The sequence below is a fragment of the Bacillus timonensis genome, assembly GCF_004799755.1.
GTDB classification, from domain to species: Bacteria; Bacillota; Bacilli; order Bacillales; family Bacillaceae_L; genus Ferdinandcohnia; species Ferdinandcohnia timonensis_A.
In genome coordinates this window covers 1-91,379 of the sequence record NZ_SLUB01000014.1, presented here as the reverse complement: position 1 = coordinate 91,379, position 91,379 = coordinate 1, and the positions used below count along the sequence as shown (strand labels likewise).

At 39.5% G+C, this 91,379-nt stretch carries 89 protein-coding genes and 1 pseudogene; 69 read left to right on the top strand and 21 right to left on the bottom strand.

What is annotated here, in order from left to right:
* Window positions 1-470 precede the first annotated feature (470 nt).
* The 3 genes from E1I69_RS10340 to E1I69_RS10330 form a co-directional block, all read right to left on the bottom strand.
* The gene (locus E1I69_RS10340) at window positions 471-1,628 is read right to left on the bottom strand and encodes an MFS transporter (protein ID WP_136379531.1); all 1,158 of its coding nucleotides are present in this window, start codon (window positions 1,626-1,628) and stop codon (window positions 471-473) included.
* Window positions 1,629-1,774: 146 nt separating this feature from the next.
* Window positions 1,775-2,920, bottom strand: a complete 1,146-nt coding sequence (locus E1I69_RS10335) for a coiled-coil domain-containing protein (RefSeq protein WP_136379530.1) — start codon at window positions 2,918-2,920, stop codon at window positions 1,775-1,777.
* Between the two features lie 389 nt (window positions 2,921-3,309).
* Window positions 3,310-3,729 (bottom strand): acyl-CoA thioesterase, encoded by a 420-nt coding sequence (locus E1I69_RS10330; protein WP_136379529.1) that lies wholly within the window; start codon window positions 3,727-3,729, stop codon window positions 3,310-3,312.
* Between the two features lie 98 nt (window positions 3,730-3,827).
* Between E1I69_RS10330 and E1I69_RS10325 the strand changes: the two genes are divergently transcribed.
* Window positions 3,828-4,883 carry an AbrB family transcriptional regulator gene (locus E1I69_RS10325; RefSeq protein WP_242634572.1) on the top strand — a complete coding sequence of 352 codons (1,056 nt, stop codon included), beginning with the start codon at window positions 3,828-3,830 and terminating at the stop codon, window positions 4,881-4,883.
* Between the two features lie 914 nt (window positions 4,884-5,797).
* Here E1I69_RS10325 and E1I69_RS10320 read toward each other — a convergent pair.
* On the bottom strand, window positions 5,798-6,274 hold the full coding sequence (locus tag E1I69_RS10320; RefSeq protein ID WP_136379527.1) for a DinB family protein: 477 nt from the start codon (window positions 6,272-6,274) through the stop codon (window positions 5,798-5,800).
* Between the two features lie 153 nt (window positions 6,275-6,427).
* On the opposite strand from E1I69_RS10320, the gene E1I69_RS10315 reads away from it, so the two are divergent.
* From E1I69_RS10315 to E1I69_RS10305, 3 genes are all read left to right on the top strand, one after another.
* A complete protein-coding gene (locus E1I69_RS10315) occupies window positions 6,428-7,072 on the top strand; it encodes a LytTR family DNA-binding domain-containing protein (RefSeq protein WP_136379526.1) in 645 nt (214 codons plus the stop codon).
* Window positions 7,073-7,222: 150 nt separating this feature from the next.
* Complete coding sequence (locus E1I69_RS10310; RefSeq protein WP_136379525.1) at window positions 7,223-8,734, top strand: acetyl-CoA hydrolase/transferase family protein; 1,512 nt, start codon at window positions 7,223-7,225, stop codon at window positions 8,732-8,734.
* A 541-nt stretch (window positions 8,735-9,275) separates the two neighbouring features.
* Window positions 9,276-9,554: a hypothetical protein gene (locus tag E1I69_RS10305; protein WP_136379524.1), complete on the top strand. Its 279-nt coding sequence runs from the start codon at window positions 9,276-9,278 to the stop codon at window positions 9,552-9,554.
* Between the two features lie 27 nt (window positions 9,555-9,581).
* Here the strand turns inward: E1I69_RS10305 and E1I69_RS10300 are convergent, their stop codons facing one another.
* Window positions 9,582-10,037 (bottom strand): DUF2269 family protein, encoded by a 456-nt coding sequence (locus tag E1I69_RS10300; RefSeq protein WP_136379523.1) that lies wholly within the window; start codon window positions 10,035-10,037, stop codon window positions 9,582-9,584.
* A gap of 186 nt (window positions 10,038-10,223) precedes the next feature.
* Between E1I69_RS10300 and E1I69_RS10295 the strand changes: the two genes are divergently transcribed.
* Together E1I69_RS10295 and E1I69_RS10290 are read left to right on the top strand one after the other, a co-directional pair.
* Window positions 10,224-10,655, top strand: a complete 432-nt coding sequence (locus E1I69_RS10295; protein WP_136379522.1) for a YbaN family protein — start codon at window positions 10,224-10,226, stop codon at window positions 10,653-10,655.
* A 160-nt stretch (window positions 10,656-10,815) separates the two neighbouring features.
* Window positions 10,816-12,030, top strand: a complete 1,215-nt coding sequence (locus E1I69_RS10290) for an ISL3 family transposase (RefSeq protein ID WP_136379521.1) — start codon at window positions 10,816-10,818, stop codon at window positions 12,028-12,030.
* A gap of 124 nt (window positions 12,031-12,154) precedes the next feature.
* On the opposite strand, the gene E1I69_RS10285 is transcribed toward E1I69_RS10290, so the two are convergent.
* The 3 genes from E1I69_RS10285 to E1I69_RS10275 form a co-directional block, all read right to left on the bottom strand.
* Window positions 12,155-12,499: an ASCH domain-containing protein gene (locus tag E1I69_RS10285; protein ID WP_136379520.1), complete on the bottom strand. Its 345-nt coding sequence runs from the start codon at window positions 12,497-12,499 to the stop codon at window positions 12,155-12,157.
* Between the two features lie 75 nt (window positions 12,500-12,574).
* Window positions 12,575-13,471 carry an ABC transporter permease gene (locus E1I69_RS10280; RefSeq protein WP_136379519.1) on the bottom strand — a complete coding sequence of 299 codons (897 nt, stop codon included), beginning with the start codon at window positions 13,469-13,471 and terminating at the stop codon, window positions 12,575-12,577.
* 14 nt (window positions 13,472-13,485) lie between these two features.
* Window positions 13,486-14,286 carry an ABC transporter permease subunit gene (locus E1I69_RS10275; protein ID WP_136379518.1) on the bottom strand — a complete coding sequence of 267 codons (801 nt, stop codon included), beginning with the start codon at window positions 14,284-14,286 and terminating at the stop codon, window positions 13,486-13,488.
* Between the two features lie 359 nt (window positions 14,287-14,645).
* On the opposite strand from E1I69_RS10275, the gene E1I69_RS10270 reads away from it, so the two are divergent.
* The 8 genes from E1I69_RS10270 to E1I69_RS10235 all read left to right on the top strand — a co-directional run bounded on the left by E1I69_RS10270 (window position 14,646) and on the right by E1I69_RS10235 (window position 22,037).
* Window positions 14,646-15,482: a basic amino acid ABC transporter substrate-binding protein gene (locus E1I69_RS10270; protein WP_136379517.1), complete on the top strand. Its 837-nt coding sequence runs from the start codon at window positions 14,646-14,648 to the stop codon at window positions 15,480-15,482.
* Window positions 15,483-15,575: 93 nt separating this feature from the next.
* Window positions 15,576-16,232 carry an amino acid ABC transporter permease gene (locus tag E1I69_RS10265; protein WP_136379516.1) on the top strand — a complete coding sequence of 219 codons (657 nt, stop codon included), beginning with the start codon at window positions 15,576-15,578 and terminating at the stop codon, window positions 16,230-16,232.
* Entirely contained in the window at window positions 16,229-16,951 is a 723-nt protein-coding gene (locus tag E1I69_RS10260; protein WP_136379515.1) for an amino acid ABC transporter ATP-binding protein, read from the top strand. Before E1I69_RS10265 ends, E1I69_RS10260 begins: the two co-directional genes overlap by 4 nt.
* Window positions 16,952-16,999: 48 nt before the next feature.
* Window positions 17,000-17,536: an HD domain-containing protein gene (locus E1I69_RS10255; RefSeq protein ID WP_136379514.1), complete on the top strand. Its 537-nt coding sequence runs from the start codon at window positions 17,000-17,002 to the stop codon at window positions 17,534-17,536.
* A 170-nt stretch (window positions 17,537-17,706) separates the two neighbouring features.
* Window positions 17,707-18,591, top strand: coding sequence for an ABC transporter ATP-binding protein (locus tag E1I69_RS10250; protein ID WP_136379513.1), 885 nt, complete (start codon window positions 17,707-17,709; stop codon window positions 18,589-18,591).
* 6 nt (window positions 18,592-18,597) lie between these two features.
* Window positions 18,598-19,395 (top strand): ABC transporter permease subunit, encoded by a 798-nt coding sequence (locus E1I69_RS10245; RefSeq protein WP_136379512.1) that lies wholly within the window; start codon window positions 18,598-18,600, stop codon window positions 19,393-19,395.
* A gap of 17 nt (window positions 19,396-19,412) precedes the next feature.
* Window positions 19,413-20,198 carry an ABC transporter permease subunit gene (locus E1I69_RS10240; RefSeq protein ID WP_136379511.1) on the top strand — a complete coding sequence of 262 codons (786 nt, stop codon included), beginning with the start codon at window positions 19,413-19,415 and terminating at the stop codon, window positions 20,196-20,198.
* A 408-nt stretch (window positions 20,199-20,606) separates the two neighbouring features.
* On the top strand, window positions 20,607-22,037 hold the full coding sequence (locus E1I69_RS10235) for an MFS transporter (protein WP_136379510.1): 1,431 nt from the start codon (window positions 20,607-20,609) through the stop codon (window positions 22,035-22,037).
* 72 nt (window positions 22,038-22,109) lie between these two features.
* Here E1I69_RS10235 and E1I69_RS10230 read toward each other — a convergent pair whose 3' ends face one another.
* Complete coding sequence (locus E1I69_RS10230) at window positions 22,110-23,276, bottom strand: ROK family transcriptional regulator (protein ID WP_136379509.1); 1,167 nt, start codon at window positions 23,274-23,276, stop codon at window positions 22,110-22,112.
* Between the two features lie 317 nt (window positions 23,277-23,593).
* Between E1I69_RS10230 and tkt the strand changes: the two genes are divergently transcribed.
* Together tkt and fsa are read left to right on the top strand one after the other, a co-directional pair.
* Window positions 23,594-25,603 carry a transketolase gene (gene tkt, locus E1I69_RS10225; RefSeq protein ID WP_136379508.1) on the top strand — a complete coding sequence of 670 codons (2,010 nt, stop codon included), beginning with the start codon at window positions 23,594-23,596 and terminating at the stop codon, window positions 25,601-25,603.
* 105 nt (window positions 25,604-25,708) lie between these two features.
* Complete coding sequence (gene fsa / locus E1I69_RS10220) at window positions 25,709-26,374, top strand: fructose-6-phosphate aldolase (RefSeq protein ID WP_136379507.1); 666 nt, start codon at window positions 25,709-25,711, stop codon at window positions 26,372-26,374.
* Window positions 26,375-26,857: 483 nt separating this feature from the next.
* On the opposite strand, the gene E1I69_RS10215 is transcribed toward fsa, so the two are convergent.
* The 3 genes from E1I69_RS10215 to E1I69_RS10205 form a co-directional block, all read right to left on the bottom strand.
* Entirely contained in the window at window positions 26,858-27,763 is a 906-nt protein-coding gene (locus E1I69_RS10215; RefSeq protein ID WP_136379506.1) for a nuclease-related domain-containing protein, read from the bottom strand.
* A 119-nt stretch (window positions 27,764-27,882) separates the two neighbouring features.
* The gene (locus E1I69_RS10210; RefSeq protein WP_136379505.1) at window positions 27,883-28,989 is read right to left on the bottom strand and encodes a PAS domain-containing sensor histidine kinase; all 1,107 of its coding nucleotides are present in this window, start codon (window positions 28,987-28,989) and stop codon (window positions 27,883-27,885) included.
* Window positions 28,982-29,650 carry a response regulator transcription factor gene (locus E1I69_RS10205; RefSeq protein WP_207308531.1) on the bottom strand — a complete coding sequence of 223 codons (669 nt, stop codon included), beginning with the start codon at window positions 29,648-29,650 and terminating at the stop codon, window positions 28,982-28,984. Before E1I69_RS10205 ends, E1I69_RS10210 begins: the two co-directional genes overlap by 8 nt.
* A gap of 163 nt (window positions 29,651-29,813) precedes the next feature.
* Here E1I69_RS10205 and E1I69_RS10200 point away from each other — a divergent pair, with 163 nt between their 5' ends.
* The 8 genes from E1I69_RS10200 to E1I69_RS10165 are packed head-to-tail and all read left to right on the top strand — an operon-like array spanning window position 29,814 to window position 36,432.
* Window positions 29,814-30,899 carry a hypothetical protein gene (locus E1I69_RS10200; RefSeq protein ID WP_136379503.1) on the top strand — a complete coding sequence of 362 codons (1,086 nt, stop codon included), beginning with the start codon at window positions 29,814-29,816 and terminating at the stop codon, window positions 30,897-30,899.
* Window positions 30,886-33,054, top strand: coding sequence for a molybdopterin oxidoreductase family protein (locus E1I69_RS10195; protein WP_136379502.1), 2,169 nt, complete (start codon window positions 30,886-30,888; stop codon window positions 33,052-33,054). Before E1I69_RS10200 ends, E1I69_RS10195 begins: the two co-directional genes overlap by 14 nt.
* The gene (locus E1I69_RS10190; RefSeq protein ID WP_116353515.1) at window positions 33,055-33,612 is read left to right on the top strand and encodes a 4Fe-4S dicluster domain-containing protein; all 558 of its coding nucleotides are present in this window, start codon (window positions 33,055-33,057) and stop codon (window positions 33,610-33,612) included.
* 25 nt (window positions 33,613-33,637) lie between these two features.
* A complete protein-coding gene (locus tag E1I69_RS10185) occupies window positions 33,638-34,165 on the top strand; it encodes a Rieske (2Fe-2S) protein (protein WP_136379501.1) in 528 nt (175 codons plus the stop codon).
* Window positions 34,155-34,340, top strand: a complete 186-nt coding sequence (locus E1I69_RS10180) for a hypothetical protein (protein WP_136379500.1) — start codon at window positions 34,155-34,157, stop codon at window positions 34,338-34,340. The genes E1I69_RS10185 and E1I69_RS10180 overlap by 11 nt, the downstream gene beginning before the upstream one ends.
* Before the next feature lie 5 nt (window positions 34,341-34,345).
* Window positions 34,346-34,660, top strand: coding sequence for a hypothetical protein (locus tag E1I69_RS10175; RefSeq protein ID WP_136379499.1), 315 nt, complete (start codon window positions 34,346-34,348; stop codon window positions 34,658-34,660).
* Complete coding sequence (locus tag E1I69_RS10170) at window positions 34,647-34,934, top strand: hypothetical protein (RefSeq protein ID WP_136379498.1); 288 nt, start codon at window positions 34,647-34,649, stop codon at window positions 34,932-34,934. Before E1I69_RS10175 ends, E1I69_RS10170 begins: the two co-directional genes overlap by 14 nt.
* The gene (locus E1I69_RS10165; protein ID WP_136379497.1) at window positions 34,927-36,432 is read left to right on the top strand and encodes a nitrate/nitrite transporter; all 1,506 of its coding nucleotides are present in this window, start codon (window positions 34,927-34,929) and stop codon (window positions 36,430-36,432) included. The genes E1I69_RS10170 and E1I69_RS10165 overlap by 8 nt, the downstream gene beginning before the upstream one ends.
* Window positions 36,433-36,817: 385 nt before the next feature.
* Here the strand turns inward: E1I69_RS10165 and E1I69_RS10160 are convergent, their stop codons facing one another.
* Window positions 36,818-37,249: a GAF domain-containing protein gene (locus E1I69_RS10160; RefSeq protein WP_136379496.1), complete on the bottom strand. Its 432-nt coding sequence runs from the start codon at window positions 37,247-37,249 to the stop codon at window positions 36,818-36,820.
* Between the two features lie 307 nt (window positions 37,250-37,556).
* Here E1I69_RS10160 and E1I69_RS10155 point away from each other — a divergent pair, with 307 nt between their 5' ends.
* Together E1I69_RS10155 and E1I69_RS10150 are read left to right on the top strand one after the other, a co-directional pair.
* Window positions 37,557-38,288: a Crp/Fnr family transcriptional regulator gene (locus tag E1I69_RS10155; RefSeq protein ID WP_136379495.1), complete on the top strand. Its 732-nt coding sequence runs from the start codon at window positions 37,557-37,559 to the stop codon at window positions 38,286-38,288.
* Window positions 38,289-38,625: 337 nt separating this feature from the next.
* Window positions 38,626-39,030, top strand: a complete 405-nt coding sequence (locus E1I69_RS10150; protein WP_136379494.1) for a hypothetical protein — start codon at window positions 38,626-38,628, stop codon at window positions 39,028-39,030.
* Window positions 39,031-39,084: 54 nt separating this feature from the next.
* Here the strand turns inward: E1I69_RS10150 and E1I69_RS10145 are convergent, their stop codons facing one another.
* Window positions 39,085-40,278 (bottom strand): MFS transporter, encoded by a 1,194-nt coding sequence (locus E1I69_RS10145; RefSeq protein ID WP_136379493.1) that lies wholly within the window; start codon window positions 40,276-40,278, stop codon window positions 39,085-39,087.
* Window positions 40,279-40,465: 187 nt separating this feature from the next.
* Here E1I69_RS10145 and E1I69_RS10140 point away from each other — a divergent pair, with 187 nt between their 5' ends.
* The 20 genes from E1I69_RS10140 to E1I69_RS10045 all read left to right on the top strand — a co-directional run bounded on the left by E1I69_RS10140 (window position 40,466) and on the right by E1I69_RS10045 (window position 61,959).
* Window positions 40,466-41,896, top strand: a complete 1,431-nt coding sequence (locus E1I69_RS10140; protein WP_431731872.1) for a DEAD/DEAH box helicase — start codon at window positions 40,466-40,468, stop codon at window positions 41,894-41,896.
* Window positions 41,897-42,069: 173 nt separating this feature from the next.
* Window positions 42,070-42,522, top strand: a complete 453-nt coding sequence (locus tag E1I69_RS10135) for a YueI family protein (RefSeq protein WP_136379492.1) — start codon at window positions 42,070-42,072, stop codon at window positions 42,520-42,522.
* 244 nt (window positions 42,523-42,766) lie between these two features.
* Window positions 42,767-43,267 (top strand): FUSC family protein, encoded by a 501-nt coding sequence (locus E1I69_RS10130; RefSeq protein ID WP_136379491.1) that lies wholly within the window; start codon window positions 42,767-42,769, stop codon window positions 43,265-43,267.
* Window positions 43,268-43,417: 150 nt separating this feature from the next.
* On the top strand, window positions 43,418-45,739 hold the full coding sequence (locus E1I69_RS10125) for a xanthine dehydrogenase family protein molybdopterin-binding subunit (RefSeq protein WP_242634573.1): 2,322 nt from the start codon (window positions 43,418-43,420) through the stop codon (window positions 45,737-45,739).
* Window positions 45,736-46,584 (top strand): FAD binding domain-containing protein, encoded by an 849-nt coding sequence (locus E1I69_RS10120; protein WP_136379490.1) that lies wholly within the window; start codon window positions 45,736-45,738, stop codon window positions 46,582-46,584. The genes E1I69_RS10125 and E1I69_RS10120 overlap by 4 nt, the downstream gene beginning before the upstream one ends.
* A complete protein-coding gene (locus E1I69_RS10115) occupies window positions 46,571-47,041 on the top strand; it encodes a (2Fe-2S)-binding protein (protein WP_136379489.1) in 471 nt (156 codons plus the stop codon). Before E1I69_RS10120 ends, E1I69_RS10115 begins: the two co-directional genes overlap by 14 nt.
* A 12-nt stretch (window positions 47,042-47,053) precedes the next feature.
* Entirely contained in the window at window positions 47,054-48,112 is a 1,059-nt protein-coding gene (locus tag E1I69_RS10110; RefSeq protein ID WP_136379488.1) for an XdhC family protein, read from the top strand.
* On the top strand, window positions 48,099-48,659 hold the full coding sequence (locus tag E1I69_RS10105) for a nucleotidyltransferase family protein (protein WP_161974875.1): 561 nt from the start codon (window positions 48,099-48,101) through the stop codon (window positions 48,657-48,659). Before E1I69_RS10110 ends, E1I69_RS10105 begins: the two co-directional genes overlap by 14 nt.
* 184 nt (window positions 48,660-48,843) lie before the next feature.
* Window positions 48,844-50,343, top strand: a complete 1,500-nt coding sequence (locus tag E1I69_RS10100) for a nitrate/nitrite transporter (RefSeq protein WP_136379486.1) — start codon at window positions 48,844-48,846, stop codon at window positions 50,341-50,343.
* Between the two features lie 656 nt (window positions 50,344-50,999).
* Window positions 51,000-51,425, top strand: a complete 426-nt coding sequence (locus E1I69_RS10095; RefSeq protein WP_136379485.1) for a hemerythrin domain-containing protein — start codon at window positions 51,000-51,002, stop codon at window positions 51,423-51,425.
* Window positions 51,426-51,458: 33 nt separating this feature from the next.
* On the top strand, window positions 51,459-51,776 hold the full coding sequence (locus tag E1I69_RS10090; RefSeq protein WP_136379484.1) for a hypothetical protein: 318 nt from the start codon (window positions 51,459-51,461) through the stop codon (window positions 51,774-51,776).
* A 63-nt stretch (window positions 51,777-51,839) separates the two neighbouring features.
* A complete protein-coding gene (locus tag E1I69_RS10085; RefSeq protein WP_431731873.1) occupies window positions 51,840-52,115 on the top strand; it encodes a hypothetical protein in 276 nt (91 codons plus the stop codon).
* A complete protein-coding gene (locus tag E1I69_RS10080) occupies window positions 52,108-55,785 on the top strand; it encodes a nitrate reductase subunit alpha (RefSeq protein WP_207308530.1) in 3,678 nt (1,225 codons plus the stop codon). Before E1I69_RS10085 ends, E1I69_RS10080 begins: the two co-directional genes overlap by 8 nt.
* Window positions 55,775-57,277, top strand: coding sequence for a nitrate reductase subunit beta (gene narH / locus E1I69_RS10075; protein ID WP_136379482.1), 1,503 nt, complete (start codon window positions 55,775-55,777; stop codon window positions 57,275-57,277). The genes E1I69_RS10080 and narH overlap by 11 nt, the downstream gene beginning before the upstream one ends.
* On the top strand, window positions 57,274-57,876 hold the full coding sequence (gene narJ, locus E1I69_RS10070; RefSeq protein ID WP_136379481.1) for a nitrate reductase molybdenum cofactor assembly chaperone: 603 nt from the start codon (window positions 57,274-57,276) through the stop codon (window positions 57,874-57,876). Before narH ends, narJ begins: the two co-directional genes overlap by 4 nt.
* A gap of 197 nt (window positions 57,877-58,073) precedes the next feature.
* A complete protein-coding gene (gene narI / locus E1I69_RS10065) occupies window positions 58,074-58,775 on the top strand; it encodes a respiratory nitrate reductase subunit gamma (RefSeq protein ID WP_136379480.1) in 702 nt (233 codons plus the stop codon).
* A gap of 256 nt (window positions 58,776-59,031) precedes the next feature.
* Window positions 59,032-59,739 carry a Crp/Fnr family transcriptional regulator gene (locus E1I69_RS10060; protein ID WP_136379479.1) on the top strand — a complete coding sequence of 236 codons (708 nt, stop codon included), beginning with the start codon at window positions 59,032-59,034 and terminating at the stop codon, window positions 59,737-59,739.
* A 16-nt stretch (window positions 59,740-59,755) separates the two neighbouring features.
* Window positions 59,756-60,205, top strand: coding sequence for a flavodoxin (locus tag E1I69_RS10055; RefSeq protein WP_136379478.1), 450 nt, complete (start codon window positions 59,756-59,758; stop codon window positions 60,203-60,205).
* 202 nt (window positions 60,206-60,407) lie between these two features.
* Entirely contained in the window at window positions 60,408-61,337 is a 930-nt protein-coding gene (locus E1I69_RS10050) for a ring-cleaving dioxygenase (protein ID WP_136379477.1), read from the top strand.
* 13 nt (window positions 61,338-61,350) lie between these two features.
* Entirely contained in the window at window positions 61,351-61,959 is a 609-nt protein-coding gene (locus E1I69_RS10045) for a flavin reductase family protein (RefSeq protein WP_136379476.1), read from the top strand.
* Window position 61,960: 1 nt separating this feature from the next.
* Here the strand turns inward: E1I69_RS10045 and E1I69_RS10040 are convergent, their stop codons facing one another.
* Window positions 61,961-62,836, bottom strand: a complete 876-nt coding sequence (locus E1I69_RS10040; RefSeq protein WP_165439154.1) for a VanW family protein — start codon at window positions 62,834-62,836, stop codon at window positions 61,961-61,963.
* 444 nt (window positions 62,837-63,280) lie between these two features.
* On the opposite strand from E1I69_RS10040, the gene qoxA reads away from it, so the two are divergent.
* From qoxA to qoxD, 4 genes are all read left to right on the top strand, one after another.
* On the top strand, window positions 63,281-64,186 hold the full coding sequence (gene qoxA / locus E1I69_RS10035; protein WP_136379475.1) for a cytochrome aa3 quinol oxidase subunit II: 906 nt from the start codon (window positions 63,281-63,283) through the stop codon (window positions 64,184-64,186).
* A 951-nt stretch (window positions 64,187-65,137) separates the two neighbouring features.
* Window positions 65,138-67,087, top strand: coding sequence for a cytochrome aa3 quinol oxidase subunit I (gene qoxB / locus E1I69_RS10030; RefSeq protein ID WP_136379474.1), 1,950 nt, complete (start codon window positions 65,138-65,140; stop codon window positions 67,085-67,087).
* A complete protein-coding gene (qoxC, locus tag E1I69_RS10025) occupies window positions 67,084-67,680 on the top strand; it encodes a cytochrome aa3 quinol oxidase subunit III (RefSeq protein ID WP_116353546.1) in 597 nt (198 codons plus the stop codon). The genes qoxB and qoxC overlap by 4 nt, the downstream gene beginning before the upstream one ends.
* Before the next feature lies 1 nt (window position 67,681).
* Window positions 67,682-67,963: a cytochrome aa3 quinol oxidase subunit IV gene (gene qoxD, locus E1I69_RS10020; RefSeq protein WP_136379473.1), complete on the top strand. Its 282-nt coding sequence runs from the start codon at window positions 67,682-67,684 to the stop codon at window positions 67,961-67,963.
* Window positions 67,964-68,059: 96 nt separating this feature from the next.
* On the opposite strand, the gene E1I69_RS10015 is transcribed toward qoxD, so the two are convergent.
* Complete coding sequence (locus tag E1I69_RS10015) at window positions 68,060-68,281, bottom strand: hypothetical protein (protein ID WP_116353552.1); 222 nt, start codon at window positions 68,279-68,281, stop codon at window positions 68,060-68,062.
* 916 nt (window positions 68,282-69,197) lie between these two features.
* On the opposite strand from E1I69_RS10015, the pseudogene E1I69_RS10010 reads away from it, so the two are divergent.
* From E1I69_RS10010 to E1I69_RS09965, 10 genes and pseudogenes are all read left to right on the top strand, one after another.
* Window positions 69,198-69,842 (top strand): annotated as a pseudogene (locus tag E1I69_RS10010) (DsbA family oxidoreductase); the annotation flags it as partial.
* Between the two features lie 130 nt (window positions 69,843-69,972).
* Window positions 69,973-70,707: a hypothetical protein gene (locus tag E1I69_RS10005; protein WP_161974874.1), complete on the top strand. Its 735-nt coding sequence runs from the start codon at window positions 69,973-69,975 to the stop codon at window positions 70,705-70,707.
* A complete protein-coding gene (locus tag E1I69_RS10000) occupies window positions 70,704-71,435 on the top strand; it encodes a hypothetical protein (protein ID WP_136379470.1) in 732 nt (243 codons plus the stop codon). The genes E1I69_RS10005 and E1I69_RS10000 overlap by 4 nt, the downstream gene beginning before the upstream one ends.
* Before the next feature lie 54 nt (window positions 71,436-71,489).
* Window positions 71,490-72,377, top strand: a complete 888-nt coding sequence (locus E1I69_RS09995; RefSeq protein ID WP_136379469.1) for a DMT family transporter — start codon at window positions 71,490-71,492, stop codon at window positions 72,375-72,377.
* A gap of 41 nt (window positions 72,378-72,418) precedes the next feature.
* The gene (locus tag E1I69_RS09990) at window positions 72,419-72,814 is read left to right on the top strand and encodes a VOC family protein (RefSeq protein ID WP_136379468.1); all 396 of its coding nucleotides are present in this window, start codon (window positions 72,419-72,421) and stop codon (window positions 72,812-72,814) included.
* Between the two features lie 202 nt (window positions 72,815-73,016).
* Entirely contained in the window at window positions 73,017-73,736 is a 720-nt protein-coding gene (locus tag E1I69_RS09985) for a YebC/PmpR family DNA-binding transcriptional regulator (protein WP_136379467.1), read from the top strand.
* Between the two features lie 187 nt (window positions 73,737-73,923).
* A complete protein-coding gene (locus E1I69_RS09980; protein WP_136379466.1) occupies window positions 73,924-74,310 on the top strand; it encodes a DUF2500 domain-containing protein in 387 nt (128 codons plus the stop codon).
* 48 nt (window positions 74,311-74,358) lie between these two features.
* Window positions 74,359-75,939, top strand: coding sequence for a M2 family metallopeptidase (locus tag E1I69_RS09975; RefSeq protein WP_136379465.1), 1,581 nt, complete (start codon window positions 74,359-74,361; stop codon window positions 75,937-75,939).
* A gap of 103 nt (window positions 75,940-76,042) precedes the next feature.
* The gene (locus tag E1I69_RS09970; RefSeq protein WP_136379464.1) at window positions 76,043-76,285 is read left to right on the top strand and encodes a hypothetical protein; all 243 of its coding nucleotides are present in this window, start codon (window positions 76,043-76,045) and stop codon (window positions 76,283-76,285) included.
* Between the two features lie 242 nt (window positions 76,286-76,527).
* Window positions 76,528-76,758 (top strand): excisionase family DNA-binding protein, encoded by a 231-nt coding sequence (locus E1I69_RS09965; RefSeq protein WP_136379463.1) that lies wholly within the window; start codon window positions 76,528-76,530, stop codon window positions 76,756-76,758.
* A gap of 56 nt (window positions 76,759-76,814) precedes the next feature.
* On the opposite strand, the gene E1I69_RS09960 is transcribed toward E1I69_RS09965, so the two are convergent.
* Window positions 76,815-77,771: a D-2-hydroxyacid dehydrogenase gene (locus E1I69_RS09960; RefSeq protein WP_136379462.1), complete on the bottom strand. Its 957-nt coding sequence runs from the start codon at window positions 77,769-77,771 to the stop codon at window positions 76,815-76,817.
* 1,013 nt (window positions 77,772-78,784) lie between these two features.
* On the opposite strand from E1I69_RS09960, the gene pflB reads away from it, so the two are divergent.
* From pflB to E1I69_RS09940, 4 genes are all read left to right on the top strand, one after another.
* Window positions 78,785-81,013 carry a formate C-acetyltransferase gene (pflB, locus tag E1I69_RS09955; protein WP_136379461.1) on the top strand — a complete coding sequence of 743 codons (2,229 nt, stop codon included), beginning with the start codon at window positions 78,785-78,787 and terminating at the stop codon, window positions 81,011-81,013.
* A 21-nt stretch (window positions 81,014-81,034) separates the two neighbouring features.
* The gene (pflA, locus tag E1I69_RS09950) at window positions 81,035-81,760 is read left to right on the top strand and encodes a pyruvate formate-lyase-activating protein (protein ID WP_136379460.1); all 726 of its coding nucleotides are present in this window, start codon (window positions 81,035-81,037) and stop codon (window positions 81,758-81,760) included.
* Between the two features lie 215 nt (window positions 81,761-81,975).
* A complete protein-coding gene (locus tag E1I69_RS09945) occupies window positions 81,976-82,500 on the top strand; it encodes an RNA polymerase sigma factor (protein ID WP_136379532.1) in 525 nt (174 codons plus the stop codon).
* On the top strand, window positions 82,484-83,551 hold the full coding sequence (locus tag E1I69_RS09940) for a hypothetical protein (RefSeq protein ID WP_136379459.1): 1,068 nt from the start codon (window positions 82,484-82,486) through the stop codon (window positions 83,549-83,551). The genes E1I69_RS09945 and E1I69_RS09940 overlap by 17 nt, the downstream gene beginning before the upstream one ends.
* 48 nt (window positions 83,552-83,599) lie before the next feature.
* Here E1I69_RS09940 and E1I69_RS09935 read toward each other — a convergent pair whose 3' ends face one another.
* The 3 genes from E1I69_RS09935 to E1I69_RS09925 all read right to left on the bottom strand — a co-directional run bounded on the left by E1I69_RS09935 (window position 83,600) and on the right by E1I69_RS09925 (window position 85,449).
* Window positions 83,600-84,076, bottom strand: coding sequence for a hypothetical protein (locus tag E1I69_RS09935; RefSeq protein ID WP_136379458.1), 477 nt, complete (start codon window positions 84,074-84,076; stop codon window positions 83,600-83,602).
* 16 nt (window positions 84,077-84,092) lie between these two features.
* On the bottom strand, window positions 84,093-84,287 hold the full coding sequence (locus E1I69_RS09930; RefSeq protein ID WP_136379457.1) for a YwbE family protein: 195 nt from the start codon (window positions 84,285-84,287) through the stop codon (window positions 84,093-84,095).
* Between the two features lie 178 nt (window positions 84,288-84,465).
* Complete coding sequence (locus E1I69_RS09925; RefSeq protein WP_136379456.1) at window positions 84,466-85,449, bottom strand: polysaccharide deacetylase family protein; 984 nt, start codon at window positions 85,447-85,449, stop codon at window positions 84,466-84,468.
* Window positions 85,450-85,706: 257 nt separating this feature from the next.
* Between E1I69_RS09925 and E1I69_RS09920 the strand changes: the two genes are divergently transcribed.
* The 3 genes from E1I69_RS09920 to E1I69_RS09910 all read left to right on the top strand — a co-directional run bounded on the left by E1I69_RS09920 (window position 85,707) and on the right by E1I69_RS09910 (window position 88,276).
* The gene (locus tag E1I69_RS09920; RefSeq protein ID WP_136379455.1) at window positions 85,707-86,564 is read left to right on the top strand and encodes a carbon-nitrogen hydrolase family protein; all 858 of its coding nucleotides are present in this window, start codon (window positions 85,707-85,709) and stop codon (window positions 86,562-86,564) included.
* 20 nt (window positions 86,565-86,584) lie between these two features.
* Window positions 86,585-87,256 carry a GNAT family N-acetyltransferase gene (locus tag E1I69_RS09915; protein ID WP_136379454.1) on the top strand — a complete coding sequence of 224 codons (672 nt, stop codon included), beginning with the start codon at window positions 86,585-86,587 and terminating at the stop codon, window positions 87,254-87,256.
* A gap of 189 nt (window positions 87,257-87,445) precedes the next feature.
* Window positions 87,446-88,276 carry a cytochrome c oxidase assembly protein gene (locus E1I69_RS09910; protein WP_136379453.1) on the top strand — a complete coding sequence of 277 codons (831 nt, stop codon included), beginning with the start codon at window positions 87,446-87,448 and terminating at the stop codon, window positions 88,274-88,276.
* Between the two features lie 18 nt (window positions 88,277-88,294).
* Here the strand turns inward: E1I69_RS09910 and E1I69_RS09905 are convergent, their stop codons facing one another.
* On the bottom strand, window positions 88,295-89,341 hold the full coding sequence (locus tag E1I69_RS09905) for a hypothetical protein (protein ID WP_136379452.1): 1,047 nt from the start codon (window positions 89,339-89,341) through the stop codon (window positions 88,295-88,297).
* Between the two features lie 650 nt (window positions 89,342-89,991).
* Here E1I69_RS09905 and E1I69_RS09900 point away from each other — a divergent pair.
* Entirely contained in the window at window positions 89,992-90,579 is a 588-nt protein-coding gene (locus tag E1I69_RS09900; protein ID WP_136379451.1) for a DNA-3-methyladenine glycosylase, read from the top strand.
* Between the two features lie 244 nt (window positions 90,580-90,823).
* On the top strand, window positions 90,824-91,379 hold a 556-nt coding region (locus E1I69_RS09895), incomplete at its 3' end, for a hypothetical protein (protein WP_136379450.1).

Here is a 91,379-nt window from a genome sequence, read left to right as displayed (position 1 = left end):
ATATAAAGTTGTATATCTTCCAGAGTTACATTTTCTATGATTTTATTTGATTCATTCATATATTTTAGGAATGCGCGCATTCTTCGGGAATAGGATTCCTGGGATGATTCGGGTAAACCTTTTAGTTCGAAGTAAAGATTGATTTTTTGGTCATATTGTTTCATGAAGAAATTCCTCCTGATTTTTGATTGAGAGATTGTCTATCAAATCAGGAGAATTGGGGGGAGAACGATTTGAAATGGAAGAATAATGCTTGTGTATTTTTTCATATGTGTGTGTTATAATCATCGTTAGAAAAAGTATCCTCTCTGTGAATTTTTGTTTGGTTTGGCGATTAAACAATACCACAATGAGAATACTTTTTCATTTTTTTTTATTAATTTTAGTCCGTGCGGGCTTTTAAAGAGCCATCGCGTAGCGATTTCGTTCTTCTTCTGGTCCCTTATAAAAAACAAGGGTAGCTATAATCGCTACCCTTTGTTTGTTTTTACCGTATAAATTTTAAATAAAATATAGGCAATGGCCGACAAGATTATACCTGAGATATAAGGTAAACCAACCGACACTGAGTAGAGCAAGCCACCTAAAATAGGTCCAAGGATTCTTCCGAGTGAATCAAAGGAAGACAATAATCCTGTAACACTACCATGACCAGTCTTGGTACGCTTTGTTAATAAAGCCGATACCGCAGGGCGAATAACGCCATTTCCAACCCCGAAAACTGTTAGGAAGATCGCGGCGGTTAGAAAATTTTTCGTGAATAAAATAAGGAAGAAACCTATTGCAGACACGAAGATCCCGATTTGGATGACAAAGCCTTCACCGAAACGCTTTGTCAATCTTCCAACTAGCCCACCTTGTACAATTGCTCCGGCGAGCCCCATGATCATAAAAATATAACCGAGTTCAGTTGTCCCTAAGCCAGCTTTTTCCGCGGCGAAGTAGGCAAAGGTTGCCTCAAGACCTGATAGAGATAATGTGATAAAGAGTGAAAGAAAAAACAGAACAGATTCCGGCCCGTTGACTGCTTTCAAGAGGCCCGTTCTTTTCCTATCTGTTTGGTGCCTTTCCTCTTTTGGCAATGATTCTTTAAGAACGAACATCACTAGGAAAAAGGTTAATAAGGATAAGGTTCCAGCTATATAAAAAGGCATCTGTAAGTCCGTTTTTGAAAAAATCCCACCAATCGCCGGTCCAAAAATAAATCCAAGACCAATCGATGCTCCAATAACGCCCATTCCTTTTCCACGATCTTCCTCAGACGTAATATCGGCAGCATACGCCATGACGGTTGGCATATTTGCTGCTGAAAGGAAGCCACCGATAATTCTAGCCGCAAAAAGCATCCATAACTCTGTGGATAAGGCCATTAAAAAAAATGAAACAGCAAGGCCAAAAATGCCAATCATGATAACTGGCTTACGTCCTATCCGGTCTGAAATTCTTCCCCACATGGGTGCAAATATGAATTGCATTAAGGAATAGACAGCCATTAGCAGGCCTAATTCAGTTGGTGAAGCACCAAGGTCTTCTGCATAAAAGGGGATAACAGGAATAATGATTCCGAACCCGACATAAACCAAAAACATAACAGCAAAAAGAATCGGTAACGCTTTTTTTGTATCCAAATTATGTCACTCCAGTATGATAGCTTACCTTCCTATAATAAAATAAATGTGAACAATTTGCGAGTCATTGAAGGGGGGAAGTTATAAAAAGGTTAACAAAAAAAGCACCTTCAAGATGAAGATGCTTTTGTAGGAACTTGTCTCTGTTAAAAAATTCGTCTTACATGGCCATTGAAGTGGCTTTTCCAGTAACCATGTGTCATATCAGCAACGCCAACCCCAGTAGAGGTTTGTGAACCGATAAATTTACCGCCGCCAATATAAATTCCAACATGACCATCAGTTTTATACGTATTAAAGAATACTAAGTCACCAGGTTTCATGTCACTAACTGAAACTTTAGTACCTTGGCTTCTTAATGCACTTGTGCTAGAACCAACACTAACTCCAGCTTGTGAGAATGCCCAGTGTACAAAGCCCGAACAGTCAAAACGACCGTTTGCAATGTCATAAGCACTTCTTCCACCGCCAAATACATATACCGAATTACCAATGTACTTATATCCCGCATTAATGACAGTACTGATTGATCCTGTTACCTTTGGTGTTGAAGTTGGTACTGCAGGAACAGATGCAGTTGATGTTGGTTCCGATGCCGATGTTGAAGTAGTTGCTGTATTGCTAACAGCAGGTGTAGCTGTAATCATACTTGCACGAAGTTCTTCGATATCCGTTAATGTATTTTGTTCTTTAGATTGTAAGGCAGCTTTTAAGGCGTCATTTTGAGTTTTTTGTTCTTCAATTTGACCCTGCATTTCTACCAATTCATCTTTTTTATCTGTTAAAGTAGTTAGTGTTTCTTGAATGGTATCTTGTTTTTCTTTTACTAGATTGATAGCTTCCGCTTGTTCGTCGATTATTTTTTGGTCAGCCTGCATAATTGTAGAAACTGCACTGACACGGTTAATAAAATCTGAGAAGTTTTGAGCACCAAAAATAACATCTAAGTAACTAATTGTTCCACCAGATTCCTGCATCATACGAGCACGTTCTTTAAGAATCTCATTGCGTGCTTCAATTTCTTTTTCGAGTTGGTCAATCTCTGTTTGAAGAGTATGTACTTGTTCTTCAGACTTTTTGATTTCCGCTTCTGTTTGAGCGATCATTTTACGGTTATCTTCAATTGCTTGGTCAACTTTTGCAATTTGTGCGTTTAATTCTTTCAAAGCATTTTGTGTTTCGGTAAGATCACTTTGAAGGGTACTCATTGTATTTGCACTAGTTTGTATCACATATGGAGAAAAGGCACTTAGCATTAAAGTGGCACTTAAGGTTACGAGTGTCTTTTTCAAAATTATTCCTACTTTCTTACTAATCTACTTAGTCTATTACGTAGTTTTTACTTTCCCATATTATCATATATTTCTATGAATTTCTCCATTTGTCGCGAAATTGTTACATATTGTTAAAATTGTAACATTTCAAAACCCAATAGAATAAAGGATTGTAATAAAGGAACCTCACTTTTAATGTCGAAATAAATTTTGTAATAAACGAAATGTTATCTGAAAGATTGAAGCGGAATTCTCCTACTTTGGTCGGGTGAGAGGGACATCATACCTACTATAGACTGGCATTAAGGGGGGAAGGGATTGATTTTGAAATACCTTGAAAGGGTGGAGAAGACGCTAAACAAAGATATGTCTGAAAAATAATAGATCCACTAGCGTCTTGAATTCATCTAGATTCCTTCAAACTGTTTGATTCTATTTTTTATATGATTAGGAAGAGGTGCTGACTTTTTTGTAACATTATTGTAATTTACTTGTACTGTTTCTGATTCAATAAGAATATCGTCACCGCGTTTGATGATAGTTTCAAGGGTAAGGCTAGAACCTCCTACTTTTTTTACACGAACATACACCTTTATTAAGTCATCTAGCAATGCTGGTTTTTTGTACTCAATCATGCTTTTAACAAGAACCGGCTCAAAGTGTGAAGATTGAGGATTTGTAAGCCAATCGGGACTTAATATTTCACGCATATACTCAGTAAAGCCGATATCGATATATGTAAGATAATGCGCATTAAAAACAATTTTTTGTCCATCGATTTCAGAATATCTGACACGAATAGTATGTGAGAATTTAAAATTTTTCATATTGGATACCTCCTTTTTAAAGAGTATATTCTGCAAAGTAGGTTCTTTTCCTGCATAATGGATAGTAAAAGATTGACATAGAAAGGTCGTTCATAAAAATGAATTTTACACACATGAAGGGAATTTTACAGTCTTATGTAGTTGCGAGTGTTGGAGGCGTATTGTTCTTTTTGTTACATTTCCCAATTCCATGGATACTCGGACCAATGACGTTCATGATTTTATACAAAGCGATTACTCATAAAAAAATGGTTGTTTCAACAAGGTTGTATAACATTGGGCTTGCAACACTGGGAATTTACTTTGGATTATCCTTTACAAAGGAAACCTTTGTTACCGTATATCCTTATATCATCCCGTTTTTATTCACGACCATTTTGTTACTAACAGTTAGCGTTTTAAATAGTATTTTTGTAACTCGTTTTATTAAAGTTGACCCGATGACAAGTGTTTTTGGATCGATTCCTGGGGGACTTTCAGAGATGGTTGCGGCAAGCCATTCCTTAAAAGCAAATTCCGCAATGGTGACCATATTTCAAACGGTGCGCTTGCTAACGGTCGTATTTATGGTTCCGTTTATTGTAACCCACTGGTTCATTGCGGGTGCAGGAAATGCATATGAGGTAACAAAAAATATCAGCAGTGTTCCGTTTTACGCATATTTATGGTTTGGGTTAGCGTTATTGGTCGGGTGGCTCGTTCGAGATAAGTTGCCAGCAGCTTATGTCATTGGTCCACTCGCGGTTACGGCGATTCTTGGCGTCACAGGAGTTGGCCTACCAAATATCCCACCATGGTTTTTGATTCTTGCCCAAATTACGGTTGGGATGAGGATGGGGAATAATATTAATTTGAGAGATTTAAAGATTGGTGGAAAATATTGTGGAGTTTACCTTGTACTCACAGTATTTTTGTTAGCAATATCATTCGGATTAGGGTATACCTTTGCTATTTTCTCAGACTTAGATTTACCAACAGCACTACTAAGTTTGGCACCAGGTGGTCTAGTAGAGATGGTGTTAACGGCTACAGCCATTGGAGCAGATCCAGCTGTCGTCAGTTCACTACAACTCATCCGTCTGTTATTCATTATTTTACTTGTTCCAAGCTTTTTAAAATGGATGTTTACTAGGAAGGAAAAAGCAGCTGCTTGATGAAAACAGGGTTTCAAACAAACGATTGATTGAAACGAGAAACCCTTGATGGTTAAGGGGCGAACTTTAAACAAACGCTTGTTTGAAAAACAATTTGACTCCATTTATTTTGTAAGCAAAAATTCAAACAAACGCTTGATTGAAAATTGAAACCTTTGTGTATCAAGGGATAGAACGATAAACAAACGTTTGATTGAAAAATATTATGTCAACTAAAACGGTGTATGAAAGCAAAAAAAGAGCCATCTCAAAATAACGGGTTCTGTTTTGATGTGCAACCAGACCAGTTATCATATTAAAACGTATAGGGTTGATAAGGTCAAATCAGTAAAAATCATAGTCAAATGCTTTTGAGAAATAAAATCAGTAAATCTTCAGACAAGGGAAAGTCAAAACATCTCGGTTATGTCTGAAGTCGAGGCATCTTCAGACAGAGGAAAGCCCAAACATCTCGGTTGTGTCTGAAGTCGAGGCATCTTCAGACAAGGGAAAGTCAAAACATCTCGGTTGTGTCTGAAGTCGCGGCATCTTCAGACAGAGGAAAGCCCAAACATCTCGGTTGTGTCTGAAGTCGAGGCATCTTCAGACAAGGGAAAGCCCAAACATCTCGGTTGTGTCTGAAGTCGCGGCATCTTCAGACAAGGGAAAGCCCAAACATCTCGGTTGTGTCTGAAGTCGCGGCATCTTCAGACAAGGGAAAGTCAAAACATCTCGGTTATGTCTGAAGTCGAGGCATCTTCAGACAAGGGAAAGCCAAAACATCGCGATTGTGTCCAAAGAAAACGTCACTATAACAAGAAAATTAAAGCGTGAATTCGTATGTGAATTCACGCTAAAAACGTATTGTGATTTACTGTTTTACATCCTGAAACGGAACCAGTTACTCGCAAAATGGCTCCTTTCATGCGAATAAATTATGCTCCCCATTCCTCTTTTGAAGGACCATAAACACCTGGTACTTTCAATCCTGCTTGACGCATGAGGATTGTCATTTGTCCCCGGTGGTGAATTTGGTGGGTATTCACCATTTTAAGCGTTGCCCCTTTTGGCATTTGTTGACCAAAGATATCCGCTAGTTCTTTTAAGCTTTCGTCATTCCATTGTTCTTTCACTGCAGCAATAAAATTTTCACTCGTTTTTCTGTAGCTATCAGCCATTTCTTTTGCTGAGGCTGGGACTGCCTCACCGTTTGCACCTTCAAACTGGAGTCCAGTTAGTGAAATAATATGATGAAGTGAAGTCACAACATGCCACGCAAGCTCACCCAATGTGCGATGGCCAGGCGCAACCGCTTGAGATAAGGATTCATCGGTTAAAGCATCTAAAATTTTTAGTGTTGCTCCGCCTTCATATTGCCAATCTTGAACAAACTCTTCAATTGTATGGTACATATGTATCCCTCCTAAAAATATGGTTACTACCATTATACTTCATGCACATATAAATACCATTTTAAACGAATTTTTTAAAGTTAATGTTTTATCATTCAAATGCTTGTAAAATAGAATTGGATACTAGATTTATACGACAAAGGGTGTTGTAATGTGAAGGATATAACAATTGGCTCACTCTTAGACGTGATTGGGGAATTGTTCTCTGATGAAATTTCGATAGCGGTTTCAAATACAAAGGAATATGTCTATTATCGGCCAAGTAAACGGATTGATCTCAAAATAAAACCAGGTGATAAAGTAAAAGAGGGGACCATTGCCTATAAAGCAATTACCTCTAAACAAAAGGCGTCCGAATTTATCAATCGGGATGTGTTTGGTATTCCATATCATGGAATGGCTGTCCCTTTTTTTCATGGTAATGAACTAGAGGGGTGTGTCACAGCAATCTACCCAGCCTTAACAGATGGTAAATCGGTTGTGACCGTGAAATCTCAGGATGGCTGGATTCCCATTCCGTTTTCTGAATGTCTGTATCTGGAGGCGAAGGATAAGAAGATCCATGTATACACAAACGACTTCTCTGGCACACATAAGTACTCCTTACAGGAATTCGAATATACGTTGCCAAAGGACTCTTTTATCCGATGTCACCGGTCGTTTATCGTGAATGTTAATCAAATAAAAGAAATTCACCCTGATACTCATTCCACGTTCGTCCTGGAAATGAATAATGGAGCACGAGTCCCAGTTAGCCAAAACTATTCCAGCTATTTTCGAAAACTGTTAGGGTTCTAATTTTCTAGAAAAAGAACAAATCTGCTGCTTTAGGGATTTGTTCTTCTTTTTTATCGTATTTTATAGTTCTTTACTCCAGAAATCCCTAATCAAATGGAAATTCCATGTAAAATTATCTTAATATTCAATTTCAAAAAGGGGATGGGAGAAATGAATAACAAACTAGATCGCATTAAGGATACCCGTCTGCATGACCGTGTTGTAACACCGGAAGAAGCAGCAGAATGGATCGAGGATGGTATGACGTTAGGACTTAGTGGCTTTACACGTGCGGGTGATGTGAAAGCGGTTCCATTTGCGCTTGTAAAACGCGCTGAGACCGAACCATTAAAAGTAAACGTATATACAGGAGCATCATTAGGCTCTGATGTTGATAAATTATTTGCAGAAGCAGGAATTTTGGATAAGCGCTTACCATTTCAGGCTGATCCAACAATGAGGAAGGGCATTAACCAAGGGGACTTCTTATTTGTAGACCAACACTTATCACATACATCCGAATTAATACGTTCAAATGTGATGGATGTCGATATTGCAATTTTGGAAGCGGTTGCTATAAAAGAAGATGGTTTAATTGTTCCAACAACTTCAATCGGAAACTCGTTAACATTTGCTCAGCATGCTAAATCAATTATCGTTGAAATCAACCTTGCTCAAACACCTGAGCTTGAGGGAGTTCATGATTTATATGCACCTGGGAAACAGGGGGAGAGAGAGCCGATTCCTTTAACAAAATCAGATGACAGAATTGGTCTGCCTGGAATTAAAGTGGATGCTGATAAAATAAAAGGAATCGTATTTACAGAACAAACTGATTCTCCTTCAACAATCGTGCCACCTGATGAGGAAACTGAAATCATGGCACAGCATCTATTAACCTTTTTACGTAAAGAAGTTGAAGCAGGACGTTTAACTGAGAAGCTTGCTCCTTTACAATCGGGTATTGGCTCTGTAGCAAACGCGGTTCTTCACGGTATGCTTGATTCGGAGTTTACGAATTTAGAGGTTTATTCTGAGGTATTACAGGATGCAGTATTTGACTTAATGGATGCCGGCAAAGTAAGCTTTGCTTCCTGCTGTTCAATCACTCTATCAGAAGAAAAAATGAAAAAGGTATTTGCGAACTTTGACCAGTATCGCGACCGCTTGATCATGAGACCTCAGGAGATTTCAAATCATCCGGAAATCATTCGTCGTCTCGGATTAATTTCCATTAACACAGCGTTAGAACTTGATATTTACGGAAACGTGAATTCAACCCATGTGCTTGGGACAAAGATGATGAATGGAATTGGCGGGTCTGGTGACTTTGCTCGAAACGCTCGCCTAGCTATTTTCGTGACGAAGTCCATTGCAAAAGGTGGAAACATTTCAAGTATCGTTCCGTTCGTTTCCCATGTTGACCATACAGAGCATGATGTGGATGTCATCGTTACTGAGCAAGGATACGCAGATTTACGTGGTCTCGCACCAAGAGAACGTGTAGAATTGCTTATTGAAAACTGTGCACATCCAAAGTATAAACAGCAACTGCGTGAGTATTACCAAGAAGCTCTAACCAGAGGCGGTCAAACACCTCACGTACTAGAAAAAGCATTCTCGTGGCACACAAATTTTGCCCAAACAGGCACAATGCTGCAAAGTGAATTAGTGGAAGCATAATAGATAGCCGTATAAAGAAGAAATTCTTTATGCGGTTTTTTTGTGGGGGATAAGGGGGGCTCGGCAGGGATCCCTTGTCGCGTTTCCCTTTCATAGACGTGATGAAGAGGATTAGGAGCAGGAATCGTGTTTCTATTCCCCTTCATAGACGTGATGAAAAGGATTAGGCAGGAGTCTCTTGCTTCATTTCCCCTTCATTGAAGTGATGAAGAGGATTAGGCAAGGATTCATTGTCTCATTTCCCTTTCGCAAATACGATGAAAAGGATTAGTCACGGGTTCCCCGGTTCAATTCCCCTACATAATCCCAATGAAGTGAATTCGGCACGAGTACTACGTCTCATTTCCTATTCATAGTAATGGTGGTGAAAACTTGGACCGGAATCCTCGCCCCTTAAGTCGAGTTCCAATGAGCCCAGGCTTCAAACAAACCCAGTCGTCCAAAAGCACTCCATCCTCCAATAATCTAGGTCAAAAGTAATATGTCCCCTCATTTAAAATCATGATACGATTAACAAAAGTGAATAGAGAAGAGGGGTTTAATGAAGCAAATCAAGGCATTTGTTGGCTGCTTTTTCATCGCAGTGTCGGCGTTTTTGTATGCCACAAAACACATTACCGCTGCAATCATATCATCCATTATCAATCGCCCGGACGTAAATTACTATGAAGGTGCCTATAAACTCGTCGGTTTCGGTATCAATTTTTGGATCATCATATCCTTACTGGTTGGAGTCGCTATTATCATAAGCCTACTCACACAGGGAGTCGCATTCCCATTTAAAAAGAAACAACCAATCGAAGAAAATCCCCACCAGTGAATGGATGGGGATTTAGTAACTAAATTTTTAAAAAGGCTTCAAAATCATTAACGCAATGACAATCAAAAAGATCGTGTTTTCAATATGCTCCACTCTAAAGAGAGCCTTTGCCAAAGGATAGTATTCTGCAGGAATGTCATCCCCTTGATGTGATTCCAATAATGCTTTTACGGGCTTTGATTTAGGCGTAAGAGCAAGTGGTCCCATCGCCAACGCAACAAGGAAGAGCAGTAAACTTGTAACGTACCACCCCATTTTAAACAGATATGGATGGATTGCCCCCATTAAAAGACCGGACACTAGCAGGAGAATACCTCCAATCATGACAAAAATATGGAGTTTATGTCTGATTGCATAAGAATGTCGAAGCTCAGTCATTGTGTCCCCCGACTTCACTACGGTTGTTAAAATAAAGCCAGGTCCCATTCCAAGGATGGCTGAAAAAATATGTATGAAAACAAGTACTTGATAAATGACATCCATTCGATGGAAACCCCCATTCACAACATATTTCACAATTAATGATAGCACTTTACTAAAAAAAACAAGTGACATACCTCACAATTCTCTACTCATTATCTTACTATTTTGTGACAGTGGGTTTCCAGTAAGAAATACGTGATATAATAGAAAAAGGTTTTAGAAAGTTAAAGAAAGGGGGCAATATTGATGAACAGAATTAAGAAATTTTTATATATTGTATTAGGTTTTCTTTTCTTGGTTCTTGGAGCAGTAGGCATTGTGCTGCCACTCATTCCAACAACGCCCCTGTTACTGCTTGCTTCCTTCTTTTTTGTAAAAGGATCGGACCGCTTTGATCGTTGGTTTAAAAGCACTAGTTTATATAAAAAGTATTTAGAAGGCTTTGTGAAAAGACGTGAAATGACGCTTAGGCAGAAGCTAACGATTCTATTAACCGCAGATGCGATGATTGCTGTCCCATTTATTATTCTGGATAGCATTGCCGTAAAACTGCTTTTAGTCGCGGTTGTTTTTTATAAATACTACTACTTCATCACAAAAATAAAAACCGTAGCACCAGAAATGAGTGCGATCCACGAAGAGGCACTTGTTGAAAAACAAGCCATAAATAAACGGTAAAACCCTTGTCGATCTTAGCGATGACAAGGGTTTTTTATGGCTCTATAATATTTGTTGGGGTTTAGAAAAAAATTGTGTGCATAAAAATACACGCAAACTCTTCATTCTTTTATACTTGAATTGACTAGAAACAAGTGTAAAGAATGGAGTTGCGTGCAATATGGATTTTACCATGATTATTCCTGGATTAAAAGGGTCTATCCTAACCAATGTTGAAGAAGTCGGTGAAATAGTGCGACTGTATGTTGAAATGGAACGAAAAGTACACCGGTGTCCCGAATGTAATCAAAGAACGAGTAAGGTTCATGACTATCGTATACAAAAGATTCAACACTTAAAGTGGTTTGAAAGAAAAACTCAAATCTTTTATAAGCGTAGACGTTATGTCTGTGAATGCGGAAAACGTTTTTCGGAGAAAAACCCTTTTGTCATGCGTTATCAGCGTACTTCAATAGAGTGGAATCAAGCGATATCAATAAAAGCGATTAGAGGAAAAACGTTCAAGGAAACGGCCGAGATCTATGGATGTTCTCCTTCAACCATTATACGTAGATTCGATCAAATATCCCGAAGTGAAATTCGTCCTGTGGAAGAGTTACCAACAGTTATAGCCATTGATGAATACAAAGGTGACACCCGGGAAGGAAAATATCAGTTAATCATTGCGGATGGGATTACAAAAGAACCGATTGATATTCTACCAAATCGCTATAAACGTACGATTAAGGACTACTTGAGAAAGCATGGATCTAGGGTTCAAATAGTCATAATGGATATGAATCATTCCTTTAAAGCAGCCGTTCAAGAGGCATTGGGTAAACCCGTTATTGTAGCTGATAGGTTTCATTTTTGTCGTTACATTTATTGGGGGCTTGATGGAGTAAGACGCCGAATACAAAATGAGTTTCATGGATACGACCGAAAAAAGTGTAAACGTATGAAACATGTATTTCATAAAGATAGCCAGCGCTTAACTAAGGATGAACGTTGGCATTTAGAGCGATACTTGGAAATGTCTAATGAACTCAGAAGAGCATATGAAATCAAAGAGGCCTATCGTTCTTGGTTTTTACGGGCCAAAGAAAATGGAAAAAGCCAGATTAGTTTAGTTAAAAAAGAATTAGAAGATTTATATAAGTTTATTGAGGATTCAAAGATACCTGAGATGAGTAAAGCCATAAAGACCATACAAAATTGGCAAGTTGAAGTATTAAATAGCTTTGCCTATGAATATTCAAATGGATTCCTGGAGGGAATAAATAATTCCACTAAAGTTCTAAAGCGAAATGCTTATGGATTTAAAGTGTTTGAACGCTTTAGGGCTAAAATTTTATTAACACACAAGTATAAAAGAATAGGGGTACATATTGGTTAACCAAGTTGTTGGGTATTTTCCTCAATAAAAAATGATGAATGGTACCATCCATCATTTTTTATTGAGGCCACCAAGCGAAGCGCGGTAGCCTCAAACCCCAACATTTGACTTAGAACCTTTTTTATTAATCCTCTAGCTTGCTAAACTCATGGACCCACACTTTCATCTGAGGGAGCCATGGCATTCCCGGGTGGTATGATAGAATCGATTCTTTGTATTCATCAACCGTGCCGAAGCCTTCTCTTTTAGCGTCCTCGTCTGTAAGCTCTCCAAGGGATTGCTCGTATACGCGGTCAATTTTAAAAGATTGACCTTCAAGGGTCATAATTTCCCCAACATCGGCATATCTGCCATTTCTACGTGTAGCTGTTTTTTTACCTTCAAGAACCTTTTTGATGTCTGACTCCATTGTGACAAGACGGTCAATCGAGCATGTTTTAGCTGGTAGTTCATTATTAGGTGTAGTCATTTTCGAGCTCCTTCCGATTCACGTTATGAACGAATGATTTTATAACATTCACCTTTCATTATAACAGTGTGTCAATTAGGCTGTCTTTCGGTCAAAATACCTTCTTAAGCCTTCCCCTAAAATAGTGAATGTAAACATTGTAAAGGAGATTGCAATACATGTCCAAAATGGGATCCAAATGGAGCTGAGCATGTCTTTTCTAGCTTGTCCGAGTAAGGTTGGCCAATTTAGACTTGTGTTAATCATTTCCCCACCACCATAATTCGTTTGAATAAACACTTGGGAAAGGAACACGCCAAAAATGCCAAGCTGTGCAATTAATAAGCAGGTTCTTCCGATATCAATGAAGAAATTAACCATAATTGCAGGATATGTATTCGGTAAAATATTTCCTAAAGCAAGTCGGAGCGGGGAGATTCCAACGGTGATTCCGGCCTCAATATAAGGCTTCCTTACAATTCGTTGTGTTTCCTCACGAATGATATGACTTACTTTTCCAACCTCAATTAATGCTAAAAGTAAAACCGACCACCATAACCTGTTATCGTTCATAACAAGTGCTGGTATGGCTAATAAAAGCAAAGCAGAAAAAATGATTGGAATACTCGAGAAGACATTATTCCAAGTTGTTACGATCCAGGAAATCGGACTGTTTTTTCTCGTAGCGAGTAACCCAAGCGGGATCGCAATCAGGTAGCGGAGGACAACGATTCCGATTACGATTTTTAGCGTGTCCTTTGCGCCAACAATCAAAACACTTAACAAGTCTCTTCCTTCATGGTCTGATCCAAAAGGAGGCTGCTGTTCAGGGGTGAATGGTGCTTTAAGCAAGTTCTTTCCACCATCTAAGAAACGAATTCTGCCCTCTTCAATACCTTCTTTTACATACGGGAAATGAGGTCCTACAAAGGTAACAAGAAGTAAAATACCTAACATAATTAAGCCGGTGATTAAAAACCAATTTCGATTCAACGTAGAGCACCTCCTTATTTCGGATCCAATTTCATTTTGATGGCTTGACTAATAATATGGGCAACCATCACCAGCATGAGGAAGCTTATACAAATCCCAATGATTAAACCACGTTCATCGGCCCCGCCACCCGGTGGGATGAAATTTGTGTAGCCAATAGCAGTAAACAACCTATAAGCAGCGCCCTGATAACCTAGTAAATATTCGACAACCAATAAGTTTGATAGAACAAACACCATAATCGATTGTAGATGACTTGAAACCGTGATGAAACATGATCTCATCATATGGTTTAGCAGAACTCTATTTTTTGTAAAGCCTTTAGCGTATGCTACTTGAATATATGGTTCGCGATCCTGGGTCAGTAGGGAAACAGATGTTATTCTCGCAACATACAGCATCGGCGCAATGGAGATAAGAATACTAGGTGCAATAAACTTCCACCATGCCTCGGTACCCATGATGCTAAAATCAGGAATATATAATAGGATAAAATAACTTAAACAGATGGTGATAAAAAAGTCTGGTACCCCCGATAAAAACCAGGTGGCGCCACTCCCTAAAAAGCTTTTTTTCGTATTCGTAAACCGGTAATCCAGGATCCCCTTTAATACCCCAAACACAATGCTAAGAATATATCCAATCAAGATAATCTTGAGGCTTCTTGGAAAAAATTTTGCGATTTCATCCTCGGCTGTTAAAGTCGCAAACTTCGTACCTCCAAGACTTTTATTCTCATATACATTCTTTAAAAATGTAACCACATTTGTTGCATATTCCTTCACATTAAAATGATAGGAATATACAACTGTCATCGCCTTACCTTCCACCTCAATACTCGGTTCGCGAGGGAAAAGAACGAATAAAAAAACACATAAGAACACACATATATAGATGACAAAGATCTTCCCAAACTCCTTGACAACCCCCACAAAAGCACCTCTCTTTTAGAAAATATCTATTATTCTAAATATATTAGAAATTAGCCTTCCTGTCACCAAATTTTGTCGAATAGTTTAGTTCTATCGTCCTGCTTGAGGTTCATAATATGTAAGGAGTAAGGTGCAGATAGTGGGGAATTGTCAATTCAATGTTTCTTTTAGACTATCAATGTGCTAATATAGTAAAAAAATGAATTATTTAAATTTTGTAAAAATAGGAAGGGGTTACATACGTGAAGAAATTAGCGACTTTTTCAATCCTGCTTGTTTTTCTTTTCTTAGCAGCCTGTGGAACGAGTGATGATACGAGTGGGTCAGGCGGAGAAAAAGAGGGAGAAGACGCAGGTAAAAAAACGCTTAAGGTCATGACAGATGCGGCCTATGCACCATTCGAGTTCATGGAGGGGGACAAAATTGTTGGTTTTGAAATCGATGTTCTAAATGCTGTAGCTGAAGAAGCTGGTTACGAACTAGATATCAAACATACTGGTTGGGATCCCATTTTCGTTGAATTAAACAAAGGGTCTTATGACATGGCAATATCATCAATTTCAATTACCGAAGACCGTGAGAAGGAATACTTATTTACGATACCTTTCTTCTTATCAACAAACAAGATCATGATTCCAGAAGATAGTGACATCAAAACAGCTGAAGATCTAAAGGGGAAAAAGGTAGCAGTTCAGGCTTCTACAACAGGTCATTTTGCGGTTGAAAAGGTATTAGGTGAAAAGCATCCTGATATTAAAGCTTTTGAAAATAATAACCTAGCCATCCTTGAACTTGAAAGTGGTGGTGCGGAGGCTGTTGTAGCGGATAACGGTGTTATTGAATACTATGCTGCGCAAAATCCGGACAAAAAGCTAAAGGTTGTTGGAGACAAAGATACGTTTGATGCGGAGTTTTATGGAATGATGTTCCCTAAGGGCAGTGACGACTTAAAAGCCGATTTTGATAAGGCAATTGAAGCTGTTATTGAAAGCGGAAAATACACAGAAATTTATAAAGAATGGTTTGGTACAGAGCCAGATTTAGAAGCACTTAAGGCAGAACAAGAAGCGTCAAAATAAGGGAGAACAAAATTGCGTAACGACAACAACGTGTTACGCAATTTTTGCCTTTATATGTAGTACCGATAATTTATTCATACAGGGGGACGCAGCATGGATTTTAAGTTTGACATTCTCATTGACTACCTTCCCTATTTTGGACAGGGAACATTGCTTACCATCGGTTTATCGATTGCTGGTATTTTACTTGGGACAATCCTAGGTTTATTTATTGGGCTTGGAAAAATGATTCGAAATAAATGGATTGCGTTTCCGTTTGTTTGTTATGTGACATTCTTCCGTGGGACACCACTTCTTGTTCAAATCTTTTTGGTTCACTTCGGAGTTGTTCCATTATTTTTAGGGGGAACAAACGGAATTGTTGCAGGTGTGATCGCACTTACTTTAAACGCATCCGCATACATAGCAGAAATTTTTAGAGCAGGCATTCAGTCCCTTGACCGTGGACAAATGGAAGCCGCACGATCTTTAGGTATGACACATGCACAAGCGATGAGATACGTCATTATCCCGCAAGCCTTTAAACGCATGATTCCTCCGTTAGGGAATGAATTTGTGATTCTCATAAAAGATTCATCCCTTCTTTCAGTAGTTGCAACACCTGAAATCATGCATTGGGGACGGATGATGATGGGACAGCATGCCCGCGTATGGGAACCATACTTAATGGCAGCCTTTATTTATTTAATTCTCACTCTTTCACTAACCATTCTATTAAACTATCTAGAAAAGAGGTTGAAAACTGAATGATTAAGATAGACAATATAAAGAAATCGTTTGGGAAAAACGAGGTCCTCAAAGGAATCTCCGTCGAAATCGAACCTCAGGAGGTTGTCGTAGTCATTGGACCTTCTGGCTCTGGAAAATCAACCTTTTTACGCTGCATAAATGTATTAGAGACCATCGATGAAGGGCATGTCTATATTGAAGGAATCGATATTACGGATAAAAAGACAAACATCAACCAAATTAGAACAGACGTCGGTATGGTGTTTCAGCAGTTTAATCTTTTTCCTCATAAAACAGTGATGGAAAACATCATGCTTTCTCCGTTGAAGGTAAAAAAGGTTTCCAACGAAAAAGCATATAATAAAGGGATGGAACTTTTAAAAAAGGTAGGTCTTGCTGAAAAGGCAGATGCCTATCCAGACTCCTTGTCAGGTGGACAAAAGCAACGTGTGGCGATTGCGAGAGCACTTGCGATGGAGCCGAAAATTATGCTATTTGATGAACCAACCTCTGCTCTTGATCCAGAAATGGTTGGTGAGGTATTAGAGGTTATGAAGCAGTTGGCGCAAGAGGGAATGACCATGGTCGTCGTGACCCATGAAATGGGTTTTGCGCGTGAAGTTGGTGACCGTGTCCTATTTATGGACGATGGCTATATCGTGGAGGAAAACAAACCAAAAGAACTGTTCGAAAATCCTCAGCATGTTCGTACAAAAGCATTTTTAAGTAAAATACTTTAACCCTGGCACTAGGTGTGTCAGGTATTTCTTTGATTGGGAGGCTAAAAAATGGACATGATTGAAAAAGCGATTGTGGTTGCAAGTAAGGCACATGATGGACAATACCGAAAGCTCACCAATATTCCATACATCACACATCCACTTGGTGTTGCTCTGATTTTAATGAAAATAAATGCACGTGAGGAACTGATAGTGGCTGGAATCCTACACGATACGGTTGAGGACACTGAGCTTACTTTAGAAGATATACAAGACGGTTTCGGTGACGAGATTGCAAAACTTGTGGAAGGTTGTTCCGAGCCCAATAAATCTCTGCCATGGGAGGCAAGAAAAGAGCATACTATTTCATTCCTGCGGACGGCTTCCGAAGACACTCGAACGGTCGTATGTGCGGATAAACTTCATAATATCCGGTCCATTATCCACGATTACGAAGAAAATGGCGATCAAGTTTGGCAAAGGTTTAGTCGCGGCAAGGAAAAACAAGAATGGTATTACCGAAACATCGTTGAGAGCCTAGGTCATGCCTCTGAATTTCCATTAGTAGGAGAGTTGAAAAAAGAAGTCGATAGATTGTTTGGTTAATGTCTCAAAGGGTGATTTTGGGGCTTTTTTTATATGAAACAAAAAGATGTGTTTGTCCGATACAAATTTCCGAGTACCTTACAAAATGTGAACGTAACTTTAACATTAATAAAGCACAATTTCCTTTATAATGGAAATAGAAAACCCATATCTAAGGGAGGGCGAGAAAAATGAATGTCATCGAACTTCAGAACTTAACAAAGATGTATGGAAGAGCCAGGGGTATTGAGGATATTAGCTTTCATGTTGAGGAAGGGGAGATTTTCGGGTTTATCGGACCGAATGGAGCTGGAAAATCGACAACAATCCGCACCATGCTATCACTCATTTATCCAACAAGCGGGAGTGCTAAAATTTTTGGGAAGGATTCAGTCCAGTTCTCATCTGAAATCAAAAAGGAAATAGGCTATCTACCATCCGAAGTTTTTTACTATGACAATATGAAAGTGAAGGATTTGCTCAAGTATTCTGCCAGTTTTTATAAAAAAGACTGTACGAAGCGAATGAAAGAGCTGGCAGAGATTATGGAGCTCGACCTGAATCGTAAAATTGATGATTTATCTCTTGGGAACAAGAAAAAGGTAGGAATCGTTCAGGGTCTGCTACACGAACCAAAGCTGGTGATTCTTGATGAACCGACGAGTGGGCTTGACCCACTGATGCAGCAGCGCTTTTTTGATTTGCTTGAGGAGGAAAATAAAAAAGGGGTGACGATTCTATTCTCTTCTCATATTTTGAGTGAAGTTCAACGTCTTTGCGATCGAGTGGCAATTATTAAAGAAGGAAAAATTATTACGGTTGAGAAGATTAGTACATTAAAAGATAACAATTTTAAGAGATTTACAGTTGAAACGGCAGATCTAATAGATAAAAGCTATTTTTCCATTATCGGTGTAAATAATTTAGAAGTGAATAACAAAGAAATAAGCTTCCTGTTTAAGGGTGATATCAATACAGTGATGGAGAAAATCGCTGGAATTGAGATTACGAACTTATCTGTTACGGAGCCGGACCTTGAGGAGATCTTCATGCATTATTACGAGAAGGAGGCCTGATCCGTTATGAATGTCTTTTTTCATGAAGTAAGGGCCTATCGAAAAACAACTATCATTTGGACATTGTCGCTAGTTGGGATGATGGCATTGTTCATGTCCATGTTTCCGACGATTGCAAGGGACATTGAAGAGTATCAAAAGGTATTAGATGGTTTTCCTGACGCAATGAAACAAGCATTAGGGCTCCAGGTGGAAACCTTTGGGTCTGTGCTTGGATTCTACTCTTATGTGTTTGTATATATCAGTCTATGTGGGGCGATCCAAGCCATGAATGTTGGTACGGCCATCGTGTCAAAGGAAGTAAGAGAGAAGACAGCTGATTTCTTACTCACAAAGCCAATTACTCGAAAAGCCATTTTAACGGCAAAAATGGTAGCGGCGTTCACATCCATTTTGTTTACAAGCCTTGTATACATTGTTGTCTCGTGGCTTGTGGTATCTGTAGTTGCGACGGATGCCTATAGTATAAAAGCATTTTTTCTAATTTCCCTATCCTTGTTTTTATTGCAAGTTATATTTCTGGGGATTGGAATTTTTCTATCCGTATTTCTCCCTAAAATCAAATCGGTTCTGTCGGTTTCATTAGGGACGGTTTTTGCATTTTTTATAATTGGCATGCTTAGTTCAACAGAAGGAGATGGGTTTAAACGGTATTTGTCTCCTTTTAAATATTTTGATTCCTCCTATATAATGGAGCACACAAGTTATGAGGGAGCGTTTTTATTAGTAGGTTTAGGAATCGTGTTAATTGCGACCATTGCAAGCTTTATCCACTATACGAAAAAGGATATTCATTCCGTTTGAGGAAGGAGGTTTTTACGATGAATGTATTTTTAAGGGAACTGAAAGCGTACCGTAAGTCCCTTTTGATTTGGAGCGTTGGCATTGTCCTGCTTATATTAATGGGGAAGACGGAATACTCGAGCCTTGCTACTTCAGGTCAATCCTTGAACGAACTAATTGAATCGATGCCAAAAGCGTTGCAGTCACTTATGGGGATAGGGACATTGGATGTATCGACGCCGATTGGGTATTTTTCTATATTGTATTTATATTTGCTATTGATGGCTACAATCCATGGGGCAATGATGGGCGCGTCAATTATTGCAAAAGAAGAGCGAGACAAAACCTTTGAATTTCTGTTTGTAAAACCTATTACTCGAACGAAGGTCATTACGATGAAACTTATGGCTGGATTTGTTAACCTTGTCGTTTTTAATGTAGTTACAACTGTTGCGACGATCCTCCTATTCGAAATGAATAATGAAATGGCAGACGTATTCATGTTGATGAGTGGAATGTTTATTTTACAGGTTTTATTTTTAATGATTGGCACTGCTCTTGCTTCTGTTATTCGCAATCCGAAACGTGCAGCACCGATTGCAACGGGGATCTTACTGTTGACCTTTATTTTATCGATTGTGATGGATTTAAGTGAAAAACTTGAGTTCCTTAAATACATCGTGCCATTTAAGTACTTTGCTGCGAAAAATATGCTGACCGGGGATGGGTTTGAAGCGGTGTATGTGGTACTATCACTAAGTTTGATCGTGTCCCTCACGGCAACTACTTATGTTTTTTACAAAAAGAAAGATTTGAATGTGTAAAAGATAGAAGATGCCCAATCAATGGTTGGGGTCTTTTTTTTTGAATAAAACTTCATGAATCTAAAATGTACGTTTTAGGATAGATTTCCTAAAAAAACGCTTTCGAAAGTTATTGACGGATTTCGACAAGAAATGCTAGTATATTAGTACAAACTAATTTGTTTGACTGACCAACAAATTCACTCTGATATTTTCATATAGAAGAGTTCTTTTGAATTTGAAAACGGTTCATCTCTTATTCGATGCATGCTAGAAAAACATGCGTCATCAAAGGGTTAATGATGATTGCGCTTTCGAAGAACTATTGATGAACTAAATTATAGAGTACTATTTATCAATGTGTAATTTAATTTGTTTAACCAACTAACAAAAAGTATTTACTAACCTAATTTATAGGGGGAAACAAAAATGAGCACAGCAAAGAAACTGGATTTTATAGAATCAAATGTAAGCGGAAACGAACCAAATCCTAATGTACGTCCCTTTGGTTTAAGGGATAAGTTTGGTTATTTATTTGGCGATTTTGGCAACGATTTCTTTTTTTTACTTGTAGCTATATTTTTAATGGTATTCTATACCGACGTTTTTCACATTCATCCGGCTACAGTGGGGGTATTGTTTACAGTCGCACGTCTTTGGGATGCTTTTGCTGACGTAGCGTGGGGGCGTTTCATCGATACAAGAAAGGTAACTCCTCAAGGTAAATTTAAACCGTGGATTTTAAGAATGTCATTCCCACTTGTTATTGTAGGTGTGTTGATGTTCGTTAAGATTCCAGGAATGTCTGATGGATTTTATCTTGCTTGGGCATTTGTAACATATATAGTATGGGGAACGTTATACAGCACAGTTAATATTCCGTATGGATCAATGGCTTCTGTAATAACAGATGATCCAGTTGAACGTACTTCTCTTTCTGGATGGAGAACAATGGGTGGCCAAGCTGCCGGTCTAATCATTGGTGTCGGTGGTCCAATGCTCATATTTGTTGATAATAAAATTGATCCGAATCGCATGTTGATGGCTGCTATTATTTTCGGTGTTCTTGCACTTGCTTGTTATATCGCTTGTTATAAATTGTCTACTGAACGGGTTGTTGCCCCTGAGAGACCAAAGCAAAAAGGCTCTTCAAAAGCAACAATGAAAGGGCTTGTAAAAAATAAACCTTTAATCTGGATCCTTATTGCATCTCTAACTTTTATGGTTTGTACGATGCTTATTCAGTCAGTTAACACGTTTTTATTCAAAGATTACTTTGGAAACGCTAAAGCATTAAGTTTGGTAAACTTAGTTACTTCAGGTACAGTATTTGTTCTGATGCCATTCTTGAGCCCACTGGTTAAAAGGTTTGGAAAAAAAGAACTAGCGGCATTTGGAATGTTACTTGCTGGTGTAGTTTACTTACTGTTATTTTTCCTAAAGGACATCAGTGCAATACAATTTGTTGGGATTGTAACAATAGGTATGTTAGGTAATGCTATCTTTAATTTAGTCATCTGGGCATTTGTAACAGATGTTATTGATTACCATGAATTCTTAACCGGTTTACGTGAAGATGCAACAGTCTACTCTATCTATTCAATGGCCCGTAAAGTTGGACAAGCAGTTGCTGGTGGTCTAGGTGGTGTCTTAATTGGAGTAGTTGGCTATAATTCAGCGTTAGACATGCAAACACAAGAAACATTAAATGGTATTCATGCCTTAGGTACTTTATTACCAGCAGTAATCTTCTTGATTATTTTCTTAATGATTGTTTTCTTCTATCCATTAAATAAGAAGCGGACACTTCAGTTAGCGGCTGATTTAGCTGAGAAAAGAGTGAATAAGAACGAAATGTAAACGAATCAGAATAAATGAAACCCCTTCATACTTGAAGGGGTTTTCTTCTTGGTTTGTATATTCAATTTTTTGTTAGGCTTCCTGGTATTTCAAATTTAACATGGAGACTCTTAGAAAATGCTTAATTGCAAAGGCACATGCACCCATCCGAACAGTTCTTTTTCCTAAAGTTGAAACCGATAATTTACGATAATGACTGATAGAAGATGATAAATGCGCTTCTAATTTTTTTAATGAATCTGGATATAGTCGGAGAATTTCTCCATCAAGGATAATTGTATCCGGATTATACATATTGATCATATTATTTAAGCCAATTGAAAGGTAATAAATATAGTTGTCTAGGCGTTCAAGTATTTCTTGATCTCCCTCATTCACTAACATTTCTAGATCACTATATGTAAAAGAAGAAAGATTTCGTTCTTCCTTAATATTTTCTAAAAAAACAAGTTCCGAAGCATACTGTTCCCAGCAGCCTTCATTGCCACATGAACAAGGCCTCCCATGTGGAACAACTATCATATGGCCGATTTCACCAGCGAACCCATCATTTCCGCGAAAGAATTGATTGTCCATAATCATCCCAAGCCCGATTCCAGAATGAATCGTGGCACATAGAAGGCTATTCGTTTCATGGTGAAGAAAGACTCTTTCGGCAAAAGCGGACATGTTTGCGTTGTTTTCTATATGAATGTCGAGTTTGCAAGCTTTTTCAAGGTCTTCCTTTAAATTGACAGACCGCCACAAGAAGCGCGGCACAAAATGGACTTTTTCATCTTTTCCAACAAGTCCGTGAATCGCGATTACGACACCAATAATGCCATAACGGTTGTCACTGTACGCCTCATCAAGTAAATTAATTTGTTCAATTAATATCTGAAGAATGTCCTCGTAAGCTCGGCTTTTACATTCAATCGACTTTTCGAAAACAAGCTTCCCGAGCAAATCCGATATGGTAAAGGAGATTTGGCTGTAGTCCACATCTATTCCTAGCGAATATCCGGACTTTGCGTTTAATGAAAGCATAATGGGCTTTCTCCCAACACTAGTATGCTCAAGCTGTGTTTCAATGATTAAGTCTTCATCTAGTAAGTCGGCAACCTGTGCAGAGACTGTCGCCCTTGTAAGTGCTGTAGCTTTGGAAATGTCAGCCCTTGAGATCATACCTTCTTCGACTATTTTCTCTAGAATAAGCGAACGATTTATTTTTTTAATATATGCTGCATCTCCGGTAATCATACAAATCCTCCATTTGCAAGTAAGTACAATTGATTAAGGTCGTTAAAAAGAAGATTTCATCATTAAGTTACACATAATTATAAGCAATATGTGTATTTATTTGTTGGCGCTTTCACAAAAAAAGTTAGATTTGGATTAATTGTTTCTGTTTAGATAATTGACGAATAAAGATAAGGGTGGTACATTATTAATGTTATAATTTGTTTAATGAACGAATTAATTATACATCTTATTTTAAGGATTGAAAAGATTGGATTTTTTAGGTAGGGTATAACAATATAGAATTATTATTTTAATAGTTTAGGAGTGTGGTTTAAATGAAGACAGCTTTACATAACAAAGAACTAGATTTGTTAGCAATTAACACGATACGTACGCTATCCATCGATGGTGTAGAGAAAGCAAATTCCGGACATCCAGGAATGCCAATGGGTGCTGCACCGATGGCTTACACTCTATGGGCAAAAGAAATGAATCACAACCCTGAAAATCCAAACTGGTTCAACCGTGATCGCTTTGTTTTATCTGCTGGACATGGTTCCATGCTTTTATATAGTTTATTACATTTATTTGGTTATGATGTAACCATGGAAGACTTAAAGAACTTCCGTCAATGGGGAAGCAGAACCCCAGGACATCCTGAGTTTGGACATACTCCAGGTGTTGAAGCAACTACAGGTCCACTAGGACAAGGTATTGCAATGGCTGTTGGTATGGCAATGGCTGAAAGACATCTTGCTGAAACCTATAACAAAAACAATTATGAAATCGTTAACCACTTTACATATGGAATTTGTGGTGACGGTGACCTTATGGAAGGTGTTTCTGCAGAAGCCGCTTCACTTGCTGGTCATTTAAAATTAGGTCGTCTTGTCGTTATGTACGATTCTAATGACATTTCATTAGATGGTGATTTAAACCTTTCTTTCTCTGAAAGTGTTGAAGATCGTTTTAAAGCATACGGATGGCAAGTAATCCGTGTTGAAAACGGAAATGATATGGATGAAATTCAAAAAGCGTTACAAGAAGCAAAAGCGGATTTAAACCGTCCAACTTTAATTGAAGTTAAGACAACAATCGGGTTCGGTTCTCCAAATAAAGGCGGAAAATCTGCATCACACGGTGCTCCACTAGGTAAGGATGAAGTTGCTTTAACAAAAGCTGCTTACGGATGGACTTATGAAGAGCCATTCTTCGTTCCAGAAGAAGTACGAGAGCACTACAGCCAATTTGTAGAAGCTGGCAAACAAAAAGAGAGTGTATGGAATGAATTATTTGCAGAATATAAAAAAGAATACCCTGAATTAGCGAAGCAATTTGAAATGGCATTAAATGGCGAACTACCTGAAAACTGGGAAGCTTCACTTCCAACCTTCGAAGCGGGATCTTCATTTGCGACTCGTGATGCTTCAGGTAAGGCATTAAATGCTGCTGCTACTGCAATTCCACAATTAATCGGTGGTTCAGCAGACTTAGCAGGATCAAACAAAACGTTAATTACATCTGAAAAGAACTATGCAATCGACAGCTTTGCTGCTCGTAACATCTGGTTCGGCGTAAGAGAATTTGCAATGGGTGCTGCACTCAACGGTATGGCACTTCATGGCGGGGTAAAAGTATTCGGAGCAACCTTCTTCGTATTCTCTGATTACCTACGTCCAGCTATTCGTCTTGCAGCTCTAATGAAGCTACCTGTAACTTATGTATTTACACATGATTCAATTGCAGTTGGAGAAGACGGCCCAACTCACGAGCCAGTTGAACAATTAGCTGCATTACGTGCAATGCCAGGTCTTTCAATCTTACGTCCAGCTGACGCAAAAGAAACGGCAGCAGCATGGCGCTTAGCGATTGAAAGTACAGATACACCAACAGCACTTGTCTTAACTCGTCAAGGTTTACCAACTTTAGAGCTTGACAGTGAAGCTGTATATGAAGGTGTTAAAAAAGGTGCTTACGTTGTTTCTGAAGCAAACGGAGAAGTTGCGGGTCTATTACTTGCAACAGGTTCTGAAGTTTCATTAGCCATTGCAGCCCAAAAAGAGTTAGAAAAAGAAGGAATCTTCGTAACTGTAGTAAGTATGCCAAGCTGGGATCGCTTCGAAAAGCAATCTGCTGAGTACAAAGAAAGTGTTCTTCCAAAAGCAGTGAAGGCTCGTCTTGGTATCGAAATGGCTTCTTCACTTGGATGGAAAGAATTCGTTGGTGACGAAGGTAAAGTTCTTGCTATTAATACATTTGGAGCATCTGCACCTGCAGATAAAGTTCTTGCTGAGTATGGCTTTACAGTTGAGAACGTAGTTAAGAACTTTAAAGAAGTTCTTTAATATAGTAGTTTTTACTAAATGCATTTGACTCGCCTTTAGCGAATAGGTGAGTCAAATGTGCTCAAAATATCTGTGATACAATAAAGTTACTGGAGGGAAAAAGAAATGAAATTTTTTATCGATACAGCTAACCTAGATGATATTAAAAAAGCGTACAAAATGGGTGTACTATCTGGTGTCACTACGAACCCATCACTTGTTGTAAAAGAAGGCGTTAAATTCGAAGACCGCATTGCTGAAATTCTTCAAGCTGTGCCAGAAGTAGAAAGCGTATCTGCAGAAGTTTCTCCAAGCGCTGAAACCGCTGAAGACATGATCGCAGAAGCAGAAGAGCTTCTAAAAATCAACGGTGGCGACAAAAACATCACAATCAAAGTTCCAATGACTGTGGCTGGATTAGAAGCAACTCGTTACCTATCTAAAAAAGGCGTTAAAACAAACGTTACTCTTATTTTTACAATGAACCAAGCATTATTAGCAGCTCGCGCTGGTGCAACATATGTATCTCCATTCTTAGGTCGTCTTGACGACATTTCTGAAGATGGCGTACAACTTGTTGAGAAAATTGCTGAGCTCTTCCGTGTTCATAACTTAGATGCTCAGATCATCGCTGCATCTGTAAGACACCCAGACCACGTTACTCGTGTAGCTTTAGCTGGTGCACACATCGCAACGATTCCTTACTCTGTAATTGAGCAACTTACTAAGCACCCACTTACAGACCAAGGTTTAGAAAAGTTCGCAGCTGACTGGGTAAAAGCTGTTAAATAATAGGATTTGATTGGATTTGAAACCCCGATTTGCTATGGTTTGATGCGGATCGGGGTTTTTTGTGTTTTGATGAGGATTAAAGTTTTTTTGAAGCCCAAAATGTGGCTGTTGATTCGGGGAAACGGTCATCATAGAGTGGATGAAGACCAAAAAGCGGCAGGAGATACATGGAAGTGGTTATCATAAAGCGGATGAAGTCCAAAAAGCGGCAGAAGATACATGGAAGTGGTTATCATAAAGCGGATGAAGACCAAAAAGCGGCAGGAGATACATGGAAGTGGTTATCATAAAGTGGATGAAGACCAAAACGCAGCAGGAGATACATGGAAGTGGTTATCATAAAACCGATGAATACCAAAAAGCAGCCGACGAAACGGGAACCCGGTCATCATAAAGCGCATGGTGCTATATAAAAAATCCATCATCAAAATTGATGATGGATTAACTATCATTTTATACTCATTCAGGGAAGTATATTTTGTTTTATTCATAATATGTCCATTGCCGCACCCCAACACTTTTAAAATTGCTTGTTAGTATCCTTTGAATTTTTCTTTTTGTGGGATTACCACCACACCACTCAAAGACAACATTAGTCGTAATCTTTTGGTCTGGAAAGAGTGTTGTGAATTCGTGAACGGTTCTTAATACAGCGTCAGCAACCAACTCTTTATGACCGCATTTTTCACATTTGCAATTTCGACCTTCAATACTAATGGAAAATGAATCGCACATTTTACAAGTAATTCCTTTTCGTAGATCCCCGTAACGGTAGGAAGGTACCTTAGAATAAGGAGACTTGGTGATATGTAAGGAAACTAACAGATCCGCAATCCTTCTCTGTTTTTCATTTATTTTTGAGGGGGTTGTATCTAATGCCCTCATGTAATTATTGAGCTGAGTTGGTAAGATGGCTTGTAAGTTTAGGGGTGCTTGGTAAAGGGTGAAAGTAGGGTGGTTAAAAACAACTGAAGCCTCAATTGGAAGGTGACATCCGTGGGTGCGTAGCAATTGACTTAGCAAAGATTCACATCTATTCAGTTGGATTATCGGATTGCTTACTTCATGTTTTGGTTTTTTATATAATTTAGTCGCCTCATAATAGTAGTCCCCTTCATAATATTTAACCTCAAAAGTGCGAATTTTGCCTTCAATCAAAATAAGGGTATCGATTTGGAAGGTTGTGTTATTCACTTCGAGTAACAGATCATTTAAAATTAAGCAGTCACATTGGAGTTTTTCTGTCAACGAATCGAATAATAGTTCTCCTTCGTACCCCTTTTTTTGATACAAATAATACTGCTTGTCCTTGCTGGATAATTCGTTTCGCTTGTTTAAAATTTCAAAAACAACTAATTCCTGAGGTTTTGTACGGTGTTTATAAATCATAGTCCACATCCTTTTCTAAGTATTTAAATTCATTATATTTAAAAAAATGGTAGATTCAAAGGGAAAGTTGTAAAACCGGCACAAAAAAGGCCTGCATCAAAATGCAGGCCATTCAAACGTTATTTCGGCACAACAAGTTCTAACCTAGTGCCTTTTCCAACCTCAGATTCCAATGTAATGCTCCCGCCAATGCTTCGGGCACGTTCTTCCATGCTGAAGAGACCAACACCGTTTCCTTTTTCATCGGTAGTAAAGCCTTGGCCGTTGTCAATCACTTCGACCACAACGTCAGACTCTTTTTCGTGAATCTTTACAACCGCGTCCGACACATTTGCGTATTTGGCGATATTCGTTAAAGCTTCTTGGACAACACGATAAATCGTTGTTTCCTTATGGATATCAAGACGCGACTTTAATGTACATTCAAAATCTACATGAATGCCATAATGCTGGGAATAATTTTCGACATATTTTCGTAAAGCAGGCACAACACCTAAATCGTCCAAAACAGAAGGGCGAAGTTCCCAGGCGAGGCTACGAATATCCTCCATCATAAAAGAAACATCCTGTCGTAAGTGTCCAAGACGTTCATCTGGTTTTTCACTGAGAAGTTGATCGAGTTGAATTAATAATGAAAACATACTTTGTCCAATACCATCATGGAGTTCTCGTGAAAATCGTTTTCGTTCCTCTTCTTGGATACTGATTACCCGCGTCATCATATTTTTTAACTCTTCCTGGGTTTCCTTTAAAGCGGTGACCTCGTGACGAACAGCCAAATATTGATTGGGGCGTCCATTTTCAGATAAAATGGGAACAATTGTCGTATCAACCCAATAATAGGAACCGTCTTTTGCTCTGTTTTTAATTTCACCTTTCCAGACATGACCAGAACCGATCGTGCGCCACATTTCCTTCCAAAATTCCTTGTCATGGTGACCGGAATTAATGATTCGGTGATCCTGCCCCATTAATTCTGCCCTTGAATACCTCGAGATTTCACAAAACTTATTATTAATGTATTGAATTTTTCCTTGCCGATCCGTAATGGCCACGATCGAGGATTCATCCAATGCAAATGTTAAGTCCGCAAGATGTCGCAAAGACTTTTCAACATCCTCGCGATAATTAGAATCGTCAATATGCTTGTCTAAATCAGCAAGGAGCCTAACGACGCTTGGTCCACCAATTTCTGATTGATGTTGGAGTCGATCAATTTTACTCAAAATGTAGCAATCCTTTCTTCATTGCATATTTCACAAGTTCAGGTCGCGTTTTTAAACCAAGTTTTTCCATTAAATTACTTTTGTGGGATTCAACGGTTTTTACACTTATCACAAGATGCTCTGCGATGTCTTTATTGGAATATCCCTTTGCGATCCATTCAAGTACTTCCTTTTCACGCTCAGATAATATAGCAAAGGAATCCGCGTTGTCCCCTTTTTTGACACGATCTAAATAGCCACTCATTAACACCTTTGTTGCAGATGGTGTTAAGTAAGCATTTCCTGAAGACACAGATTCAATTGCCCCGAGCAAATCCTCGTGTGGCGCATTTTTTAAAATATATCCAGAAGCTCCGGCGTGGATCGCTCTAAATAAATATTCTTCATCATCATGCATCGTTAAAATTAAAATCGATATATTGGGCATAAGCGCATGAAGCTCTTGTGTTGCAGTTAATCCGTCTTTTCCGTGAGGCATGCTCAAGTCCATGAGTACCACATCAGGGTTTAATTCCTTTGCTTTTTGAATGGCTTCGTCCCCTTCAGATGCTTCCCCAATAACCTCTATATTATTTTTACCGTTCAACAGCATCATCAGACCAGAACGGACAACTGCATGATCATCAACAATCAGTAGTTTAACCACAATAATCCTCCCCATTTCACACTATTCTTATTATACCACGTTAGCGAATCATTTTTTAGTTCAAGAAATTGTTATAAATAAGGGGTTTTTCCTTCAAAGATAGGGAGGTTCCCTGATATGTTTTAAATCACAGTTCTTCTACAATGAGTATAAGTTAATCGATTGAGGAGGAGTTCGTATGCAGGCAAAAGCTGCTGCCGTGCAAAAGAAGCAGTCACCGGCTTATAACAATGCATTTGCTTCAAAGTTTGCCAAGTCCATGTTTTTATCTGTTCTAGGGCTGGCCATTTTAACATTTATCGGAACAAGGATGTTTACACATGTTGATTTAAACCTTTATGGCTATATGGTTGGAACGATTGTTTTTATAGGAGGCTTCTTTTATCGCTTCATTGCGTGGGGAGAAAGACCACCAACCAAGATCATCATTAAAAAGGGCATAAAACTAATCTTTCGAAAATCTACTCCAAAAACATCAGTTGAGCATTTAGGTACATACAATTTCATCTGGAATAGGGGAATTTACCGATGGACGCAGCACGTTTTAATTGGTTGGGGCTGTATCCTTTCTTGTTTGGTTACTTTTCCGCTTGTCTTCGGTTGGATGTACTTCACGATGGATGAAAACGGCTACTACAACATTATCGCGTTGGGGATGCAAATCATGACGGTACGTGCAGATGGTATCATCGCGAACCTTTCCTATAATGCGCTAAATATTACAGCAGTTATGGTAATCTCGGGAGTCTGCATGGCGCTATACCGCCGCGTGAAAAACTTTCAAGCAAAAGCGGAACAAAAATTCATTTATGATTTGATGCCACTTTATATGCTTTTGTTCGTAAGTATTACCGGCTTACTTTTAACCTTCATGAACATTTTCTTACATGGCGCAGGTCAGCCTGTGATGTCCATGATTCACCAATGGTCGGTTATTATGACGTTGATCTACTTACCATTTGGAAAACTTGCTCATATTCCTTTCCGCCCAATGAGTGTTTTGGCGAGAAACTATCGTGAGCATTATACCGAAAAAGAAGCGAAGCAATGTAAAGTTTGTGGAGCGGGCTTTGTTTCAGTTGAACAATCACAAGATGTCATCCATGTACTTGATGTGAACGATATTCATTTTAAAACAATAGAAGGTCATCATTTAGCTGAAATGTGCCTTCCATGTCGTAGAAAATACCGGATTGCACAATTTTCCGGCTTCCCGACCCACGAGGTAAAAGTCAAGGAGGCAAATCAGAATGCAAAGGGATAAATTTTTTAAAGAAATTGATAATGTCATTCATCCAAATGAAAAATTAATAAAAACACATTGTAGCTATTGTGGCATGCAGTGCGGAATGAACCTGAGAGTAAATACCACGACAAATAAAATTGTTGGAGTTGAGCCGCGTTATGACTGGCCAGTAACCGTCGGAAAAATGTGTCCGAAAGGAGTTACCGCATACCAACAAACAAATCATAAGGACCGGATCTTAAAGCCACTCATTCGTGATGATGCATCACTAAAAGGAACTACAAAAGGCTTTCGCGAAGCAAGCTGGGAAGAGGCATACGAGTTAATCGTAAAAAACTTCACGAAGCTTCAAGAGGATTATGGGAAGGATTCATTATCTGTTTTCAGTGGCGTGTCCATGACGAACGAAAAGTGTTATTTGACTGGTAAGTTTGCTCGGGTAGCACTAGGCACTCGCTATATCGACTACAACGGACGTTTTTGTATGTCGAGTGCAGCAGGCGGATTCCTTCGTTCCTTCGGGGTTGACCGTGGATCAACACTTCCATGGACTGATATTCATGAAACCGATTGTTTATTTATTGCCGGAAGTAACACAGCAGAATGCCATCCAACTTCCATGTTCCGTATTTGGAACGTACAAGAACGAGGCGGATACATCATTGTTGTGGACCCGCGTGAAACACCTATCGCAAGAAGAGCGGATGTCCATCTTGATTTAAAACCAGGAACTGACTTAGCATTAGCGAACGGAATTTTACATTTACTCATTAAAAATGGATATACAGATGAAGAATTTATCGCCAATCACACGAATGGCTTTGAAGAGACGAAGGAACTTGTGAAGGAATTCACACCTGAATATACGAGCCAACTCACAGGAGTGGCACCTGAAAAAATCATCCGTGCCGCAGAAATATACGGAAAAGCACCAAACGCTGTCGTTATGTTTGCTCGAGGAATTGAGCAGCAGCATAAAGGTGTGGATAATGTTTCGGGCTATACAAATATGGCGCTAGTCACAGGTAAAATTGGTAGACCAAAATCGGGTGTTGCGACATTCACAGGTCAAGGAAATGGGCAAGGTGGACGTGAGCATGGTCAAAAATCAGACCTATTACCGGGTTACCGCAAACTGACAAACCCACAACACGTGAAGGAAGTTTGCCAAGTTTGGGGAATCACACCGGAAGAAATGCCACAACCAGGTGTTTCTGCCTATGAAATGTTTGAGCTAATGGAGCAAAAAACGATTCGTGGATTATATCTTCTTTGCTCAAATCCGGCAGTCTCTGCACCAAACTTGAACTTCGTGAGAAAAGCTCTTAAAACACTAGACTTTATGGTATGTGCAGACTTTTACCTATCAGAGTCAGCAGAGTTTGCAGATGTCGTACTTCCGTCTGTGACATGGTCCGAAGATGAAGGAACGGTTACAAATATTGAAGGGCGAATCATCAAAATTAATAAAGCTCAAGAACCAATTGGTGAATCAAAGCCTGACTGGCAAATGCAGGTTGAGCTTGCCGAGCGTCTTGGAAGAGGAAAATATTTTTCACACTTAAAAACAGCTAGAGATGTTGCTGATGAATTTCGCCTTGCAAGTAAGGGTGGATATGCCGATTACTACGGGGCAACATGGGATAAAATCGATAAGCAAGACGGGGTATTCTGGCCTTGCCGAGATGAAGAAGATAAGGGAACACCGCATATGTTCCTCGATAAAAAGTTCTATCATCCAGATGGAAAGGCTAAGATTTGTGCATTGCCATACCGTCCGCCGGCTGAAGAACCGGATGAAACATATCCGCTTCGCCTAACAACAGGACGTGTGGTGTACCACTATTTATCTGGTAACCAAACAAGAAGGATTCCATTCCTGCACGATATGTGTCCGGAACCATATGTGGAGGTTCATCCAGAAACAGCAGCAAAATATGATATTCAGCATGAAGAACGAGTTCGCCTATTTACAAGAAGGGGCGAAAGTATTTATAAAGTGAAAATCACAGAAGCCATCCGAAAAGATACCGTGTTTGTTCCATATCATTTCGGTCACGAGGAATCTATTAATCTACTGACAATTGCAGCACTCGATCCAATCTCAAGAATGCCAGAATTCAAGGCATGTGCTGCTCAGATTGAAAAACTAGTTGTAAAGAAGGTGCAGTAAATGCAAAAGAGGCTTTACTTAGAACTTGAAAACTGTATCGGGTGCCGCTCTTGTCTTGCGGCTTGTACACAATGTGGAGGGCATGAACAACGTAACAGAAACTATGTGTATGACGTTAACCCACTTGTGAATAGGCAAACCATGCCTCTTATGTGCCTTCATTGTGTAAACCCAGCATGTGCAAGAAGCTGTCCAGCACAAGCCATTCAAATCCATGAATCAGGTGCGGTACTATCCGCGCTTGTTGAAAAATGCATTGGCTGCCAAAACTGTACAATTGCTTGTCCATATGGAATTCCAAAATTCGATGAAGAGCAAAACCTAATGTACAAATGCGACCTTTGTATTGATCGTTCAAAAGATGGGATTCCACCAATGTGTGCAAGTGTTTGTCCATCAAACACGATTCAATGGTTGACAGATGAAGAAATTGAAGCGAAAAAACAGAAACATAACCTCGACAATGGAAAATGGGTTACAAGCATGCCGCTTGAAGGAGAAACAAACGTAAAGATTAGCTTACCTGGTATTTTACAGGGCATTGAGAAGTTATTTTAGATACATCGGCTAAGGAGTGATGGGAATGCCGTCTGACAAAAATAATAAGATCCCTTTTAATGAGGATAATTACACACATAATATTAACCGCAATAATGAACGAAGCCTTGACCGCCGTGGCTTTATGAAGACATTGGTTGGCGCTGCTGGCGTGTTTGCGATTTCGTCTTTGCCATGGGGGGCTGTGGCTGCAAAGGAATTAATGGGACTTAGTGATAAAGAATACACCCATAAAAAAATTATTGATGTGAACAAATTGGCAGTTGGGGATTCAACAAATTTTACCTTCCCTGGTGACCATGATGATGCGATTCTAATAAGGCTTTCTGATACTAAATATGTAGCTTATCAAAATGCCTGCACCCATCTTCGCTGCCCGGTATTTTGGGTGAAGGACGAAGGGCAAATGGTTTGTCCTTGTCACCATGGATTTTTTGATGTAGAAACTGGCGCACCAACTGCAGGTCCCCCGCGACGTCCATTACCGGAAATTCAAGTGAAGGTAGAGAATGGTGCAGTCTATGCAGTGAAGGTGAAACGTTATGAAGCGTAGTTACCTAGGCGTCCTTATCCTATCTGTCATCTTGTTTTTGAATATCATTTTTACACAAAAAATGGTTCACCAATATTTTTACGAAAACTATGTAAATACGCTCATCTTTTGCGGCCTAAACATCATGTTGTTTCCGGTCGCATGGGTTGTCTATAAAAAGTTGAAAAAGGCGTGACAAACATGAACAGCGAAACCTATCTTGATTTTTGTTTTATTAGAGAGGCAACCGGAAATTTTACAGATGAAATCAATGAACTTTTAACAAATCTTTTTAAAGGTATACGGTTGAATTGGTATTTGGAAGAAAAGACGGAAGAGGGCATTGAGATTGTGATTGCTGAGGTAAAGGGCATGAGCAGATGGCAATCAGAGGAGGAAGCGACCGAGTACATCGAAACGCATGCCGAGGAAGCCTTTTGGTCTTCTTATCTTCAAGGCTATAAAATGTTTATCTATCCTGCAAAGAAAGGGTGCAGCAGCTGTGGAGTTAACTGAAATCAAATATTTAGAAACATTTATTTCGGAAGAAATGGAAGTCTCCATTTTGGATGAAGACGGGGATGACAAAGCCCCGTTTGTGAAAAAGGAAATCGTCAAAACGGAGCTTTGCCCTGATGGAACCCATCTTCGAATTTACTTTGACCGACTTCAGTTTTTTGCTGTGCCGTTAACAGCTGAGGTAGCCATAAGCGATGACGTATGGTCAGCCTTTGATCAGCAAGCGGGATTAACCTATGTCGTAAAAAAAGGAAGTGATCATAGTGGTTAAAAAAATTCAACTTCCCTTACAAACTTTAAACCTGATCGTTGGTTTTATGGTCTGGGTGCTAATTTCATCCCTTTTACCGTTTATGAAAGAGGATATTGCAATCCCAGCGAACCAATTAGCCTTGGTAACTGCAATTCCAGTAATCCTTGGTTCGATTCTGCGAATTCCACTTGGATACTACGCGAATCAATTTGGTGCAAGGAAGATATTTCTACTTAGTTTTGTTTTATTATTGTTTCCGGTTTACTATATTAGTATAGCGAATTCGGTAACGGACCTATTAATCGGGGGGCTCTTCCTTGGGATCGGGGGAGCGGTGTTCTCCGTAGGTGTAACATCACTACCAAAGTATTATCCGAAGGAAAAACACGGTTTTGTTAACGGAATCTATGGTGCAGGGAACCTTGGAACTGCGATTTCCACGTTTGCAGCACCTGTAATAGCGACTAAAATTGGTTGGTCATTAACCGTTCAACTTTATTTAATTGTTCTAGCAATCTTTATTTTGGCAAACTTTTTATTAGGAGATAAAAAGGAAGTAAAGGTTCAAACTCCATTGATGGAACAAATCAAGGGTGTCTATAAAAATGAAAAACTATGGCTGTTAAGCTTATTCTATTTTCTTACATTCGGGTCTTTCGTGGCTTTTACCGTGTATTTACCCAACTTTTTAGTGGAAAATTTCAGTTTAGATAAAATCGATGCGGGTCTTAGAACAGCAGGTTTTATCGTGCTTGCGACGATCATGCGACCAATCGGTGGTTGGCTAGCCGACCGATTCCATTCTCTAAAACTATTAATGTTTGTGTTTGGATGCTATACCGTGTCCGCTATGATTTTGTCGTTTGCACCATCAATCGGCTGGTACACAGTCGGATGCCTAACGATTGCTTTCTGTGCGGGAATCGGAAATGGCGTTATTTTTAAATTGGTGCCAATGTATTTCCAAAAGCAAGCGGGAATTGTGAATGGTATTGTTTCTGCAATCGGTGGACTAGGAGGATTTTTCCCGCCTATTCTCTTGGGAATTCTCTACCATGTAAATGGACATTACGCAATTGGATTTATGGCCTTATCTGAGGTGGCTTTAGCAAGTTTAATCCTTGTCGTATGGATGTACTATAACGGACGTATGGAGCTTGCAAAACAGGTCATCGATCATACGGCTGAAGGAATCATGGTTACCGATTTGCACGGAAAAATAATTTCAGTAAATCCAGCTTTCACGACGATTACAGGTTTTTCTGAAGAGGAAATTATCGGCAAGACGCCAAACATCTTAAAATCTGGTAAACAAACAAAGGAATTTTATCAGGAACTTTGGAAGAAGATTGAAACAGAAGGCTTCTGGCAAGGGCAAATTTGGAATAAACGCAAAGACGGTTCAAACTATTTACAATGGTTAACAATCAGCGCAATTAAGAATGACTCCGGAGATATCGTACAATACGCCGGTATGCTTAGTGATATGACCGGAAAACGAATTAAAGAAGGCTAAAATCAAATACGCCTTGGCGTATTTGCGCCCGATTTTTTTAGGCCCACACGAGGTGGGTCACAAAGACGTTGCCACAGGATGTGGCGTTGTTAGTCTTTGATCTTACTGCGAGATACAGTGAGACTTCAATCTGTGGATGCATTCCCCACAGATTGCTAGTTGAACCAATCAGGCTTTTACTGGCAATTGCCCTCTATGAGGGCTTAGTGCCAGTTAATGCTGAAAAATTTCCTTTGAAAAATCGAGGCATCCGCCGGAGGCTTTAACTTTATTCAGTCTGAGTATATACCAATATTTTTAATTGTTTTTGTTTTCTATGTATTTTCTGCTATAAAAGTGGGAGCCCCACTGAATAAAGTAAAAAAAATGAATCCTATCTCGGCATTCATTTTTTTATTGCTGCAATTTCATCTGCTACCTTTTTTAAGTGCTCCACATGTTCAGTAGAGTATTTTACTTCATTACGTGAGCCGATTAGAAGGACTCCTCCAACCTTGCCATTCATCTGGATAGGGACAGCAACAGCTGATACTAGGTTTTCAGCAAGCATGATTGGGTATTGAAGTCGAGTACGCTGTCGATCAGGAGTATCAATATCCAAAATCATGGTTGTACCAAAACGGACAACAGAGCCTGATAACCCTTTGCCAGGGCGAATCACCATGTTTTTAAAGCGGTTATTTGTATAACCATGTGCATATTCCCAGCGGATGGTCTGATTCCCTTGATCAACATGTGCAATCGCAGAGAAATCACTTGAGGTGTTCATACACAAATCATGAAGTTTTTGTTCAATTTCCACTTGTATCACTTCCATGAGAATCTCTCCTCGACTACTGATGGTGATTTTCTTTATATCAACGAAAAATAGATTTAGTCTTCCTATCTATTGTAAATCTTTTTAATGTCTTTGTATCTCAGGGAATTCCCTTAACTTTATTGCTTTAAAAGATGATATTTAGACCTGTGATAAGGGAAATTCCTACGAAGTGTGTATGAATAGGGAAAATCACTGGAAAATAAATAGGGGAATTTGGAGGCAAAGTTCAGGACTTCCCCCGATACCTTGTTATCACTATTAGCCGTATGATTATAGTATAAAGTTGTGGCGGGGGGATTCAAAAATGGCAATGATGATACAGGAATTAAAAAGCGCGATACCTCACATAGAGTCAGTTAATGAAAGCATCGATCAATTTCTATCAGAAGAAAACTTATATAAATTAAAAAGCATTATGCGTATTCGAAAAGTAACAGCTGGAACTCACCTTTTTTGGGATGGTGAGGAAGCAGAGAAAATGTACTATATTATTTCTGGAAGAGTGAAGCTTCGAGCATCCTCAGAAAGCGGAAAGGACTTCTTATTATCGATTAAAGAAAAAGGAAGTCTAATTGGAGAATTTGGTGGCTTCACTGAAAAGCTATACTACAATTACCGTGCTGATGTAGAAGAGCAAACGGAAATTGGCATTATCCATATGAGTGATTTGAAAAAATTATTATATCAATTCGGCAACTTTGCAGTGGAGTTTATGAGCTGGATTGGCTGGACACAGCGTATTATGCAAAACAAATTATACGATTTTCTATTCCTTGACAAACAAGGTGCGCTTGCATCGACATTAATTAAATTAACCACAACACATGGTGTCAAATGCAAGGATGGAATCCTAATTACAATCGAGTTAACAAACAAAGATTTAGGTGATTTCATCGGTACCACTCGTGAAAGCGTTAATCGTCTCTTAAATAGCTGGAAGCGGGAAGGAATTGTTGAAATGTATGACCACAAAATAGTCATTCACCGCATGGACCGGCTATACAAAATTAGCGAATGCTCTGGTGGTGTGCATTAGGGATATAGGGACACAGGGACAGGTTCCTTGTCCCACTATTAAAGAAGGTGACCAACATGAGGCCACCTTTTTTGTGTTTTAATTAAAGACTGAAAACTAAATAATTCTTTTTAAAGAACAGATCTAAGTGAAATAGAGAAAAACAGAGATTTACAGAGATAATTGGTCATTATATAGAACAAACAGACTATTTCAAGTGTTTTCAACACAAAACGTTCGTTATATACTAAAATAAACTTCAGTATAAAGAACGAAAAAGAAAACGGGAGGAAAAGAAAATGAAGAAAAGTTTTAGGTATGATCACAATTAGCATTCTTTCTAGTGGGGTTATGGTGTATGAATGTTAGGATTGAGGTGTTTTTCATGAGGATTTTTTCTTTAGTAGAAAACGAAAAAATGATTGAAATAGTTGAATCAAGTTTGGAAGATAGTGAGTTTCAAGTGGAATGGCTTGCACATGAGGCAAAGCTTTACGAAAAGCTACGCATGTACAAGGAGTCGCTTGTCTTTTTGCCGGAATCCTATTTGTACAATATTTATGAAGTGGGCTCCTTTATTACGAGACATCTCCCAGATAGTAAGGTTGTGTTGGTCCTAAACTCCGAATACGAGTTTGACCCGAAGCAAGCAGGAAAGCACGAAGTATTATACCTTGAATCGGATCCTGATGAGCTTAAGCATAAGTTACTCAAACTCATATACACATTTAAAGAAAACCTGAAAACGAATGTTTATAAGTAAAATATAAGCGCATGGCTTCGGCAATTAATCCCTGAATCCATGCGCTTATTTTATTTAGATCATTGCTTTGACTCGTGTTTTTGAGTTTTTGTTTTTTTGCCAAAGAATTGTAATGAATAACGTTATCATAAGAAGTAATAGACCCAAAACAAATGGATAAATGATCTGGACGTCGTATAATAATCCACCAAGTGTTGGCCCTAATATATTTCCAATGCTCATGTATGCATTGTTCATCCCCATCGCAAATCCTTGTTCGTTACCAGCAAGCTTAGAAATCAAGGTATTTAACACTGGACGTAGGATGGAAGTCGCAAGGAAGATGAGCAACGAAATGCCAAAAAAGAGTTCAAAACTGTTCGCAAATATTGAAAGCAGGAAGCCAAACGCAGCTACAGAAATAAAAATGTTTAAGATTTTTCCTTCTCCAAAGCGAGTGACCATACGATCCACTACAAATAATTGAACAATGACACTAACAAGCCCAGTGGAAGTAACCATTAACGCGATGTCCTGTGGGGTTGCGTTGTATTGGTTATCAACAAACAAACCAATAACTGATTCAAATGCCATCAAACCGAAGCTCATGACAAGTGTGATAATCAATGGAATGAAAAATGGCATTCGTACGGAGCGTACAAGCTTTTTTGCCATGGTTTCATCATCAACAGGCATGAAGCCTTCTACCTTTTGTTGGCTTTCCTTTAGAACTACGAAGGAGAAAATAACCGACACTAGCGAAACTAATGCGGAAATTAAAAACGGAAATTTTATTCCATAGTCAGCTAAGAATCCACCAATTCCAGGTCCCACGACAATTCCAAGTGACATTGCAGCCGATATATAACTATTCCCTTTTGCACGTTGTTCCATGGTTGTGATATCAGCTACATAGGCAAATATAGCTGGAATGAGGAGGGCTGCACCAATTCCACCAACAATTCGAGATGCATACAGCAGCCATATTGAATCCACGAAATAAAAAATAAACATGGAAAGTGTCAAACCTGTTAGTCCGTAGATAATCATTTTTCTACGGCCATATTGGTCCGTCCACTTTCCAGCAATTGGTGAAAAAATAAATTGCGCTCCTGCAAAAATGGCAATCATGAGGCCAGCTGCTTTACCACCCTCATTAATCGATTCAAGATAAGCAGGTAAAATAGGAATGATAATTCCAAAACTCCCGATTGCAATAAACATATTGATCATTAAAATGATCATTTTTTTTCGTTGATCCGCCGTCATCGATCCACCTCTTTTTATTTATGATAAATGAATTACATTTCTAATCTATATTTCAATAACTATACTAAGTTATTACAACTTCAAGTAGAAGTCAAAGAGAATATGTACCAAAAATTCGACAAAATTCGAATAGACAAGCATGATGAGACAAAAGGGTATAATAAAAGAAAAAAACGAGGTCATTCTGATGAAGAGTTTTGCTACTTTTAATTTAAGTGAAGAGATTGAAAAAGCACTTTCAGGTTTACAGTATAAAGCACCGACTACTATTCAAGAAAAGGTCATTCCTGTTGCTTTGCAAAAAAAGGACATTGTTGGAAAGTCACAAACGGGAAGCGGTAAGACAGCGGCGTTTGCGATTCCGATTTGTGAATTAGTCCAATGGGAAGAAAACAAGCCGCAAGCTTTAATTTTAACTCCGACGAGAGAGCTTGCTGCACAGGTAAAGGATGATGTGATCAATATTGGTCGGTTTAAGCGAATAAAGGCTACCGCCATATTCGGAAAACAATCCTATGAACGACAAAAGCTAGAGCTTAAGCAAAAGACACATGTTGTGGTAGGGACACCAGGTAGGGTGCTAGACCATCTTCAAAAGGGAACTCTGTTTGTGGATCATCTAAAATTTCTCGTGATTGATGAAGCAGATGAAATGTTGAATATGGGTTTTATTGAACAGGTAGAGGCTATTATAAAAGAACTACCAGAAGATCGAGTTACGATGTTATTTTCGGCAACTTTACCGGAAGATATCGAAAATCTTTCGGTTCGATATATGAAATCGCCCATGTATATCCATGTAGAAGAAGCTGCTAAAGTAAGTATTGATCATTTTTTCATAAATACAGAGGAAGAGGACAAGCTTCCCTTATTAAAGGATGTTACGATCGTTGAAAATCCGGATAGTTGTATTATCTTTTGCAAGACACAGCAAGGCGTGGACGATTTGTATCGAAAACTGAAAAAAGCCCATTATTCTTGTGACAAACTTCATGGAAGCATGGTGCAAGAAGACCGTTTCGCCGTTATGGAAGATTTTAAACAAGGAAAGTTCCGCTATTTAGTGGCTACTGATATTGCCGCACGGGGGATAGATGTTGAGAACATTTCCCTTGTCATCAGTTTTGATGTTCCTCAAGATAAAGAACGTTATGTTCACCGAATCGGAAGAACAGGTCGTGCTGGGAAAACTGGGAAAGCCATTACCTTTGCAACATCTAGGGAAGAGAATTTAGTGAAGGAAATCGAAGAATACATTGGTGAAGAAATCAAGAGAATCGAATCTCCAATTCATGCTGAGGTCGCTCGTTCAAAATCAGCTTTTGAAGAAAAGATGAACACTAAACCGCTGCCAAAGCATGATAAAGCAGAGCAAGTCAATAAAGATATTGTAAAGCTCTATTTTAATGGTGGAAAGAAAAAGAAGCTTCGTGCGGTGGACTTTGTAGGGACAATTGCCAAAATCCCCGGGGTTACCGCCGAAGATATTGGGATCATTACCATCCAGGAAAACGCAACATATGTAGACATCCTAAACGGGAAAGGGCCGCTTGTTTTAGCAGCTATGAAGGATACCACCATAAAAGGAAAACTGCTAAAGGTGCATGTTGCTAGATAGGGATTTGTTCGACCTCTATTCTGGTTTCATTGATGTGTTAATGGCCCTGTCCTAGTTTTTTATTTGCTAAACCTTGTTGAACACAGACATGCAGGCAGGAATACTCATAAAAGGAGCAAGGTATTGGTATAATGGGGAATAACTAAGATGAACGACGAAGGGGAGGACCGGGTATGACGAAGCCGAATATGGACGATTATCTTCAACAGGGCATACACGGAGCGAAGGAAATAAAGCCAGAGGAACGTAAAAAGTTTCTTGGAACCATTCGAGAACGAGTTGAATTTGCACTAACACAGTCTCAGGTTAGAGAGAATAAAGTGTACAAGGAGATTGAAGAGGCTTGTAAAAAGAACAACAAAGTACATATGTACTTGAATGGCCATGTAAGTTATCGCTTTTTGTCCAAGTATGTGAAACTGGCGGGGGCAAATAACATCGAGTACACCATTGTCACAAACAAAGACTATAATTCAGAGCTTGGTCTAGTCCTCGCATTCGATCATGCGATTGACAAAGAAAATATCTATATCGGTTATAAAGTTAAACCAGATTTGACACAACAAAAAAACACCGAGAAAAAAGGATTCCTTTCAATTTTAAAAAAAGCTTTAAAAAATAGGTAACAGGTTCAGTACTTGAAATCACAAGCAAATAAAAGGTCAACTATCATATATTAAGAGTTATAACACTACGAGAAAAAGCATGGAATGAATGTGTCCCATGCTTTTTTTATGTGCTTTTAGAATAGCGGAGTGACACAAATCCCGTGCATATAAACCTAAAGCTCAGGTTAAGCTTTATTATGAAAGAAACACCTTATCGGAAAGTTCGGTGTTCTGTTCCCACTAAACAAAATCGAGGTTTCCTATGATGGAATTACAGAAAAAAACATTTTTAAATAAAAATTTATCGATCCTAACTTGGAAATTATCTATAGGCTCGTTTATATCTTGGGAAGTAGCCGAACTATTTGGTTCCCATCATCCTTATTTAGCTCCACTTACTGTCATCCTAACGATTCAATCTACAATGGATAAAACAATTAGCCTTTCGATAAAACGTATGATTGGAACGATAATCGGAATTTTTGTTACGGTATTACTAGCAAAACACTTACCTGTTGAGGGTTGGGTCTTGGGAACGTTAGTCCTATTAGGGTGTTACATCTCCATGTTTTTAAAATTTGACAAAAAAGTCCTCCATCAGGTCTCACTAACGGTCCTATTTGTTTTTGTTTTTGAACACCAATCAAAGAGCTACGCCATGGATAGGTTGAGAGACTCGTTAGTCGGTGTATTAGTTGCGGGGATCCTTCAACTGGTTTGGTTCCGATTATTTTCACGAAAACTTAAACCTAACAAAGGTTGAAGTATCGCTACATAACATACAATAAACTTAACCCAAAAAGAGGACAATATGCTTCTCTTTTTTTGTTGTGATTGTACGAAATAGAAAAAAGGGAAAGTTCTCAAGACACCTCCATATATTATAAAGAAGATAAAATTGGGGGTGAAAAAAATAAACATTATCGGGAAGAGTGTTATTCGAAAAGAAGCCTTTGACAAGGTGACAGGAAGAGCAATGTATACAGCCGATGAACAATCCGTTCATACACTTCATGTAAAAATGAAAACAAGTCCATATGGACATGCGAAGATTTTATCAATAGATGATACATTAGCCAAAAATATCCCAGGCGTAAAAGCAATTATCCTTGGGAGAAATGATTTTCCACTTACTGGTGAAGAGATAAGGGATCGTCCTCCGATTGCTGTAGAGAAAGTACGATACTATGGAGAACCTGTAGCCCTTGTAGTGGCGGACCGCCCGGAAATTGCCAAAAAAGCAACAGAGTTGATTGATATAAAATATGAATTACTACCTGTCATCAATAATCCATCAGAAGCCCTCAAAGAAGATTCTCCAATCATACACCCAAACTTGGCTGATTATGAAATTATCGGAACAGCATATCCTACACCAAATTCCAATATCTCCAATACGACAAAAATCCGGAAAGGGAACATGAATCTAGGCTGGAAGCAATCTGAAGTGATAGTCGAGGGAACATATCAGTTTTCTCCATCTAGCCATGCAGCGATGGAAACGAGAAGTGCAACAGCAGAAATTAAACCAGATGGGTATGTTTACATTACGACATCCTCACAATCACCCTTTATGGTAAAAAAATTACTGAGTATATATTTTAAGATAGAAGTAGGAAAAATCATCGTAGAAACACCGTTAGTTGGAGGGGCTTATGGAGGGAAGGCTCCTATTCAGTGGGAAATTCTTGCTTATCTTGCTTCGCGAGCAGTGGGAGGAAAACGTGTACAACTTACATATACACGAGAAGAAGATTTAACGACTGCACCATGTCATGTTGGTTTAGAAGCGAAAGTAAGAATTGGTTGTACAAAAGAAGGGATTATTAAAGCGGCTGAAATGGTTTACCTTTTTGATGGTGGTGCCTATTCCGATAAAGCGATTGATGTAAGCCGTGCTGGCGGAGTGGATTGTACAGGACCGTATCATATCGAAAATGTATGGTGCAACTCATTTTGTATATACACGAATCACCCATATGGAAGTCCATTTAGAGGGTTTGGTCATTCGGAGGTACTGTTTGCGTTTGAACGAACAATGGATAAACTATCGCGGAAATTAGGAGTGGACCCACTTGAGTTACGAAAGAAAAATGCCATACTGCCTGGGCATACAACTCCGACACAAGTTGTTTTAAACAGAAGCAATGTCGGAAATTTACCAGCATGTATTGATCGCTTAAAAGAACTGATTAACTGGAATCAGGGACAAATTGAAGAAGTTAATGAAAGAAAAATTCGGGTAAAGGGGATTGCGTGTAGTTGGAAAACGTCTACGATTGATCCAGACGCAGGTTCCGGTGTTATCCTTACTTTTAATCCAGACGGAAGTATTAATTTAATGTCAGGTGTGGTTGAAATTGGAACAGGGACAAAGACTGTTCTGGCTCAAATTCTTGCAGAAAGATTGAAACTAAGCATTGATAAAATACATGTAAGAATGCAGATCGACACACAAACGACCCCTGAGCATTGGAAGACAGTAGCCAGCAGAGGGACTTTTATGGGGGGAAGAGCGGTTTTAGAAGCTGCGGAAGACGTGATTAGACAAATAAAGGACATTGCAGCTTGCGTATTAAGGGTGTCGACGGAAGACCTTGAGGTAGCCGATGGTAAAGTGTTCTTACGTGATGATCCAAAAGTAAGTTTGGATTTTAAGGACGTCGTTTACGGTTATACATTTCCAAATGGAAATACAATTGGTGGTCAAATTATTGGTCACGGGAATTATGTGATAAGGAGAATCACAAAGTTAGATCCTACTACTGGGGCTGGTCAACCTGGTCCGGAGTGGACTGTAGCAGCCCATGCGGTCGAAGTAGAATACGATAAAAGAGATTTTACATACCAACTCAAAAAAGCCGTAACGGTAGTGGATATTGGAACTGTCTTGAATCATAAAGCAGCAGTCGGTCAAGTCATGGGAGCTATGAGTATGGGTTTAGCGTATGCGGGGAGAGAAACCTTCATTTTTGATTATTTAGGAAGAATCACAAACCCACAGCTTCGAACCTATAGACCCATTCATTACGGAGAGAATCCGGACTATCTTGTAGATTTTGTGACTACCCCACAGATAGATGCTCCTTACGGGGCGAGAGGGGTTGGAGAACATGGATTATTAGGGATGCCTGCAGCACTGGCTAATAGTCTAACTCTTGCGGCGGGTGTAGAACTAAATGAACTGCCTGTTATACCTGAATTAATTTGGAGATGTAAGGGGGAGGAGATTTGATATCCTATGATTTCGAGTACCACAAACCCCAAACGTATCAGGAAGCAGTAAGTTTATTCAATGAATCAGATAAAGATGGAAAGTCCCCCATGTACTATTCGGGTGGAACAGAGATTATTACACTAGGAAAATTAAATATAGTAAGAACTGGTTCAGTTATCGATATTAATAATATCCTTGAATGTAATGTTCACGAGTTAAATGAGGAATTCCTTCTATTTGGTGCGGCTTTAACCCTAACCACTATTGAGGAGAAGAACCTATTTCCGTTATTGAGTGAAACAGTTAGTGAGATTGCCGACCGTACTGCGAGAAATAAGATTACAGTTGGCGGAAACATATGTGGCCAAATTTTTTACCGGGAAGCAGTATTGCCTTTTTTACTAACGGATAGCACCTTAATTATTGCAAATAAACAAGGAATAAAAAGTGTTCCCATTACAGAAATCTTTAAGGAGCAGCTGTTATTAAAACGCGGTGAGCTTCTAATGCAAATCAAAACAAATCGTCAATTCTTAGATGTTCCTTTTTTTACGATAAAACGGAGACGACAATGGAATACTGGTTATCCTTTATTGACTGTGGCTGCTCTTAAATTTGAACAGGTCATCCGAGTTGCGATTAGTGGTCTCTCACCTTTTCCCTTTCGTTCCTATCAAATAGAAGCTGCGTTAAACAAAACAGAACTGTCCTATAAAGAACGAATTGAACTTGCCATTAACAGCTTAAACGTACCTATCTTAAATGACACGGAAGGCACTTCACGTTACAGAATTTTTGTATTAAAAAATATCCTTTATGATGTGTTACAAACATTGGGAGGTGTGAACTCTGAAGAAATCTGAATACGAACTAAGCACAACGTTACGGATAAATGGGCAGGAAACCGAGGTATCCTTTCGCAAGTCAGATATTCTTTTAGATGTTTTACGCTCTAAATTAGGATTAACGGGCGCAAAACCAGGTTGCTTAAACGGCGACTGCGGGGCATGTACGGTTATTATGGATGGGATTGCTCAAAAGTCTTGCCTGAATTTAGCTATAGAGTCTGTTGGTAAAGAGATCGTTACCATTGAAGGTTTAGATTCGCCGATTCAAGGGGCTTTTGTAGATTGCTTTGCCTTCCAATGTGGATATTGTACACCGGGTTTTATTATGAATTGCCATTCTTTATTAGAATCAAAGAAGAACCCTTCAGATGAAGAAATAACAAAGTGGCTCGAATCAAATATCTGTCGCTGCACTAGTTATTTAGAAATTGAGAAAGCGGTCAAATCAGCCATAAACTTTTCGCATGACTAGTAGGTATAAACCATGATTGATATTTTTCAAGTGATGGAACAAGCAATAAGGAGTACTCAACCAAGTGTAATGGCGACAATTATTCATGTAGAGGGCTCTGCCTATCTAAAGGAAGGCACCTCTATGTTGTTTTTCGAGGATGGAAAAAAATGTGGTTCGATGAGCCCTGGCTGTATAGAAGAAGATTTGAGCTATAGAGTGAAAGAAGTATTCAAAGATGGAAAAAGCCAAACGATTGTTTACGATTCAACGGTAGAAGATGATCTCATGTGGGGACAAGAAATTGGCTGTGGTGGAGTAATCTATATTTTACTAGTAATGGTGGATGATAGCCTAAAAGAGAACTTAAAAAGAGTTCGTGATCAACTGAAAAGTGGGAAAAAGGTGTTGCATGTAATCAAATTTTCCTCAAATTTTACCGTTGAATTTTCAGGATACCGTACAGAAATAGGAGAATTGATTGGGGATAAAAGAATAGAAAGCTTAGAAAATAGCAATTGGCCCACTAAATCAGGATTGATAAATCTAGTATACTACCATACCTATATTCCAAGAAAACGACTGATCATCTTTGGTGCTGGACCCGATATAGAACCTCTAGTGGAATTAGCGGTCAAAATAGGGTTTTCTGTAATTGTTTGTGATTGGCGTGAATCACTCTGTAACCGTAATCACTTTCCACAAGCCCATGATTTTATAATTGGATTTCCAAATGAGGTTTTGCAGAAACTTACCTTCACTCATGAAGATTTTGTTGTCTTAATGACACACAATCTAAAAAGAGATAAAGAAATTGTATCGTACCTATTAAAAAAGCAACTTCGCTATGTTGGTATTTTAGGATCCAAGAATAGAATTAATTTATTGTTTGGTCAAACTAGCAAACCCCCATGGGTCTCAGCCCCCGTAGGCTTACCTATTGGTGGGCAGGGAGCGACTGAAATAGCCATAAGTATTTTGGCAGAAATGATTTTAGTAATGAGAGGTGAAAAAGTAGGGGAAGGTGCAATATATGAAAGTGGTGGGCATATACCTAGCAGCAGGAAAGAGCAGTCGAATGGGAAAGAATAAATTATTGCTCGAGTTTAAGGGGCTCCCTTTAGGTTCAATTGCACTAAAAAAAGCCATTGATTCTTCATTAGACGATGTTCTTGTTATCACCAACGAAAATGATCCATTGTCATGGGTGGATTCCACTATGTTTTCAAAACCATATAAGGAAAGATGGACGAAAATTGAGTCAAAAGAGAGCGGTAAGGGTCAGTCTTACTCCATAAAAACTGGTTTGAAAGAAGCCATAAAAATGAACGCAGATGCAGTGATTATTTTGCTCGCGGATCAACCATTCGTTACCTCCCAAATGATTGATATTCTAATAAATGCGTATAGATTTGAAAAATCAAAAGAAATTCTTGGGTACAGGAATGAGCAAGTCGTGTATCCTCCGATTCTATTTTCGAAAAAAATGTTTCCGAAACTCATGGAATTACACGGGGATACGGGGGCCAAAAAAATAATCGCCCATTTTGATAAAAAGATACTATATGATACTGAGATTGAAAAAGTAAGAGATGTCGATACACCCGAAGATTATGAAGCCATCAAGAAATTCGAATGACTAACTGGGTTAAGGTGTTATATATAGGTTTGATGTATGGCCCATATATAATGCCTTATTTTTTGCTGCCATCCATCGATAAGGACTTCCACTTGTTATCTGTAAAAAGTATGTTTGATTTTCTTGAAATTCCATAAACTAGGGAAAATGTAAAAATGGAATGTTTGGAGGAGGAGAACGAAGAATGAGGACGCAAAAGATGCAGCTGCCACTTCAAACGGCAAGTTTGGTTGTTGGGTTTATGGTGTGGGTGATTTTGTCATCCTTGATGTCGAGCATAAAGCAGGATATTCCATTAACGGATAACCAAACAGCAATAGTCACCGCTGTTCCAGTTATTTTAGGTTCTCTGCTCAGAATTCTATTAGGTTTTTGGACAAACCGATATGGGGCTAGATGGTTGTTTTTTATTGGTTTTATCATCCTGATCCTTCCGATTCTTTATATAAGTATGGCGGATTCTATGTTTGATTTAGTTCTTGGCGGACTGATCATCGGAGTGGGAGGAGCCTTGTTTTCGATTGGGGTTACCTCTTTACCGAAGTATTATCCGAAAGAGCGTCACGGGTTCGTGAACGGGATATACGGTGCAGGAAATATCGGGACAGCGATCACCTCTTTTGCTGCCCCTGTACTTGCAGTAAACATTGGGTGGCAAAGCACAGTTCGATTATTTCTCATCCCGGTTATTTTATTTGCACTCTTAAACTTTTTATTAGGTGACCGTAATGAACCTAAAGCCAATAAACCATTGAGTGAACAGATTAAAAGTGTGTATAAAAATGAAAAACTTTGGTTCCTCAGCTTATTTTATTTTGTCACATTTGGTTCATTTGTTGCGTTTACTGTCTATTTACCGAACTTTTTAGTTACTTATTTTGGCTTAACAACAGTTGACGCGGGCTTAAGGACGGCTGGATTTATCACTCTAGCAACCCTTATGAGACCAATTGGGGGATGGCTCGGTGATAAATTCAATCCTTATTTAATTTTGTTCATTGTATTTAATGTGATCACGTTTGCAGGAGTACTTCTGGCTTTCACACCAGATATTATTTTATACACAATCGGTTGCTTGCTTGTCTCCATTTTTGCGGGAATCGGAAATGGAACGATTTTTAAACTAGTACCATATTATTTTTCAAAGCAAGCGGGGATTGTCAACGGAATTGTGTCGGCCATGGGTGGTTTAGGCGGATTCTTCCCGCCCATCGTGCTTTCGATTGTGTTTGGGATGACAGGACATTACGCAATTGGCTTTATGTCGCTTGCCATGTTTGCGCTATTAAGCTCAGTGTTCGTTGTGTGGATGTTTTACACTGAAAAAATTCAGCTTGAAGCAAAGCTTATTGAGAATGTAGCCCAAGGGATGATGGTCACAAATCCAAAGGGAGTCATTCAAAAAGTCAATCAAGCATTTACAACGGTTACGGGATTTGAGCCCGAAGAAGCCATCGGAAAGACACCAAGCATTCTGCGTTCTGGAAAGCATGATGCGGAATTTTACGACCAAATGTGGAAATCAATTCATGTTCAAGGTTACTGGCAGGGCGAAATTTGGAATCGGCGAAAAAACAAAGAGCTCTATCGAGAATGGCTGACCATAAGTGAGGTGAAAAATGAAGCGGGTGAGGTCAAATACTACGTCGGCCTCTTCAACGACCTAACTGAAAATGAGACATGAATAAGAGATGGGGGAGACCCCAGCTCTTGTTTGTGCTTTGGAGAATATGGAAAACGGGTTATAGCGCAAAAATCGAAAATAACGCGCAATTCCACCGAGTTAATGCGCAATTATCGAAAATAACGCGCAATTCTACCAAGCTAATGCGCAATTATCAAAAATAACGCGCAATTCCCGGGGCACCGACGCAAAAATCCCGAAAAAGACGCAAATCCGTAGCCGCCGACGCAAAAACCCCGAAAAAGACGCAAATCCGTAGCCGCCGACGCAAAAATCTCAGACGAGGCGCAAATTCCGGATTTACGACGCATATAATCCAGAAGAGAGGCAAAAATCCAAAACCCGCAACACAAAATCCCAATAAATAAAACACATCCCGAAGCACCGACGCATATCTCCAAACCAAAACACATATCTCCAAACCAAAACACAAATCTCCAAACCAAAACACAAATCTCCAATCCAAAACACATATCTCCAATCCAAAACAGATATCCCCAAACCGAAACCACAATCCTACTCCAATTATTCAACTCCAACTAACTTTGTTTGCCCCCATTTATGACAATTTTCGACCAAATCTAAGCAAGAGAGTTTAACGAGACTTAAGATGGAAAGGATTAAGAAGAAAGTTCAAATTAGAAAGGATGAACATAATGGCAACAGGACCAAGTTTACGAAAAACAGATGCTCATTCAGCGATTCATGAGGCGGCTTTACATGAAGCAAAAGAGCTTCGAAATCTATTTCGAAAGTGTATTGAAGAAGGAGATAAAGAAAAAGCCCTTCAGGTTGCGGAGGTGGCAATCGATCATTGGGAATCTAGAACTCTAAAACATGCTGATTCAGAAGAAGAAGGTTTATATAAAGAAATGATCGAGAGTAATCCGAAGTTAGAAAAAATCGTGAATCAATTAACACGAGATCACGATTTAATGCGTCGAATCGTTGCAACGATGAAGAAAAGCTTAGAGACAGAAGAGGCTGATCATCGAATGATACCTCTCTTAGATAGCTTAATTATTATCGATGAAATCCATAATCATGATGAAATGAATAAATTACTAGCCAACAACGAATAATAAAGTGAAAAATTAGGAAATGGAGGAAAGGGGATGAAAATGGGTAAAAAAGATGTAATTGAGGAAAAATTGCTCAGATTTGCAGCACCAAACTTATACCAAAAGATGGTTGATGTCTTTTCTTCATATAACATTCATTCGTACGATATCCATGCAACTGTAGTAAAGCAAGAAAAAGGCTATGATCTGACATTACGATTCTCTCAATCCTTTTCGCAATCTGTCACAACCTTTGTCAGTTTTGAGCAGGCAAAAGATCCAGATGAAGAGTTTATTTCTTTTCTCAAAGAAACAGCTGAAAAATGCAAGAATCAGTTGATATCAGACTACTACAAGATGATTAAACTATAGTTCTTAACTAGTTTGAAAATTGGGGAAGCCAATATTTTAAAAGGAGTTGGTTTGTTGTTTTCGATGGAGAATGACGCAATGTTAATTGATGATCGGGAAGATTTGATTGCTGTTATCCGGATGAGATTTGGTGACATTCCAGGGAAAATGATTGAAGAAATCTATGAAATTCAAGATATGAGTACACTTCAGCGTCTTATCCTAGCGGCAGCAAATGCATCGAACTGGGAGGTATTTCTTGAAGAATTTCAAGCAGGTACACAAAGCTTCAGGTTAGTGGGTGAGGACTTTAACCCATTGGCAAAAATTATAAAGGGAAGGGATGGAGACATTGGCTAAGCAGAATAGTCTCTTCAACTCGCTAAAGCATTTAGTGCGTGGAGAGTGTATAAACGATGGGTGGACAGAAGAAAATCCACGCCCGCGTGACTGGGAATCAATCTACCGCCAGCGTTGGGCTCATGACAAGATCGTCCGTTCCACCCATGGGGTGAATTGTACAGGTTCATGTAGCTGGAAAATCCATGTCAAAGACGGGATCATTGCCTATGAAACTCAGCAAACAGACTATCCGACAACTGGTGACAATTTCCCAGACTACGAGCCTCGCGGATGTCCACGGGGTGCAAGCTTCTCGTGGTATACATATAGCCCAACACGGGTGAAATATCCATATGTACGAGGGGACCTCCTTGCTCTTTGGAAGGATGAAGTCGCAAAGTCAGATAATCCGGTACAAGCATGGGAAAATATCGTAACTAATCCTGAAAAGCGAAAGGCTTATGTTTCTGCGCGTGGTAAAGGTGGATTTGTTAGGGGTAACTGGAAGGACGTTTGCCAAATCATTGCAGCATCTAGCATCTATACCATCAAAAAATATGGACCAGACCGGGTCGTGGGGTTTAGCCCGATTCCAGCCATGTCAATGGTGAGCTATGCAGGTGGGGCAAGATTTTTATCCCTAATTGGCGGAACCATTCTAAGCTTCTATGATTGGTATGCAGATTTACCGCCAGCATCACCACAAGTCTGGGGTGACCAAACCGACGTTCCGGAAAGCGGTGATTGGTACAATACGAAATACTTCATTATATGGGGGACGAACATCCCACAAACGAGAACCCCTGATGCCCATTTTATGGTGGAAGCTCGTTATAACGGTACAAAAGTAGTCGGAGTTAGCCCAGACTACGCGGAATATGACAAGTTTGCAGACATTTGGCTTCCTGCAAAAGCGGGAACAGATGGTGCACTTGCGATGGCCATGACCCATGTTATTTTAAAAGAATTTTATGTGGATAAAGAAACGCCTTATTTTAGGGATTATGCTAAACAATACACAGATTTACCGTTCCTCATTACTCTAGGTAAAAAAGGAGAAAACTATCGATCCGACCGATTCCTGCGTGCTTCTGATTTTTCCGATCAACAAGAGCTTGGTGAATGGAAAACCGTAGTTTGGGATGAAAATACAAATCAAATTGCAATTCCAAATGGAAGCCAAGGCTTCAGATGGGATAGCAGCACAAAATGGAATCTTGATATGACAACGGAGGATGGTACGAGTATCAATCCGAAGTTAAGTTTTATTAAGGAATCCGATGAAGTTGTAATGGTAGAATTCCCTTATTTCGCCGAAAAAGAGGGCGGAAAAGTGGTGCGCGGTGTACCCATTAAACGAATGAAGGACCAATCCGGAAATGAACTAATTGTGACGACCGTTTATGACCTTATGCTTGCTCACACCGGTATTAACCGAGGAATTCAAGGTGACTATCCGACTGATTATAATGATGCTGCTAGACCCTACACTCCGGCGTGGCAAGAAAGCATTACGGGTGTAAAAAAGGAACACGTTATCCAGGTAGCACGTGAATTTGCAGAAAATGCAGCTCTAACCCAAGGTAAATCGATGATTGCGATGGGGGGAGGAACAAACCACTGGTTCCATAGTGACCAAATCTATCGCGCCATTTTAAATCTTGTTCTATTAACGGGTTCACAAGGTGTCAATGGTGGCGGTTGGGCTCACTATGTGGGTCAGGAAAAGGTTCGACCATTAGAGGGCTTTTCACAAATTGCCTTTGCGAATGACTGGGTGAAAGCACCGCGTTTAATGAATGGTACATCGTTTTTCTATTTTGCAACCGAACAGTTCCGTTATGAATATGATTTTGATGATAGGGAGACAGACTGGGGAAGCAAATATTCCAACATGCATCCGGCTGATTTTAATGCAATGTCGGCACGCCTTGGATGGTTACCGAGTTTCCCGACACTATCGCAAAATTCATTAGATGTCATGAAAGAAGCTCGTTCAAAAAATAGTGATGACCAGGCTGTGATCGATGACATTGCCAAACAACTCGTCGATGGGAAACTTGATTTTGCGATTGAAAATCCGAATGACCCACGGAATTTCCCGAGAGTCTTCTTTAATTGGCGCTCCAATTTATTAGGCGACAGTGGGAAAGGCCATGAGTATTTCGTCAAGCATTTAATTGGCTCAAAGGATACCGTTTTATCCGACCCTGAGCAATCGTGGCAACCAAAGGATGTTAAGATTTCAGAAGAGATACCTGAAGGAAAGACGGATCTCTTCATTAGTATGGATTTCCGGATGACTAGCTCTGGGCTGTTCTCTGATATTATCCTGCCTGCAGCAACTTGGTATGAAAAACAGGACATAAGTACAACCGATTTACACCCATTTGTCCATCCATTTAATGCAGCGATTAACCCACCTTGGGAAACAAGAAGTGACTGGGATGCATTTAGGGAAATTGCAAAAGCTTTTTCAGAGCTTGCGAAAGATCATTTACCGGCACAAGAGGATCTCGTCATTTCACCACTTGCCCATGACACAATCAATGAAATTGCTCAACCTTTCGGAAAAGTGAAGGATTGGCGTAAAGGTGAAGTGGAAGGAATTCCAGGAAAAACAATGCCAAACCTCAATTTCGTGAAACGTGATTATCCGAATGTGTATGACATGTGGATAACTGTTGGACCGAATATTAAAAATGGGTACGGTACGAAAGGGGTTAAAATCCCTGGTGATAAGGTCTATCCATCCTTATTGGACCGACTAGGGCCTTCAAAATCACAAGGGATTGGAAAAGGTCTTCCTTCCTTATATTCCGATGTGAAAGCCATTAATGCGATTCTTCTCATGTCAGGAGCCACAAATGGTAAGCGTGCGGTTGAAGGTTGGAAATCGATGGAGCAAAAGACAGGGAAGAAACTGGAGCATATTTCAGAGGCGCGTGAGGAAGAGGACTTTACATTAGATGCCTTGACCATTCAACCGAGACAAACCCTTTCAACACCAGTTTGGAGTGGGCTCGAAAGTGATGGTCGTCGTTATTCACCATTTACGGTTAACAAAGAGTACCATATTCCATGGCACACTCTTACAGGACGACAAAGCTTTTATTTAGACCACGAAGTAATGCTTGATTATGGAGAAGGTCTGCCGCTCTATCTCCCGCCAATTAACAAAGGTCCCTTTATTAAAGGTGAAAAAGAGGTCGAGAATCGTGGTAAGTCCATTACTCTTCGTTACATGACACCACACCAAAAATGGGGCATCCACACGATGTTCACAGATACCCGCAACATGGTTCAGCTTTTTAGAGGCTGGCAGGTGGTCTGGTTGAATGAAGAGGATGCTGCTGAAATCGGCATTAAGGACAACGATTGGATTGAGTTATATAACCGGAACGGCGCCGTTGTTGCAAGGGCAGTTCTAACATACAGAATGCCGCGCGGAGCGGTCTATATGCACCATGCCCAAGACCGCACAATGGGAGTTCCAGGTAATACAATTAATAAAAATCGTGGTGGAACACATAACAGCGTGACCAGAATTTATCCAAAGGCAACACATATGATTGGTGGTTATTCACAGTTAAGCTATGGCTTCAATTATTATGGACCAACAGGTAGCCAGAGAGATACGTTGACAATTGTTCGCCCATTAAAGGAGGTCGACTGGCTTGAGGATTAAGGCACAAGTGGCAATGGTGATGCACCTCGACAAGTGTATTGGCTGTCATACTTGTTCTGTCACATGTAAAAATGTATGGACCAATCGACCAGGTATGGAGTACGTCTGGTTCAATAACGTTGAAACCCGTCCAGGACCAGGGTACCCGAAAGAATGGGAAAACACGGATCGCTTTAAGGGTGGCTGGACATTACGAAATGGAAAGCTACACCTCCGAGCTGGTGGTCCAATTTCCAAATTGGCAAACATTTTTTACAATCCAAATATGGCAGAGCTTGATGATTTTTATGAGCCATGGACATATGATTTTGAACATCTTCATTGGGCTGAAAAAGGGGAAAACATCCCTGTGGCACGTCCAAAGTCAATGATTACTGGAAAATATATGGATAAGCCGGAATGGGGACCGAACTGGGACGATGACCTTGCAGGTGGTAGTGAAGTTGTCCCAATGGACCCTAATGTGCAAAAGCTTCAAGAGCATATTGCGATGGAGTATGAAAAAACATTCATGATGTATCTACCACGAATTTGTGAGCATTGCTTAAATCCATCCTGTGTTGCATCCTGTCCGTCAGGTGCACTTTACAAAAGGGATGAGGATGGAATTGTTCTGGTTGACCAGGATGCGTGCCGTGGCTGGCGTTTTTGCATGAATGGATGTCCATACCACAAGGTGTACTATAACTGGAACACGCATAAAGCGGAGAAATGTAATTTCTGTTATCCACGTACAGAAGCGGGTCTTCCAACCATTTGTTCCGAAACATGTGTAGGTCGAATCCGCTATATCGGGGTTGTTTTATATGATGCTGACCGTGTGAAGGAAGCAGCTTCTGTTGAAGACCCGAAGGACTTATATGAATCACAGCTCTCCGTCTTTTTAGACCCATTTGATCCAGAAGTGATTGAAAAAGCAGAACAGCAAGGAATTAATCAAAGTTGGATTAAGAGTGCGCAGGAGTCACCTGTGTATAAAATGGCGATGAAGTGGAAGATTGCATTGCCATTGCACCCTGAATATCGCACCATGCCAATGGTGTGGTATGTGCCTCCACTTAGTCCAATCATGAACCATATCACGAACGAGCAGTCTTTAAGTGCAGATGGCTATATTCCAGCTGTTGATGACATGAGAATCCCGATGGAGTATTTGGCCTCCATTTTATCGGCAGATGATACGAATGTTATTCGCCGTGTCCTCCTTAAAATGGCCGCGATGCGTGTTCACATGCGGGCAAAAACAGTTGGAGGAATTGATGGTGAGTCAATGAACAAGCTTATAAAGGAAGCAAAAACGACACCAGAAGAGCTTGAAGAGATGCAGCGCTTATTAGGAGTTGCTAAATACAATGAGCGCTTTGTGATTCCGACCGCTCGCCGAGAAATGGATGAAGACCTCCATTATAAGCAAGGCGCATGTAGTATTGAGGATTTAGCCCCTCCAGAAGGAATGGTGACATATCCATTTGAAAGAAGTGGAAATCAATGACCAATGAAGCAAAAGCGATATTAATGATCATGTCCCGTATTCTTGATTATCCGGATCGAACCCTTTTAGAAGGGTACCCGGATTTCGAGGATTATGTGAATGAAGAAGTGGGTTCTGTAAAAATGGGAAATGAAATCTTAGAAAGAATTGCGCCTCTCTTTAAGATGCCATTACTTGAATTACAGGAACACTATGTAGAGACCTTCGATTATAAGGATAAAACAGGATTATATTTAACTGCCCATGAGTTAGGGGATAGCCGAAAACGAGGAGCAGCTTTAATTAAGCTACAAAAATTAATCGTCGAAGGTGGATTTGAATATCACGGTAAGGAAATTGTGGATTATATCCCGATGCTGTTTGAACTTTTAGCACATGCACCAGAGGGAGAAAACTTTGAACGGTTATACCGCCGCTTAGCCTTCGCCGTTGATCGAATTCATAAGAATCTTTTGGATTCGAATCCATACCACAAGATTATCGACCTATTAATGATGTTTGTCTTTGAAGCACCAGAAGCCGAAGAAATTACATTGTTAGAAAATCAGCGTGAGAAGGCAGATTTAGAAGAATTACCATATCCGATGTTTTATCAATGATGTTCATAACTCTGTGGATAATGTGGACAATGTGGATAAAAAGAATGCTTTTATGTGGATAACGTGGATATTGTGGAAAAAGAAAATGGGTGATCTTTCAACACTATCCACAAAAGGATCCACAGGTTGTGGAAAACAAACGTTCTTATGTGGATAAGTTTACTCTTTGCTTCATGAATTCGAAAGGAGGTCATTGAATGGAATTACATTTCTGGTGGACAGCATATCCTTATTTATGCGCAGCAATCCTTGTTGTAGGGTCATTTTATCGGTTTGTGTTCCGAGGCAAAAGCTGGACGGCACCATCTACAGAAATCTTTGAGAAAAAGTGGCTGCGCTACGCATCTGTGATTTTTCACTATGGGATTATTTTCGCCTTTATTGGTCATGTAATGGGGATGCTGATTCCTCTTGAGTTTTACAATGCAATCGGAATCGACGACCATACATATCATCTATTTGCCATAGCCGGAGGAGGCGTTGCCGGGCTTATGGTAGTGCTTGGATTAGTTCTATTTTTGATTCGAAAATTTGTCATTGAGCGCGTTCATGTACATACGTCAGCAGGCAGTTATTTTACAATCATTCTGCTGCTTATTATTGCGGGTTTGGGGACGTACATGACATTGGTGTATAACACAACCGTTGCGGCATATGAGTATCGAGTTTCAATTGGGCCGTGGTTCCGTAGCTTATTCACATTAAATCCACAGCCTGAATTAATGCTCAATGTTCCCACTCTGTTTAAAATTCACGTCATCTTGTCGTTCTTGTTATTTGCATCGATTCCATTTACAAAGCTCGTTCATATGTTCAGCTTTCCATTGCGATACCCAGCGAGAGCACCACAGCAATACCGTTCGCGTGATGGCTATTCGAAAAATACGCGTCAAAACTAAGGGGAGGGCCAACCTCCTCTTCTTATTTTTCCTCAAAATCTTAATTATTCCCCAATTTTGACCCACGTCAAAGTTTCTCTTTCTAGTTACACGTACAATAAAGTTGTAAACAAATTGGAGCAAAACTGTTTGAGGAAGCAATGGTGACAACTTTAGGAATCATAGGTGTTTTAACAAGGTAGTTTCTCCTAGTATCTGGTATGTTTAAAGAAGGAAACAGTAGGTGTACTGAACGATAACTAAAGGAGAGAGATTAATGACCTGTCATTCTTGTAATCACAATGATCAAATGAAAAAATCATGTATTTCGAGAGTACCGATTTTCAACCATTTGACTGGAAACGAAATGGCTGAAATTTCACAAGTTGCAAGAAGCAAACATTTCAAGAAAGGTGAGCTTTTATTCCATTCAGATGGACTCTCCGAACAACTTTTTATTGTCCACAATGGCCTGGTAAAAATGTACCGAATTACGGAAAACGGAAAAGAACAAATTATCCGATTTGTTGAAGAAGGTGATTTCATTGGTGAGCTATCCCTTTTTTCAAAAACAATTACGACAAGCTTTGCAGAGGCAATGGAAGATACGGAGGTTTGCACCATCCAGCAACGGGACATTCATCAATTACTCCTACGTTATCCAACCATTTCATTAAAAATCTTAGAGGAGTTTACGAGTCGTCTCCATGAAACGGAAACACTCATTGAAAAACTAAATTCGCAGGATGTGGAAAAGCGTGTGGCAGGCTACTTAGTCGAGCTTATTGAAGGGCAGGAAGAAGCAACGATGACGATTGAACTGCCGATTCGCAAAGGAGACCTCGCATCCTATCTCGGAACCTCACAGGAGACTCTCAGTCGAAGGCTTTCAGCATTTCAAAACCAAGGCTTAATAGAGTTAAAAGGACAAAGAAAAATCATCATCAAACAACTAGAAGAGCTAAAGAAGAAAGTGAACAACTAAAGAAAAGGTGAGAACGTTGACCAATGCCATTCTCGTATATGCAAGCATGTCAGGTAATACAGAATTAATGGCAACTTATATTGCAGAAGGTGTGCAGGAAAAAGGGATCCAATTGGACGTAAAAGAATGCTTTGAAATAGACCCTGAAGAAATGGTTAAGTATGATGGGATCATTATTGGCAGCTATACGTGGGGAGAGGGAGAGCTCCCTGATGAATTACTAGACTTTTATGAAGAAATGGATCATCTTGATTTTCATTTTAAAAAGAGTGCAGTGTTTGGTTCGGGAAGTACTCTATACTCGAATTATGGCGGTGCTGTCGATCTACTTATGGAAAAGCTAAAAGAGCGGGGAGCTGACGTTATCGCAGATCCATTAAAAGTCGAACTCACTCCAAACGAAAAAGATGAACGGATATGTAAAGAATTCGGCAGGCAATTTGCTGAAAAACTAATCGCTTCGTAAACCAAATAAAAGATACTGGCCTTCTGGACAAACCGGAAGGCTTTTAATATGGGTTTAACCGATATAAAATTGACAATCTCAAAAAAATGATTTATTATTATCTCGAATTCAAGATAACTTAATTAAAGATAATTTCTAGAATGAATATTCCGACCTACTTGTTGGAAACTAAATGAACGAATGATAAAAGGAGACTGATACTATGAAAACAGCAGGCATACATCATATTACTGCCATCGTTGGACATCCCCAAGAGAATGTCGATTTCTATGCTGGTGTTTTAGGACTGCGTCTAGTGAAAAAAACAGTCAATTTTGATGACCCAGGTACGTATCACTTTTATTTTGGAGATGACGTCGGCAATCCAGGAAGCATTATTACCTTTTTCCCATGGGCAGATGCGTATCAAGGAAAAATAGGCGATGGCCAAGTGGGAGTGACAACCTACGTAGTTCCAAAGGGAGCACTTCCTTTTTGGGAATCAAGGTTAACCAAGTTTAATCTCACGTATAAAAAAACAGAGCGTTTCGGAGAACAGTATCTCCAATTTAATGATGTCCACGGTCTGCACCTTGAACTGGTAGAACGAGAAGAAGGAGCAAACAGTAAGTGGGAATTTGGAGATGTGACCTCTAATGTTGCAATAAAGGGCTTTGGTGGTGCAGTTTTATTTTCCTCACAGCCCGAACAAACAGAAAAACTTCTATCAGTAATGGGACTAGAGCGCATTGGTGAGGAAGGAGATTTTCTTCGTTTTAAAGCTGAAGGTGACATTGGGAATGTGATTGATGTCAAACGAACGCCTGGTGAAAAAGGTAAAATGGGTGTTGGAACCGTCCATCACATTGCATGGCGTGCGAAGGATGATGAGGAGCAATTGCAGTGGCAACAATACATTGCCGATCATGGATATGGAGTGACACAAGTGCGCGACCGAAATTATTTTAATGCCATTTATTTTAGAGAGCATGGTGAAATTTTATTTGAAATTGCGACAGATCCTCCGGGATTTGGAATCGATGAGGAATATGAGAAAATGGGTTCAGAACTGAAACTGCCGCCACAATATGAACCACATCGTCAGAAAATAGAAAATGTCCTGTTACCATTTGAAGTAAGAAATCTGGATTAAAAGGAGATTAAAAATGATTTCAATTGATCCAAGTATGAGTTCAGAAAGGGATAATTATAAACTGTTAATTGGCAGCATTATCCCTAGACCCATTGCCTTTGTAACATCGTTATCGAAGACAGGTACGCTAAACGGTGCGCCTTTTAGTTATTTTAATATAGTATCTTCCAATCCACCCCTCATTTCCTTATCGATTCAACGGAAAGAGGGAGTGATGAAGGATACAGCTCGAAATAGTATTGAAGGAAAAGAGTTTGTCGTTCATATCGTGGATGAGAGTAATGTGGAAAAAATCAATCTGACGGCAGCGAGTCTTTCGCCAGATGAAAGTGAAATTGAGCTGGCCCAACTTACTCCGGTCGAAAGTACCACTATTAGTGTACCGGGGATAAAGGAAGCCAAAATCCGAATGGAATGTGTGTTAGAGCAGGCAATCGAATTAGGAGGTAAGGAACAGCCTGGTTGTGATTTACTCATCGGAAAAGTGGTCCAGTTTCATGTCGATGAGGAACTGTATAGCAACGGCCGAATTGACCAAGTAAAACTAGGAGCAGTAAGCCGTTTGGCAGGCAATTACTATGCGAAAATAGGAAATATTTTTGAAATCGAGAGACCAAAGTAGTTTATGAGTGGTCTCTCTTTTCCTTTTTCGGTTTAATCTTTCGTGGCGTATAATTGATGTCCTCCGATGAATATATAGAAACGATAATCGTTCCGCCATTAACCCTTGCTCGTATTAAAATCGGTTGATTGTATGTATTTTTAAAAAGAAAATCAGGTCCGTACCAACTCACCGTTGCATCGCGTCCTGGTGGTACATAGCCAACACGTTTGCTGTGGGAATAGCGCTTAACGATCTCAACCCCGGCAAGGTCGACGGCATTGAAAAGGGTCGAGGAGGTTTGACAAATCCCACCACCGATTCCTTCAATTAATTCACCTCTAATGATTTCTGGCGCAGGCTGATACCCTCGTGCAGCAGTTCGCTTGCCAACAACCTTATTAAAAGAGAAGGTTTCATTTTGAAATAGCACATAACTATCAATGGCCGCGGCGGAAAGAGCAATATTTGTGGCACGTTCTTTATTAGAAGAATTAAAATGCGTGACATATTGTCCGATTTTTTTTACCCGAATGGTTGATAAAAGTTCACTATCTACACGTGGATAAATTCGTTCAATCGGAACCTCAATAAAATCCTTTTTTCCAAAAAAACTAGAGTAAAACAACTTTGTGAATTTATCCTTATTTAATTTCACGCCTACATGTTCCTTGACGATATCTCCTGATTTACCAATCTTTGCGTCCTTCGGTTCCTCGTAGACTTGCTCATCTAAATAAGTTAGAAAATCTGTGAATTTTTTGGTGTCCAATGTAGGAACACCGAGCAATGGAAGAGAATATTCAGCACGATTCACGGTCGCAATCGGATTTCCTTTATAGGTTATGTATACATGATCCTGAGGTTGGAATTGCTGAACAGAAAAGAAAAGCATCATAGTCCACAATAATTTCAGTGTCCCCACCACCCTTACGAACATCATTTTTTATAGTATGGTTGGATATTTGAAATTCCATTAATAATAGGGAAATTTTTTTTCGTTTGAGATTGTAACAAAATGTTCAAATTCGGAAAAACACCTGTGATAAGCATCACATCAAGGTTTGGAGCACTTATGTTAAAGGGATTTTTGTTTTCCAAAAACTTCCTTCTTGATTCTGTAACAACTTTTCAAAGTTTTGATGTTATCATCATTTACACAGTGGAAAAAATCTAAAGAAATTATTTTAGAAAAATAAACTTTTTAGCTGCAGTTTTTTAATATATTACGAAAAAAACAAGTAGCTAAAAAAATTTTGACAACTTTGTGAAGTTGTACACAAATTCTGTATAACATTCATAGTTGTGAAGTAAGAGCATCCATTCGGAAAGGAGTACTTTTATGAAAATCAAATGGTTTTTCTTATTAATGGTTATTACTATTGCCACAGTGCTAACAGGCTGTGAACCATTAGCAGTCCTTGATCCAAAGGGTCCACAAGCTGAGAGGCAAGCCCAAGATATCCTACTCTCAATTGGAATCATGGCTGTAGTAGTCATAGTTGTTTTCGCATTGCTAATTTATATGCTTGTTAAATATCGAGCTTCAAAAATGCCAGAGGATTACGAACCGCCACATATTGAAGGGAATCCTTGGGTTGAAGCCATTTGTATCGGTATTCCAATTTTAATCGTTGGTTATCTTTCAGTTGTTTCTGTACAAAGTAACTACATTGTCGAGTCTGCACCAAAAGGTTACGAAGACCAAGAACCATTGGTGATTTATGCATCATCCTCAAACTGGAAATGGCATTTCAGCTACCCGGAAGAGGAGATTGAAACAGTCAATTACTTATATGTTCCAACAGACCGACCACTTGAATTCAGACTTTATTCTTACGGACCCATTACAAGCTTCTGGATCCCACAGCTTGGCGGACAAAAGTACGCCATGGCCGACATGATTACGACATTGCATCTAGCTGCAGATGAGCAGGGTGAATTAATGGGACGTAACGCAAACTTCAGTGGTAAAGGATTTGCAGAAAACACATTTAGTGTAAAGGCTGTTCCTGAAAAAGACTTTGAAGATTGGGTAGACGAGGTTAAAGAAACAGCAAAGCCTCTTACAGAAGAAAAATTTGATGAGTTGTTAGAACCTGGGCATCTTGGTCAAATGACGTTTACCGGAACTCACCTAGAATTTGCGCCACCACCAGAACATGATCATGGCTCAGCAGATTCTGAAGAAGGTCACGAGGAAGGTCATGACGAGCACGAAACTCAATCAGAGCATGATGGGCATTAATATTTAGGATTGCTGCTCCTCACGGACAAACGTTACAGAGTAAGACATTGAATTGTCTCTGAGACCGTTTCTCGAGGACAAAACAAACAGTGTAAAGCAGGAAAATGTCTCTGATACCACGTATCAAGGACAAAACAGACCGTTTGAAGCAGGAAAATGTCTCTGATACAGTGTCTCGAGGACAAAAGTAGAGGTTGAGATCTTCGAAATGTCTCTGAGACCGTTTCTCGAGGACAAAACAAACAGTGTAAAGCAGGAAAATGTCTCTGATACCACGTATCAAGGACAAAACAAATGGTGTGATGCCGGAAAATGTCTCTGACACAGTGTCTCGAGGACAAAAGTTGTGGTTGAGATCTTCGAAATGTCTCTGATACCGTTTCTCGAGGACAAAACAAACAGTGTATAGCAAGAAAATGTCTCCGATACCACGTATCAAGGACAAAACAGACCGTTTGAAGCAGGAAAATGTCTCTGACACAGTGTCTCGAGGACAAAAGTAGAGGTTGAGATCTTCGAAATGTCTCTGACACCGTTTCTCGAGGACAAAACAAACGGTGTGATGCCGGAAAATGTCTCTGATACCACGTATCAAGGACAAAACAGACCGTTTGAAGCAGGAAAATGTCTCTGATACAGTGTCTCGAGGACAAAAGTAGAGGTTGAGATCTTCGAAATGTCTCTGACACCGTTTCTCGAGGACAAAACAAACAGTGTATAGCAGGAAAATGTCCCCGATACCACGTATCAAGGACAAAACAAACAGTGTAAAGCAGGAAAATGTCTTCGACAGAGCTTCTCACAGACAAATCACGAGGTTAAAAATAAATATGGTCCTTAATACTATGTCTCGAAGATAAAAACGAACTATTCATAATGAATGTTTTTGAACATTTCAAACCAATAAATCTTGATCGCCGAATTCACTTCACTTGAAAGGAGTAACAACGGATGGAATTCTTTGAACGTTTTGCCATACCACATCCTAGTCCCGCCATCTATGCTGCGATGGTCGCAATTGGACTTACCGTAATCGGAATTGTCGCCGGTTTATCCTATTTTAAAAAATGGGGCTATCTCTGGCGCGAATGGTTAACAACCGTTGACCATAAACGAATTGGAATTATGTATTTAATTTCCGCCTTACTCATGCTTTTCCGTGGTGGGGTAGATGCTGTTATGTTACGTGCGCAGCTAGCAACACCGGAAGCCAAGCTGTTAGACGCACAGCACTATAATGAAATTTTTACAACGCATGGTGTAATCATGATCATGTTCATGGCGATGCCGTTTATCATGGGATTCATGAACTATGTTGTACCATTACAAATTGGAGCCCGTGATGTGGCATTCCCGCGACTAAACGCAATCAGCTTCTGGCTCTTCTTTATGGGGGCAATGCTATTTAACATTTCTTTCGTAATTGGGGGGTCACCTGATGCAGGTTGGACTTCATACTTCCCACTTGCAGGAAATGATTTTAGTGAATCAGTGGGTACGAACTATTATATGATTGCCTTGCAGATATCGGGTCTTGGTACCTTAATGACAGGTATTAATATGATAACGACCATTTTAAAAATGAGAGCACCTGGCATGACATTGATGAAAATGCCAATGTTCACTTGGTCAACTCTTATTGCGAACTTAATTATCGTAACAGTATTCCCAGTTTTAACAGTTGCATTAGCGATGGGAACAATGGACCGACTTTTCGGTACACATTTCTTTGCTAGCACGAACGGTGGAATGGATATGCTATGGGCCAACCTATTCTGGGTTTGGGGACATCCTGAGGTTTATATCTTGATCCTACCAGCGTTTGGTATTTACAGTGAGATCATTTCAACCTTCTCAGGAAGAAACCTATATGGCTATAAATCAATGGTTGGTTCTATGGTCATCATCTCAGTACTTTCATGTCTAGTTTGGGCGCATCACTTCTTTACAATGGGGCAGGGGGCTGCATCAAACAGCTTCTTCTCAATTACAACGATGATGATTGCTGTTCCAACAGGTGTGAAAATCTTTAACTGGTTGTTTACATTATGGAAAGGTAAAATCCGTTTTACCGTTCCCATGCTTTACTCCATTGGATTTATTCCGTTATTCACAATTGGTGGGGTAACTGGGGTTATGCTTGCGATGTCAGCAGCCGATTACCAGTACCACAACACGATGTTCCTTGTAGCACACTTCCATAACACGATTATTCCAGGTGTTGTGTTTGCGATGCTTGCAGCACTCACGTATTACTGGCCAAAAATGTTTGGATTTATGCTTAATGAACGAATCGGAAAATGGACGTTCTGGTCACTTGCAATCGGATTTGTATTAGCATTCTTCCCGATGTACATCACTGGATTAGACGGTCAGGCTCGTCGTATGTACACATACTCTGAGTCAACTGGTTTTGGTCCATTGAATATGATTTCGTTCATCGGTGCGGGTATTATGGCAATCGGATTTGTTCTGATTGTATATAACGTGTATTACAGTATCCGTTACTCACCAAGAAATATTGGTAGTGATCCATGGGATGCACGTACTTTAGAGTGGGCAACACATACTCCAGTTCCTGAGTATAACTTTGCATTAACACCAAGCGTGAACTCTAGTGAACCCTTCTGGGATGACAAAAAGAAAAAGCACAAGTTATTCCCAGGTGAAATTGAAAAAATTCATATGCCAAACAATAGTGGACTTCCGTTCATCATGTGTAGCATTTTCTTTGTATGGGGCTTCTCATTCGTATTTGCGATTTGGCCACTGTTGATTGCTTCAACAATTGGAATCTTTGTTTGTATGGCATACCGTTCATTTGAAAAGGACCCTGGACATTACATTCCAGTTGAAAAAATAAAAGAAACAGAAGAAAAACTTGGAGGTGCTAAACTATGAAACTAGGACACTCGCAACCTCTTGAATATAGTACGCACCAAAACGAATTAAATATTTTTGGCTTCTGGGTTTTCCTTGGTGCTGAAATTATGCTTTTCGCAACATTGTTTACATCGTATTTTACATTAGAGAACCGCATCGGAAGCGGTCCGTCAGGCGCAGAGATTTTTGAAATCACACCTGTTTTAATCGAAACCTTATTACTTTTAACGAGTAGTTTTACAATCGGTCTTGCAGTTCATGCAATGCGCATTGGCAGAGTGAAGGCAATGATGGGCTTCTTTGCGGTCACATTACTTCTAGGCTTAACCTTCCTAGGTGTTGAAATTTACGAGTTTGTACACTATGTCCATGTTGGCGCAGGTCTTCAAACAAGCGCATTTACTGCGATGTTGTTAACAACTTTAGGAACACACGGACTTCACGTAACATTTGGATTATTTTGGGGAGTGATGATCCTTCTCCAAATCAGAAAAAGAGGGTTAACTGCAGAAACTGCTGGTAAATCATTCATCTTTTCATTGTATTGGCACTTCTTAGATGTAGTCTGGATTTTCATCTTCAGCTTCATCTATTTGAAAGGAATGATGTAATATGAAAGAACTTTTTCCAGCGAAACAAATAAATGGCTTTGTCTTTTCATTGCTACTTACAGTTATTGCTCTTTCCGTGTACTTCCTTGACCTATCCTTTACGGTAGGTATAACAATATTAATCGTTACAGCATTTGTGCAAGCATTGGTACAACTCGTTGTATTCATGCATGCGGGTGAAACAAAAGATCGTTGGGCTATTTACGCAAATGTGTATTTCATGATTTTTATCGCCATCGTTACAATTTTCGGTACACTATTCCTATTGGTTTGGGATATGTAATAGATCGAGGGTGTCCTTTACGGGCACTCTTTTTTTGTGCAAACAAAAGCCTAGCCGATTATGAACGGCTAGGTCTATAGTTAATGAATGAATGATTTAGTCTTGTTTTGTCCCCTGTGCCTTCAGTAACATTTCTTCAGATGCGATTAAAAATAGCCCCATTAAAAAGACAAAAATGGCTCCCATAACTGTTCCGATTCCAATCGGCGTTAATACGCTGGAACCGCTTCCGAAAAATCCTAGACAAAAAATAATGATACCGGCAATAAGCACTGTTCCCCCAAAATACTTAACAGCCTCAAGCATAGTAGTTTTCATTTTTCCTCATCCTCCTACTATAAATTATTCACTTTGTTCACAAAATTGTCAAATACTTTTCACTAAATGTTCAAAAGTTGTATTTTTGCCGGGGTATGTGGGTGGTTAAGAGTTCTTGAGATACATGCACGGAATCATTTTAATCAAGTTTGTGCCGCATAGGTGGTTTAACGGGTACAAGCTGAAGCTTGATATTATCCAAGCATGTTACGCAAGGGTGGTCTAGTGGTACAAGCTGAAGCAAAAATTCCCCAAGCATGTGCCGCAACGTGGGTCTAGCGGTACAAGCTGTAGCAAATGTTCCCCGAGCATGTGCCGCAAAAGTGGTCTAGCGGTACATGCTGTAGCAAATGTTCCCCGAGCATGTGCCGCAACGTGGGTCTAGCGATACAAGCTGTAGCAAATGTTCCCCGAGCATGTTACGCAAGGGTGGTCTAGTGGTACAAGCTGAAGCGAATGTTCCCCGAGCATGTGCCGCAAGAATGGTCTAGCGGTACATGCTGTACCAAAAATCCCCCAAGGATGTGCCACAAGAAAGGTCTAGCGGTACAAGCTGTAGCAAATGTTCCCCGAGCACGTGCCGCAACGTGGGTCTAGCGGTACAAGCTGTAGCAAATGTTCCCCGAGCACGTGCCGCAACGTGGGTCTAGCGGTACAAGCTGTAGAAAATGTTCCCCGAGCAAGTGCCGCAAAAGTGGTCTAGCGGTACAAGCTGTAACAAAAATCCCCCAGGCATGTCTCCCAACAATGACCTTGCACTACACGCTCAACCCCAATCAACCCAACCATGTACCATTACGGCATTCTTATGTATGTTGGCTTTCAAAAGTGGGAAATTTATACCGAAGTCGTCCAATGAGCTTTTACAAAATGTATATGTTACCATAGTGAAAAATAACCTAAATGAGGTGTCAAAATGAAAATTGAGGTATGGTCGGATTTTGTATGTCCATTCTGTTATGTAGGAAAGCGTCGCTTAGAACAAGCGCTTGAACAATTTCCACATCGCGAACAAGTTGAAGTAGAATTCAAAAGCTTTGAATTAGATCCAAACGCAAAGCCATATTCAGGACAAAGCATCCATGAATTGCTTGCTTCAAAATACGGAACTAGCGTTGAACAGGCAAAGCAAATGAACGAAAATGTTGGGGAGCAAGCGGCTGGTGTCGGGCTAAACTATAATTTTGATACAATGAAACACACTAATACATTTGATGCTCATCGCCTTGCAAAATTTGCGGCAACTGAAGGGAAAGAAAAAGAAATGACTGAGATTCTCCTTCACTCTTATTTCGAAGAAGGAAAACTCATTAGTGACCATGAGGTACTAGCTGATCTTGCAGAGTCTGTAGGTTTAGATCGCCAAGCTACACTTGACGTGTTAAAGGACGAGAAGAAATTTGCGAATGATGTACGCATTGACGAATCGCTTGCGCAACAAATTGGTGTTACCGGTGTTCCGTTTTTCGTTATTAATCAAAAATACGCGATCTCCGGTGCTCAGCCAACTTCCACCTTCCTTGGTGCCCTCCAGCAAGTATGGACAGAAGAAAATTCTGCAGAGTAAGGAAATAGAAGTTGTATATCAAATCAAGCAAGTGCAGAGCCTATACGGTTTTGCACTTTTTATGTGCTTAAAAAAAGGAATCAGGCACGTCAATACGAATATATAGTAAGGTAAAGAAAAAGGGGTGATTCTTATTACATTTCGGTTTGATTTTGATGTAAGCCTTCTATCCATGATGACGTTACTTATTGGGTGGGGTACGATTATTTTTTTTACATATAGAATTTATAAAAAACAAGAAGAGAATCCAAAACTATGGAAGATCATTCTTGTTTTGTTTATTGGACTTTTTACATTTTCTTTTAATATGAACCTATTTGAAACGTTTATGAAGATACCACTTTTACCGTTAGGTGCATGGATTCTTTATTTTATCCTGAGATCAAAAGAGGGGCGTTGGGAGAGGTATCGCCACTATGCGTGGCTTGGTTTTCTTACAAACTTTCTCTTTGTCATATTGACCTTGGCTTCGGTGGGCCTACAGCATGTGATATATCCTCCAAGCAATATAGAAACCTATATTTCCAATGTGGAAAGTGCGGAAATTATCAATACCCACCCAGCTGCAAAGGATGTTGCATTGCAAAAAGGTGTATTAATGAAACAACTGTCTACCATGAAACAAACGGAATTTTTTAGTGATCAGTGGTATGAGGAAACATATATGTATGGAGAACCAAATACAAGAAAAGAACGATTTCCATACCAAGTGATTGGAGTACAAGGAAGATGGGGAAGCAATATACCTACAGCGATTTTTATTGAAGAAGATGGAAAAGGTCTATTAATATCAACTCCTAAAAAACAATATTATTTTCGCTCCGATGTCGTCTTTTTAAAAGGGGTGAAAAATAAATGAAGCGAAAAATGATAATAGGACTAATAGGTTTAATTGTTCTACTGTTCTTGATTTATTATTTTTACTTGGCTAAGCCTACTACCTTCACTAAAACTGATACTTTTAAACGGTATTCTGAAGTAAATGAGGTCCTGGATGTTATTGAGATAGATGAACGGCGTGTTTTTGTACCGATTGTTACAAATGAAAACGAATATGGTATGAGTCTTTGGCTGTGGAAAAATCATAAATGGAATAAGGAAATGGATAGTACCGTAGGCGGTCCTAGGGTTATCAAGTTAAAGAGTACGGATCCGAGTTCCTATAAGGTATTTTGGAATATTCACCCGAGTGATCAAATAAGTTATGGAGAATTTTATCTGCTACGGGATCGCAATTATCATATTACAGAAGGAATTGATAATTATTACCCAGGGCTTCAAATGAAGACCATCCTAGATTTTGAAGAAAAACCGTACGGGATAATGGATTTTCCGAAAGAATGGCAGAGCGTGATAGAGGCTTCAATCAAAGTGGAAGAAGCGAAACAACCAGATACCATTTTTCAAAACATGTTTCCTGTCATTCAGGACGTGTATTTCGGCTGGATTCCGTATAACAAAGAAAATACAAGGCAAGACTCCCGTGCTACCATGGTTGGTGGGGCTTCATGGAGCGGCAGTGTGGATTTGCAGCATGTGGGAGAAATCGAAGAAGAAGAGCTCGAGTATTTTAAAATGGAAGAATAAATCCTACTTGATTGCTCTTTTTGGAGCTAAATGGAAAGGAGGGGAAACTTCCTTATGTACATGTCTATGGTCATCTTATGTCTGATTTGGGGATTTAATTTTGTTGTCGTGAAAATGGGGAACGGTGTTTTTCCTCCCGGAGAATTTGCTGCATGGCGGTTTTTAACAGGATCCATTGTGCTCCTAGCTCTGTGCTTTATAAAACGAATACCACTACCTAATAAGTCAGATCTTAAGTGGTTCATTCTATGTGGAATCCTTCAAACCACCTATTTTAACATTGCGATTCAAATTTCACTTAACCATATTAGTGCAGGACTTACCTCTGTACTTACATACAGTATGCCGCTTTTTCTATCGATCATGGCACATTGGTGGATACCTGGTGAAAGGCTAACAGTTAGAAAGACGTTCGGAATTGTGGTAGGTATTGCGGGTTTATTTCTTGCGATGAATATCCATTTTGGAGGATCTATGTGGACGGTGTTACTAGCTGTAAGCTCCGCTATATCTTGGGCAATTGCTAGTTTGCTATTTAAACTGAAATTAAAGCATTGTGATACCATTCAATTTACTACTTGGCAGATGACGATCGGAGCAGTGGGGTTATTGGTATATACTCTTTTATTTGAAACGGGTGAGTCACATTGGGGATTCATGCCTGTAGTTTATATCTTGTTTTCAGGAGTTGCTGCCTCTGCCTTAGCATTTGTGATGTGGAATCATATTTTAAGGCATACAGAAGCAAGCAAAGCGTCGACTTCTTTATTAATTGTACCCATCGTGGGAGTCATTTCTGGTTACATATTTTTAGATGAAAGCTTAAGTATGGTATCGTTAGCTGGAATTTTGCTAGTATTAGTAGGTATATTGTTTGTAAATAGTAAAAGTATACAAGAACACCATTTTAACGTACCGAGAGATTTTGATAAAGCTCAGTAGGGATATACTAAAAATGAAAAAGAAAAAAGGAGAATATGATTATGGAAAAAGTAACACCATTTTTAATGTTTCAGGATGGCAATGCAGAGGAAGCGATGAATTTTTATACATCACTCATTAAGGATTCTGAGATTACAAACATTGTACGGTATGGAGCAAATGGACCTGGCGATGAAGGAACAGTTATGCATGCCACTTTTACGTTAAAAGGGCAAGAGTTTATGTGCATTGATAGTAATATCAAGCATCAGTTTACGTTCACTCCTTCATTTTCGATTTATCTAACGTGCAGTACGGAAGAAGAAATCGATACACTTTATCAAAAGCTGAAAGAAGGCGGAGGAGAACTCATGCCTTTAGGTAATTATGGTTTCAGTAAAAAATTTGGCTGGATTAACGATCGTTTCGGGGTTTCCTGGCAACTAACTTTAGCTTAAAAGAATAGTCAAAACGCTTAGGCACCCATGTCTAGGCGTTTTTTTGGTTACATTTTCTTCAAATTTTTTCTCGAAAAGCGCTAAATGTTGGAGTATAATATATTTTGTTCAAAATGTAAGTTGTGGAACGGTAGCATTTGGTAGTAATCAACACTTACATTATAATAAGATAAGATTCAATAGTTGAAAGCGAGTGTTCAAGATGGGACGTAAATGGAACAATATTAAGGAAAAAAAAGCTTCCAAAGATGCGAATACAAGTAGAATCTATGCAAAATTTGGACGTGAAATCTATGTAGCAGCAAAACAAGGTGAGCCTGATCCTGAGTCAAACCAACATTTAAAAGTCGTTCTTGAGCGTGCGAAAACTTACAGTGTACCAAAACACATCATTGACCGCGCCATTGAAAAAGCAAAGGGTGGTGCAGAGGAAACTTACGATGAACTACGCTATGAAGGCTTTGGACCAAATGGATCGATGGTGATTGTCGATGCTTTAACAAATAACGTTAACCGTACAGCTTCAGATGTACGTGCCGCTTTTGGTAAAAATGGCGGAAACATGGGTGTCAGTGGTTCAGTAGCTTATATGTTTGATGCAACTGCTGTTTTCGGTATCGAAGGAAAAACGGCTGATGAAGTTCTAGAATTGTTAATGGAAGCAGACGTAGATGTACGCGACATTCTTGAAGAAGAAGATGCTGTGATTGTCTATGCGGAGCCAGAACAATTCCACGCAGTTCAAGAAGCTTTTAAAAACGCTGGAATTACGGAGTTTACAGTAGCAGAATTAACAATGCTTGCGCAAAACGATGTCACTCTTCCAGACGATGCAAAAGAAAAATTCGAAAAAATGATCGATGCATTAGAAGACCTTGAAGACGTACGCCAGGTCTACCACAATGTCGACCTAGGTGAATAATCAACAAACGAAGACCTTCTTTGGGACAGATTTCCGGCCCTATCGAAGGTCTGTTTTTTTGGGACGGAGGGACAGGTCCATTGTCCCAACCGTCTCTTTTTTTGAAAAAAATTTCCGAACATTGAAACTTTCTGGTATTTAATGCGTATTTGTTTAATAGAGATTCCTTAAATAAGGGGGAAGGTTCATGTATCCAGGTGATGCAATGTTCAATGCTGTCCCGATTTTTGTAATGATAATGTTCATTGTTGTGATTGGACTCATTATTTTTAATATGGGAAAAGGAATCAGCCAGTTGAAAAAGAATGAAGATTCACCCAAACTTAGTGTACCTGCACTTGTAAAAATAAAGCGCACACATGTGAGTAGACATACCCACCATCAAACAGATCCCCATCACCACAATCATGTCACATCATCCACGAGTTACTATGTGACATTTGAGTTTGAGAGCGGGGACCGTTCTGAGTTTAAGGTTTCTGGTGGTGAATATGGTCAGCTTGCTGAAGGCGATATGGGGAAACTTACATTTCAAGGAACGCGATATTTAGGGTTTGAAAGATTGAGAGGATAAAGGATTTTGCCGATTTTTCTAGAATTATAGGGTCAGAGGGGGAATACCATGTCAATTGAACAATTTTTAGAGGAACAAAATAAAGCGATCCGTGAATTACATATTAATGGTGCAGAAGCTTCATGGATGGCAGCGACCACCGGTGAGGAAGAGTGGAATGCGAAGTCAGCGGAAGCGGACACTGCTTATAGTGTTTATTTTTCGGATGCGGAGCGTTTTGAGCAGGTAAAAAAATACCTAGAACAAACAGAGGACTCTGTTCAAAAGCGCCAACTGGAAATCTTATATTCACACATGCTTGAAAACCAACTTCCGGAAGACAAACTGAAGGAAATGGTTCACCTATCAACGGAATTAGTTGGCGTGTTTAACACATTCCGTGCAACATTGAATGGAAAGCAAGTGTCCGAAAACGATGTCCGTCAGATTTTAATCAAAAGCAAGGATCTCGAACTAAGGGAACAAGCATGGCATGCAAGTAAACAAATTGCGAAAGAAGTTGAAGTAAAATTACTCACACTTGTGAAAAAACGCAATGAGGCCGCTCGTTCACTTGGCTTTGAAAACTTCCACCAAATGAGCTTCGAATCACAGGAGCTTGACCGTGATGATATTTTTTCGATATTTACAAAGCTAAAGGAACTTTCTGATGAGCCATTCCGTCAGGTAAAACAGGAGATGGATGAAGAGCTTGCAGAACGATTTGGCATAAAGGTTGAAGATCTTCGACCATGGCATTATGCCGATCCATTTTTCCAAGAGGCGCCTCCACTTAAAGAATTGGACTTAGATCCGTTTTATGAGGGGAAGAATCTTGAGGAATTATCCATACAAACCTTTGCTAAAATGGGCATGGATATTACAGATATGCTGCAAAAAAGCGATTTGTATCCAAGAGAGATGAAAAACCAGCATGCATTTTGTACCGATATTGATCGCAAGGGTGATGTTCGCGTCTTAAGTAATAATGTGCCGTCCGATTATTGGTCCAACACGATGCTCCACGAATACGGGCATGCGGTTTATTTTAAATATATCGATCGGAGTCTTCCGTTCCTATTGCGCAGTCCGGCACATACATTAACAACTGAGGCGATTGCGATGTTATATGGTCGCTTCGGTAAAAATCCGGAATGGCTCCATCAGTTTTTGGGATTGGATCAAGAGCAGGTGGATGAATTAAAGCCACTTATTGATAAATCTTTACGCCGTCAAATGCTCATTGCGGGCCGTTGGATTATGACGTTTGTGTTCTTTGAACGCGAGCTTTACGAAAATCCAAATCAAGATTTGAACCGTCTATGGTGGAAGCTTGTAAATGAAATTCAATATTTAACACCACCTGAAAACCAGGATTATCCGCATTGGGCTGCAAAGATTCATTTTACGTTAGTGCCAGTGTACTATCAAAACTATTTGCTTGGTGAGTTAACAACTTCTCAGCTCCAGCGCTATATGGAGAAGAACATCTCAACAGATCTCTTCACAAAAAAAGTGGGGAATTTCTTGTTGAATGATTTCTTTAAGCCAGGTGCGTTATACAATTGGAATGAAAAAATTGAAAGAGCCACTGGAGAGAAACTAAATCCACAGCATTTTGTCGATCAGTTTGTTGCAGGAAATAAGTGAAACAATGATTCATTGGGGACCTCATCCCCCAATGAATTTTAATTAGTTTTTTTGATAGCAGTTAAAGACACATATGTATTAAAATGGTTAGGGAGATCCTAGAATGAGCGAAATAGATAAAAGAAACCGATTAAGCGAAGAACCATTTACTTATCAAATTACGAAAAAAGGAATGGTTATGATCTATTATGCAGGAAAGCAAATTAAAATCATAAAGGACCGGGAAGCTGAACGACTTATAACAAAGATAAAAGAAGTAGAAGATGACAACATAAAAATACAGTTATTGTTAGCTAAAATTACGGGGAACTTTAAACGGGGAAACGAGAAACTCGGAAAAAGTTAAATGTAGCCTTTTCTCTGAAATTGTGGCAGGTAACCCTAATCTCTTTCTCCTATGTTAAAATCAAAGGAGGGTGCCGATGTTCTCTTTCTTGGGTGCGAAATGTGCAATTTGCAGTAGGAAAATCAAACCCTTACGAAAGTATGTCGATGATAAAGGGAATACAATAAAGGTATGCATACCTTGCTCAGAATACGCAGAACGACGTGCATACAAAATCAGAAGGTAAAGAAGGATGAAGTAGTTTGTACTTAACAGTAAAGGAAACAGCAGAATATTTATCCATTCCAGAAGAATTAGTGAAAAAGCTTATTCAAGAAAAAAAGGTGCGTGCCCTTTTTGATGGTGAACAGTACCTATTGAATAAAGACCAATTCAATGCGACGATGGAGCAACTTGAAAAATACAAAAAGCTTTATGAAGAATGGCTAAGCGAACCAATTCCAGAGGATATCGATGTGAAGGACGAGGATTGATCGGGACACGGGGTTTCGCGTCCCATCAATCTTTACAAGGGGCAGAGCGACTGTCCCTAATATCCTTTTTTATAATCCACCACATTCTTCGGAAGTACGCCACCTTGAGAATAGCTCTTCAGATTGGGGATAAAGATATCTTCAATCACACGCTTGGTATAATGTTCTGTTGAACCAGCTGTATGTGGCGTCACAATCACATTTTCAAAATCCCATAGTGGGCTGTTCCCATCTAGCGGTTCTTTCGTGAATACATCCAGCCCAGCTCCAGCGATCTCACCGGAACGCAGTGCCTCAATCAACTCATCTTCAACGACAATCTCGCCCCGGCCAATATTAATGAAAAATGCAGAAGACTTCATTTTTTTAAATTCGGTTGCTCCAAATAAAGAATGAGTTTCATTCGTTAAAGGTAATGTCACAACAACATAATCACATCTTGGCAGAACCTCTGACAACTGGTCTGTGGTAAACATTTCATCGACGAAATCCTCTTCACGCCCTGAATGGCGTACACCAAGAACTGTCATTCCAAATGCTTTTGCAATCTTGGCGGTTTCTTTGCCGATGTGCCCTACACCCATGATTCCAATTGTTTTTTCATGAATCTCAAGCTTCATATCAGAATGGTGCCATTTTTTCTCCTGTTGATTTTTAACATATGTATGAATTTTTCTCGTCAATCCAAGCATTAAGGCAAAAATGGTTTCCGAAATCGGATAGGCATGAACTCCAATGGCGCTTGTGAGCAAAATGTGTTTCTTCTCCATTTCGGTAAGAGGCATGCTGTTAACACCTGCACTCCAGCTTTGCAGCCAACGAAGCTTAGAGTCGGAATAAATGCAATGCTCCTCAATCTCCTTTTTCCAACCGACGATCACCTCGGCATCTTTTAAATGATCTACCCAAACAGTCGAATCTATCCCAGCAACAATCTCCCAGCTTGGAATGATTGCCTGGATTTGATCGAGATGAGACTGCTCGATATTTTGTGTAATAACTAGCTTTGACATGGTGTTCCTCCAATCACAGAATCGATTTAATTTTATAATAATACAGACTTGGTTGTTTTACCAGCATTGGATTGGGCAAGGTCGGGGGAGATTCTGGTGGAGAGAGGGTTTGGTAGGTTGCTATTTTCCTGGAATTAGAAGAATGGTGATGCTGACTGGCGTTGGAAGGCTTTGTATTTCCAGGAATTAGTGGGTTGTTGGTACTCCAGATGTGTTAGAGAGTCATTGTTTTCCAATAATTAGGAGGATGGTGGTACTCCAGAAGCAATGGAGTGACATTGGTTTCCATAAATTAGTGGGTTGTTGGTACTCCAGATGTGTTAGAGAGTCATCGGTTTCCAAGAATTAGGAGAATGGTGGTACTCCAGACGCAATGGAGTGACATTGTTTTCCATAAATTAGTGGGTTGTTGGTACTCCAGATGTGTTAGAGAGTCATTGTTTTCCAAGAATTAGGAGAATGGTGGTACTCCAGAAGCAATGGAGTGACATTGGTTTCCATAAATTAGCGGGTTGTTGGTACTCCAGATGTGTTAGAGAGTCATTGTTTTCCAAGAATTAGGAGGATGGTGGTACTCCAGTAGCAATGGAGTGACATTGGTTTCCATAAATTAGTGGGTTGTTGGTACTCCAGATGTGTTAGAGAGTCATTGTTTTCCAATAATTAGGAGGTTGTTGGTACTCCAGTAGCGTTGGAGGTACATGACTTATATCAGGAGGATGGTAGTACTCCCGTCAAATTAATAAGATACTCTATCCCAGTAACAAGAAATGTGGAGGCCCTTAATCTCTTTTAAAGTCGCAAGTTTCCTGTCCCACCATTTTTGACCAATTTTTGTTGAAAATGTGGCTAAAATGGTAACTTTATTAATTTGTGAAGTATTTCACATGACAATCAATTCAACCCATTGTATGATGAAGGTGTAAAGAAGTTTGTTCAGTAGTGAGCAATCAAACACAGATAAAACTTAATCAAAAACACATTTAAAAACCTTGTAATGGAGGTCATTGATAATGAAAGCATGGACTGGTTTTAAAGAAGGAAAATGGCAAAAGGAAATTGATGTACGAGATTTCATTCTAGAGAACTTCACACCATATAGCGGGGATGAAGCATTTTTAAAGGGGCCAACTGAAGCAACCAACTCTCTTTGGGAACAGGTCATGGAATTGACAAAACAGGAGCGCGAAAATGGCGGAGTACTGGATATGGATACCAAAATTGTATCTACGATTACTTCACATGGCCCTGGTTACCTTGATCAAGAAAAAGAAAAAGTGGTGGGTGTTCAAACGGATCAACCATTTAAACGCTCTCTTCAACCGTTTGGTGGAATTAGAATGGCAGTCGATTCTGCAAAATCTTATGGATTTGAAATTGATGAGGAGATTGTCAAAATCTTTACTGAGTATCGAAAAACACATAACCAAGGTGTGTTCGATGCATATACACCAGAAATGAGACTTGCGAGAAAAGCGGGGATCATCACTGGCTTGCCTGATGCATATGGTCGTGGAAGAATCATAGGCGATTACCGCAGAGTGGCATTATACGGTGTTGACCGACTCATTGAAGAGAAGAAGAAAGACCTTCTTGAAACCGGAAATGGAGCCATGCCTGATGACATTATTCGTGACCGGGAAGAGCTTTCTGAGCAAATTCGTGCTCTTCAGGAACTGAAGGAACTAGCAAACACCTATGGCTATGACATATCTGAACCAGCTACAAATGCGAAAGAAGCATTTCAATGGCTATACTTTGCTTATCTAGCGGCTATAAAAGAACAAAATGGGGCAGCGATGAGCTTGGGACGTGTGTCTACATTCCTAGACATCTATATCGATAGAGATTTAGCAAACGGAATGTTAACAGAGGAAGAAGCACAGGAAATTGTTGACCATTTTGTAATGAAACTCCGGCTCGTGAAGTTTGCGAGAACACCAGATTACAATGAACTTTTTAGTGGCGATCCAACCTGGGTGACAGAATCACTAGCAGGTGTAGCACTTGATGGTCGTCCATTAGTTACGAAAAACTCGTTCCGCTTTTTGCATACATTAGACAATCTTGGACCAGCACCAGAGCCAAACTTAACGGTTCTTTGGTCTGTTAACCTACCAGAAAACTATAAAAAGTATTGTGCGAAAATGTCTATCAAAACAAGCTCTATCCAGTATGAAAACGATGATATCATGCGTGAAACGTATGGTGATGATTACGGCATCGCGTGCTGTGTCTCCGCAATGGCTATCGGTAAACAAATGCAGTTTTTCGGTGCTAGAGCGAACCTTGCGAAAGCATTACTATATGCAATCAATGGAGGAATCGATGAAAAGCTGAAAATTCAAGTAGGACCTAACTACGCACCGATTACTTCTGAGTATTTGGACTATGAGGAGGTTCTTCAAAAATATGATGTCGTGCTTGAATGGCTTGCAGGGCTTTATGTTAACACATTAAATGTCATTCACTACATGCATGATAAATACAGCTACGAACGTTTGGAAATGGCACTCCATGACAAAGAAATTTTACGTACGATGGCATGTGGAATTGCAGGACTATCCGTTGTTGCGGATTCACTAAGTGCCATCAAATATGCAAAGGTTAAAACAATTCGTGATGAAAATGGAATTGTCGTAGATTATGAGATTGAGGGAGACTTCCCGAAATACGGTAACAATGATGACCTTGTCGATGACATCGCGGTTGAACTTGTAAAACGTTTTATGACGAAGATTAAAAAGCATAAAACCTATCGCAACTCTGTTCACACTCAATCCATTTTAACGATTACATCTAATGTCGTTTATGGGAAAAAGACAGGCAACACACCAGATGGCCGTAAAGCAGGGGAACCGTTCGCACCAGGTGCAAACCCACTTCATGGCCGCGATACGAAGGGTACACTTGCATCTTTAAGCTCTGTTGCAAAGCTACCTTATGAATACGCCTTAGATGGCATCTCTAATACTTTCTCTATCGTTCCAAAAGCACTAGGAAGAGAGGAAGAAGCGAGAATCAGCAATCTAGCTGGCCTGCTTGATGGATATGCCATGAAAAAAGGACACCACTTAAATGTGAACGTCTTTGATCGCGAAACATTACTAGACGCAATGGAACATCCTGAGCTGTATCCACAATTAACGATTCGTGTATCAGGATATGCCGTGAACTTTATCAAACTAACAAGAGAACAACAAATTGATGTTGTAAATCGTACATTCCACGAAAGTATGTAAGAAACAAGGAGGACGAAAAGCATGAACGGACGCATTCATTCCATTGAAACTTGTGGGACTGTAGATGGCCCAGGACTACGATATGTCATTTTTACTCAGGGGTGTTTGCTCCGTTGCCAGTTCTGTCATAACCCTGATACCTGGAAGTTAAATAAGGGAAAGGAAATGAGTGTTTCAGAGATTATCCATGATATCAAAACCTATCTTCCTTTTTTCCAGGCATCAGGTGGCGGTGTGACCGTCAGTGGTGGTGAGCCCTTGCTACAACTTGATTTTTTAATTGAACTTTTTACAGAATGCAAGAAGCTTGGGATACACACCACGATTGATAGTTCTGGTGGCTGCTTTACTCGTTCTCCACAATTCATGGAGCGATTAGAGAAGTTGCTCCCACTCACCGATTTGATTTTACTCGATATTAAGGAAATCGACCCGGTGAAGCATAAGGAATTAACCGGCCTGAGCAATGAGCATATCCTTGATTTTGCACAATATTTATCAGACAAAAATGTTCCCGTTTGGATTCGGCATGTATTAGTTCCAACGATAAGCGATAATGACGAGGACCTTACGAACCTATCAGCGTTTATAAAAACCTTAAAAAACGTGGAAAAAATTGAGGTTCTTCCGTATCACAAGCTCGGAATATACAAATGGGAAAGCCTCGGTCTTGAATACAAACTTAAGGATGTCGAACCTCCAACCGAAGAACGCGTCAAAAACGCAGAAAGAATACTTGGGTCATAGGGACAGGTTCCTCGTCCCACCATATATTTACAGGGACAGTGAACCTGTCCCTCTGTCCCTTGAGAGTATGAACATCGTTTTCATACTCTTTTTTTATTGCAGGAAAAAGACAAGATAGTGAGAAATGTAAAGGGATGGAATTTTTTTAAAAATAGTTGAAACAAAATAGCCATTGATACGACTTATTCTTGATTGGGGGCGAGGCATTGGAGAATATGTCATTTGATATAGAAAAAATCTACGACATGTATTACCGGGATGTTTATCATTTTGCGCTGTTTTATACAAACAACCGACAGGAAGCAGAAGACATTACACAGGAAACCTTTATTAAGGTCATGAAAAACATAGGTAGCCTACAAAGTCCAGAACGAATGAAAACATGGATTTTTTCGATAGCAAAGCACACGGCAATTGACCTAAAGCGAAAACAAAAGTTTATTCAATTCTTACCGGACTGGATTTATGAAAAGGAATCCGGAGAAGCAACACCTGAAAAGAAAGCTATCCAAAAGAATGAGTGGGAAGAATTACAAGAAGCACTCATCCAATTAAAGCCTACCTATCGGTCTATGATCATTTTACGTGGATTAAAGGAATTGTCTATCAAAGAGACGGCCGAAATCATGGGATGCAGTGAAAGAAAGGTGCGCGTCGACTATCACAGAGCGATTCAACAAATGAAAAAGCATGTTCAAGTACATGAGGAAGGGTGGGGACTGAATGAACAATCGAAATGATGAATGGTTACAACCATTAAAAAACCGTCCTAACCTCGAACCGAATCCAGTTTTTGCGAAGAAACTGAAAGAAAGCCTGAAAGAAAACCAAACCGTAAAAAGAAGAAATTTTTCAGGGGTAAAAATGTGGCTTTCGCTAACGATGGCCGTCATGTTGTTCTCCATCTTAACAGTGTCATATGTGAAGAGTAATCCTGACCAAGGGCAGAAGCCGGTTCAAATAGAGGAACCCTCAAATGTAATTAACCCAGATTTTGATATGTTGTTAGCAGAGAATCCTGCGTATCAATCATTTTACAACTCAGTCCTTAAGGCAACCGGCATCGAAGAAGCAAGTCAACTGGTCATCAAGTTTTTCGAAGCATTAAAAGTGGAAGATAAGGAATTTCTTAAGAAACATGTCTTTTTTGTGGCGAATCCAGAAAAGGAAGTGGAGGCTCTACTCGACTTTTACAAGGGGATGGATGTGAGCTCTTTAGCTGTTAACTCGTTTAAGGAAAGTCAGGCTGAACCTAGTGTAGAAATTGTCTTTTCCTATAAACAAAATGATGAGGAAAAACTTCATCACATCCTAGTCAACTATTGGGAAGAAGGTAAGGTAGAAATTTATGCTCCCCTTGATGACTATGTGCCTGAAATCGAAAATGATCTTGAGTTAAATGAGCAGGAGCGGACCGCATACGAAGCATTCAAAGTTGACCATAATCCTGAAGCATTAAGAAATCTCGGGCCAATCAGTGTGGCAAAAATCTATATCCAAGCCAATGCAGATGGTGACCAAGAAACATCTTATGCATTGTATACTACAAGAGAGGACCGAGTCATGTGGTCAAAGGAAGAGGATAAGAAGTACTGGGAGCAAGAAAATCGAGAAACGAGAGACCCTGAAAATTACAAGAAGTCATATTACGGATTAGGGTCAGGAACTTTTCAACAAGAAAACGAATTTGAAGGATACATCACGTATCGTAACAAGAACGGTGACCAGTTCTTCAGCATGGTAAAAGACGAAAACGGCGTTTGGAAGGTATCTTTTATGCCGATCCAATAATGAAATGAAAAAATCCAACCTCAATTTTAATAGGAGGTTGGATTGGGTTTATTGTAGCCTAAATCCTTCTTCGAATAGATAATCTTCGGCTTCATCATAGGAACCAAAGGCGGCTTCCAGGTTTAGACCGGAGTACACATTCCACCATTCGTCCTCAAGTACGACTAGTAGTGCATGTCCCTCATCGTTCACCCAGCGTTCCTCTTGCCCTTCGCCAATGATGGCATTTTCCCTAGCTAGAGATGAATTGGCGGAGAGGGATTGAATGGATTCCTTCACAATTTTTCGTAATTCAGCTTCAGAGAAGTCGCGGATATTAATAAATCCCTTTTCATCTACATCATAGTTTTGAAGGTTTCCGGCAAATACAAACCCGTTGCCATTTGGATGAAGATGCTGAACGACAATCTTCTTCTCAAAGACACTGTCGTTATAATGAAAATTCACTCTTCCTAATGAAACATTTTTGCGTTCCAACTCAGGGAATGATTCAACGATTTTAAGTTTTTCCTCGAACGATAACATATGTATGTCCTCATTTCTATTGTAATATTTCTTTTACGCGCCCAACCTGTCCATCTTCGAGTCGGACTTTGATCCCATGAGGATGAAAGCTAGACTTTGTTAAAATATCTTTGACAGTACCTTTTGTCAGTATACCTGTTCGTTGGTCTTTTTTTAACACAATTTGTACTTGTGTTCCTGGTGTTATATCAGCACGATTTTGCCCATTCATTCCAAAAATCCTTCCATTCATTATTTGTTCATTTAGTTTACCTTATATTTCAGAATTTATCTTCAAAAAAAAGAGATGACCTCAACAGTCATCTTTTGGGACAAGGGGACAGGTTCATCGTCCCACCATATTTTTCCTGGGACAGTGTACCTGTCCCTCTGACCCACCTCTGACCCAATCAAAACAATTGGATAGGGTGCATGGTTTCATCCAATGCTTTAAACTCGTAGCCTTGTACTTTTAGGTAGTCTAGTAGTTTTGGTAAATGCGCAAGTGTTTCAGGTCGTTCGTGCAGTAAAATCACGATTGGCTGATTTGCACGATTCAGTTTATTTAACTGTTCAATCACGCTATCCACATACCGACTATCTCGAAATTTCCAATCACGGCTATCAATATTCCAATCCCACATCTTATATCCAGCAGCCTCAACTGCAGCTTTATAACCGTCCGTCATGTGCGGTGAACTTCCAAAAGGAGTACGAATGAGATCTGTTTCAATTCCAGTAAGTTCTAAAATCGTCTGTTGCGTTTGGTCCATTTCACCTACAACAGACCCGGAAGATTGATAGAATTTATTTTTATCATGGGTCACGCCATGAAGGCCAACACTGTGCCCCTTATTAACCATTTCTTTGACAGCATCCGGATAATGTTTAATATTGTTGTCTAGCATAAAAAAAGTTGCCTTCGCATCATATTGATCAAGTAAAGCAAGGATATCCTTTGAAACCTTATGAGGACCATCGTCAAATGTAAGATAAACCGCCCTGGATGGTGGGGCTGGTGTTTCTTTTGGTGCTTCCTGCTCTTCTTCGACTTCCTGTTCATCATCTACTTCGGGAGTTGTTGGATTCACGGTAACTGGAGCTGGTTCGACTGTAGGTTCTGTTGTAGGTGCAGGTTCTTCCTCAGTGGACTTTTCTTCATCACCATTGCTTTTAGGTTTGTCATCTACTTTTAAATCATCATCTATTGGTTCCATTTTTTCTGGAGCTTCGACAGGTACTTTTGTCTCAATAGCCGGTTCAGATGCATCAGCTTCCAAAAAAAATTTCGATTTTAGTAGAAAAAAAGAATAAAAGAGTAACAACACAATCAAGCCAAACAATGCAATAATTTTAACAATGCTGCCCTTCCCCGTATTCTTTGTGCTCGCCATTAAGCATACCTTCTTTGCTGTGATATTCTTCACTATATATGACGTCCTATATTGCAGAAAGGTTTCAATATTATTACAACATTTTTACAATAACAAGGACTATCTTACCATAAGGAATGGGTATGGGGAAGAAGAAAGTATGGTAAAAAAAGGTTTTTGAGAATTGAAAGCTCATAGGCTAATATAAAACTTGTTCTGAACAAAAAAATAGTTAATAATCCACTTATAAGTATATTTAGATGAAGGGGGACCTCATTTTGAAAATAAGAGTTTCAGCTGTGCAATATCATCTACACACCATTCGTTCTTTTGATGAATTTGCAGCTCAATGTGAGCATTATATAAAAACAGCAATGGAGTTTGACGCGGAATTTATTTTATTTCCTGAATTTTTTACAACACAGCTTTTATCCATTGGTAGGGAAGATGGCACAAGCCTAACAATTGACGACCTCCCAAATTTTACAGACGAGTACCGAGCGCTTTTTACAAAGCTTGCCAAACAATATAATGTGCATATCATTGGCGGAACACATGTTATTCGCAAAGGTGACCACCTCAATAATGTGGCTCATTTATTTTATCCAGATGGCAGAGTTGCGGAGCAGGCGAAGCTGCATATAACACCTACGGAAGTTCACGAGTGGAATATGTCACCTGGTGAGGATTTCCAAGTTTTTGATACAGAAAAAGGACGCATTGCGATGCTGACTTGCTACGATATTGAGTTTCCTGAAATTGTTCGAATGGCAAAGGCAAAGGGCGCTGATGTGATTTTTTGTCCGTCCTGTACAGATGACCGTCACGGCTTCCATCGTGTACGGTATACAAGTCACGCTAGAGCAGTGGAAAACCAAGTATATGTTGTGGGAACAGGTACAGTTGGCACTCTGCCAACCGTTGATTTTATGCGTGCCAACTTTGGGCAAGCAGTGGTAATCACACCAAATGATATCCCGTTTCCGCCTAAAGGGATTTTAGTTGAGGGAGAAATAAATAACGACATGATCGTGACTGCAGACCTTGATTTAGACCTTCTGTATGAAGTGCGTGAACGAGGAGCTGTTACAACATGGCGCGATCGCAGAACGGACCTTTACACGGATTGGAAGTAAAAAGAGGGGGAGTAAATGAGATGGATTATAAACGAATAACAAGGATCAATGACCCGTTATTTTTTAAAATGCATGAATTAATGAAGAATGTGTTTCCGAAAGAAGAAGTTCTCGATTACGAGCTTTGGAAGGGACCCCTTGAGGATCCAAGCATTCGCGTCTTTGTTGCGGTGCATGAGAATGAGGTTGTTGGAGCAACTGAATACCGTTATTACCAAGATTGGAATATTGCGATGACCGATTTTACAATCATTGGCCAACCTGGTTTAAGCATCGGTCGCTTCTTAGCTCAAAATCGTAGCAAGGATTTACAAGAGCTTGCTCAGGCAAATGGGAAAGAACTTTTCGGCATGTTTGCTGAAATCTATGATCCATACAAAGTAGCTCATTATGAGTTTGGAACCGTGAAGCCAATGGATCCATTCGTTCGTCGTGAGGTTCTGTCCCACCTTGGGTATAAACGGATAGATCTTGATTATGTTCACCCGTCTTGGAACAATGATGGCGAGGCAGTAAAGGGGCTTGATTTATGCTTCATGCCTAACGATGAAAACGTCCATGAACTTCCAAGCCAATTAGTAGCTGATTTCTTAACAACGTATTATACCGTTCTTCCAAACAAACCTTCCGAATGGCTTGAAATGGTGAACGGATTAAAGGAAAAAGAAACAGTAGACCTATTTCCATTATAAAAAGCGGTCCGTATTTAAATCTTCCACGGTTTAAATATGGACTTTTTTTGTCTGAAATTTGTCTGAAAACCAACATGTGATATAAATCATATTCTATGGGACGCGCGGGGATTTACAATAAACATAGAAGAGTATGTTTGGAGAACGTTTGTGATTTTCTGAACAACCAATATCCAAAAAGCTGGTGATATGGTGATTAGTCAAATTTTAGATGGTTTTAGTTTTCACTCCCAATGGAACGGGGGAGTCATCTTTTTTACCCTAATTTTAATTGTCTTATATATGTTCCTATTATCAACTCCAAAGGATCACCCAAAATACAAATCCATTGCGTTTGCAGGAAGTATGCTATTGATTCTTTTTGCTGTCGGAAGTCCGTTGAACCTATTGGGACGCATGCTGTTTCGGGCGCACATCATCCAAATTGTCGTCGTCCTGCTTATCGCAGCACCGTTACTTGTGATTGGAATAAAGACAAACCTACTTGAAAAAATGTTAAAAAACAAGGGTGTGAAAAAGGTATATCGCTTTCTCACTCATCCATTGTTTGCGATTATTTTATTTCATGGTTTGTTTATTGGATACCATGTTCCAGGGGTGTTTGACTGGATACGAACAGGATATTTTACAAACTATTTCTTTTTGGTTGGGTTAATTTTAGCGGCTGCGCTCTTATGGTGGCCAATCATCGGACCAATTAAAGAAGAAGATAGAATGACCCTCAATCAAAAGCTCATATATATAGTGGTCAATATAGTGTTATTTGTTCCAGTGACACTCTTTTTATGGCTATCAAATACCGAGCTATACTCCGTATACAGCGACACCAGCCAAATGCTTGCAGCGTTAGCTTTATGTATGCCTCTAGGTGAGGAGATTCCACCAGATTTATTGGAAACATTGCTCCCATATCCACCGATAAGTGAACAAAAGAACGGAGCGATTATTCTATTTATCTCACAAGCTTTGATTTTTGGATTATGCACAATATGGTTGTATATGAAAAAAGGCAGGAAGTAAATTCCTGCCTTTGGCTATTTAGTGTAGTTTTCCAATATAGGCTAATTCTGAAACTTCGTTTGAGTCGGTGGAACCATCTAGAATTTTACGAATGTCCTGGAGGGTATCCTGCAAACTAATCGTTTCCCCTTTTTTACCGGTAAAAGCTTCGGCGACATAAAATGGCTGGGTCAAATAGGCCTCGAGGCGTTCACCGCGTTTGTAAGTTTGAACCTCTGTTTCTGGAAGCTTCTCAAGGCCGTGCACAGTAACAAGTGAGCGTAGTTCTCGGTATCTACGAAGTAGCTTTTTTGCACGCTGTTGAATCGTGAAATGTGTTTGGTCTAGGTGCGCCCCTTCAAGAACGGAAGAGGTAGAGTATACTGGGTTAACGGCAGGAAATTGATGTCTAGCAGTGAGGTCAGCGTCAAATTGCCACAATGTTTCAAGCGGCCCAAATGGTACATCCTCGTCAACTACGTCACCTTTTAAATCAACAAGGATAGTCGTGACAGAATCAACTCCGATTGAATGCAATTTTTCTTGTAGGGTGGGAATTTCTCCAGTGATGACATGCGAGCGATCTGCTGCAAAGGCGACTTCTTTTGTCTTCCCTAGCTTTGCAATTTCTTCGTATGCTTCTTTAATGGTTCTAACCTGGATTTGAACTTCATCTAGAATATCGTTTACTTCTGGATGATCTCCTTCTGGTAAAAGCAAAACGGTTGCAAAATCATTATTGCGTAAACGATGAAATAATTCCGCAAGTACTACTAGCTGCCCCATTCCAGGACGAGCAACAAGACCGACGGTACCCCCTTTTGCTAATGGAGCAAAGACATCAAGCGTTTTAATCCCAGTTTCAATCATTTCAATTTTCTCCCCTCGAATTAATAATTCATCCAAACTACATTCAGCTAAATCAGCAAGTGCCACTAATGTGCGCACTTCTGCACGGCCAACAGGAATCTTTCCAGTACACAGATTTGAGACAGTGGCCGGACGTAATCCCACAGAGCGTGCAGCAGTTGTTAAATTGGGTACTCTTCTGCGAAGCAACGATACATTAAGTCGAATATCTTCCAAATTTTACACCTCCTGTTACTTTTTAGAGTAAACTAAATTTCGTTTGAATGCAATAGTTGATTTCGTTATAGAGTAATTATTTTTACGCCACATGATTGTGGAGTTCTAAAATCGATAGAAATGAAATAAAAACGATAGAACAAAAATAAAGTCGATAGCACCCAAATAAAATCGATAGGCACTTCGAATATCCTCAATGATTGTCCATTATAATTAAAAGTGGACTCAGTGATGGTATGATATGGGTGTAATCGTACCATCAATTTCGAAAAGTGAATTCAGTGATTGAACGAAAAAGGCGTAATCATACCCTCATATACGAAGAGTGAACCCAGCGATGGAACGAAAAAGGAGTAATCGTACCCTCACAAGCGAAAAGTGAACTGAGTGTTGGTATGAAAAAGGGGTAATCATACCCTCACTATCGAGAAGAGAACTCAGTGATGATAAGATAAGGGCGTAATCGTACCCTCACATACGGAAAATGAACCCAGTGACGGTACGAAAAAGGCGTACTCATGCAATCGCCCTCAAACAGCAAATTCAGTATGGGTACACTAAACCATAATCGTTCAAACTAACAACCATCAAGAATACACCCACCATTCAAACCTCATACGAAATCAAAAACGAAACTATAAGGAGCAATCATGACCAAAATCCTACCACCATCATTTTTTCAACAACCAACATTAGAACTCGCCAAAGCTCTGCTTGGCTGCAAGCTTGTAAAACAGACTGACCAGGGCGTCACATCAGGCTACATTGTCGAAACGGAAGCCTATAAAGGTCCAGAAGATCGAGCTGCACATTCTTACCAAAACAAACGGACAAAGCGGACAGAGATAATGTTCGGGAAGCCTGGATATGTCTATACCTATCAAATGCATACCCATTGTCTCGTAAATGTGGTTTGCAACGAAATCGACAAACCTGAGGCCATTTTAATCAGAGCGGTTGAACCAGTTGAAGGAATTGACCTCATGTATGAACGCCGTGGGCAAATGCCAGCCAAGAACCTAACAAACGGCCCTGGAAAACTAACAAAGGCATTAGGGATCACAATGGAGGATTATGGGCGCCCATTTTTTGAGCCCCCCATCTATATAGCAAAAGGCTATTCACCAGAAAACACATCTATCGGTCCACGAATTGGAATCGAAAATACAGGAGAGGCAAAGGAGTATCCATGGCGCTTTTGGGTCACGGACAATCCCTATGTATCCCGCAAAAGATAAGGGTTTGCTCATAAAGATAACCCGTTCGGTTTAAGGAGGGAAAAGTAAAAATAACTAATAAATTGTCAATGCTATTAGCTTATAAAATAGTGAATAAATCGGGTATTAAAATAAAAAGGCACAGATAATTAATTATCTGTGCCCTTTTTATAGGTTAAGAAATTCTAAATAAAATTATTTTTTTGAAACTTTTCCATATTTTGGTCGTATTAATTAGTTGAAATGTATAATTGGAGGGATAAAAATGGAGTTATCTAGAAATTATGAGAAAAAACATATTTTTGGTTCTTTAGCTGTCATTATTGCAGTATCAATTCCTTTTGCAGTGCCATTTTTTCCATTTATCATCTCAGATGTTATGTATGCAACAAAGGAAACTTGGTTTATTCAAACACCAAAAGCTGCTTATTTTTTATATGGGGCGGGATTTCTCTTATGGTTATTAGCTACATTTATTTTATATTTGTTGAACGTTAACATTACCTCGATTATAATTGGAATAATTTTAATAATTTCAAGTATTTTTCCCCTTGTATTAGGGGTCAATCATTATAAAGAACTAAGTGAAGATGGAGTATCATATAGTGAGATAAATTCACTTGAACACAAACAATATCAATGGGATGAAGTAACTAAAATTGTATATCATCTCGAAAAAGAACGGGGTAAGAAATCCAACTTAGAGTTCCAATTTAATGATGGCAACAAAGTAACTTTTGCCAGGGATAGTGATTTCTCAAATGATTATTATAAACTAAGGGAAAAAATTTCGGAATATCAACTGTCTCTTATACACATCT

Bases quoted from the DNA above. Each gene is read 5' to 3' on its own strand.
- E1I69_RS10330 (WP_136379529.1), bottom strand. From the start codon at position 3,729: ATGAAAAATTTTAAATTCTCACATACTATTCGTGTCAGATATTCTGAA.
- E1I69_RS10325 (WP_242634572.1), top strand. From the start codon at position 3,828: ATGAATTTTACACACATGAAGGGAATTTTACAGTCTTATGTAGTTGCG.
- E1I69_RS10320 (WP_136379527.1), bottom strand. From the start codon at position 6,274: ATGTACCATACAATTGAAGAGTTTGTTCAAGATTGGCAATATGAAGGC.
- E1I69_RS10310 (WP_136379525.1), top strand. From the start codon at position 7,223: ATGAATAACAAACTAGATCGCATTAAGGATACCCGTCTGCATGACCGT.
- E1I69_RS10305 (WP_136379524.1), top strand. From the start codon at position 9,276: ATGAAGCAAATCAAGGCATTTGTTGGCTGCTTTTTCATCGCAGTGTCG.
- E1I69_RS10300 (WP_136379523.1), bottom strand. From the start codon at position 10,037: ATGGATGTCATTTATCAAGTACTTGTTTTCATACATATTTTTTCAGCC.
- E1I69_RS10295 (WP_136379522.1), top strand. From the start codon at position 10,224: ATGAACAGAATTAAGAAATTTTTATATATTGTATTAGGTTTTCTTTTC.
- E1I69_RS10290 (WP_136379521.1), top strand. From the start codon at position 10,816: ATGGATTTTACCATGATTATTCCTGGATTAAAAGGGTCTATCCTAACC.
- E1I69_RS10285 (WP_136379520.1), bottom strand. From the start codon at position 12,499: ATGACTACACCTAATAATGAACTACCAGCTAAAACATGCTCGATTGAC.
- E1I69_RS10275 (WP_136379518.1), bottom strand. From the start codon at position 14,286: ATGACAGTTGTATATTCCTATCATTTTAATGTGAAGGAATATGCAACA.
- E1I69_RS10265 (WP_136379516.1), top strand. From the start codon at position 15,576: ATGGATTTTAAGTTTGACATTCTCATTGACTACCTTCCCTATTTTGGA.
- E1I69_RS10260 (WP_136379515.1), top strand. From the start codon at position 16,229: ATGATTAAGATAGACAATATAAAGAAATCGTTTGGGAAAAACGAGGTC.
- E1I69_RS10255 (WP_136379514.1), top strand. From the start codon at position 17,000: ATGGACATGATTGAAAAAGCGATTGTGGTTGCAAGTAAGGCACATGAT.
- E1I69_RS10250 (WP_136379513.1), top strand. From the start codon at position 17,707: ATGAATGTCATCGAACTTCAGAACTTAACAAAGATGTATGGAAGAGCC.
- E1I69_RS10245 (WP_136379512.1), top strand. From the start codon at position 18,598: ATGAATGTCTTTTTTCATGAAGTAAGGGCCTATCGAAAAACAACTATC.
- E1I69_RS10240 (WP_136379511.1), top strand. From the start codon at position 19,413: ATGAATGTATTTTTAAGGGAACTGAAAGCGTACCGTAAGTCCCTTTTG.
- E1I69_RS10235 (WP_136379510.1), top strand. From the start codon at position 20,607: ATGAGCACAGCAAAGAAACTGGATTTTATAGAATCAAATGTAAGCGGA.
- E1I69_RS10230 (WP_136379509.1), bottom strand. From the start codon at position 23,276: ATGATTACCGGAGATGCAGCATATATTAAAAAAATAAATCGTTCGCTT.
- tkt (WP_136379508.1), top strand. From the start codon at position 23,594: ATGAAGACAGCTTTACATAACAAAGAACTAGATTTGTTAGCAATTAAC.
- fsa (WP_136379507.1), top strand. From the start codon at position 25,709: ATGAAATTTTTTATCGATACAGCTAACCTAGATGATATTAAAAAAGCG.
- E1I69_RS10215 (WP_136379506.1), bottom strand. From the start codon at position 27,763: ATGATTTATAAACACCGTACAAAACCTCAGGAATTAGTTGTTTTTGAA.
- E1I69_RS10205 (WP_207308531.1), bottom strand. From the start codon at position 29,650: ATGGGGAGGATTATTGTGGTTAAACTACTGATTGTTGATGATCATGCA.
- E1I69_RS10200 (WP_136379503.1), top strand. From the start codon at position 29,814: ATGCAGGCAAAAGCTGCTGCCGTGCAAAAGAAGCAGTCACCGGCTTAT.
- E1I69_RS10195 (WP_136379502.1), top strand. From the start codon at position 30,886: ATGCAAAGGGATAAATTTTTTAAAGAAATTGATAATGTCATTCATCCA.
- E1I69_RS10190 (WP_116353515.1), top strand. From the start codon at position 33,055: ATGCAAAAGAGGCTTTACTTAGAACTTGAAAACTGTATCGGGTGCCGC.
- E1I69_RS10185 (WP_136379501.1), top strand. From the start codon at position 33,638: ATGCCGTCTGACAAAAATAATAAGATCCCTTTTAATGAGGATAATTAC.
- E1I69_RS10180 (WP_136379500.1), top strand. From the start codon at position 34,155: ATGAAGCGTAGTTACCTAGGCGTCCTTATCCTATCTGTCATCTTGTTT.
- E1I69_RS10175 (WP_136379499.1), top strand. From the start codon at position 34,346: ATGAACAGCGAAACCTATCTTGATTTTTGTTTTATTAGAGAGGCAACC.
- E1I69_RS10160 (WP_136379496.1), bottom strand. From the start codon at position 37,249: ATGGAAGTGATACAAGTGGAAATTGAACAAAAACTTCATGATTTGTGT.
- E1I69_RS10155 (WP_136379495.1), top strand. From the start codon at position 37,557: ATGGCAATGATGATACAGGAATTAAAAAGCGCGATACCTCACATAGAG.
- E1I69_RS10150 (WP_136379494.1), top strand. From the start codon at position 38,626: ATGAATGTTAGGATTGAGGTGTTTTTCATGAGGATTTTTTCTTTAGTA.
- E1I69_RS10145 (WP_136379493.1), bottom strand. From the start codon at position 40,278: ATGACGGCGGATCAACGAAAAAAAATGATCATTTTAATGATCAATATG.
- E1I69_RS10140 (WP_431731872.1), top strand. From the start codon at position 40,466: ATGAAGAGTTTTGCTACTTTTAATTTAAGTGAAGAGATTGAAAAAGCA.
- E1I69_RS10135 (WP_136379492.1), top strand. From the start codon at position 42,070: ATGACGAAGCCGAATATGGACGATTATCTTCAACAGGGCATACACGGA.
- E1I69_RS10130 (WP_136379491.1), top strand. From the start codon at position 42,767: ATGATGGAATTACAGAAAAAAACATTTTTAAATAAAAATTTATCGATC.
- E1I69_RS10110 (WP_136379488.1), top strand. From the start codon at position 47,054: ATGATTGATATTTTTCAAGTGATGGAACAAGCAATAAGGAGTACTCAA.
- E1I69_RS10105 (WP_161974875.1), top strand. From the start codon at position 48,099: ATGGGAAAGAATAAATTATTGCTCGAGTTTAAGGGGCTCCCTTTAGGT.
- E1I69_RS10100 (WP_136379486.1), top strand. From the start codon at position 48,844: ATGAGGACGCAAAAGATGCAGCTGCCACTTCAAACGGCAAGTTTGGTT.
- E1I69_RS10095 (WP_136379485.1), top strand. From the start codon at position 51,000: ATGGCAACAGGACCAAGTTTACGAAAAACAGATGCTCATTCAGCGATT.
- E1I69_RS10090 (WP_136379484.1), top strand. From the start codon at position 51,459: ATGAAAATGGGTAAAAAAGATGTAATTGAGGAAAAATTGCTCAGATTT.
- E1I69_RS10085 (WP_431731873.1), top strand. From the start codon at position 51,840: ATGGAGAATGACGCAATGTTAATTGATGATCGGGAAGATTTGATTGCT.
- narJ (WP_136379481.1), top strand. From the start codon at position 57,274: ATGACCAATGAAGCAAAAGCGATATTAATGATCATGTCCCGTATTCTT.
- narI (WP_136379480.1), top strand. From the start codon at position 58,074: ATGGAATTACATTTCTGGTGGACAGCATATCCTTATTTATGCGCAGCA.
- E1I69_RS10060 (WP_136379479.1), top strand. From the start codon at position 59,032: ATGACCTGTCATTCTTGTAATCACAATGATCAAATGAAAAAATCATGT.
- E1I69_RS10050 (WP_136379477.1), top strand. From the start codon at position 60,408: ATGAAAACAGCAGGCATACATCATATTACTGCCATCGTTGGACATCCC.
- E1I69_RS10045 (WP_136379476.1), top strand. From the start codon at position 61,351: ATGATTTCAATTGATCCAAGTATGAGTTCAGAAAGGGATAATTATAAA.
- E1I69_RS10040 (WP_165439154.1), bottom strand. From the start codon at position 62,836: ATGATGCTTTTCTTTTCTGTTCAGCAATTCCAACCTCAGGATCATGTA.
- qoxA (WP_136379475.1), top strand. From the start codon at position 63,281: ATGAAAATCAAATGGTTTTTCTTATTAATGGTTATTACTATTGCCACA.
- qoxB (WP_136379474.1), top strand. From the start codon at position 65,138: ATGGAATTCTTTGAACGTTTTGCCATACCACATCCTAGTCCCGCCATC.
- qoxC (WP_116353546.1), top strand. From the start codon at position 67,084: ATGAAACTAGGACACTCGCAACCTCTTGAATATAGTACGCACCAAAAC.
- qoxD (WP_136379473.1), top strand. From the start codon at position 67,682: ATGAAAGAACTTTTTCCAGCGAAACAAATAAATGGCTTTGTCTTTTCA.
- E1I69_RS10015 (WP_116353552.1), bottom strand. From the start codon at position 68,281: ATGAAAACTACTATGCTTGAGGCTGTTAAGTATTTTGGGGGAACAGTG.
- E1I69_RS10000 (WP_136379470.1), top strand. From the start codon at position 70,704: ATGAAGCGAAAAATGATAATAGGACTAATAGGTTTAATTGTTCTACTG.
- E1I69_RS09995 (WP_136379469.1), top strand. From the start codon at position 71,490: ATGTACATGTCTATGGTCATCTTATGTCTGATTTGGGGATTTAATTTT.
- E1I69_RS09990 (WP_136379468.1), top strand. From the start codon at position 72,419: ATGGAAAAAGTAACACCATTTTTAATGTTTCAGGATGGCAATGCAGAG.
- E1I69_RS09985 (WP_136379467.1), top strand. From the start codon at position 73,017: ATGGGACGTAAATGGAACAATATTAAGGAAAAAAAAGCTTCCAAAGAT.
- E1I69_RS09980 (WP_136379466.1), top strand. From the start codon at position 73,924: ATGTATCCAGGTGATGCAATGTTCAATGCTGTCCCGATTTTTGTAATG.
- E1I69_RS09975 (WP_136379465.1), top strand. From the start codon at position 74,359: ATGTCAATTGAACAATTTTTAGAGGAACAAAATAAAGCGATCCGTGAA.
- E1I69_RS09970 (WP_136379464.1), top strand. From the start codon at position 76,043: ATGAGCGAAATAGATAAAAGAAACCGATTAAGCGAAGAACCATTTACT.
- E1I69_RS09960 (WP_136379462.1), bottom strand. From the start codon at position 77,771: ATGTCAAAGCTAGTTATTACACAAAATATCGAGCAGTCTCATCTCGAT.
- pflB (WP_136379461.1), top strand. From the start codon at position 78,785: ATGAAAGCATGGACTGGTTTTAAAGAAGGAAAATGGCAAAAGGAAATT.
- pflA (WP_136379460.1), top strand. From the start codon at position 81,035: ATGAACGGACGCATTCATTCCATTGAAACTTGTGGGACTGTAGATGGC.
- E1I69_RS09945 (WP_136379532.1), top strand. From the start codon at position 81,976: ATGTCATTTGATATAGAAAAAATCTACGACATGTATTACCGGGATGTT.
- E1I69_RS09940 (WP_136379459.1), top strand. From the start codon at position 82,484: ATGAACAATCGAAATGATGAATGGTTACAACCATTAAAAAACCGTCCT.
- E1I69_RS09935 (WP_136379458.1), bottom strand. From the start codon at position 84,076: ATGTTATCGTTCGAGGAAAAACTTAAAATCGTTGAATCATTCCCTGAG.
- E1I69_RS09930 (WP_136379457.1), bottom strand. From the start codon at position 84,287: ATGAATGGGCAAAATCGTGCTGATATAACACCAGGAACACAAGTACAA.
- E1I69_RS09925 (WP_136379456.1), bottom strand. From the start codon at position 85,449: ATGGCGAGCACAAAGAATACGGGGAAGGGCAGCATTGTTAAAATTATT.
- E1I69_RS09915 (WP_136379454.1), top strand. From the start codon at position 86,585: ATGGATTATAAACGAATAACAAGGATCAATGACCCGTTATTTTTTAAA.
- E1I69_RS09910 (WP_136379453.1), top strand. From the start codon at position 87,446: ATGGTGATTAGTCAAATTTTAGATGGTTTTAGTTTTCACTCCCAATGG.
- E1I69_RS09900 (WP_136379451.1), top strand. From the start codon at position 89,992: ATGACCAAAATCCTACCACCATCATTTTTTCAACAACCAACATTAGAA.